The sequence below is a fragment of the Rhodococcus sp. 114MFTsu3.1 genome, from assembly GCF_000383555.1.
GTDB classification, from domain to species: Bacteria; Actinomycetota; Actinomycetes; order Mycobacteriales; family Mycobacteriaceae; genus Rhodococcoides; species Rhodococcoides fascians_E.
Genome location: NZ_KB911550.1, coordinates 207,444 through 289,950 on the forward strand (window position 1 = coordinate 207,444; position 82,507 = coordinate 289,950).

An 82,507-nucleotide genomic window follows, 5' to 3' on the forward strand; every position below is an offset into this window, starting at 1 on the left:
TACAGACCGACGCCTACAGACCAACACCAGGAGGACCGCTCGATGGGTTCCACGCACAGAATCGCTGTCATCGCCGGAGACGGAATCGGCAAGGAAGTGGTTCCCGAGGGTCTCGCGGTTCTGCAGGCGGCCGCGTCGACGTTCGACTTCACGCTCGACATCGAGGAGTTCGACTACGCGAGTGCGGAGTACTACACCGCCCACGGAAAGATGCTGCCCGACGGCTGGTTCGATCAACTGAATCGCTTCGACGCCATCTTCTTCGGCGCGGTCGGGTGGCCGGATGTGGTGCCGGATCACGTGTCGTTGTGGGGCAGCCTCCTGCAGTTTCGTCGCACGTTCGATCAGTACGTCAACCTCCGGCCGGTCAAGTCGATGCCGGGCGTGACAAGCCCTCTGGCCGGACGCGAGCCGGGCGAGATCGACTTCTATGTCGTTCGCGAGAACACCGAGGGTGAGTACTCGAGCATCGGCGGCACGATGTTCGAGGGCACGGACCGGGAGACCGTCATCCAGGAAACCGTGATGACCCGGACGGGAGTCGATCGAATCCTGAAGTACGCCTTCGATCTCGCCCAGCAGCGGCCTGCGCGCCACCTGACCTCGGCCACGAAGAGCAACGGCATTTCCATCACCATGCCGTACTGGGACGAACGCGTCGAGAAGATGGCCGCCGGGTACGACGACGTCCGAGTGGACAAGTACCACATCGACATTCTGACCGCGAACTTCGTGATGCATCCGGATTGGTTCGACGTGGTCGTCGCCAGCAACCTGTTCGGCGACATCCTGTCCGATCTCGGCCCGGCATGCACCGGGACGATCGGGATCGCGCCCAGCGCGAACATCAACCCGGAGAGGAAGTTCCCGAGCCTGTTCGAGCCGGTGCACGGTTCCGCACCCGATATCGCCGGGCAGGGCGTCGCCAATCCGATCGGGCAGATCTGGAGCGCGTCGCTGATGCTCGAGCACCTCGGCGAGCCCGAGGCAGGCGCCGCGGTTCTGCGTGCCGTCGAGTCCGTTCTGGCCGACGGCTCCTACGCCACACCGGATCTGGGTGGCACGGGTACCACCGCCGGCCTCGGCGCCGCGGTGAAGGATGCTCTGCTCGCGTCGGACGTCAGCGGCCACTGAGCATGGCACGGATTCTGATCACCACCGACTATCTCGAACCGGGTGACGACGTCGACCGGCTTCTTCGCGGCCGTGGGCACACCACCGTCCACAGCCCGGCACGCGGTGTGCGCCCTCCGGGTGAGATGGCCTCGCTGCTCTCCGTCGCCGACGCCGCCCTCGTGGCGGGAGAACCGATCACGTCCGAGATGATCGATGCAGCACACGATCTCACCGTCATTGCGCGCAGCGGGGTGGGTTACGACACCATCGACGTGGACGCGGCCTCGCGGCGTGGGGTCGTCGTGTGCAACACACCGGGGGCCAACAGCAACGCCGTCGCCGAGATGGCGTTCATGCTGGTCTCGATGTGCGCCCGACGCGTCGGCGAGACGCTAGCCGGAGTGGCGAGCGGAGGTTGGCCGCGGCACGACACCGTCGAACTACGCGGGTCGACGCTGGGGATCATCGGATTCGGGCCGAGCGGGTCACGTCTGGCCGAGCTTGCCGCGTGTTTCGGAATGCGAGTGCTGGTCCACACGTCGTATCCCGACCCCGCGAGGCCGGTGCAGTACTGCGGTCTCGACGAGGTGCTGGCCGAGTCCGATTTCGTGTCGCTGCACGTGCGGCCGACGGCCCGAAACACGCACATGATCGGCGTTCGCGAACTGTCGATCATGAAAAGCACTGCTTCGCTGATCAATACGGCCCGAGGTTCCCTGGTCGACGAGGACGCCGTGGCGGACGCGGTGCGCTCGGGCGGTATCGCAGGGGCCGGGCTCGACGTGGTGGACGTCGAGCCGTTGCCGACCGCCAGTGCGCTGCGCGAGCTTCCGAGCGTCGTGGTCACTTCTCACCTCGCCGGCCAGACCGCGCAGGCACGCGCGAGCGCGAGTCGCTCGGCAGCGGAAGACACTCTGCGAGTCCTGGACGGGGGCGAGCCGCTCGGTCGGGTGAACCTGACCTGACTCTGCCTGGCCTGAGACTGCCGGCCCTGACAGTTCAGTGCGAGGTGTAGACCTTCAGCAACACGATGACGGCGGCCAGAGCCGCGGTCACCAGGCCGGCGACGAACACCTTGAACGTGAGGGGTTCGCCGCGTAGTCGCTGAGCGACGATCTGCAGTGTCGCGATGCGGAACACCACGACCCCACCGGCGATGAGCTGCGCCCAGAACGTCGGCAGGATCCACAGCCAGGCGAGGGCGAGGATCGCCGCCGGAACGGTGCCGGACGATGCGATGGGGACGGCGTCTCGGATCTCGTCGATCACCGTCTGCTTCTTCTGGGTGTCGGTCGATCCGTGCACCGACTCGGGAATGTTGCTGCGCGCGACGATCTCGGCGAACACGTGGGCAACGAACGTCGTCGATGCGGTGGCCAGCACGAGGAGGAACGCGTCGCCGTCGTCGATGCTCGCGGGCGACGCCGCGACCACCGCGGTCAGCACGAGGATGTTTCCGTAGACGTACGCCGACAGCCTGGCGGCAGCGCGGGTGGGGGTCAGCGGTCCGCTCGCCCGAGTGGACAGGCGCCGGTACGCAGCCGTCCGAACGATGCGGCTCCGCAGTGTGGCAATCATGTGGAGAAGACTATTGCTGCCCGATCACCTGTCGCAGTTCACCGCGCGTAGTTCGATAGATTTCCGCGAGATCGGCGTCCTCGCCTGCATCGACGCGTGTGGCCCACTCGTCGAACGCGATCCGAAGCGTCATCCCCGCACTCTCGACCATCAGCCGTGCGAACGTGCGTGATCGCGTGCCGTTCAGGGCGCTAGTCAGCGCGTCGGACAGGCGGCACAGCGCGGTCGCATCCATCGCGATCGCAGTGGCTCGCAACTGCGCGTCTCCGTTGATGAGTCGACGCGCACGCAGCACGCGGCTCGTGGTTTCCTCCGAGGCTCCGACGAGCCGAAGAGCGGCGCGTTCGTAGATCGCTTCCATCCCGGCCAGGTCGATGTCGCGTGCGTCGGTGTGCTCGAGCCACTGCTCGATCTCGGCGTCCAGATCGAGATCCACCGACAGGATCGACTCTTCCTTCGTCTTGAAATGACGAAAGAACGTACTGGGCGACACGCCTGCCGCTTTGGCGATCTCGTCGACGGTCGTCGCGGCCACTCCCCGCTGCTCGAACAAGTCGAGCGCAGCCAGGTTGATGTCCAGCCGGGTCTCGCGCCGCCGTCGTTCCCTCAGATCGAGCACCGGCGGCGCATGATCGGACTGCGCATGATCGGACTGCGCGTGATCGGACTGCGCTGGCGCCCCACCCGCATTGTTCATCTCCGCGTCACCCTTTCTGTTGGCCTCAACATACCAGTCCATTCCAAGTTGACAGTCACTGTCAGCTAGCCGCACACTGTCAACAAGAACGTCGGCCACACTTCGAGGAATCACTGAACATGCAGACAGACGCGATGGATACTTCGCCGAGCAAGAACGAGGCGTCACAGCTGCCGCCGGGCGGGAAGCTGCTCATCGGCGTCCTGGTGGTCGCGGCATTCGTCATGATCCTCAACGAGACGATCATGAGTGTCGCGCTGCCGCGGTTGATGGTGGACCTGAGCATCACCGCAACGACCGCACAATGGCTGACCACCGGCTTCATGCTCACCATGGCCGTCGTCATCCCGACGACCGGATACCTGTTCCAGCGCTTCACGTTGCGTCAGGTGTTCGTCGCCGCGATGACGTTGTTCACCGTCGGCACCCTGCTGGCGGCGTCGGCTCCCGGGTTCGAACTGTTGCTCGCGGGCCGCATCGTCCAGGCCAGCGGCACCGCCCTCATGCTGCCGTTGCTGATGAACACTGTCCTCAACCTCGTTCCGGCCCACGAGCGAGGAAAGATGATGGGCGTCATCTCCATCGTGATCGCCGTGGCTCCTGCCGTCGGCCCGACGATCTCCGGCATCATCCTCGACGCACTCGACTGGCGCTGGATGTTCTGGCTCGTGCTGCCGATCGCGTTGATCGCCTTCGGCATCGGCGTCGGACTGGTCAAGAACGTGACGCCGACCAGCAGGCCATCCTTCGATGGGTTGTCGGTCGTACTGTCCGCGCTGGCATTCGGTGGACTCGTCTACGGGCTGAGCAGCATCGGCCACTCCGCCGAGGGATCGTCGATCCCCGTGTGGATTCCGTTGACCGTCGGAGTGGTTGCGCTGGCGATCTTCGTGATGCGACAGATCGCCCGTCAGGACTCGGAGCGTGCCCTGCTCAACATGCGGCCGTTCTCCACACCGACGTTCACCATCGGACTCGGCATGCTGATGATCAGCATGATGGCCCTGTTCGGTGCCTTGATCCTGCTGCCGATGTACCTGCAGAACATCCTCGGACTCGACACGCTGACCACCGGACTCATGCTTCTGCCCGGCGGTCTGACGATGGGCTTGCTCGCGCCGTTCGTCGGACGCGCGTTCGACCGAATCGGCCCGCGGCCCCTCGTCATTCCCGGGGCGATGATCGTCAGCGCCGCTCTCTGGGCGATGACCCTGCTCGACGCCGAGTCCTCGCTCCCGATGGTCGTCGCGATCCACTGTGTTCTGTCGGTCGGTCTCGCCACGATCATGACACCGCTGATGACGTCGTCGCTGGGATCGCTGCCGAAGCACCTGTACTCGCACGGTAGCGCGATCTTCAACACCCTCCAGCAGTTGGCGGGCGCCGCCGGTACGGCACTGTTCGTGACCGTCATGTCCACGACCGCAGCCTCACGCGTTGCCTCCGGTGTCGCGGAGACCGCAGCCAGCCAGGACGGTATCCATACCGCCTTCCTGTGCGGCGGCGTCGTCTCCCTCGTCGCGGTAGCCGCCTCGTTCTTCATCCGCAGGCCTGCAGCCGACCAGCCGGCCGAGCACGTTCAGCCGGAAGAAGTCAGGACCGCCTAGCGCCCGCACCGTGCCCGGCGGTTGAAGCCGCTGGACAACGGTTACTCCAGTCGGCATGACCAACACCCCTGACCACAGCAACACCCCTGACCACAGCAACACCGATGCCCGCTCCGAGGATTCTCCGAAGGGCGGGCATCCTGGTCCCGTCGACGAAGGCAAGAACGGCGGCATGGCCACCCGCGAGCTCGCTCCGGATCTCGCCGACGGGGATGCAACCGACGGGGATGCAACCGACGGGGATGCAACCGAAGGCAAGTCCTCGGACTGACGCCCGGCGTCGAACTCGCACCACGTGCGGTCCGCGATATCCGGCGTTACGGTGTTGAGCCGAGCCGAGCCGAGCAGTGAGGACCGTCCGTGGATCTTGCCCAGTACGACGCATTGAGTTTCGATTGCTACGGCACTCTGATCGATTGGGAAACTGGAATCGCCGCGGTTCTCGCGCCCTGGGCTCGGGATGTCGGGCTGACGATGTCCGACGAGGAACTGTTGCTCGCGTATGCCGCGAACGAGGCGCAGGCCGAGGTGGATTCACCCGGTTCGCTGTATCCCGACATCCTCGCCGACGCGTTCCGTCGCACCGGTGAGGTCCTCGGGGCTCCGGTCTCCGACGCGTGGGCGGCGCGCCTGGGCAGTTCGGTCCCCGAGTGGCCCGCGTTCGCAGACAGTCACGACGCTCTGGCGGCTCTCGCGTCGAGATACTCGTTGATCATCCTGTCCAACGTTCACCGCGACGGATTCGCCGGAAGCAACGCCCGTCTCGGCGTTCCATTCGACCGGATCATCACCGCGGAGGATGTCGGAGCGTACAAGCCGGCACCCCAGCACTTCGACGCTCTCGACGCCACGCTCGCGGATCTCGGCATCCCGAGGACCCGACTTCTGCACGTCGCGCAGAGCCTGTTCCACGACCACGTCCCTGCTGCGCGCCACGGCCTCGACTCCGTGTGGATCAACCGTCGACACGCACGACCGGGGTGGGGCGCGACACCCGAGCCGACGGGCGACGTCGGCTACGGTCTCGAGTTTCCGTCCATGGCGGACTTCGCCGCCGCAGCTTTAGAGTCGAACGACTGATGACGGCGGACGCACCGCCGATGCACACTGCTCTCTCGACACCAGCGTGAGGGAGCGTGATGGCAGGGCTGCGGGTAGTGATCGCCGATGACGACGTACTGCTGAGGGAGGGGCTGTCCAGCCTGCTGACTCGGGCCGAGCTCGACGTGGTCGGCACGGCAGGCGACGCCGAGGAACTGCTCGCACTGGTGGACCGTGAGCGTCCGCAGTTGGCGATCGTCGACATCAGAATGCCGCCGACCTACACCGCGGAGGGGCTCGACGCCGCACTCCGCATTCGCAGCGAATTCCCGGGCGTCTCGATGCTTCTGCTCTCCGCTCACGTCGAGGTGGAGCATGCGCTGGAACTGCTCGACGACATGAAGAACGGGTCGGCCCAGGGCATCGGGTATCTGCTCAAGAGTCGCGTCACCGATGTCGACGATTTCGTCGGCGTCGTCGAACGCGTCGCCGCAGGATCGTCCGTGATCGATCCTGCGCTCGTCTACGAGTTGGTTGCGGCGAAACGCCGCGACGATCCGCTGGGCGCGCTGACCGCACGGGAACGTGACGTGCTCACTCACATGGCCGAGGGGCTGTCCAACGCCGGTATCGGCCGTCGCCTGTGGATCACCGAGGGCACCGTCGAGAAGCACGTCCGCAGCATTCTCACCAAGCTGGATCTGGCCGAGACCGCGGACGACCACCGACGCGTGCGCGCCGTGATCATGTATCTCGACACACTGTCGTGAGCAGCGTTCGGATCGACTCGGCCGACAGGTCGAACTTCGGCAGGAACCCGACGGCCGAGCTCGATTCCACGAGGTCCGCGAAGTCGTCTTCGTCGTGCGTGGACACCAGAATGATCGACGGCCGTGATTCGGCGCCCGCCTCGGCGATTGCTTCCACCACGTCGAACCCGCTCTCGTCACCGAGGTCGATGTCGACCAGAACCAGATCCGGGCGTGCGCCCAGGACGATCTCCACCGCCTGCGCGAGCGTCGACGCAGTTCCGACGACCGTGACGTCTGTCGCCTCCAACATTCGGCGCGCCGACAGGCAGAACGCGTCGCTGTCGTCGACGATGAGGCAGCTGCGGGCGAAGGACTTCACTTCACCCAGGGTGTCAGACGCCGCCTCGGCCGACATGCCCGCTAGCCGGAATACTCGTCCCGCGGGCTACGTCCGATGACTACGTCCGTTGCACGCAAGGAGCGCCTCGTCACCCTGGTGCTGCGTCCCAGCTCCCCTCCCGTCGCCTGCGGAATCGCCCTCGCCGCGGCGCTCGTTCTGGTCGAGATCGTCGTGGTTCTGATGCTCAAACGGATCGCACCCGAGAACGCCTTCGGCGCGGTCTTCCTGTTCGGTGTGCTGGTCGTCTCCGCCGGTTGGGGATTTCGGTTGTCGATCGCGACCTCGATTGCCAGCGCCGCGGCATACGCGTACATCCACGTCATCGAAAGCAGCGAAAGCCTGGTCCCCGCAGTCGTCGTCTTCCTGGCTCTCGCGCTGCTGACGAACACGCTCGTCGGGCAGTCCCGTTTGCGTGCAGTGGAATCGGCGCGGCAGAACCGCCGAGCCACGGCGTTGGCGCGACAACAAGCGTCGCTTCGACGGGTCGCCACCCTCGTCGCCTCCAGGGCCGAGCCGGACGAGGTCTACGCCGCCGTCACCGCCGAGCTCGCCGGAGGTCTCGGCATCGAGCACGTCTCCGTCGTGCATTTCGACCCCGTGCATTTCGACCCCGTGCATTTCGAACCCGTGCATCTCGACCCCGTGCAGGCTCGTTCGGGGTTGGACAGCTCGACGCCGGGGACGTACGTGGTGCTCGCGGGGCGTGACACCACCGAAGGACATCGGCTCACTCCCGGTGAAAGGCTCACGCTCGGCGGACACAACGTGTGCACCGCGGTCGCCGCGACGGGCCGACCCGCGACGATCGACTTCACCACCGCAACAGGCGATATCGTCGACCGTCTCCAGGGCCGAGGAATTGCACTCGGCCTGGGCGTACCGATCAGCGTCGACGGAAGAATCTGGGGTGCGATCGTCGTCGGCTCCACCGAGAGCTCGGTCGAGCCCGATCTGCAAGACCGACTGACCGACTTCGCGGACCTCCTCGCCACCGCCGTCTACAACAGCGAGACGCGAGAAGAGCTCACCCGGTCGCGGGCTCGTGTCGTCACCGCTGCGGACCAGGCCCGACGGAGCATCGAACGAGACCTGCACGACGGCGCGCAACAGAGAATCGTCTCTCTCGGAATGGAATTGAGAACAGCACAGGCCGTCGTTCCCGAGGATCTGCGCGAGCTGAGACAGAGCCTGGACCGCAGTGTCGACACACTCGCGCAGATACACTCCGATCTCCGCGAGCTCTCACGCGGCATACACCCCGCCATCCTCTCGCGCGGCGGACTGGCGCCTGCACTCAAGACGCTTGCTCGTCGCAGCCCGGTACCGGTATCGCTCACGACGGACATTCCGGTCCGCCTGGACGACTCCATCGAAGTGGCAGCGTATTACGTCGTCGCCGAATCACTCACCAACACAGCCAAATACGCCGGCGCCTCACATGTCCAGGTGACTGCGGTCGTCACCGACGGCGACCTGACCCTCACCGTCGCCGACGACGGTCGGGGCGGCGCCGACCCCACCCTCGGATCGGGCCTGATCGGTCTGCACGACAGGGTGGCGGCAGCAGGCGGCAGGCTGGCACTGCACAGCCCTCCCGGTGCGGGCACGTCTCTCACGGTCACCATCGCGGCGCCTACCGGCTAGCCGGTATCGCGCCCGGCCGAAATCAGGCACACGGTGTGGACGCCAGCCGCGACGACATCGACGCGCGCGTGGACGAGTGTTCTGGGTACCACCCTTTCGGGGCCCAGCATTTCCATTCGAGGAGCTCACCATGCCGTACATCACCACAACCGACGGAACCGAGATCTACTACACCGAGCAGGGCACCGGTAAGCCGGTGCTGCTCAGCCACGGGTGGCCGCTGTCCTCGGATGCGTGGCAGCTCGAACTCAAGCTGCTCGCCGACGCCGGATACCGCGCCATTGCCCACGATCGCCGCGGCCACGGACGTTCCTCGAAGACCTACACCGGCAACGACATGGACACGTATGCTCGCGACCTCGCCGAACTCGTCGAGGCACTCGATCTGCAGGAGCTCACTCTCATCGGTCACTCCACCGGAGGCGGCGAGGTCGTCCGCTACGCAGCGCAGCACGGCGGAACCCGCATCGCCCGGGTCATCACGGCGGGTGCCGTACCTCCCATCATGCTGAAGTCCGACACCAATCCGGAGGGCACCCCGATCGAGGCGCTCGACGGCATCCGCAACGGCGTCCTGACCGACCGGTCGCAGTTCTACAAGGACCTCGCCGAGCCGTTCTTCGGAGCCAACCGCGACGGCGCACAGGTGTCGCAGGGAGCGAAGGACGACTTCTGGCGTCAGGGCATGCTGGTGAACCTCGCCGCGGCGTACGACTGCGTCAAGGCGTTCTCCGAGACCGACTTCACCGAGGACCTGAAGGCTCTGACCGTTCCCGTGTTCATCGCTCAGGGCGACGACGATCAGATCGTGCCGATCGCCGCGGCAGCGCTGAAGTCCATCGAACTCGTCAAGGACGGCACGCTGAAGGTCTACGCCGGGGCACCGCACGGCATCCACGGCGATTACCAGAAGGCGTTGGACGCGGACATTCTCGCTTTCATCGCGAAGTAGCGCGGGCCGCACCTCTCTTCCGTGCGTGTGGAGTCACCGACCGTGGTGGTTCCACACGCACGGCACGGAATCTGCCCGATACTGCAAATTACATAGTGCAACATGCAGTCACGGGTGTATCGTCATCGCCACAGTGCGCAGCGTCCATCGTCGGGATCGGCGCGCCTGCCAAAACGATCTGTGCTCGTGGACTCGTGGACTGGCGGACAGTGCCGGTGAACCGTCCACGCGAGAACACGTGACGCTTCGGACGGAGCAACTCGATGGTCGGGACATGCACTCCCCTCGTTCGTGCTCGATTGTCGGCTCTCACCGTCCTCGCACTCGGGATGACCGTGCTTCTGGCGTGTAGTTCCACCGCCGGCACGGACTCCGCTTCCAACGCCGACTCCAATGCAGGATCGGGGACGAACGCGAGCGCACTCGCCGACACTCCTCCGCAGGTTCCACCCGCGTCGATCGACCGGGCAGCCGTCGACGCCGCCGTCGGACAACTCGACGGGTACGTGGAGGACATGATGGCACGAACGGGCGCTCCCGGTATCGCCGTCGCGGTCGTCTACCAGGACGAAGTGCTGTATTCGAAGGGATTCGGTGTTCGGAAGGTCGGCGAACCGGACCCGGTGGACACCAGCACCATGTTCCAGCTTGCCTCGGTGTCGAAGCCCGTTGCGTCGTCGGTGGTCGCCTCGCTGGTCGGCGAAGGCAAGCTCGAGTGGGACGAGCCGATCCGCCGGTTCGAACCGGGTTTCGCGGTGTCCGATCCGTACGTCACCGAGAACGCCGGCTTCACCGACCTGATGTCGCACCGCTCCGGCCTGCCCGACCACGCAGGCGACCTCCTCGAGGACCTCGGCTACAGCTACGACGAGATCATCGCTCGCTTGAATCAGGTTCCGTTGGAACCGTTTCGAGACAACTACGACTACACCAACTACGGGTTCTCCGCAGCAGGCGTGGCAGCAGCCAAATCCCAGGGCACCACGTGGGCGGAACTGTCCGAGGAGAAGATCTACGAACCCCTCGGCATGACCAACACGACGTCGAGCCAGCAAGAATGGGTCGACTCACCCAACCGTGCCTTCAATCACGTTCCGACGGAACCGGGTTCGACAACGTGGGAAGCGAAGTACGTCAGCGATCCCGAAGGCCAGGCCCCGGCGGGTGGTGCAGCGTCCTCCGTCGACGACATGGCCCAGTGGATCCGCATGGAACTCGCGGGCGGGGAGTACGACGGCACCACCGTCGTCGAGCCCGAAGCCCTGCAGTTCACCCACCAAGCGCATTCTCTCGCCCACCCCGCGGAGACGCCAGGAGCGCGAGACACTTTCTACGGCATCGGCTTCAATGTCGGCACCGACAGTCAGGGCCGCGTCGAGGTCAGTCATGCAGGGGCGTTCGGACTCGGCGCGAGCACCGACGTCGTGATGCTACCGAGCGAGCAACTCGGCATCGTCGTACTCGCCAACACCGCACCGGTCGGGGTCTCGGAAACCATTGCGGCACAGTTCATGGACTACGCCAAGAACGGTGAACTCACCGTCGACTGGGCGCCGTTCATCGCAGGCCAGTTCGAGAAGATGCTCGCGCACGGCCGTTCCGAGACGGACTACGAGAATCCGCCCGCGTCGACGACGCCTGCGCGGGAGCCGAGCAGCTACGTCGGCACGTACACAAGCCCGTTCTACGGCGCTGCCGAAGTCACTGCCGAAGGCGACGAACTGGTGCTGAAACTCGGCAAGGAACTGCAGTCGAGTTACCCCCTCACCCACTACGACGGCGACACCTACTGGTTCGAACCCGTCGGCGAGAACGCGTCGGGGCCGACAGGCGCCGAGTTCGCCCTCACCCCCGGAGCGCCGACCACACTCACCGTCGAGTATCTCGATCCTCTCGGACTCGGCACGTTCACCCGCTCCTGACTTCGTAGACGCCCACGACACGAACGGACCCCAGACGATGCACCGCACTTCAGGCAAACTACTGACCATTCTGTTCACTGCAGGACTGCTCGTCGCGGCATGTTCGTCGGGCAACGACAGTGCTGTGTCCGAGAGTGCTGTGTCCGAGAGTGCTGTGTCCGAGAGTGCTGATTCGTCCTCGGCCCTCGTGCCGTTCGACACTGCGGCGATGGACGCGGTAGTTGACGAGATGGCGAAGGAATACCGCGAGATCGGCATGGTGGTGTTGATCCGGACTCCGAACGGCGAGTACGTGAACACCTGGGGCAGCACGGATGCTGGTACCGCGACGCCACCTACGCTCGACACCAAGGTGCGCGTCGGGTCCAACACCAAGACGTGGACGGGCACCGTCATCCTGCAGATGGTTCAGGAAGGCAAGATCTCCGTCGACGATCCGGTGAGCCAGTATCGCCCCGATGTCCCCAACGGTGAGAACATCACCATCGGACAACTCCTCGACATGCGCAGCGGTCTCTACAGCTACACCCAGACCGTCGAGCTCAACCGAGCGCTCGACGAGGATCCCGAAAGAGTCTGGCAACCAGAGGAACTGGTTGCACTCGGGCTCTCGAACCCGCCGACGTCCGCTCCGGGCACCGAATACAACTACTCCAACACCAACACCGTGCTGCTCGGGCTGATCGCGGAGCAATTGGACGGAAAGCCGATCGCGCAGATCTACCAGGATCGACTGTTCTCCGCGCTCGAGTTGACGGACACCTCGTTCCCGGCGAACACCGACACCTCCATTCCCGCGCCGTACACCGCCGGATACTCCTACAGCGGAAACCTCGAAACCCTCGGCGAAGGAAAGGAATCGCTGTCGCCCGAACGTATCGCCGCCATCGACGCAGGCTCCGTCACGCCGAGAACGACGACGAACGACAACCCGTCGTGGACGTGGTCGGCCGGACAAGGAATTTCGACGGCGAACGAGATGGCCACGTGGGTGAAGGCTCTCGCCGTGGGCGAACTGCTCGACGCCGACACCCAGCAGCTGCGGATGGACAGCATCACCCCGAGCGACGACACGGGAACCGCGGCGTACGGCTACGGAATCGCACAGATGGGTCCGCTGTACGGGCACATCGGCGAGATGCCGGGATACAACTCCTTCATGGGATACGACCCGGAGAACGACGTCACGTTCGTAGTCTGGGCCAACCTCGCCCCGGCGGTCGACGGCAGCGCACCCGCCGCCAAGATCGCCCGAGAACTGTTCCCGTTCGTGTACGCGGCGCCGTCCGCCGAAGCCTCGAACGCCGTCGAGGAGCACAGTGACGATGCCGGCGAGTGACAGGCAGGCACATGACAGCTCGGGCCGATAGTTAGGATCGGGACGTCGGCGCCGATCGGCGATCGGTCTTTCGGCAGGAAGGACCATCGGTGGCGCAGGGCGATCTGAACACAACCTCGTACGTCATCCTCGGATTGCTCGCCACGCGGGATTGGACGGCCTACGACATCTCGGTGCAGTTCGGCCGTGGAGTCGCCGAACTGTGGCCCCGGGCCGACCGCCAGCTGTACAACGCGCCGAAGAAGCTGCTCGAACGGGGCCTCGTCTCGGCATCGACGGATCCGGTGGGCACCGGCCGCAGCCGCACCGTCTACTCGATCACCGACGCAGGCCGCGACGCCCTCGCATCATGGCTCGCGACGGCGTCCAGGCCGTCGGCCATGGAGTTCGAAGGCATGATTCGGGTGCTGTTCGCCGAACAGGGCTCGCTCACCGACCTGCGCAACAACATCACCACGATGCGCGATCAAGCCCGGCAGACCCGTGCACTGTTCCTGGCCCACGCCGAGCGTCTGCACGACGTCGACAACTCGACGTTCCCCGAACGCCAACACCTGATGACGCTGGCCAACCGCTTCATGATCGGCCACTTCACCCACATCTCCGACTGGGCGGAGTGGGCTCTGACCGAAACCGACACGTGGTCGGACACGACGTCTCCGGCCACCACTCACCGCGAACGCAGCCGCGCCATTCTCGAGGAATCTCTGCAGCAGGATCGAACGCCGCCGGACTGAACACTCCGGCCTGCAGGTTTGAGAGCACGCCGGGGTGGAATCCATGCTCGTGAACTCACCCAGCGGCGCAACTACGTGCTGAGCATCCTCGGACTCGTGTTGGCCGCGACGGCGCTGATCGTCCTGGCGCAGGTCGTGTCCGAGAAGTCGTCGATCCCTGCCGCAGCGTTGCTCACCGTGGCAGGTCTTGCGGTGTCGACGTCGTCGCTACCGGACATCGTATTGGACCCGGAACTCGTGCTGACGCTGGTGATTCCGCCGCTGCTCTACAGTGCAGCGTTGAACTCGTCGCTGGTCGCGATCCGTCGCAACGTGTGGACGATCCTGAGTCTGTCCGTCGCGTTGGTCGTGGTGACGGCCTCCATCGTCGGCGTCGGATTGGCGCTGCTGATACCCGGGGCGACCCTCGCCGCGGGAATGGCCCTGGGAGCTGCCGTCGCACCGCCCGATCCCGTGGCTGCACTCGCGGTCGGCAGGCGAGCCGGCATACCGCCGAAGTTGATCACGCTGATCGAAGGCGAGGGACTGCTCAACGACGCGACCGCGCTGACGATGCTGACCGTCGCGGCCACGGCGATCGCGGCGCAGGACATGACCTTCACGCACGCGGGCGGACTCTTCGTGCTGGCCGCGGTCGGCGGAGTCATCGTCGGGTGCGCGATCGCGCTCGTCATCAGGTTCGTGCAGAAGTTCCTCGGCGATGCGCTTCTGCTCAATGTCGTATCCCTGGCCACACCGTTCGTCGCCTACGTCGCCGCGGAGGAAGTGCACGCGTCGGGAGTGCTCGCTGTCGTCGTCGCTGCTCTCTTCATCGGCCACGACACTCGCCACGCCGTGTCCGGAGCGAGCAGATTGCAGACGGGCGCCGTGTGGAGATTGATCGATCTGCTGCTCGAGGGTTTCGTGTTCCTGCTGATCGGCGAACAATTGCCGACGGTGATCGAGGGGCTTGCGGCCTACCCGCTCACCACCGTCGTCGGCGCCGTCGCGGTCACGCTCGCCGGCGTGCTGCTCGTCCGTCCCCTGTGGCTGCTCGGCACCGAGGCAGCGGCACGCATGGCCGACCGGTCTTCCTCTCGGTCTTCGCGGCTGTCGGGACGGGAGGTTGTGGTGATGAGCTGGGCGGGAACTCGCGGAGTGATCACCGTCGCCGCCGTGTTCTCGCTACCGCTGACGACGGAATCGGGTGAGCCGTTCGAGATCCGAAATCTGTTGCTGTTCTGTGCTTTCGTGGTCGTCCTGGTGACCGTGGTGGCGCAGGGCACGACGTTCGCCCCTCTCGTGCGACTGCTGAACGTGCGGGCCGACCCCGCCGCCGAATCGAGGTTGCGCAACGAAGCGCGCGTGGGCGTGACGAAAGCGGCCTTGCAGCAACTCGATCACATCGCCGACGAGGAGGAGATCGACGACGACGGCCGCGCGCTCATGCGCCGCGAGCTCGAGGAGCGCATCGACCGGTACAACCGCAGGCTCGATCATCTCGACGAGACCGACGACGACGCACCCGTCATCTCCCCCGAGCAGCAGGCCGCGACAACGGTCCGCCGTCGCCTCATCGACGCCCAGCGCGAGGAACTGGTGCGCTGGCGTGACGCCGGGCGCCTCCCCGACGCCGGGATGCGGAGCCTCGAGCACGAACTCGACCACGAGGAGCATTCCTTCAAACAGCACCCGGACGAGACGGGCCAGCCGGGCTAGGTTTTCCTCAGTGCAGTTTCCTCAGCGCAGTTTCCTCAGCTCGTCGAATCGCGGATGGTGAGGGTCGGCTGGAACTGCACGTGGCGTGGTTCGGCGCGGTGGTCCTGGGCCGATTCCTCCAGCAGATCCACCGCTGCCCTGCCGATGTCGCGGCTGGGCTGCCTGATCGAGGACAGCGACACGACGGCCGACGCTGCGAAATCGATGTCGTCGTAGCCGATCACGGCGATGTCGTCGGGGACGACCGAGTTGCCCAGCATCACCAGGCTCTGCAGAACTCCCAGTGCGAGCAGGTCGTTGGCGCAGAATATGGCATCCGGTCGGTCTTTCGGGGCGCGCTCGGCGATCGAGGCCGCAGCCGCTCGGCCTGCCAGCACGCTGGGCTCGCGGGTCGGCACGACCTCGATGACGGCGCCCGCCGCCTCCGCGGCCATGCGCGCGCCTCGCAGTCGATCCGCGACCTGTCTCAGCGAGGTGGGCCCACCGACGTAGGCGATTCTGCGCCGGCCCTGCTCACACAGATGACGGACGGCGAGTTCGCCTCCGGCGATGTCGTCCACCGCGACGGACGAGAACGACGTACCCGTTCCGTCGCGGTCGACCAGTACCACCGGGGTGCCTCGGGACTGGAGGAGTTCGAGTCGCTCGAGATCCTCCCCGACCGGAGACACCAGCAGGCCGTGGACACGTTGCTCGTCGAACGTGTCCAGGTAGAGACGCTCACGTTCCGGATCGTCGTCCGTGGACCCCAGCAGAACGGTGAGCCCTCGGTCGGTGGCACTGGACTCGACGCCTCGTGCGATCTCGGTGAAGAACGGGTTGCCGATGTCGAGCACCACCAGCCCGACGCATCGAGACCGGCCGGCACGCAGCTGCCGGGCAGCGTCGTTGCGGACGAATCCGAGTCGGTCGATCGCGGACATGACACGTTTCACCGTCGCGGGCGCAACCTTGTCGGGTGCATTGAGCACGTTGGACACCGTGCCGACGGACACACCCGCCGCCGCAGCAACCTGCTTCATGCTCTTCGCCACGACTGCAGTCTTACCAGCCGACCACGGTCACCGTGGGCGCGGGACCAACCGCTCGAGCTGAGTGACGTGGCCAGGGCCCAGTTCCTCCAACGCGGTGACACCCAAGAGACGCATGGTGCGTTCGACCTGCTCGGACAGAATGTCCACGGCACGGTTGACCCCGGCTTCGCCGCCCGCCATGAGCCCGTACAGGTAGGCGCGGCCGACGAGCGTGAATCGGGCTCCGAGGGCGATCGACGCCACGATGTCGGCGCCGGACATGATGCCGGTGTCGATCATGACCTCGGTGTCCTTGCCGACCTCGCGGGCCACCTCGGGCAGAAGGTGGAACGGAATCGTAGCACGGTCGAGTTGTCGTCCGCCGTGGTTGGACAGAACGAGACCGTCGACGCCCAGTGCGGTGACGGCCTTGGCGTCGTCGAGCGTCTGGATTCCCTTGACGACGAGCTTGCCCGGCCACTGCTCCTTGATCCACGCCAGGTCCTCGAAGGTGACCGTCGGGTCGAACATCGTGTCGAGCAGTTCCGCCACGGTGCCGGACCAACGGTCGATCGACGCGAACGACAGCGGTTCGGTGGTGAGGAAGTCGATCCACCACTGTGGACGCGGCAGCGCGTTCAACACGGTTCCCGGTGTCAGTGCAGGCGGAATCGTCATGCCGTTGCGCTTGTCTCGCAGCCTCGCTCCCGCCACGGGAACGTCGACGGTGACCAGAAGGGTGTCGTACCCCGCCTTCGCGGCACGGTCGACGAGGCTCATCGACCGCTCGCGGTCCTTCCACATGTACAGCTGAAACCAGTTGCGACCGTGCGGGTTGGCGTCGCGGACGTCCTCGATCGAGGTCGTTCCCATCGTGGACAACGAGAACGGGATGCCCGCGCGAGCTGCCGCATGCGCACCGGCGATCTCCCCCTCGGTCTGCATCATGCGGGTGAAGCCCGTCGGGGCGATACCGAAGGGCTGCGCCACCGGTGCGCCGAGCACGTCCCATCCCGTCGACACCTTGGACACGTCGCGCAGGATGGACGGCGAGAACTCGATGTCCTGGAACGCCTGACGCGCCCGGCTGATCGACAGTTCGGCCTCCGCCGAGCCGTCGGTGTAGTCGAACGCCGCCGTCGGGGTCCGACGCTTGGCGATCCGGCGAAGATCCTCGATGGTCAGGGCGGCGTCGAGCCTGCGCTTCTTGCCGTTCAACTCCGGCTTCTTGAACTGCATCAGGGGCGCGAGATCGCGCACCTTGGGGATTTGCCTCTTGACCATGGTCAATCCTTTGTCGTGTTTGTCATAGCGCTGTGGTTCAAAGAGATGCCGCCCGGCGGGAGGACGCAGGTTCGTGACGAACGGGAGGGAAGGTGGTTGCGACCGTGTGCCGCAGCCGTGTCAGATCTCCGGAGATCAACCCGTGGGTCCGTGCCTGTACCAGCACGTTACCCAACGCGGTCGCTTCGACGGGCCCGGCCAGTACGTCGAGTCCGGACCTGTCGGCGAGAATCCGGCACAGCAACGAATTCTGTGCTCCGCCGCCGACGACGTGGATCCGCCGCACGTCGATGCCTGCGAGTTCCGCGGCGTCGTACACCGCCGCGCTGAAGGCGACGGCCAGGGATTCGACGATCGCCCGAACCATCTCCACCCGTGACGACGGAACCGCAAGGCCACGATCGGAGTACCAGGCCGCGATTCGTGTCGGCATGTCGCCGCGAGGAAGGAACATCGGATCTTCGGCGTCGAAGACATGCGTGGGGGCCGGGCAGTGTGCCGCTGCCGCCAACATCTCCGGCAGGTCCACCGCCGCGCCGTCGGCTCGGCTCCATTCGCGCACCGATTCCGACAGCAGCCACAGACCCATCACGTTGTGCAACAACCGGTTGCGACCGTCCACTCCGGCTTCGTTGGTGAACCCCGCGTCGCGCACTCGGGAATTCACCACCGGCGAGGAGGTCTCGGCGCCGACGAGGCCCCAGGTGCCGCAGGAGATGTAGACCGCCGAATCAGGATCCATCGGTACCGCGGCAACGGCGGAGGCGGTGTCGTGGGAACCGACGGCAGTGACCGACACCGACGGATCACCGTCCACCACACCGGGCAGGATCGGCCCGAGAACCTCGCCCGGGTCGACGACATCGGGAAACAGCGACCTCTCGATTCCCAGGAGATCCAGCAGGACATCGTCGAGCACGCCGTCGGTACCGAAAATGCCCGTCGTCGACGCATTGGTGCGCTCGGCGACCTCGCGGCCGGTGAGCCAGTACGACACGAGATCCGGCACCAGTAGCACGCGGTCCGCTGGTTCGAGCAGACCGTCGTCCCGGTCCACCGCAAGCTGGTACACGGTGGTGAACGGGAGGAACTGCAAACCGTTGCGGGCGAACAACTCCGCGCGGTCGACGACGGATTCCACGAGCTCGACGCCCCGCTGGGATCGTTCGTCCCGGTAGTGGTGCGGCAACCCGACCAGGCGACCTCCGCGCATGAGGCCGTAATCGACGGCCCACGAGTCGACTCCGACGCTCACCAGGTTGTCCGCGTCGCGAGCGGCGTCGGCGAGACCACGCCGAACGTGCCCGAACAATCCGGGCACGTCGGTGTGCAGCGCTGCCCGCGACCCGTTCCAGAGCCGGCAGGGTTCGTTGGGAAACCGGGTGACGACGTCGAGACGCAGCACGTCCCTGCCTGCGGTATCGCTGCCGACGGTGCCGACCACGACGCGACCGCTCGTCGCACCGAGGTCGACGGCCGCGACCTGAGCTGTACTCATGCCCGTCTCATCTCAGGAAGGCGGCGGCGACACCCGCGTCGACGGGCACGTGCAGTCCGGTCGTGTGCGAGAAGTCCGACGTGCACAGTGCGAACGCGGCATTGGCGATGTTCTCCGGCAACACCTCTCGCTTGAGCAGCGTGCGCTGCGCGTAGAACTTGCCGAGGTCGGCCTCGTCGACGCCGTAGACCGCAGCGCGGGACGCTCCCCAGCCGGCGGCGAATATGCCCGATCCCTGCACCACCCCGTCGGGGTTGATGCCGTTGACCTTGACACCGTGTTCGCCGAGTTCGGCGGCGAGCAACCGAACCTGATGTGCCTGATCGGCTTTCGTCGCCGAGTAGGCGATGTTGTTCGGTCCGGCGAACACCGAGTTCTTCGACGAGATGTACAGGATGTCGCCGCCCATCTTCTGGGCGATCAGCGCGGCCGCCGCAGCGCGCGAGACGAGGAACGATCCGCGAGCCATCACGTCGTGCTGCAGATCCCAGTCCGCGACGGTCGTCTCCAGCAGAGGCTTCGACAGCGAGAGGCCTGCGTTGTTGACCACCAGGTCGATACCGCCGAACGCGAGCACCGTCGCGTCGACGGCTGCCTGCACCGCAGCTTCGTCGGTGACGTCGGCCCGAACTCCGATCGCCACGTCCGTCGAGCCGATCTCGGCGGCGACGTCGGATGCTTTCTGCGCGTCGAGGTCGGCGATGACGACGCACGCGCCCTCCGCGGCCAATCGTGTGGCGATCGCCTTGCCGATGCCCGACGCCGCGCCGGTGACCAGGGCGATGCGCGTCGCGAGCGGCTTGGGTTTCGGCATCCGAGCGAGCTTGGCTTCTTCCAGCGCCCAGTACTCGATGTCGAACTTCTCCGACTCGTCGATGGGGCTGTAGGTGGACACCGATTCGGCGCCCCGCATCACGTTGATCGCGTTGACGTAGAACTCGCCTGCCACCCGGGCGGTCTGCTTGGTGGCGCCGTAACTGAACATGCCGACGCCGGGGATCAACACGATGGCCGGATCGGCGCCGCGCATCGCAGGTGAGTCCTCGGTCGCGAAGCGCTCGTAGTAGGCCTGGTAGTCCTTGCGGTACGCCTCGTGCAGTGTCTGCAGGCGTTCGACGGACTGCTCGATCGATGCGTCCGCAGGCAGGTCCAGAACGAGGGGCTTCACCTTGGTCCGCAGGAAGTGGTCGGGGCAGCTGGTGCCGAGCGCGGCCAGACGCGGATGCTCGGCGGCAGCCAGGTAGTCCAGGACCACGTCGGAGTCGGTGAAGTGCCCGACCTTGGGTTCGTCGGTGGATGCCATCCCTCGGATGTACGGGGCCAGGGCTGCTGCCTTGACGCGTCGCTCGGCCTCCGGCAGGGCCGAGTAGCCGTCGAGCGCGGCGCCGAACGGTTCTGCTCGGCCGTGTTCGGCAAGGTAGGCCTGGGCAGCGCGGATGATCTCGAGCGAGTTCGCCTCCGACTCCTCGGACGTCTCACCCCATGCGGTGATGCCGTGTCCGCCGAGAATGCAGCCGATCGCCTGCGGGTTCTCGGCTTTGATAGCGGCGATGTCGAGTCCGAGCTGGAATCCGGGTCGTCGCCACGGAACCCACACCACCGTGTCGCCGAATATCTTTCGGGTCAGTTCGGGACCGTCCGCGGCGGTCGCGATCGCGATGCCGGAGTCCGGATGCAGGTGGTCGACGTGTGCTGCGTCGACGAGTCCGTGCATCGCCGTGTCGATCGACGGCGCCGCTCCCCCGCGTCCGTGCAGGGTGTAGTCGAACGACGCGACCATCTCGTCCTCGCGGTCCAGTCCCGGGTACACATCGACCAGTGCGCGCAGCCGATCGAGCCGCAGGACGGCCAGGCCGGACTCGGTCAGCGTTCCGAGATCGCCGCCGGATCCCTTCACCCACATGAGTTCGACATCGGCACCGGTCACCGGGTCGGTGTCGGTTCCCTTGGCGGAGGTGTTACCGCCGGCGTAGTTGGTGTTGCTCGGGTCGGACCCGAGACGGTTCGATCGTGCCAACAATGCTGCGACAGTCTCGTTCATCGTGTTCGCTTCCTGCTGTGTCGTCATTGCTCATGCACCCCAGGAGGTCTGGGTGCCGCCGACGCGGTCGGCTTCGATCTGCTTCTGATAACCCGATTCCGCGAAGGCTCGCATCGGGTCGGCCGGTAGACCGCGGCTCTCTCGCCACTCGGCGAGCCGCGGACGCACGTCGGTGTAGAAGGCATCCATGAAGATGCCGTTGGCGCCCAGTACGTCTCCGGCTTCCTGCGCCGTGGTGAGTGCCTCGGTGTCCACGAGAGCCGCACGCAACGTCATCTCCTGGACGTTGAGGACCGAGCGAATCTGCCCGGGGATCTTCGCCTCGACGTTGTGACACTGGTCCAGCATGAGCGCGAGGTCCGACTCGGGTGCGAGCCCTCCGCCGCGGATGACCTCGAACAAAATCCTGAACAGCTGGAACGGATCCGCCGCGCCGACGATCAGGTCGTCGTCGGCGTAGAAGCGTGAATTGAAGTCGAAGGAACCGAGTTTGCCGAGGCGCAGAAGCTGCGCGACGATGAACTCGATGTTCGTTCCCGGCGCGTGGTGCCCGGTGTCGAGGCACACTGCCGCGCGCTCACCGAGCGCGACGGTGTGCGCGTAGGACGTGCCCCAGTCCGGCACGTCCGTCACGTAGACGGCAGGCTCGAAGAACTTGTACTCGAGCACCAACCGCTGGCCCTCGCCGACGTGCTGGTAGATCGCGGCCAGCGATTCCGCGAGACGGTCCTGCCGACCGCGAATATCGCCCTGACCCGGGTAGTTGGTGCCGTCGGCCAGCCACACCTTCAGGTCCTGCGAGCCGATCTCGGTCATGACCTCGAGGCACCGCAGATGGTGGTCGATCGCCTTCTGCCGCACGCCCTTGTCGGTGTGCGTGAGACTGCCGAACTTGTAGTCGTCGTCCTGGAAGGTATTGGAGTTCACCGTTCCCAGACGAACACCGAGATCGGCGGCGTAGGACTTCAATGCCGTGAAGCTGTCGACGTTGTCCCACGGGATGTGAAGCGCGACAACGGGAGCCAATCCGGTGAGCCGATGCACGGTGGCTGCGTCGGCGATCTTCTCCTCGATCGTGCGGGGTGTGCCGGGGGTGCCGAACACCTTGAAGCGGGTTCCGGAATTTCCGAACGCCCACGACGGGAGTTCGATGGCGAGGGCGTCGAGGATCGCGTCGGGACTGACGGTATGTGTGGTCACAGTGCAGGCTCTCGGGTCTGGGTGACTCCGTCTCGGGAGTCGGGAAGTTCAGGGGACACGACCGCACCGTATCGCTCGGTCTCGATCTCCGGCAGGGACTTTCCACGCGTGTTCGGTGCGAAGATCGCACCGATCGCGAGGGCGACGGTGAGCAGGCCGATGAGCAGCAGGCCGACTGTGGTGAGTCCGGTGGCGGCGAGCAGGGTCGGGAAGAAGTAACTCAGCAGGCCGGTGGCGGTGCGGACGACGAAGAACATGAAGCCCTGGGCGCTGGCGCGGTACGGCGTCGCGAACAGCTCGCTCGCCCAGAGGCTGTAGAACGCCTGGGCACCGATGCCGCTGGAGATACCCCAGGTGATGGCGAAGATCAGCAGCGTCGGGAGTCCGTTGTCGGTGAAGAACACCAGGATTGCCCAGGCCGCGATGCCGAGCAGAGCCCCGATGGAGTAGAGCAGCTTCTGGGACACGCGATCGGCGAACTTCATGAAGCCGAAGTACGTGGCGAGCACGGTGCAGCCCCACACCAGAACCTGCAGGAGGTTCTGCTCGACGGCGCTCTCGACGCCTGCACTCTCGTACACACGCGGCATGAAGATGCCTGCCTGTCCCGCGACGGTGTTCCAGAAGCCGTAGATGCCGATGAGGACCAGCAGCGCGGTGATGTTCACTTTCTTGGTGAACAGGCCCTTCAATCCGGCTGCGCCGAAGGTCTTCTCGCGTGCAGCGGCCCCTGCGGTGTCGCCCGTTTCGTTCTTCCAGATCACCGACTCGGGCAAGCCCTGGCGAATCCACCACACCACCGCGGCCACGACGAAGAGGTGCAGGAAGATGATGCGCGAGCCGAGTAGATCCAGGGGCGCGAGCAACGCAGCGAGTGCGAATCCGACGAACGGCCCGACCGACCACGCCAATTGCGCGGTTCCGACGTGTCGTGCCCGCTCACGCGACGGCGCCTGTTCGGCAATGTACGTCCACGATGCGGGTACACCTGCTCCGACGGCGATGCCGGTGATCACGAACGCGGTCAGCAACATGGCGAAGTTCATCGCGAACGCTGCGATCAGCACACCGACCATGTAGACCATCAGGTCGTAGGTGTAGATCGCCTTGCGGCCGAACCTGTCGCACAGCGGACCGCCGATGCCGGCGCCGATCGCCGCACCGAATGCATTGGCGCTGAACGCGGCCAGCAGCCCGACGGCGAGGTTGCTGATGCCGAACTCGTTCTGCCACAACGTCAACGACGTGGCGATGGCGATGATCGATCCGGCTTCGATGTAGTTGCTCATCGCGACCGATATGGTCGCTCGCCACCCGGTGGTGGACTTGGCGCCGATCTTCATGAGGGCTCCATGTAGTGAGGGGGGTCAGTGTGAGGGGGGTCGGTGTGAGGGGGGTCGGTGTGAGGGTGATCAGGGGAGATGGAAGTAGTGGTGCAGAAACTCGAGAGGGGCGTCGGGGCGGGCCGCGGGTTCGAAGTACTGGGCCATGGTGGCCTGCCAGCGTGCGTCGACGTCGGTCGCGCTCATGGCCGTGGTCATCGCCGCGGGGTCGTCCGACTCGACGTAGCCGACGACGAGACCGTCCTCGGGTCGAAGGAACAGCGAGTAGTTCTTCCACCCCGTCTCGCGCAGAGCATCGAGCATCTCCGGCCAGACGGTCTCGTGCGCGGCCAGGTAGTCCTGCACCCGCTCGGGGCGCAGTTTCAACAGGAAGCACAGCTTCTTCGTGTCGGACAGAACCGATGCCATGGAGGACCTTCTCGACGATCAGAGTGTGGGGGCCACCATCGACTGTTGCAGATTCGACGGGATTGAAACGTTTCAATCGATGGCTTGGATCACATTAGGGCTCTCCAGTGCGCCGCGTCAACCCCTTGGTCTTCCGGAGCCGGGCTCGTCACTCGGACTCGCGCAGCACCTTGCTCAGACGCGCTGCCTGCACCGACAGGTGATGCCGCTCGGCGAGGTTCGATGCTGCCTGCGCTGCCTCGCCGTACAGCCGCACGGCCGAGACCAGGTCCCCCGCCTTTTCGTGGAGGTACGCCGAAGCAGCGGCGAAGCGGGGCACGCTCGGATCCACTGCGCCGAGCGCCGCGAGACCCGAGGCCGCGCCGTCGGCCTCCCCCACGGCGATCGCCCGATTGAGCTGCACGACGGGGCTCGCGGTGATGGCGAGAAGTTCGTCGTACCAGCTCACGATCTGCACCCAGTCGGTCTCGTCGACGCTTCTGGCGTCGGCGTGCAGTGCGGCGATCGCCGCGTGCACTTGGAACTCACCCAGTCGGTCGCGCGCCAACGCGGCCTGCAGGATGTCGACGCCTTCGCCGATCAGCGTGGTGTCCCACTGCGATCGGTCCTGCTCGGCCAGGGGGACGACGCTGCCGTCGGGCCGTGTCCTGGCACTCCGGCGGGCATGATGCAGCAACATCAGCGCGAGTAGTCCCGACGTCTCCTCGTCGTAGGTCGACGCGGCCAACTGCCGGGTCAGTCGGATCGCCTCGGCCGCGAGGTCGACGTCGCCGGTGTACCCCTCGTTGAAGATCAGGTAGAGCACCCGGCGAACCGTCGACAGATCTCCGTTCTCCGTGAATCGCACGTGCCCGACGGTTTTCTTCGCGCGGCTGATGCGCTGACCCATCGTCTTCTCCGGGACGAGGTACGCGTCGGCGATCTGCTTGGTGGTCAGGCCACCGACCGCGCGCAACGTCAACGCGACCGCCGCCGACGGCGTCAACGACGGATGCGCGCACAGGAAGAGCAGCTGCAGGGTGTCGTCGACGTTCTGGGTGTCCGCCGGTGGCGGCTCGGCCCAGGTCCGCAGCTCCCGTGTTCGACGGGCTTCGTCGGCTCGATGCCCGTCGAGAAACTTCCGCCAGGCGACGGTGACGAGCCACCCCTTGGGGTCCGACGGCATCCTCGTCGGCCAGGACGTCGTGGCCTGGATCAACGCTTCCTGCACGGCGTCCTCGGCTGTCGTGAAATCGAGTCCGCGACGAGTGAGGACGCCGATCACAGCGGGAGTCAACTGCCGGACCAGGACGTCGTCCATCCCGGGCCGATCCGGAGACGTGCCGGACCCGAGGTGCATGTCAGTCTTCGATGGTGGTGGGCGTGCTCATCAGCGGGCGGACTTCGAGCCACTCGTGAATCGGCTCACCGCCTGCACCGGGTGCGGCGGACAGTTCGGCCGCGAGCTCCAGCGCGCGGTCGTAGGAGTCGACGTCGATGACCATCCATCCGGCGATGAGATCCTTCGTCTCGGCGAACGGGCCGTCGGTGACCGGCGGCTTTCCCTGGCCGTCGTACCGGACCCACGCACCGGCCTGCTTCAGCGCCTGACTGTCGACGAACTCGCCGGTCTGCTGCAGCTTGGCGGCGAAGTCGTCCATGTACTTCAGGTGGGCCTCCACCTCGTCCTGTGTCCATTCGTTCATGGGGACGTCGTTGACTGCCTCGGGAGCGCCGCGGTAATGCTTGAGAAACAGGTACTTGGCCATGATGATCTCCTCGTCTCTGTGCAGCCTCTGTGGTTGCATCCAACCCTGGGACGGAACCGGGTGAGCGTTTTCGACATCGTCCCCGAAGATATTTCTCCGATTCGGCAAAAGAGTAGGTGTTACCTCTATTCACAGCTACTATGTGCTCCCATGAAGATGCGGTACGACGTCGCCGGTAGCGGGCCCACTCTCGTCCTCGTTCACGGAGTGGTTCACCGGAGGCAGGCGTGGGATCCGATCCTCGATCTACTCACGCCCTATCGACGGGTGGTCACCGTCGACCTGCTCGGTCACGGCGAGTCCCCCGCACTCGAGGCGAACGTAAGCGATCCGCTCGGCTACGTCGTCGATGCCCTCGACGATCTGCTCGGAGACTTCGACACTCCGGACGCGAAGCCTCACATCGGTGGTAACTCCCTGGGGGGCTGGCTGGCGATCGCCATGGCGTGCCGCGGGCGGGTGGCGTCGGCGACCGCGCTGTCTCCCGCCGGGTTCTTCGTGAACGACCTCGATCGACGCCGGGCGATCGGCACGTTCCGCGTTCTGCGGACCCTGGCCCGCGGAATGGGCGAGCATGCGCCTCGCCTGCTCTCCTACAAAGCCGTGCGCTACCCGGCCATCTCCGCGTTCTTCGCCCACCCCAGCCGTGTGCCGTACGCCGACGCCGTGGTGGACACCGCGTCCCTGGTCTCCAACACCTTCGTCGACGAAGGATTGGACGCGGTGTTCGAACTTCCCGTCGCGGCCGAGCCGCAGGTTCCCATCACCATCGCCTGGGGCCGACGCGACCTCACCCTGCCGATCTACGAGCGTGCAGTCGCGAAGCGGAACCTGCCGCACGCCACGTTCATCACCGTGCCGGGCGTCGGCCACGTCCCGATGAGTGACAACCCAGAGCTCATCGCGTCGATCCTGTTGGCGGGAAGCGAAACTCGCACGGCCTAGTCGAGAGCGCAGCGGGCCCCCTCCGGTGGGGATTTCAGGTCTACGAGGTACTCGGCCACGACCGTGTCGACGCAGTCGTTCGCTCCGGAGAACGCGACGGTGTGCTGGTCTCCGTCGACGGAGAGCAGTGACCCACCCAGCGTCTCGGCAAGGCTGACACCACCCGCGTAGGGCGTGGACGGGTCGCCGGTGATGGAGATGGTCAACGTGTCGGGGAGACCGTCGATGTCGGTTGCGTACGGGAATCCCAGAGTGGGTTCGACGGGCCAGGATTCACACGGGTCGCGTGCGCCTTCCGGCCCCAGACCTGAGTCGGTGAACGGCGCGATGCCCTGAATTCGCTCCTTGAGCTCGACCTCCTGTTCGGCGGTGTTGCGCTGCTCGTCGTTGCAGTTGATCGCGTACAGCGCCTCGGCGAAGTTCGGGTAGGCGCCGTCGACGTCACGCCCACCGAACACGTCACTGATCTTCAGCAACGTCTCCGCCTGCCCCACCTGTAGTTCCGCGATGCCCTTGGTGATGACCGGCCAGACGGTCGAGTCGTACAGCCCGGCGATCACGGCCCCGTAGGCGGCGTCGAAGTCCATCTTCCTGCCGTCCGGGGTCACGATCGGATCGTCGATCAGCGGGCGGACGATGTTCTGGAAATTCTCGACGGACCTCGCCGGATCCTGCCCGAGAGGGCAGTCGGGCTCGGTGGCGCAGTCCGCAGCCATGGCGTCGAATGCCTCCTGGAACGCCGTGAACTGATCGATCCGACGGTCCGCTGTGCTCTGCAGTGGATCGATGGCACCGTCGAGCACCATGGCTCGAACGTTCTGCGGGAACATCTCTCCGTAGACCGCGCCCAGGCGAGTGCCGTAACTCTGTCCGAGGTAACTGAGCTGGTCGTCGCCCAGCACTTCGCGCAGCACATCCATGTCCCGGGCTGCGTCACGAGTTCCGACGTTCGCCAGAACGTCCTCGCCGCCGGACCGCTCGGCACATTGCCGAACCAGCTCGCGTGCCCCGTCTTCCGACAGCGACCTCGCTCCCGTCAGAACTGTCGTGTACGCCTCGCCTGCTTCGTTCTCGGCGTCGGTGAAGCAGTCGATGGCCGGCGTCGACGCCGCGACGCCGCGCGGATCGAATCCGACGATGTCGAACTTCTCGGTCAACGGACTGTCCGCCAGCGTTGTCGCCGCGGCTGCGGCCATGCTCATGCCAGGGCCTCCGGGGCCGCCCGAGTTGAGCAGCAACGACCCGATGGGCTCGCCTTTCGCGGGGACTTTCAGCAACGCGATCTGCGCCGTCCGTCCGTCGGGATCGTCGTAGTCGAGCGGGACGTCCACGCGCGCGCACCGAAACGTCGGATCGCTGACGAACGCTGCCTCGTCGGTCGACGTCGTGCCGTACCCCTCGCACGGCTCGAACGTCACCGCCTGATCGTAGAAGCGATCCAGATCTGCAGTCGTGTTCGGCTCCGGCTCGGCCTGGCTGCATGCCCCGAGGACGAGAACTGTTGCGGCCAGGACGCTTACGCTCCGGCGCGGTCGGTGACGATAGTTCACGGGTGGCTCACTCCCTGTGTGTTCGGAAAGGTGTCGTTCACGAGACGCTTCGTGGAGCGTCGGAAAGCCCAGACGGTGACCAGGATCGCGAGGGCGAACAGCGGGGTGCCCATGGAGATCTTCGCGAAGGCCAACCATCCGGTGGCGTCGGTGTCGTAGAGCTGATCCTGCACGATGTAGCGGGCACCGAACAGCAGCGCGAAGGCGCCGGTCGCGATGTCGTGCGCACGCAGAGTGGAGCGATCCGATCGCCACGGGTACTTGTTGCCGTGCAGCGCGTTCCACAGGAGTCCGGTCAGTGGTCGACGCGCGAGCAGGGATGCCACCATCAGCGCACCCATGACCAGGCTGGTCCAGATTCCGATCAGGAAGTATCCGCCGGCCGAGCCCGTCCACGCGGCAACGGCACCGGCCGTCACGACGCCGATCAGTCCACCGCTCGCCTGGACGATCGGTTCACCGCGCACCATTCTGAGCGCTGTCAGCACGACGGCGATGGCGACGGCGATTCCGATGGCAATCGGAAGCGAGGCCACCGCGTTGGCGGTCACGAAGGCGACCACAGGGACCGCCGTGTAGATCATTCCGCTCACGCCGCCGAGGTTGTCCAGCAGGAGTTGGGTGGCGTCGGCTTTCTTCTCGTCTCGAATCGGTGTGGGGTCCGGAGTCGTCATCGTGTCCTCCTCGTGTCGAAGTCGTCGCTCTGTCGTCTGTTCCCAGAGTCGTCGACACGCACGCTCCACAACAGTGCAGACGGGAATCGAAACCGCGCTACTTCGTCACGGGTCGGGCATGACAGATGTCATGCAGGCGCCGGCTCAGAGGGCTTCGACCTCGGGCCGGGCGGGTACCGACGCGACGCGCTCGGCCGTCAGGACGGTTCCCACCGTCGCGGCGATGACCAGTCCGATGGCAGTCAGCCGGATCGCCCCTGCGGCTTGGTGCAGCAGCAGCCATCCCGCCAGTGTCGCGAAGATCGGTTCCAGGGCCAGTAGGACGCCGAAGACGTTGCGCGGAACGATTCGCAGCGCAGCAAGTTCGAGGGTGTACGGAACGACCGACGACAACAGCGCCACCACCGTTGCGAGGGCAAGGGTTTCGGGGTCCGCGAAGGCGGTGAGCCCTTGCATCATCCCGACGGGAAGGACGCAGACCGCGGCGATCACCATTGCCGCAGCCAGGCCTCCTGTGCCGGGAACCGTTGCCGCTACCCGTGCATTGGTCAGGATGTAGAGGACCCAGAACGACGCGGCGAACAGCGCGAACATGATGCCGACAGGATCGAGACTTGTTGCGTGAACCGCGGATTCGACGCCCAACAGCACCATTCCGACCAGCGCGAGGCACGCCCACCCGACGTCGGCGCGCCGACGTGACAGGACGGCGGCCAGAACGAGTGGACCGAGAAACTCGATCGATACGGCCACGCCGAGGGGGATTCGATCGATCGCGGCATAGAAGCATCCGTTCATGGCGGCCAATGCGAATCCCAGCGCAGCCATGCTCTTCCACTGCTCCCTCGACCATCCGCGTACCCGTGGACGCACCAGCAGGAGCAGCAGAGCGGCTGCGATGGCCAACCGGGCTGCAGTGACGGCCCACGACCCGGCGACAGGAAATATCTGAACGGCAAGAGCCGCGCCGAACTGCAGGGACAGACACGACCCGACCATCATCGCTACTGCTGATCCCGTGCCGGGTGTCCGGGAGGTTGCCGTCATGACAGTGAATGCTTCTCGCGAAACTCACGTAAGTCCAGCGAATCATTTTGTAGAATAAAGGTCATTATTGCTTACCTATGACGGGAACCCGATGCTCAACGTCCCTCGCCTGCGGATCCTCCTCGAATTGCAGCGGCGCGGCACGCTCGCCGAGGTAGCCCGTGTGATGTCCTACACGCCGTCGGCGGTGTCGCAGCAGCTGTCGCTGCTCGAGAAGGAGTCCGGCGTTCGGCTGCTGGAACCGGTGGGGCGAGGGGTGACACTGACCGACGCCGCCATCGGACTCGCCGCTCACGCCGAGATCGTCCTTCGCCAACTCGAGGAAGCCGAGGCGGATCTCGCGTCGGCTCAGTCCGCAGTTCAGGGAACACTGCGGGTCGCGTCGTTTCAGACGGTCGTGTTCGCGATCGTGCCTGCAGTGCTGGACCTGCTGGCTGCCGAGGAACCGTCGTTGACCGTCGAGTTCGACCAACTTCAGGTCGTCGCTGCCTACGACGGCCTGTTGTCGCACTCCTTCGACCTGATTCTCGGTGAGGAATACCCCGGTATGCCCGAGCCGGTCCGAGCCAACATCGACCGGGCGGATCTCGCCGTCGATCCACTTCTGCTCGCCGTCCCGTCCGAGGCCGCGTGGTTGCCGTCCGCGCGTACCGACCTGGCAGGCCTGTTCGACGTGCCCTGGGCGATGGACCCGCCGGACAGTGCGACAGGAACGTGGGCCCGGTCGGTGTGCCGTGCCGCAGGATTCGAGCCCCGAGTCCGCTTCGTCAGCCCGGACCCCCTGATGCACGCCCATCTGGTGCGCACCGGCCACGCCGCGGCGTTCATTCCCGCACTGATCGCCGCGAACCAGTCCGACGGACTCGATCTCCGCGCACTGCCGGGGCGTCCGGACCGCACCATCTACACCGCAGTTCGTGCCGGACGCGGCGGGCACCCCGCGATCCGGGCGTTCCGAGCAGCGCTCGCGTCGACGGCGGCAGCTCGAACCTCCGAGTGGAACACCGCCGACGGACTTCGCATACAGAATGGACTGGTGACACCCGAAACAAGCCCTGCCCCCTAGTCGAAGCCCGTCAATCCCGGAGGAGTGTGGACCATGGCACCGAGGACGCGCGAAGAGCTGGCGGACGACGCGGTTGCCCTGGCACGGCGTTGGGTGACTCTCTCCGCCGACCGTGCCGCCGTGCGTCTCGCGGGCCTGCTGCGCGACGAGCGTGGTCTGGAGTTCGCCGTGGGGTTCATCGACGGCGTCGTACGGCCGGAGGACGTGCGGGTCGCCGCCAGGAACTGGGCGCATCTGACGGACGGTGATCTGCCGCAGTTCCTGGGCGTGCATCTGCGTGTCGCCCTTCGTCTCGGCAACGTGGCCGCGAGGGTCGCACCGGCATTGGTCGTGCCCATCGCGAAGAAGGCGTTGCGAGCGATGGTCGGCCACCTCGTGCTCGACGCCTCGCCGCGCGCACTCTCTCGCGGTCTCGCTCGCATCCGCCGGAACGGAATGCGTCCGGGCATCAATCTGCTCGGCGAGGCCGTGATGGGGTCGGCCGGGGCTCGGGCACGTCTCGACGGAACCACGGCGTTACTGGCGCGATCGGATGTCGACTACGTGTCCGTCAAGGTGTCGGCGGTCGTTGCGCCGCACTCGCCCTGGGCGTTCGAGGAGGCCGTCGCACACACCGTCGACGAGCTCGCACCGCTGTACTCGGCGGCCGCGCAGTCCGGCACACCCAAGTTCATCAACCTGGACATGGAGGAATACCACGATCTCGATCTGACGATCGCGGTGTTCACGACCCTGCTGGACCGACCTGAACTTCTGTCGCTCGAGGCGGGAATCGTGTTGCAGGCGTACCTTCCTGACTCGTTGTCCGCGATGATGCGGTTGCAGGACTGGGCCGCCCGGCGTACTGCACGCGGAGGTGCAGCGGTCAAAGTCCGCGTCGTCAAGGGCGCGAATCTTCCGCTCGAGCGAGTCGAATCCGCTCTGCACGGATGGCCCCTGGCCACGTGGTCGTCCAAACAGGACACCGACACCAACTACAAGCGCATCCTCGACCACGCGCTCGATCCCGATCGAATCCGCAACGTGCACATCGGCGTTGCCGGGCACAACCTCTTCGACCTCGCCTGGGCACGGTGTCTCGCCGAACAGCGCGGCATCGAGTCCGGATACGAATTCGAGATGCTGCTGGGCATGGCGTCGGCGACGGCGCAGGTGATCGCCGAGGACACCGGCGGGATGCTTCTCTACACCCCCGTTGTCGGCGCCGACGAGTTCGACGTCGCGATCGCCTACCTCGTCCGCCGGCTGGAAGAAGGAGCAGCGCCGGAGAACTTCATGCCCTCGATGTTCGAACTGACCACCGAGAGCGGGCAACCGACCCCGCAGTTCACGATGCAGGAGAATCGATTCCGCGCGTCCCTGACCGCCCTGGACGACTCCGTCCCCGCGCCGCGACGGAGCCAGAACCGCACCACCGACAGCGCCGACCGCGCCGACAGCACCGATGTCCCAGTACCGTTCGCCAACACCCCCGACACGGATCCCTCCTCGGCCGCCAACAGAGGGTGGGGCCGCGGCATTCTCGAGCGCGCCGAGGCGTCGGGCATCGGGGAAGACCTCGTCGTCGAGTACACCGTCGACGATCCCGTCCGCCTCGACGAGCTGATTCAGCAGACGTGCGACGCAGGGGTGGGCTGGGGTTCGCTCCCGTCGACCGAGCGAGCACGCATCCTGAGGTCCGCGGCGCGCGAGCTGTCTCGCGCACGTGCGGACCTGCTCGAAGTCATGGCCGCGGAGTGCGGCAAGACCCTGGAGGAGGGCGACCCCGAGGTCAGCGAGGCCAGCGACTTCGCCGGGTACTACGCCGAACTCGCCGAGGAGCTTGCGCACGTGGACGGCGCACTCCATCGGCCGAGGCGCCTGACCGTCGTCGCACCACCGTGGAACTTCCCGGTGGCGATACCGGCGGGATCGACCCTGGCCGCGCTTGCCGCGGGTTCTGCCGTCGTGATCAAGCCTGCGCCGCAGGCGAAACGCTGCGGTTCGGTGATGGTCGACGCTCTGTGGCGGGCCGGCGTGCCGCGAGATGTGTTGCGCCTCGTCCACGTCGACGAGGCGTCCCTCGCCGGCACCCTCGTCGCGGATCCGCGGGTCGATCAGGTGATCCTCACCGGTGGCTACGAGACGGCGGAGCTGTTCCACCGGCTACGCCCCGGCATTCGGCTGTTCGCGGAGACGAGCGGTAAGAACGCCATGGTCGTCACACCCTCTGCCGATCTCGACCTGGCGGTGAAGGACCTCGCGAAGTCTGCCTTCGGCCACGCGGGCCAGAAGTGCTCCGCAGCGTCCCTGGCGATTCTGGTCGGATCCGTCGGCACATCGGACCGTTTCCTGGGCCAGCTGGTCGACGCCGTCCGGTCCATGAAGGTCGCGTACCCGACGGACCCGGAATCGCGCATCGGTCCACTCGTCGAACCTGCGAGCGGCAAGGTTCTCCGGGGTCTCACCCACCTCGATCCCGGTGAGTCGTGGTTGCTCGAACCCCGCGCACTGGACGACGAGAGCCGGCTGTGGTCGCCGGGAATCCGCGTCGGCGTTTCTCGTGGTTCCGAGTTCCACCGAACCGAGTACTTCGGTCCGATCCTCGGCATCATCACCGTCGCTACCCTTGCCGAGGCGATCGAGGTACAGAACGACGTCGACTACGGGCTCACCGCCGGCCTTCACTCCCTCGACGACGCGGAACAGGCGCAGTGGATTCAAGGCGTCGCCGCAGGCAATCTCTACGTGGGCCGAGGAATCACCGGAGCCGTCGTGCGACGGCAGCCCTTCGGCGGGTGGAAGAAATCGACGGTCGGCACGGGGAGCAAGGCAGGCGGACCGAACTACCTCGTCGGCCTGTCCGACTGGTCGCCCCGCCCCTCGTCCCGCACGACCGTCGGCTGTGTGGTCGACGCGTGGGCGGAGACGTTCCTGCGCGAGACCCCAGCGGTCGGCGACGACCTCGACTTTCTACGACACTCTCTGGCAAGCGATCTCGTGGCGTGGGACACGGAGTTCGGCGTCACCCGTGACGTATCGCATCTCGGGGTGGAGGCGAACGTGCTGCGCTACCTTCCTACCCCGGTGACCGTGCGAGCGGAGGCCGACGCTCGCCCTGCGGAGGTTCTGCGCGTCGTCGCCGCCGGGTTGCGAGCCCGTTCCCCTCTTCGCCTGTCCGTGCACGCGTCCGTCACTCTCGGGGAGGGCGTGCTCGGGTTCCTGACAACCAAGGGCGTGACGGTCGACACCGAAACAGACTGGGCGCGTGCGGTTTCGCGCGGCGGGACGGACAGAACCCGCGTCGTCGGGTCCGGAACCGACGTGCCCACCGGGCCGTCTGCCGCAGTGTGGTCGGGCGCCGTGACCGAAGCGGGTCGCGTCGAGATGCTGCCGTTCCTGCGTGAGCAGGCCCTCAGCATCACCCACCACCGGTTCGGTACCTACCGCGAGATGCCTCGGGTGGACGCTCTGCTGAACATCACGCCAGGCGGCGGCCGTTTCGATTCGCCGTGAACGGCTACTCACACCGCATGCGCCTGAACCTTCGTCGCGGGATGCCCGTCGTCGAACTCCCCATGTCCGTTCCGCCTGCCGCGGCATGGGAGGTTCTGGTGGACCTGACGGCGTGGCCGGTGTGGGGTCCGACGGTGGCCGGCGCCGAACTGGACCGCCCCGGTCCGCTTGCCCTGGGTTCCCGAGGCCGGGTGTTCACCCCGGTCGGGGTGCCTCTGCCGTTTCGCATCACCGAGTTCGAGGACGGTCGTCTCTGGGCGTGGCGGGTGGCGGGTGTTCCGGCGACTCGACACGAGGTGATCCCCGACGGCGAGGGCTGCGTGGTGAGCTTCGGCGTACCGATCTGGGCGCCCGCGTATCTGACGATCATGGCCGTTGCGCTCCCCCGGATCGAGCGATTGGCCGCGGAACGCACGCACTGATCGCGGGAGGCTGTGTAGTCCGTCACGCCCGGTCCTAGGTTTGATCGAGTCCAGAAAGCCCACGCTGGATCGATAAGCTCGAGCTATCGAGATCTGAGCAATCATCGATTGGCCCGATCAATCCAAGATCATTAGGGTCGTCAACCGACACCAACGCACCCGAATACGAATGAGGCCGTACATGTCGCTCATCAACAAGAAGATCAAGCCATTCACCGCTGAGGCCTTCAAAGACGGTGCCTTCGTTACCGTTTCCGACGAGGACATCAAGGACAAGTGGGCGGTCTTCTACTTCTACCCCGCCGACTTCACATTCGTCTGCCCCACCGAGCTCGGCGACCTCGCCGATCACTACGAAGAGCTGCAGCGTCTCGGCGTCGAGGTGTTCTCGGTCTCGACCGACACCCACTTCACCCACAAGGCGTGGCACGCGTCGTCCGACACGATCGGCAAGATCAAGTACACGATGATCGGTGACCCGACACTGAAGATCAGCACCGACTTCGAGGTTCTCCGCGAGAACCAGGGCCTCGCCGACCGCGGCACCTTCCTGGTCGACCCGGACGGCGTCGTGCAGTTCACCGAGGTGACCGCAGAAGGCATCGGCCGCAACGCATCCGAGCTTCTCCGCAAGGTCAAGGCCGCACAGTACGTGCGCAGCCACCCGGGTGAGGTCTGCCCGGCGAAGTGGGAAGAGGGCGAAGACACCCTCGCACCGTCGCTGGAGCTCGTCGGCAAGATCTGATTCGTTCGGATCGGTGCGCGGCGGCACAGGAGCGTAATGCCCTGTGCCGCCGGTGCATCCCCCACGTTCGGATCACTCGGCCCGAGCTGAGAATCCACGACCATCCCTTCCGATCTCAGGAGAAAACCTCATGCTCGACGCCGCACTTGCCAATCAACTGAAGTCCCTGCTCGAGAACGTGACGCAGCCGATCGAGCTCGTGTCCTCTCTTGGCGACGCACCCAAGTCCGTCGAGCTCGGCGAACTCCTCGACCAGATCGCCGGCCTGTCGGACTCGGTCACCCACTCCCGCACCGGTACCGACCCACGCAAGCCGTCGTTCGCCATCCGCCGGATCGGCACCGACATCGAGGTTCAGTTCGCCGGTATCCCGCTCGGACACGAGTTCACCTCGCTCGTGCTCGCGCTGTTGCAGGTCGGTGGCCACCCCTCCAAGGAAGATGCCGCGCTGCTCGCCCAGGTCCGCGACCTCGAAGGCGACTTCTACTTCGAAACCTACTTCTCCCTCTCCTGCCAGAACTGCCCGGACGTGGTGCAGGCGTTGAACGTGATGTCGGTGCTCAACGCCAACGTCAAGCACATCGCCATCGACGGTGCGCTGTTCCAGGACGAGGTCGACGACCGCGGCATCATGGCCGTTCCGTCGGTGTTCCTCAACGGTGAGCCCTTCGGGTCCGGCCGCATGACCCTCGAACAGATCGTCGGCAAGCTCGACACCGGTTCCGCGGAACGCACCGCGACGGCGATTTCCGAGAAGGACCCGTTCGACGTGCTCGTCGTCGGAGGCGGCCCTGCGGGTGCAACCGCAGCACTCTACGCTGCGCGCAAGGGAATTCGCACCGGCGTCGTCGCCGAGCGCTTCGGTGGTCAGACGCTGGACACCATGGGTATCGAGAACTTCGCGTCCGTTGCGTACACCGAAGGACCGAAGTTCGCCGCCGAGCTGGAGAACCACGTTCGCCAGTACGACGTCGACATCATGAACGTCCAGAACGCCACCAAGCTGACCCCCGCCGCTACCCCGCAGGGACTCGTCGAGGTCGAACTCGCCAGCGGCGCACGACTTCTCTCCCGTAGCGTGATCCTGTCCACCGGCGCACGGTGGCGCTCGATGAACGTTCCCGGCGAGAGCGAGTACCGCAACAAGGGCGTCACGTACTGCCCGCACTGCGACGGCCCGCTGTTCAAGGGCAAGCGCGTCGCCGTCATCGGTGGCGGCAACTCCGGTGTCGAAGCAGCCATCGACCTGGCCGGCATCGTCGCGCACGTGACCCTCGTGGAGTTCGACTCGCACCTGCGCGCCGACGACGTGCTGCAGCGCAAGCTCCGCAGCCTCCCCAACGTCGACATCCTGGTCAGCACCCTGAGCACCCAGGTCATCGGCGACGGTTCCAAGGTCACCGGGCTGGCGTACAACGACCGCACGAACGACACCGCGCACACCGTCGACCTCGACGGAGTGTTCGTTCAGATCGGCCTGCTACCCAACACCGAGTTCCTCTCCGGCACCGTCGATCTCACCCCGCGCGGGGAGATCATCGTCGACGATCACGCACGGACCTCGGTACCGGGCGTCTTCGCAGCAGGTGATTGCACCACCGCGCCGTTCAAGCAGATCATCGTCGCGGCGGGATCGGGCGCGACGGCAGCGCTCAGCGCGTTCGATCACTTGATCCGCACCAGCACCCCGGCCGAGGAAGCAGTCTCGGTCTGACGCTCCCGGGTACGCTCGGGCGATGCTGACCGCCGAACTCGCCCAGCGCGTGGTCGACCAAGTGCATCCAGTGGTCGCACACAACGTCAACATCATGGATGCCCACGGCATCATCATCGCGTCCGTCGATCCAGCGCGCCTGGGCACGCTGCACGACGGCGCGGTGCGAGCACTCGAGCGCGGGGACGTCGTCCGGATCGACGCCGACGGTGCCGATCCGGACATGCGCGAGGGTGTGAACGTGCCGTTCTACCTGAGCGACGACGGGGCGGAACCCGGCGCGGTGAAGAACGAAGCGGTGAAGAACGAAGCAGCGGAAAGCGAGGCGGTGGGGGTCGTCGGAATCACCGGCGACCCCGCCGTCGTCGAGCCTCTCGCCCGCATCCTCGTGCTCACCGTGTCGCTTCTGCTGAAGCAGGAGCAGCACCTCGACGACGCGCGGTGGAGGGAATCGTCGCTGCGAGATCTACTGAACGCGATGATCGTCGATTCCCGAGTGTCCGAGGCTCGCGTCGTGGCCATGCTCCGCGACGTGGGCAGACCGATCCGGCCGCCGTGGTCGATCGTGACTGCCCGCAGTACGTCGACCGGCCCCGCTGCGCTCGGTCGGTTCCGCAACAGCGTGGTGGGCATCGGCAACGTCGTCGCATGGGAACGCGACACCACACTGTGGCTCCTCGTCGGTTCGTCCGACGCGAGCACCCGCGCGGTCGTCGTCGATCGACTGCGGACGGCAGGCGCCTCCGTCGTCACCGGGCGTGTGGGAGCATCCACGCCCGAACTGGTCGTCGACGTGCAGCAGATGGACGTACTGCTCCGGCACCACCTGCCGGACGGCGTCGTCCACGAGCTCACCGCACTCGACATCGACATCCTCGTCGGCCGTCAGCCCGAGGCCATCGCGCTGGACTCCGCGAGGCGAATCGTCGGCCCACTGTCGGACGCGTTGCGCGAGACCGCGGCAGTACTGATCGAGAACAATCTGTCGATCGTGACGACGGCATCCGCTCTGCACACCCACCGGAACACGGTCGTGCAGCGTTTGAACCGCATCGAGCAACTGACGGGGCTGGACCTACGGGTCTTCGACGACGCCGTGGCCATGAAGCTGGCTCTCGCGTCGGCCCGACGGGTCGACGCGGACGACATCCGTCGATGAATGTGTGCCGTGCACCGATATCTGCCACAATTTTGCTCAAAATATGTGCACACAGCCCATACCTCGACCGGAGTCGGTGACCTAACCTACTGTCATGGAACAGCACAGAACCGACGCGCGGCGAACCACGATCGTCGTTGCCCCGGACTCGTTCAAGGGCTCCGGCACGGCCGCCGACGTGGCGTCGGCGATGGCCGCCGGCTTCCGGGACGTGCTGGGACCGGATGCGCGGATCGTCGAATGCCCGATGGCCGACGGCGGGGAGGGGACGCTGGATGCGCTCGCAGCATCCCTCGACGCGCGGATCAGCGAGATCGACACCGTCGACGCGATCGGGCGACCCCGATCCGCGCGGATCGCGGTGTCCGCCGACGGCAGGACCGGCGTCATCGAAGCTGCTGAAGCCAACGGTCTCCCTCACGTATCCGACGCCCCGCTGCAGCCTCTGCGAGCGGACAGTCACGGCGTGGGCGTACTCGCCCGGCAACTTCTCGACGACGGGGTCTCCGAGATCCTGCTGTGCATCGGCGGGAGCGCGAGCAACGACGGCGGTACAGGTTTCCTGTCCGCCCTCGGCGCACGGTTTCTCGACGGCGCGGGCAGCGTCGTCGAGCCGGGTGCCGCCGGTCTGGCCGACATCGACAGCATCGACGTCAGCGGCCTGCATCCGCGCGCGGGCGAGGTCACCGTTCGGATCGCCGTCGACGTCGACAATCCGTTGCTCGGGAACAGCGGTGCCGCAGCGGTGTTCGGGCCGCAGAAGGGCGCAACCCCGACGGACGTGGAGACCATCGACTCCGGTTTGGCGCATCTCGCCGACGTGCTGAAATCCGCCACCGGGACCGACGTCACCACGACCGAGGGTATGGGCGCGGCGGGCGGGTTGCCTGCGTCTCTCGCGGCCTACCTCGATGTGCAGCTGATGCCCGGATCGGACATGGTCATGAGTGCTATCGGGTTCGAGGAACTGTGCTGCGACGCATCCATGATCGTGACCGGCGAGGGATCCTTCGATTCGCAGTCGTTGCGAGGCAAGGTCGTTGCCGGTGTGCGACGGGCCGCGCCTCCCACCTGCCCCGTCGTCGTCATCGCCGGACGGGTCGTCCTGACGCCCGAGGAGATACGCGACGCGGGGATCGCCGCGGCCTTCTCCATCGCGGCGGGTCCGTCCACCCTCGCGGACATGTCCTCGCGGACAAGAGAACTGGTACACGACACGGCCGCGCACGTCGCAGGCCTGTACAAGACGCTCGCGCAGCACGCGGCGGTGTGAAGGAGAACAATGTCGCTCGATCCGCATTCCGCCGTCACGCGCTACCGTTCGTTGCCGCCGAGCCTGCCTCAGCCCGTCGCCGAGCAGTGGGATTGGCAGCTGCGTGGGTCGTGCAGACACGAGGACCCTGTGCTGTTCTACCCGCCGACCAGCGCGCGGGGGAGATCGCTCGCGGCCATGGAAGCTCGGGCCAAAGCCATCTGCACCGGCTGCCCGGTGATGCGCACCTGCAGGGACTACGCACTGGAAGCCGCCGAGCCGCACGGTATCTGGGGTGCCACCACATCGAAGGAACGGGCCCTGGCCGGTGCCTCGTTCGACATCGGGCCGGCACCGACACCACCGGCACCGACACCACAGCCCCCGGAACCCCCGGCAGTGGAGAAGATCGACGAGACCGAGCAGCCACCGCGCCGTATGCACCGCATCGGACCACCACAGCGGCCCTACCGGCGCATTCCTCGACCCGACTCGGTCCAGCCCGTCACCGCGGACCGGCCGCCGACGAAACCCTGACTCTGCGCGCGTCGAGCAGTTCGGTTGCTCCGCACACACGATGCCGAGCTCGGCGTGACCTATCCTGGTCACCAGGTCGACAGTGAGGGCGAGATCGTGCGGAGAGCGTCTGGCGAGTTGGAGGAGTCGGTCCTTCAGCTGCTCGGGGAACACCGAGAACTGTCGGTGGCCGAGGCCAGGGATCTGCTCGGTTCCGACCTCGCCCATACGACCGTGATGACGGCATTGGTCCGTTTGCACGGCAAGAGGCTCGTCGATCGCGAACGACGCGGGCGCTCGTACGTCTACACACTCCGGGCGCCGGTCGACGAATTGCCTGCTCTGCGTGCGGCCATGCGAATGCGCACCGAACTCGACACGCGCGCGGAAAGGGCAGACGTTTTGGCCAACTTCGTCGCATCGCTCGACCCCGAAGACGAAGTCGTACTTCGTGAACTGTTGTCTCGGAACTCCTCCGACGGCGAGACATGACACTCTTCGTCGTCGTCGCCGCACTCCCGTGGATCATGTCGGTTGCGCTGAGAACGTACGCACACCGCACGGCCGACGATCGTTCTCCGTACTCCACGGTCGTCGTGGTCCCTGTCCTTGCCGCCGTCACGGCCTTCGGCGTCGTCGCATCCAGTGCAGCCCTCGGATCCGTGCTGTGTGCGTCCGGCAACGCAGCACTCATCGGAGTGGGGGTAGTCGTACTCGGTTGGGTCGTGTGGAGGCTCGCCTCCGTCGTGGCCCACTGTCGTCGGGTCGTCGTCAGTGCGCGCGACGCACGCCCGTTCTCAGCATCCGCGCGTACGAACGGAGGGACGGTGGTCGTCGAGTCGACCGAACCGGATGCCTTCGCCGTCGCGTCGGGAGGTGGTGCGGTGGTCGTCACGACCGCGCTCGTCGAGATGCTGTCGGACACCGAACTGCAGACCGTGATCGAGCACGAACGTGGACATCTCCGTTTCCGACACAGTGCCTGGACGCAGATGGTGGAGATCGCAGCCCAGCTGAATCCCCTGCTGCGGCCGGTCGTCGGACACGTCCGTCATGCCGCGGAGCGCCATGCCGACGAACACGCGGCAGCACTGCACAACAGGCGCGCCGCGATGTCGGCGCTCGCGCGGACCGCGTTGCTCCGCGCACACGTCGAACGGAACACGACCGCACTGTCCAGTACCGGCGGTGACGTCGTACGGCGTGTCCGCGCACTGACCGAACCCGCGCCACCGCCCCAACGTCGACCGGTCGTTGTCGCGGCGGTCGTGTTGATCGTGGCGTTCTCGGCAATGTCCATAGCCCTCGCAGACGTCGTGCAGGACGTGATCTCACCGGAAGCCGGGGAGGCTCCCACCTCGGTCTTCCGGTGAGAAACGCCGCCGTCAGATCCCGGCGACACCCGCGAGTTGCCCGATACCGTAGGTGACAACCATGGCCAACGCTCCCCCGATCACGATTCTCGTCACGGCGGGTCGAGCGGGCGCGTCGCCGAGCCTCGCACTGATCGTGCCCGTCGCGGCGAGTGCAATCAGCACGACGACGAAGGTCACCGGGATCCGGACGGACGCGGGCAGAAGAACGATGGCAAGCAGTGGGAGAAGAGCTCCGCTGACGAACGCCACCGCCGATGACCCCGCTGCCTGCCACGGATCGGTCAGCGCATCCGGATCGATACCCAGTTCCGCGTCGACGTGGGCTGCGAAGGGATCGCTCGCGGTCAATTCTTGGGCGACCGTCATGGCCGTCGCCGGCGACAGGCCTTTGGCTTCGTACAGCGCGGCAAGCTCTGCCAGTTCCTGCTCGGGCTCGTCCTCGAGCTCACGGCGTTCCTTGTCCAACAGCGATCGCTCGGTGTCGCGTTGTGTGCTCACCGACACGTACTCACCCAGCGCCATCGACACCGCGCCGGCAACCAGGCCTGCAATGCCCGCGGTCAGCACCGGACCACGCTCGACGGTGGCAGCGGCAACACCGACGACCAGGCCGGCGGTCGATACGATGCCGTCGTTGGCACCCAGAACTCCGGCGCGTAGCCAGTTCAAGCGGCCGCCGATGTCACGGTGCGGTTCTGCCTCGTGGGTACCGGGAACGGAGTCCGGCATGCTCACCTCCTGTGAACCGACTGTCAGAAGACCGGTGGGGATCACCCGTCAGCGGACTGGACCATCCTGCGCCGGCGCCGAGGTGAAAGCGTCTTCCCACGCCGCACGGGCACCGGATTCGCCGATCCGATAGACCTGCACGATCGTCGCTGCTCCCACCACGACGGCGATCAGGACGACGGCGATCGACTGCCACTTCACCGGACGAATCCCACGTAGATCGCGACGATGGCGGACGACGAGCAATGCAGCCACGACAACCGCTGCTAGAGCGAAGTAGAGCATCGTGTCACCCAACTCGGCATGGGTCTCGACGACCGTGGACTCGGGAACGCGCTTCTCCAGCCATTCACCGGCATCCGTCGTCAGCGGGGTCAGCACGAGCGTCACGAGCGCAAGCACTGCGATGAGCCATACGAGCCTGCGACGCATCGCAGGCCAGATACTTGCCCCCACGGCCAACACGGCTTCGAGCGGGGCGAGCACTACGACGAAGTGGACCAACAGAACGTGAACGGGCAAGCCATCGATAGTCGACACTTCAAGTCTCCTCGGGTTCGGACCATCGTAATACTACAGGCTTTGTAGTATTACGATGCTGTAGTCCACGTATCGGACGGGTTCTGGATCATGCGCTGCAGGATCTCCACATAGCGCTCACCGATCGTTCGAACCGTGCCGTGATCGAACAGCACTGCGGGATAGACGAGTGCGAACGACAGGCCCGATACCTCGCCCGCCTTGTCACGACGCTCGACGACATGCATGTGCAGATCGCATTTCGCGAATTCGAGCGGGCGCGGAGTCACGTCGAAACGCGTGCCTCCGACGTCGACATGCGACGCCGTGAAGACGTCCAAGGAGAGCGCAATCTGAAACAGCGGATGACGCGTCGGGTGGGTTCCGGGATCCAGTTCCGCGGCGACGCGATCGAACGGAACGCTCGAATGGTCGAGGGCACGTGTCTCACTGACGTGCGCAGCGGCGACGACGTCCGCGAACGTCGTCGTGTGCGTGATGTCGGTTCTGATCGCGAGAGTGTTGACGAACATGCCGACCAGAGGGTCGTACCTCGGGTCGTCTCGTCCGGCGATCGGTGTACCGATCGCAATGTCGGTCCGCCCTGTCATCGTGGAGACGAGAACGACGAGTGCTGCTCGAAGCACGGTGAATCTGCCGGTGTCGCACCGTCGCGCCAGCAGATTCACGTCCTCGACATCACCTCCAACAAGATCGAATTCGATTCTGCCGCCCGTGAAATCCCACTCCTGCGGCCTGGCGCGGTCGGTGCCGATCTCGGTGTCGAAGGCAAGGCCACTCAGCTCGCGGCGCCAGAAGTCCAGAGCCGACGCATGGGATCGCTGCGAATCCCAGACGCTGTGATCGGCGTACTGCAACGGCAGATCGGTCCATGCCGGTGCGTCGCCCGACGCTCTGGCGCGATACGCCACCGAGAAGTCGTGGGCGAGCACACCGAGCGACCATCCATCCGCAGCGATGTGGTGCACCACGCACGCGAGCACATGGGCGCCGGGCTCTGTGTCGAACAGCGTTGCCCGAATGGGCATTTCGAATCGTACGTCGAACGGTGCTTCGAGGACGCCGGCGAGAGCGTGCGCGTCGAACGATGCACGGCCGAGGGCGGACTGCAACCGCGCCATGTCGTCGACGACGATCTGACGCGGCCCCCACGGCGAATCCGGGTGCACAGTGCGCAACGTCCGGTGCCGAACGAGCACGTCGACGAACGCCGCCTCGGCGGCCGACACATCGAACGGGCCAGTGATGTCGACCGTGAACGGCAGATTGTAGAGCGGCAGCCGACAGTCGCGATCGATGTCGACTTGGCTCGCGGACAAGGGAACGACCGCAACGCCGTTCGACCCTCCGGAAATGGCACGGTCCATGGAAGACCGATCCCGAGTCCGCGTAGCGATGATCGCGGCGAGTGCCCGCACGGTCCGAGCACCGACGAGATCCCGAACACCGACGTCGACACCCAGTTCCGCCCGCAGGCGCGCCACCACTCCGGTTGCCACCAACGAGTCACCACCCAGGTCGAAGAACGACGCCGTGACATCGACCCGTTCCACCTGGAGCACAGTCGTGAATATCTGTGCAACAACCACTTCCAACGGCTCTGGCGGCTCCTCGATCGAACCGGATGCCGTGTCGGCAACGGGCTCCGGCAGCGCGGCTCTGTCGAGCTTCCGGTTGACCGTGAGAGGTATCGATTCGACGGCGGTAACGGTGGCCGGGACCGCGTGGGCAGGCAGAATCTTCGCGACGAACCGTCTGATGTCCTGTGAATCGACAGATCCGACCCCGTCATACACGACGAATCCGTCGATCCGCGATTCACCACGTCCTCCTCGGCGCAGTGCGGACGCCGCGGAGACGACGTTCGGGTATCGGCGGAGTGCCGCGTCGACCTCACCGAGTTCGACGCGGTTGCCACGGATCTTCACCTGGTCGTCGATTCTGCCGACGAACACGAGCGAACCGTGTGCGGCCGACCGCGCCATGTCCCCGCTGCGGAACATTCGAACTCCGGTGCCGCCGAAGGGATACGCCACGAACCTCGATGCGGTGGCTGCGGCGCGATCGGCGTAACCGCGCGCCACACCGGCTGTCGCGATGTAGATCTCCCCGATCGCCCCGGGCGGCACGGGCCTCATGTTCCTGTCGAGCAGGTGAACAACGACGCCCACCATGGCAGTTCCGATTCCGGCGTCGGCTGCGGCGCTCAGCGGACCGGTCATCGTGACGCTACAGGTGGTCTCGGTGGGTCCGTAGGCGTTGAGCAACCGCCGGCCCGGCGCCCACGCGTCGACGATGTCGGTCGATGACGACTCGCCGCCGATGACGATCGTCCCGACGTCGTCGAGCGCCGAAGCATCCAGCGTCGCCAATGCGGACGGTGTGATGAACAGATGGGTGACTCGTCGGTAGGCGAGCAGGTTCGTCAGCTCGTCACCCGCGTAGACATCGGACGGCGCGATCACCAGGCACGCTCCCGCCACCGCGGCGGCGAGTTGCTCGACCACCGAGGTGTCGAATCCGAGCGATGCCAGGTGGCACACTCGCGACGTCGGGTCGAGCGCGTAGCTGGACCGAATCTGCTGTACCAGTCCCGCTACACCCTCGTGTGTGACCACCACCCCCTTCGGCGTGCCGGTCGAACCGGAGGTATAGATGACGTACGCGGCATTGCCAGGGCGAGCTCTGCTCGACACCGGGTCGTCGTGCAGCGATGCCTGTTCGACGGCATCGTCGACGAGTACCCACTCGAGTCCGCTTGACGCCGCGGGTGCCTCGGACCTCGCTGCGAGGCCGATCACGGCGTGACTGTCTCGGAGAACGAACTCGATCCGGTCGTCGGGCAGTCTCGGGTCTATCGGGACGAACACCGCACCCGCGCGGGCGACGGCCCAGAACGCGATCACCGAATCGACGGTGCGGCTCATGCACACTGCGACAGTGTCTTCCGCTTCGATTCCTCGGTGCCTCAGCACACGCGCCAGACAATCGACACGCTCGTTCAGGTCCCAGTACGTCAGTACCGTCGCACCGTCGTCGACGGCGATGCCGTTTCCCACGAGACGGACGGCCTCGTCGAATACATCGATCAGGGTTGTGTTCGCATCCACGGTGGCGCCGACGGACGCTGCGGCCGTGGACGATTCGTCGGGGAGGAACAAATCGAGGTCCCCGACGGCGGTGTCGGTGACGTTCGGGGCCGTGAAGAGATCGAGGAAGTGCAGGAACCGCCTGTGATGTCGAGCCAGATCGCGACGCGGGTACACCGACGGGTTGCCCTCGAAGTCGATCCGCGGCCCCCGGTCGCCTCGATCGGGGTAGATGTCCACCGCGAGGTCCACCACGGGACCGGTGGTGAGGATGTGCACCTGTCCGTCGATGCCCCCTACTGCGATGCGGTTGGAGAACATCATGACGTTGACCGTCGGGCCGAAAGACACTGCGGGAAAATGCAGGTCGCCGAGAGCACTGGGCCCCGCATCGGGCCGCCGCCGTTGGTGGCGCAGCACGGACCCGAGCGCGGTCTCGGTCATCTTCACCGCGCCACCGACTGTCGTACGCCCGATGCCCACCAACTCCAGCGGCACCACATTCGACGTCGTGAACCCGGCCCTGCGAAGCACTGCCGTCGATCGCGCCGATACCGGGAGGGACAGCCGCACGTCCGCCGAGTCCGTCATGCGCGCGAGAAATGCCGCGAAGGCCGCGATGACGATGCTCGACGTCGCGTGCCCCGCTGTCGGCGAGCCGGCAAGGTTCTCGAGATCCGGCGACGCGCCGGCTCCGACGATCGTCGTCGACATCGCCTGCGGCGCAGCGACACTTCCCAGAGTCACTCCGGCAGAGCGAGCGTTATCCATTGCCGATGCGCGCCAGTACTCCCGGTCGCGTGTCGCGCGAGCCGAAGCCTGGTATTTGCGGTCCTCGTCCACCACCGCTTCGGGGGTCGAGACATCTGCCGCCGGCGGTTCCTTTCCCGAGACAGCGGCATCGTAGATCGATGCGGCCCGCTCCAGTACTCGCACCGATGCGTATCCGTCGAGCGCGATGTGGTGCGCGCGGGTGTACCAGAGGACATGGTCGTCGGCGAGACGGAACAACCGCAGTCGAACCAGACATCCGTCCAGCGGAAAGCGGGTTCGGCAGTCCTGGTCCATCCAGCGCAGAGCGGTGTCCCTGGCCGAGTCGTCGCCGCGTAAATCGACCACCGCGGTGGCGTCGCGCACGTCGGTGGTGAACGTCTGGACCGGACGCCGCCCGTCGTCGCGAACGCGCATGGACACCGATCCGTATTCCACGTGGGCACGTACACCGCTGTCCAGCAACGCGTCGACGTCGATGTTTCCGTTCAGTTCGACGTAGTAGGCAATGGCGAAGGGGATGTCCGGCACCAAGTGCTGCGCGTACCAGATATCGACCTGCGGCGTGCTCAACGGCAGTGCATCATGCTTCATGGATCCCCCAGTGACCACTCGACCCCATTACCGAATGCAACTACTACAGCTTCAGTAGTACAAGACTACCGACCGATCCCCGACTGTGCATCGACGCTTGTCGGCAGCAACGAGTTCGCAGAACACAATGTGGTTACGTCGGGTAACAACTTGGCGAGAATCGCCATTTCTGCACCCGCGGCACCTACGGTGAGCACACATCGCTCGTAGAAGATGGGGAGCCGGAGATGAAACGTGGAACCACACTGACCTCTCTCGTCGTAGGGTTCGCCGCCACCGTCGCGCTGACGCTCGGCGCCGGGGGCACAGCTCATGCGAGTCCACCCGTCGACCCCGTTGCCGCCCTGCAGGCCGTGGGTGTACCGGCCGACGTCGCCGGACTTGCTGCCGTCGCCACGCCTGTCGCGAACGGGGTCGACACCGTCAACCTCGCGAATCGGACCGGCGGCTTCCCCGGTGCGAAAGTGGACGCGATCATCGACCACCCCGCTCGCCAGATCACCGTGGTGCAGCGCTGGCTCGACTACCAACCGTCGGACCTGCGCGTGGGCTGGGTCAACCTGAGCACAGGCCGAGCCGGTCTGACCGGCCTCCCGAACGCGGTACCGGGCACCCTCGACGGTATCTACCCGGCCACCGATCGCACGGCGGTGCTACCGACCGGCGCCGGACCGGTCCTGCTCGTGGTCTACGGTCGCGTCCCGGGGTGGACCGGACTGATCCCGCTCGCCCCCGAGTACTTCGGTTATCTCACCCCGGCCGTCACCGTGCTCGGCGTCTGATGACGCGCCTCTTCCGGTCGCGTGACGCCGCCGAACCGGCTACTCCTGTTCGCACTGCAGCTGCGTGCGCGATCATCGCGCTCTCGGTAGTCGCATTCAGTGGATGCGCGAGTTCCGACGACGTTGCCGCCCCGAGCCCCGGCGCGACGAGCACTTCTCGAACCCCGATCGCACCGACCGCACCGGCCGCACCGACCGAGCAGGTCGAGCAGGTAGAGCCGGTCGAGCAGGTCGATCCGGCAACCCTGGCCGCCGACGGCAACGGCATCGCGTGGACGTCGCCCACCAAGAACATCTCCTGCCGAATCTCCTCCGACACCTACGGATCCGGCTGCCAATCGCGCGACGCGCCAGTGCCTCGGGGCGCGGCCTGCACCAACCCCACCTTCACCGTCGATGAACTGTCCAAGGGGTTCTTCCTGCACCCGGACCGAGTGGAACCGACCTGCTTCAACCAAGGAGTATTCGCCTCGGAGTTCCCAGTAGTACTCGAGTACGACCAGTCCGTCACCTTCGACGGATACACATGTACAGCCAGGCGCACCGCAATGATGTGCAGCACCGCAAACGGACACGGATTCGAACTGTCGAGGGAAACAGCGAACTGGTACTGACCATTCGCCGCTGACTTCGACGAGCACCTCACCCTTGATCCCACAGGGCCGGCTGCCCTGTTGCATACAACCGCGCTTCGTCCATGAGTTTCTGCGCGGGCGGTGTCAGGTGAGTTTTCCGGCAGACGGCGGCGACGTGCAGATACGACTCCGGGACGATCCGGTGAATTCTGGCGCCCGCCTGCCGCGCCGACGGCGCCCACGACGACGGCATGACCGCCTGGCCGAATCCACTGAGCACCATCGGCAGGATCGACGTTCGATGTGCAACCTCGGCGGCGATGGTGGCGTCGACGCCACTCGCGAGCACCTCGTCGACGAGTGTTCGCATCAACGAACCGTGCTGGGACACGATCAGTCTCAGTCCGGACAGTTCGGACCGTTCGATGACCGGGGCGTCCGGGGTGTTCGCGCCCGCGCCCGAGATGAGGATCAACGGTTGGCTTTCCAGTGCCACGACCTCCAGCTCGGGGGCACGGACGTCACTGGGCGAACCCAGAATTCCCACTTCGCACGCGCCGGTTCGCACTGCGTGCAAAACCTCGTCCGGGGTGAAGGCAGCCTCGGCGTTCACGGTGACGGACGGATACGACGTGCTGAACCGAGTCAGGATGGTCGTCAACGGCTCGATACCCGGTGAGGGCATCGTGATCAGATCTACACGTCCACGACGCAAACCCTTCAACTCCTCGACCGAGGCGGCCGCGTCGTCGAGGTCTCGCAGCACCACCCGCGCGGGGCCGATCAAGGTCTCGCCCGCATCGCTCAGGACCAAGCGTCGTCCGATGCGGTGGAAAAGCGGAACACCCAGCTCCCGCTCCAACGATGCGATCGACTGAGACAGAGACGGCTGCGCAATGAGAAGCGCCTCGGCTGCCCGGTTGATGCCCCCTTCGTCGACGACGGCCAGAAAGTACCTCAGATGCCGCGCGTCCATCCGTCGAACCTCCTCGGGTGTGATGACGCTCCGTGAAGCCGGTGCCCGAGCACGCACTCTACCTGCGAAAATCCGACTCGATTAGGAAAAACCGATAAGCCGGATCGGCTTTTGGTCTTGGACGCCGATTGCCCTGTCACCCCTTAATGGTTCAAGACAGAATGTGACCTGCACAACAACGGAGGAACTCATGGCAATCGAACCCACCACATACAAGATCGCGTCCATCCCGGCCGACGGTGTCGGTCGCGAGGTGGTCGAGGCGGGCCGGCGCGTGTTGGACGTTCTGGCCGCGCAGTCCGGCGGCAAGTTCGCCTTCCAGTGGGACGAGTTCCCCTGGGGCTGCGGCTACTACGCCGAAACAGGCAAGATGATGGCCGACGACGGACTGGACACTCTGAAGGGCTACGACGCCATCTACTTCGGTGCTGTCGGCTGGGAAAACGTTCCGGATCACATCAGCCTGTGGGGTCTGCGGCTCAACATCACGCAGAACTTCGACCAATGGGCCAACGTTCGCCCGGTGAAGTTCCTCCCCGGCGTCCAGTCGCCGCTTCGGAAGGCCGACGACACCGAACTCGACTGGGTCGTCGTCCGCGAGAACAGTGAAGGCGAGTACGCAGGCCTCGGAGGGCGCAACCTGAGCGGCCGCGGACCCGGGAACGAAGTCGCACTGCAGACCGCGCTGTTCACCGAGAAGGGATGCGAGCGCATCATGCGCTTCGCGTTCGATCTAGCCCGTACCCGTAGCGTGAAGAAAGTCTCCAGCGTCACGAAATCCAACGCTCAGCAGTACGGAATGGTGCTGTGGGACGACGTCTTCAAGCGCGTCGCACTCGATTACCCCGACGTCATGACCGAAAGCGTGCTCGTCGACGCCATGAGCGCAAAGTTCATCCTGCATCCGGAGGACCTGTCCGTCGTCGTGGCCTCCAACCTCAACGCCGACATCCTCTCCGACCTCGGTTCCGCCCTTGCGGGAAGCCTGGGCGTCGCCGCGAGCGCGAACCTCAACCCCGAGCGCCGCTTCCCGAGCATGTTCGAACCCGTTCACGGCTCGGCCCCCGATATCGCAGGCAAGGGGATCAGCAACCCGATCGGCGCCATCGCCAGCGCAGCGTTGATGCTCGATCACTTCGGGCTGCACGCGGAAGCGCGCCGCGTCGAATCTGCGATCGAAACGGCGACCGGTGGCGGCGCACTGACGCGCGACATCGGCGGTACCTCGGACACCCACGAGGTCACCGAGGCCATCGTCCATGCACTGCAGAACGCCCTGACACCCGCCTGATCCACCGCGTCACCCACGTCGGTCGGTAACTCTCGACCAGCAACGAAGAAAATGCGAACTCTCACCCGAGGTGAATCTCATGGGAACAACAAGCAGCACAGCGAGTTACCAACCGACCACGGTGAAGAAACCCTGGTACAAACAGCTCTACTTCTGGGTCATCGTCGCCATCGTCGCCGGCATCGGTGTCGGATGGCTCTGGCCTAGCACCGGCGAAGCGATGGAACCGATCGGAACCACCTTCATCACCGCGATGAAGATGCTCATCGGGCCGATCGTGTTCCTGACCATCGTCGGCGGCATCGCCTCGGTCGCAGACCTCAAGAAGGTCGGCCTGACCGGCATCAAGGCTCTGACCTACTTCCAAGTCGGCACCATCATCGCGATGCTCACCGGCTTGGTGGCCATCAACATCTTCCGACTGGGTGACGGGGTCAACGCGGACGCAGCATCCCTCGAAACCACCGACTCGGCAAACAGTTTCATCAAGGCAGGCGAGGAGAAGGAATGGTGGGAATTCATCACCCACCTCGTCCCGGACAGTGTCGTCGGCCCCTTCGTCGAGGGCGACATCCTTCAGGTCATCTTCCTTGCCGTCATCTTCGGCGTCGCCATCAATGCGGTGGGCCAGATCTCGGATCCGATCCGAGATGCCGTCGAGCGACTCACTGCGGTCGTGTTCAAGGTCCTGAGCTTCATCATGAAGCTCGCCCCACTGGGAGCCTTCGGAGCCATGGCATTCGCCATCGGCAAGTACGGCGTGTCCACGCTCACCAGCCTCGGCAGCCTCATCCTTCTGTTCTACGCCACCTCGGCACTGTTCGTCATCGTCGTACTCGGGTCGGTCATGGCGTACCTGCGGCTCAACATCTTCCGAATGTTGGGCTTCTTCAAAGAAGAACTCCTGCTGATCCTCGGCACATCAACCGCCGAACCCGCTTTGCCGGGGTTGATGCGCAAACTCGAATACGCAGGCGTCAAGAAGACCACCGTCGGCCTCGTCGTCCCCACCGGCTACAGCTTCAACCTCGACGGCGCCGCGATCTACCTCTCCCTCGCTGCGCTCTACATCGCGCAGGCCACCAACACCGACCTGACGATCGCCCAGCAGCTCGGACTCCTCGGCGTCATGCTCCTCACCTCCAAGGGAGCGGCAGGAGTGGCCGGCGGCGGATTCATCGCCCTGACAGCGACATTGAGCACACTGGGCACCATCCCCGCCGCAGGCATCATGCTCATCTTCGGCATCGACAAGTTCATGTCCGAATGCCGCGCACTGGTCAATTTCATCGGCAACGCCGTCGCCACCCTGTTCGTCGCCAAATGGAACCATGAACTCGACGTCGACCGCGCCCGCCGCGTCTTCGCCGGCGAAGTACTTCCCCCTCCCGAGGGCGACACCGAGAACGACTTCGACATGGAAGTCCTCGAACACCAGCCGCAACCCGTCACCGCGCGCTCCTCGGCAGTTCACGAACAACTGCAGCCCGCGACACAGTCGAGCAGCTCGAGTCACAGCTAGGGCGCCACTACGACCGAGTGCTACGAATTGCCCGATACTTCACGAATTCGCGGATTAGCGCCGAATCGACGAAGTATCGGGCAATTCGTGTCTCCAGACCACACTCTGTGCAGCGTCAGCCGACCGTCACGTATCCGATGACCATGTCGGTGAGCATTTTTCGAAGACGCTCCCGGTTCTCGGGCGCGACGGGGTCGAACTGGAACAGCCAGTCGAAGGTGTACTGGTTGGAGACGCGGAAGAAGCTGAAGCTGGTGATGGTGAAGTGGAGGTCGACGGCGTCGATACCGTCTTTGAAGACTTTCGCCTCACGGCCGCGGTGGAGGATGTCGGACAGTAGATCCAGTGCCGGGCCGGCGAGTTCGCTGCGCTCCCCGGATTGTCCCAGGTAGAAGGCTTTGAGCGTGTTCTCGCTCGCCATCAGACGGACGAAGTCGGGGTTCCGCTCGTGGTAGTCGAAGGTCAGCTCGACGACGCGCCGGAGTGCGTCCACGGGATCGAGTTCGTCGACGTGAACCCGCTGCTCCTCGGCGCGAATGTTGACGATCGCGCTCTCGAGCACCGATCGGTAGAGACCTTTCTTGTCGCCGAAGTAGTAGTAGATCATCTTCTTCGTCGTCTTCGTCCGTAGCGCGATGTCGTCCATTCGGGCGCCGGTGAAGCCCTTGGCCGCGAACTCCGCCATGGCCTCCGTCAAGATGTTGCCCCGAACATCCCCGCCGCGTGCACCTCGGCGGCCCTGAACCTCGGACGCTGTCGACATCGTGTCGAACCCCCTGGCTGTCTCCACTCGTTCCCTACGCCTGTTCGGCGACTTACACCAGACAGTGAACCACGGTACAGGCCGATCCGGTGGACGAAGACGTCGATCGCGGGGCCGGAAGGCCGGTACACGCCCATTCTTTTTGGCATCCGTCGATTCAACTGGGGCATCGACGCCGGTAGAGCGGCACGAACAGCTGTCTCCACCGGTCAGCGCGTGGACATTGTCTGCCGGCGATCTATGGACGTGTCGACGATCACGTTGTACGGTTCGCCTAGTTCACCAAAAAGTGAAACCCTGTTCATGCAGACGAAGTAGTCGCTGCCGATCGCGCAATCGGGAGCAGTCGCACCACCGAGCGGTGCAGGCACGCCGGAATGCCTGCGCCCACCAGTCCTCGTCGAGCCCGCACCGTGTCGGCAACCCCAGTCGTCGTTCGGTCACAACGATCCAGCCCTGAATTCGATCCCTCACCGAAGGATGAATGGCCATGACAGCATCCGAAATACAGACAAGCGCAGCGCCCGCAGGCGTTCCGACTCCTGCCGCACCGCCGGTTCGAGTACCGACCCGCAGGCCGTGGCCTCGTCGCGACTCGCTCGTCACCGGCACCAAAGCCGTCGTCGGCATCCTCGGGCTGTTGGGCCTGTGGGAACTGGCAGTGGCGATAACCCGACCTCCTGAATACATTCTGGTCGGACCCGTCGCGGCGTTCGCCGAACTGTTCTCCCGCTTCGACTATTTCGCGACGAACGCCTGGGTGACGATCGGCGAGGCGCTGGCTGGATTCGTCGGCGGCACGTTGCTCGGCATCGTGTGCGGGGGCCTGCTGCACTATTCACCGACGATCCGCACGTTTCTCTATCCGGCCCTCGTCACGATCGACACGATTCCCAAGGTCGCCCTGGCACCTCTGTTCATCGTGTGGTTCGGCTTCGGCTTCGAGTCGAAAGCGTTCGTCGCCATGGCAATTGCATTCTTCCCACTGGTCATCAACACGTTCGACGGTCTCAGCACCGTTCCGCACGAGCTGAAGGAACTGGCGCGGATCAACAAGGCGTCGACATGGAAGCGTCTGACGAAAATCGAGTTCATCTACGCACTTCCGTCGATCTTCTCCGGTGCCAAGATCTCGATCTCCCTTGCTGTGGGCGGCGCCGTCGTCGGTGAGTTCATCGCCGGGTCGAAGGGCCTCGGATACGTGATCATGCTCGCCAACAGTCAGGTGGATCTGGCCGCCATGTTCGCGGCGTTCTTCGTACTCGCCGCCATCGCGTTGGTTCTGTTCTTCGTCGTCGACTTCGCCGGCAAGAAGCTCATGCCCTGGAAGTCCCACGCGAAATGACCGATCGAACTGGAGACCAGAATGCGTAGGACACGCACTGCGGCGTTGATGATCGCCGCCGCCCTCGTCGCACCGTTGACCGCCTGTAGCGCAACAGGATCCGGCGAGAAGATGTCGCTGATGGTCGACGTCGGGTACCTGCCCAAGCACGCACCCTTCTTCGCGGCCGTTGATCGTGGATTCTTCGAGGAGGAAGGCCTCGACGTCACCGTGATGCCCGGATCCGGGTCGGGTAACACCGTCGCCGCCGTGGATACCGGCAAGGTCGACGCCGGGTGGGCCGATTTCGGTGTCACCGTCCTCAACCAGGGTCGCGGCGCTCAGGTGACGCAGGTGGACCTGCTGCAGGCCCGGTCGGCCTACGCGGTGGTTGCCTTGTCCGACGGCGACATCCACAGTTGGGAAGACCTGCCGGGCAGAACCATTGCAACCGAGGGTGCAGGCGCGATGACAGCCATGTGGCCGTACGCTCTGAGCAAGTTGGGCCTCTCCGCCGACGACGTGAACGTGATCCACGCGGCCAGCAGCGCCAAGATTCCCGGGCTCGTCTCGGGCCAGTGGGACGCCAATTTGGCTCTCTCGGTATCCGACGGTCCGGCTATCGATGCCCTCGGCAAGGAGCCGGTGGTGTTGAAGTGGTCCGACCTCGGCATCGATCTGTACGGCAACGGAATCGTCTTCTCCAACGAGCAACTGCAGAACAACCCGGAGCGCGTCGTCAAGTTCAACCGGGCGCTGCAGAAGGCATACCTGTGGTCCTGCGAGAACCCGGAGGGCGCTGCCGACTCGTTCCACAAGGAGGTGCAGGGGTACGAGACCAGCACCGTCGTTCTTGCCCTGGACGAACAGTGCGCGCTGAACAATCGCCTCGGCGAGGAGTCGGAGCCCTTCGGCCTCATGACCGACGACGGCGTCCAACAGATGATCGACGTCTCCCGAGAGTTTCTCGGTCTCGATCCGAACTCGACGCTGACGCCCGCACAGGTCTACAGCAACGACTACATCGACCCACTACCCACTTCCGACGAGATCTCCGCACCATGACCGCCTACCTGACCGGGAGAGAACAATGAACAAGGCAGTTGAAGTCAACAATGTAGGGGTCTCGTTCCGATCGCGCGACGGAGACACCAACGCGGTCCTCGACGGCGTGAACTTCGACGTCGAGCACGGCCAGTTCGTCTCGATCGTCGGCCAGTCCGGCAGCGGCAAGACGACCCTTCTGAAAACCATCTCCGGGCTCCAGGCGGCGACGAAGGGCGAGGTGCTCATCAAGGGCGATCCGATCGCCGCGGGTGTCGAAGAGATCGGCATGGTCTTCCAGAGCCCGGTCCTGCTGCCGTGGCGCAACAACCTCGACAATGTCCTGCTGCCGCTGGAGTTCAGAGGCACTCGCGACAACGCATCGAAGGCCAGGGCACTCGAACTCCTGGACATGGTGGGGCTCAAGGACAAAGCCAAGCGCTACTCCTACGAGTTGTCGGGCGGTATGCAGCAGCGAGTCGCCATCTGTCGGGCTTTGGTGTCGGACCCGGAGCTGCTCTTGATGGACGAACCGTTCGGTGCACTCGACGCGATGACCCGCGACACCATGAACTTCGAGATCCAGCGCATCTGGCAGAAGACGGGATGCAGCGTCGTCTTCGTCACCCACAGCATCTCCGAGGCCGTCTGGCTGGGTGACCGCGTCGTGGTCGTCGGAGACCGCCCGGGCCGGATCATCGCCGACATCACGATCGACTTGCCCCGCCCCCGCGACAAAGAGCACCGCTATTCACCCACGTTCGCCGACTACGTCACCGAAGTCGAGTCGCACATCGGGGTCACTGCCGGAATCAGCTGACCTCGACTAGTTTTCAACGACAGGAGTATTCATGTTGCGTCTATCCGCACATCTCGACACGCTGGCCGACGAGTTCGGCCTGCACCCCCGGAAGAGTCTGCTGTTCTCGGCCATTCGGTTGGACTCCCATCCGCTCGTCACGCCACTGATCGCATCCCGCGACGGTGAGGACGCCATCCTCCTCGTCCGCCAGCAGGAACAGGGCAACGTCCTCTCGGCCGGCGTCGCCCCCGAGCGCATCCGCTTCTACGCACCGTGGGTCACCATCGATCCACGTCCCATCGCCGATGTCACCGTCGCGCAGAGTCTTACCTCCCTGGTGAAGAACCTTGCCGACGACGACGCCGTGCATCTCGACGCCGACGTGGTCTACAGCCACCAGTTGACGCTCTCGGACAGCCTGACGGTCACCACCGAACCTCTCGCTCCGAGTCCTGTTCGTGTTCACGCGATCTCGACGTCGGAGATCGTCGATCGGTTCACCGACTGGCGTCGACGTGGGGCCGACGTCGCCACCGCGCTGATTTCCGACGTGCCGCACCTGCAGGGTCTGACCGAGGATTTCGGTGCCGCGGACACTCGTTTCAGGGGCTTGGAATCCATTGCCGCCGAACGCAGTGTCGACGGTCTGGTCGTGCTCGCGCCGCCGAACTTCTCCGAGATCACCGGCAGGTCGGCACGCGGTGACATCGCAGTGTGGTCACCGGGGAGCGACCGGGTGTTCGTGATCACCACCGCCGACGGAAGCGAGTACGGCGACGCGGTCGGCCACTATGCCTCTCTCGCCGAGGCCGTCGCGGCACTGGTGCCCGGGAAGCGGATCGGTATCGAGGAAGAATTCATGTCCGTCGGGATCGCCGGACAGCTCGTGGCCGCCGGGTTGAATCCGGTCTCCGCGTCGATCGATCTGGCGCACTGGCGCGACATCCGCGATCACGAAGACCTACCGTTCCAGGTCATCGCGGCCAGGACGAGCGTGTACGCGATCGAGGAGGCGCTGGCCTGGGCCGAACAGGAAATCGACGCAGGCAACGAGTTCACCGAACTGGACATCTACGGCCGCTACGTCGACTTCATCGACAAGTTCACGACCGAGAATGCCATCGGGTTCGTCGTCGAGCCGTATTTCACCAACCTGCACTCGTCGAACCGCATGCTGTTCCCTGGCCCACCCGTCGACTTCCCGATCAACGGGGACACCACGTGCATTCAGCTCGACGCCGGTGTGCAGGTGACCATCGACGGCGTCGTCGTCGCGACGTCCGACATGGCGCGTTCGCTGCCCCGCACTCCTGCAGCCAAGGAGGCGTACGAGTTCTTCTTCACCGTCGTGCGGGAGGGCATCATCGGTCAACTTCGTCCCGGCGTCGTCTGCGAGGACGTACACGAAGGAACACTGCAGTTCCTGGCCCCGCACCTCCCCCGCATGATCGAGATCGGAATGCTGGGCGAGGACACCGATTTCGACACCATCTATCGTCGCCGCAACGTCGGCCATCTCATGGGCAAACAGGAGTCCTTCGCCAACGAGCTGCGTCCCGGGTACAAGCACGCCTTGGACGTCGGATCGTACGGCGCCGCCGAGATCCCCTGGCGGTACGGAGATGTGGCAATCGGAACCGAAGATCTCTGGTTCATCGGCCGGAGCCGAACCTACAACCTCACTCGACGCGACAGGACCACGGCATGACCGACACCAGCACCATCGATCCCCGGCAGCGTCTCGCAGAACGGAACCTGAGCTTGCCCGAGCTCGGCGCCCCGGCGTACTCGTACGACGCCTGGACGCAGCACCGCGACGTGCTGTACCTGTCGGGACAGATCTCGCGGACCCCGAGCGGAGAGATCCTCAGCGGCAAGGCAGGGGTGGACGCCACCACCGAGGACGCCGCGGCCGCCGCCGAGGTCGCCGCTCTCAATCTGCTGGCCAGAATCGACCAGGCCGTCGGACTCGAGAACGTGACGCAGGTTCTCAAACTGAACGTCTGGATCGCCAGCGGACCGGACTTCACGGACCAACCGGCCGCTGCCGAATCCGCGTCGGGACTTCTGATCGACGTGTTGGGCCCTGCGGGTCGTCACGCTCGAACGACGTTGCCGACGCATGTGCTGCCGAAGAATGCTCTGGTCGAGCTGGAAGCCGTCGTCGCTGTAAGGCAGTAGCGTTCAGCTACCGACCGAGGCCAGGATCGGCGACGGTACGGCCACGAACAGTTCGGCGGTGGCGATGCGGCGAACCGCCCGACGCAGCGTGACCGAGTGCAGCAGTCCGGCCGAGTCCAGGGCGATATCGACGTCGAGAACCCCCGCGGCGGTGCCGATTCGGATGGAACCCGGCCATCCGATACGGGCATTGGTCGCGACCACCCCACCGGAGACGGTGGCTGCGGCGGCAACGGCGACAGCGGACGTCAGACCGATGGCCGGATGGGGCGCCATCATCGACAGCATGCGGACGGAGATGTCGTAGTCGGCCGCGTCGACGTCGACACCGGCGGTTGTGCGGTAGTCCCGCGGCGGTCCGACGACCCCCACCTTGGGGATCGCGTGGGTGATCGGCTCGTCGGGTGCACTGAGTCCCATGCGAAGCGCTGCTTGTCTGCGCAGTGCTACGAGAACCGGCAGATGCAGGGCGAGAACGTCGTTGGGTTCGGACGCGCCGAGTCCCAGGTCCGAGGCGTCGAAGAGAGCCGCCGGGGCGCCCGCTCGAACGAGGGTGCCCCGGTACTCCTTCCCGTCCAGTTCGATCCTGTCGACGGCTTCACCCGTCGGCAGAAGCGAGACTCGATCGGCAGCAAGATCGGTGAAGGTCAGCCCGACGGGGACGCCGAGTGCGGTGGTGCCGGGCACTGCGGCGTCGCCCTCGGTGGGGACTCGGCCGCCGGGTGTCGCGATGTCCGCGGCGAGAATGGCACCGGTGTTCTCGTTGCGCATCCGGACGACGGTGACCGTGTTGCCTACGGGAACCAGTCCCGCCTGCACCGCGTAGAGACCGATCGCGGTGGCGCAGTTGCCGCAGTTGCTTCCCCATTCGACGGTTCGATTCTCGACGGCGACCTGCGCGAACAGGTAGTCGACGTCGATGCCGGGGGTGGCCGAGCGTCGCACGATCGCTGCTTTGGACGTTGTCGAGCTTCCCCCGCCCACGCCGTCGAGTTGGCGGGGATCTCCCGACCCGAAGGCTGCGGTCAGGATCGCGTCCAGTCCCCCGGCGTCGGCGATGTAGGGGTCGATGTCCACGGCATTGAACAGCCAGCACTTGCTGGTGCCGCCGCGCATCCAGGTTCCTCGAAGAGTGAACATCCGGTGTGCCTTTCGATCATGTTCTGAAGCTTGATCCCAGCGTGCGTTCTCAGCGCGTCAAGGACAATTACGAAATATGTTCGTGAGGCTCAGGAGAACTTAACGCGATCAGAGCATCTCCGGCACGACGACGAGGATCAGCCAGCACAGCGCAGGTGCGATGGCGACGACGATGCCTGCGTTGAGGAGAAGCTGGCGGTAGAAACGCGGTCTCTCGATGTTCTGAGCGTTGGCCAGCACCAGTGCGCCGTTGGTGGAGAACGGGGAGACGTCGACGACGGTCGCCGAGATCGCGAGGGCAGCCACCACTCCGACGACGGGCAGCGCTCCGGTCCCGAGCAGCGGCATCGCGAGCGGGATGATCGCGGCCAGCAGCGCCGTCGACGACGCGAATGCCGAGGTGACGCCGATGACGTAACAGAGAACGATCGCGACGACGATCGGTGCGCCGATCGTGATTGCCATCTCGGCCAGGTGATCGATGGTGCCGACCTCTTCGAGGATCGAGATGTAGGTGACCATGCCTGCGACCAGCAGGACCGTCGACCAGCTTATGTCCGCGATCGCCTCGCTCTGCTTCTTCAAGTCGGTGAAGGCCAGGACGGCGCCCGCGCCGATCGCGATGAAGCTGATCGGCAGATGCAGGACCAGGACGAGAACGAGAAGCGCGCCGATGAGGAACAACGTCAGCTTCTGCACTGCCGTGACGGGCTCGGGCGCGCCGAGCACTGCGGTGCCGCCTGGCCTGGCGAGAACCTGCGTGGCCTGACGACCACCGCCGGCCGGAACTCCCGCACCCCCGTCGCCGCCGGTCCGGGGAGTCATACGAGGTGAGCCGTCACGCGACCCGCTGGTGGGCTCGGGTTCGCTGGTGCCGGTGGCGGTGTACTCGAGACCGCGGACACGCGCCAACGTGGCGTAGCCGACGACGGTCAGGACCGAGAGCAGCAGGTTGATGCCGTAGCTGGCGAAGAAGAGGGTCCACGGGTTGATGGACAGCCCGTTGGATTCGACGATGTCGCGGACCAGCACACCCGACACGGAGATCGGTGAGAAGGCGCCTGCGTGAGCGCCGTTGATGGCCATGATGCCCATGACCAGAGGGCTCATCCTGGTGCGAGCGGCGAATCCCATCGCGGCGGGCGTGATCAACGCGACGGCCGCCGGGCTGAACGTCCCCAACGCGGTGAGTACCGATGCGGCGAAGAAGAACACCCACGGCACCACCGTCACTCGGCCGTGAACGGCCCGGATACAGCTGTTCACCAGTAGGTCGATAGTGCCGTTCTTCTTCGCCATTCCGAAGAAGTAGGTGACGCCGACGATGGTCAGGACGATCGAACTCGGGAAGGCCGTGAGGATCTCTTTGTCGTCGTATCCGAGCGCGAAGTACCCGACGGCGAACGCGCCGATGAAGCCGAGGATTCCGATGTTGATCGGGAAGAAGGTTGCAATCACGAACATCGCGACCAGGGCGACGAGTGGCAGTAACTCGATGGAGGTCATGGGAGGTCTTTCGGTGGCTGGGTCGATCCTTGGTTACATTCAGCGCTTGAACGTTGTCCACGTCACATTATTGACCTGTGCCGTTCAGAACAATATCGTTCTGCTACCAACTCGTTTAGCTCAACTGAAAGCAGACCGGCTGTGCAGCACTCCTTCGACGTGGTGACCTTGTTCCTCCTGCTCGACATTGCCGAGGCGGGTTCGCTGACCGCAGGCGCCGAACGCGCGAACATGACCCCGTCCGCTGCGTCCCAACGCATCGCCAAGCTCGAACACAGCATCAAGCAGCCGGTCCTGACGCGGCTCCCCCGCGGCGTGCAGTTGACGGAAGCAGGAGAGATCCTCACGAGCAGGGCCAGACTGTTCCGCCGTGAGATGCGGGCGGCAAGCGGCGATCTCGAAGCAATCCGCGGATTGACGCGTGGATCGGTGAGACTCGGCTCGTTCCCCACCGTCAGCGCATCACTGCTCTCGGACGCACTGAAGGACTACCACGCACGATGGCCGGGGGTCGACGTCCGCGTCAGGTCGGCGGTACGCCCTCAGCTGCTGGACATGCTTCACTCCAGCGAAGTGGATCTGGCCCTGCTGTGGAGCTACGCATGGACGGAGGAAGCCGAGAGGTCGCTGTCGCTCGAATCGTTGATGGAGGACGAGACCCTCCTGCTCCGCCCGATCACCGACACTCACGCAGACAGGGAAGTTGCCCTGTCCGACCTCGAGAAGTCGAGGTGGATCATCCGAAGCAGCGACCACCCGGCCGCCGAAGTGTTGTTCCGCAGTTGCCGCGCAGCAGGATTCGAGCCGGAAGTGGTGTACGAGGCCCACGATTATCAGGAGATCGAAGCCATGGTCGCCGCCGGAGTCGGCATTGCAATGGTTCCCAGACTTGCAGTGGTACACCATCGCCCGGATGTACAGACCGTTCGCTTCCGCGCACAGGACAACGTTCCGACACGCGTCATCTACATCGCGTCGCTTGCCCGCCGCCAGTACACACCCGCGATGTACGCGATCTCCAGCGCCCTGCGGGGTGCCGCGGACCGCATCGCAGGAGCCCCTGCAACGGCGTGAGCCGGGCCGATCACGCCTGAAGCGACGCGTCACCACCACACCGTGAGGTAGCGTCGGGCAATGGGTGTCTCGGAGTTCGGTGCGAAGAAACTGACCATTGCGGCCTGCGCTCTGGTGCTGATTCCCATCACCGCCTGCACCACGTCACAGGACGACGCCTCCGCGCCCGAGCCCTGCACGTTGCCCGCGTCGGACTCGGTGACGACGGTGGACGCGGCGCCGTCGGCCGGCGGTGACATCGGTACCAATCCGGAGATTGCCACCGGGTATCGCTCCGGGATGGAACCGGTCGACACCACGGACTTCGCTGTGTCGACGGCCAATCCGATCTCCACCGACGCTGCGTGCGAGGTGCTGGCGGACGGCGGAACCGCCGCCGACGCATTGATCGCCGCGCAGACCGTCCTCGGTCTGGTGGAACCACAATCGTCAGGAATCGGCGGAGGCGCGTTCCTCCTCTACTACGACGCGGCGTCGGGCGACATACAGGCGTACGACGGACGTGAGGTCGCACCCGCGGCAGCCACCGGTGACTACCTGCGGTACATCGACGACGTGAACCGGACGGTGCCCCAGCCCGACGCACGGTCCAGCGGCAGATCGATCGGCGTGCCGGGCGTCATGCGTATGCTCGAGCAAGCCCACGCCGACCACGGAAAGCAGGACTGGGCGGAGCTCTTCGATCCGGCAGTCGCGCTCGCGGACAACGGCTTCGAGATCAGCCCGCGAATGGCACAGTCCATTGCCGATTCCGCGCCGAAGCTCGCGCTCGACCCGTCGTCGAAAGAGTACTTCCTGAATCCGGACGCGTCCCCGAAGGCCGAGGGAACGGTACTGACCAATCCTGGGATGTCGAAGACGTTGTCCGCCATCGCATCAGGCGGCGCCGACGCCTTCTACACCGGCGACATCGCGCAAGCCATCGTCGACGCCACCGCGGACACCTCCGCCGGCCGGACACCAGGACTGCTGACCATGGAGGACCTGGCCGCCTACGAGCCGAAGACCAGAACCGCCGTCTGCACCGAATACCGAGACCACGACATCTGCGGGATGCCCGGTCCGTCGTCCGGTGGGATAGCCGTCGCGTCGACGATGGGGATTCTGTCGAACTTCGATCTCGGCCAGTACGCGCCCACCGACATGGATGCCGACGGCGGTGTCCCGACGGCCGAGGGTGTACATCTGATCTCCGAAGCAGAACGGCTCGCCTACGCTGATCGCGACTTCTACGTCGCCGACCCGGATTTCGTACCACTGCCCGGTGGTTCACCCGACGCCCTCCTCGACCCCGAATACCTCTCGGGGCGTGCGGCTCTCATCGATCCTGCGCGCAGTATGGGCAAGGCCGAGCACGGCGACTTCGGCCCCGTGCAGTTCGCGTCGTCCACCGAGCAGGAACACGGAACCAGCCACATCTCCGTCGTCGACAGCTACGGAAACGCCGCGTCGATGACGACGACCGTCGAGTCCGCGTTCGGCTCGTTCCACATGGTCGACGGCTTCCTGCTGAACAATCAGCTGACGGACTTCTCCGCCGAGCCCGTGGCACCCGACGGCACTCCGTTGGCCAACCGAGTGGAACCGGGCAAGCGCCCACGCAGTTCCATGGCGCCGACCCTCGTCTTCGACAAGACCGACGACGGCAGCCGGGGCGACCTCTCCTTGGTCGCAGGTTCGCCCGGCGGATCCGTCATCATTCAGTTCGTCGTCAAGACACTTGTCGGCGTTCTCGATTGGGGAATGAACCCCCAGCAGGCCGTCTCGATGGTGGACTTCGGTGCGGCGAACTCCCCTGCCACCAACTACGGCGGTGAACACCCGAACGTCACCGGCCCGGACGACCCCGTCGTACGCCAACTCGAACAATGGGGACACCAGGTCTCCACGGCGGACCAATCCAGCGGCCTCAGCGCCCTCCAGCGCACCGACAACGGTTGGACCGGCGGCGCCGACCCTCGTCGAGAAGGCATCGTGCTGGGGAACTGATCGAGTCACGACCGTTTCGGCCCAGATCGACGTTGGTCAGATCTATTGGTCGGCGAGACCCGTTGCTGTCGAAAGGTATTCACGTGCGTCCCGAAATGTTTGCGTCACGCCGCGTCCCGCGACGGCACGGTACCGACTGATCTGATCGTCGTCGAGAAGATCGAGCACCGTGCTGGAATCGGTGTGCATCCATCCGCCGTCGCGGACCAGTTCGTGGGCACGTTTGCCCTGCAGGGCAGAAATGCCCTCGACCCGGATTCCATTCGGGTCGGTCGACGCCGCGATGTAATAGGCCTTCTTGCCGGGGTAACCGGCCTTGACCTTCGCACGCAACCGCAGGACAGCGTCGACCGCGTCGTCGATGGCAGACGACTGCTCGTCGGAACCCGAATCGGCAGCAGCGACTCGCGCAATCTCCGCATCCAGTCCAGCAAGCAACGTGGCCAGGTATTCGAGATCACTCATCCCCTCATGATGCCCTACGACGAACGGACTATGTCTTTACAAACTGATCTAGCACGTTCTAGTGTTGGCTGACCACCACACCAGGAGACTGACATGCAGATCGGACTGATCACGGATTCGCTGAGCCATCTTCCGTTCGAGGAAGCGCTCGACATCGCCGCCGAGGCCGGTCTGTCGTCGGTGGAGATCGCTACCGGCAACTGGTCGACTGCGCCGCACGCGAACCTGTCCGAACTCGTGGAATCCGAAGCGGCCCGCGCGAAACTGACCGACGCAGTCCAAGCGCGACATCTCACGATCAGCGCGCTCAACGCGAACGGCAATCAACTCCACCCCGTCACGGGACCTGCCCACGACGACGTCGTCCGCCGCACCATCGAGGCCGCCGGGTTGCTCGGGGTGCCCACCGTCGTACTGATGTCGGACTACCCGGTGGGCCCGGCGACTCGTCGGCCAACTGGATCACCACCTCGTGGCCGCCCGAGAACCTCGCGATTCTCGAGTACCAATGGAACGACATCGCGCTTCCCTACTGGGATTCATTGGCACGCTTCGCGAAAGACCACGGCGTACGGCTTGCAGTCGAAATGTGCGGCTCGCAACTCGTCTACAACGTCTCGACGATGAAACGACTCGCCGACGCAACCGACCCGACCGTCGTCGGGGCGAACCTCGATCCGTCGCACCTGATGTGGATGGGCGCAGACATCCCGTCGGTCATTCGCAGCCTGGGCCGCAGCATCTTTCATGTGCACGCCAAGGATGTACGAATCAACCGACACAATGCAGCACACAACGGCGTGCTCGACACCGTCGACGTCACCGATCCGCATGCGCGCGCATGGTATTACGTCACACTCGGACTCGGGCACCTACGACGCCACACTGAACATCGAGCACGAGGACGCGTTGGTCAACGCTGCCGAAGGTGTTCGGAAGGCCACTCGCCTACTGCAGCAAGTGATTCTCGAACACGCACCCGACTGGCAACCCGCACAGATCTGAGCGGCGCTGCCTTACCGGTGAAGCGCTCGGGTTACCGAGAACGGGTCGAAGTCACTGCACCACGACGGTAGCGTCGCTGTCGAGACGACTTCTCCGGACCGTATCTCGGCGACCAGATCTCGCCCGACGATGGTCCCGGCGGCGTGTACGCCACGGAGCATCGACCCGAGAAGCACAGATCGCCGCCGCAGCCGCGCACTCCACCCCACGCGAGGGCCTGGCTTCATTCATCGCGCAGTGTCAGAACGTGGTGTCCGGCAGCGAATTCACCGCAGGCTGCCCATCGGGCAGCCGCAGTCTCTCGCGCCACCACTCCCGCGGTCGCAACATCGCTGGTCGAGCACGGCATCGAGCAATCCACCGCAGAATCCCTCGCGAACACGATCTTGGCAGCAATCGAAGGCGCCGTGATGGATGTGCGTGGCACAGCGCTCGACGATGTCGAGCAGCACCTGACCGTGCTGCTCGATCACCACCTCACCCAGGCAGACCCCCGCCGACAGCGGGCCTGATCAACTTTTCAGTCGAGCGCCCACGTCATCGATACGACGGTTCCCACTGCGGAGTGGTCGAGAGCGAGGTGATCGCTGACGGCTGCGGCCAGATCGAGTCCGTGTCGGCGGTGGGGCGTGGGATCAGGAGGTTTCCAGATCCCGGCGTCGACGACGGTGATCGTGATGGTCGAGTCCTCGCGGACGGCAGTCAGCGTCATGATTCCGGGTTCGTCCGAGGTGGTGTACGCGTGCTCGACGACGTTGGCGAGGGCTTCGTAGGTGGCGAGCTCGATGGCGTCGACGAGGTCCTCGGTGACGTCGAACGATGCAGCCCAACGTCGTACGCGTCGACGCAGCATCGTCGCAGACGACGGGTCGGCGTGGCCATGGTGTGTCCACCGAGCGGGGTCGACGGCGCGGTGATCGGCGTTGCGTTCGGTCATCAGGTCGCGTCGCTGTCCTGGCCGCTCACGTGCGCGATCGCGGAAGCGAGATCAGGGAAGGCCTGCATGAAGCGATCTATCCCGCTGAGCTCGATCGGACGCAGCACGACCGGCCGCGTCGCAACCAGCGCCATCACCGCCCCTTGCGGCAGATGCTCGGATGTCTTGACCAGGGTCGTGATGGCGCTGGAGGACAGAAAAGCAGCGTCGGTGAGGTCGACGACCAGACCACCCTCGGCCTCGGCAGCAGCGGCAAATGCAGCTGTGGCCAGATCCGGCACGACAGACATGTCCAGTTCGCCGTCCACAGTCAGCACCCGAGTCCGCCCCGTCGAGGTGAGTACAGCGCAAAACGGTGACGGATCCGCGTCGTCGGTCACCACGAGTGCACATTCTTCTGCGATGTCCACAGCATCATGACCATCTCAGTACCCGTCGTCCATGCGGCCAACCCTCGACACCCTCACGCGCCTACGCGCCCTGGCCCCCATCGCGAACCCTCGTGTCGTCAGGCATGTCGATCGGAGTTCTCTCGGAGAAGATGTTCGGCGCCGAGAGCGCCGAAGATTCTGCACGCGACGCGGTTCGCGCCGACCACCTGCATCTGCTGCCCGAATGCTTCCGAGGCATCGACGGCGTCGATGATCGACCTCGCCGCACCCGAGTACAGAAACGTCACAGCCGAGAGATCGACATCGACCTTCGATCCGGTGCGTATCGCTCGGTCGAGGACTGCGGCAACGTCGGTACGGGACTCCATCTCGAACTCCCCCGCCAGTCGCACCACCCTGCGGTCGGCGGATACGGCTTCCACATCGATGTCGTACCGGTCCGCCGCATCGGCAACCACGCTCGGCGGCGCGTGCGTATCGGTCCACGAGAAGGAGGAGTCGGGCATGGCGGTGGTCATCGTGTCCTCTCCCGGGTGCTCGCGCCGTGACGGACTCGTGACCGTCACTCCTGCGTCACCTCGTTGACTGTGCAATTAGTTTTCCAGTGTCCGATATCGAAGACTCGACCGGTCTATCTCGAATTGATAACCAGGGAATAACATCGCGATAACGGCTCTTCGGGGATCGATCGCGGTAGCTCCCCGGCCGAGACGGAGCGCGTCGGTCACGTCGGAGTATCGGTCACCGTTGTACTGACCTCGCTGACGGCGGCGACGAATTCGACGGCGATCGAACGAAGACGGCGATTGGTGTTCTGAGACCGAGTGGACAGGATGTCGAAAGCCTGGTCGGGTCCGATGCGATGCAGAGCCATCAGGATCCCTTTCGCCTGCTCTATCGGGGCCCGATGTTCCATAGCGGTACGCAGGCCGTCCACGGTGTCCTGGGCGGCGCCGATCCGCGCGAAGTCGCCGACGGCGGATCCGATCGCGGCGGTCAATGCCGCCAGCAGGGATCGATCGATATCGTCGAAAGCATGCGCGGTGCGGCTGTAGAGGTTGACGGCACCGAACGTCACCTGCGCCGACGAGATGGGTTCGGCGACAATCGAATGCACACCTGCAGCGCGGGCGGTCGGCCCGAAGTTCGGCCATCGCTGGTCGATCACGTCGCAGTCCGCGACCACTGTTTCCGGCGTGCGAGCAGCGGTCAGGCACGGCCCGGAATCGAGGTCGTACTGCTCGAGGTCGATAGCCATCGTCGAGTCGTCGGTCGAGCACGCAGTGAAGCTTCGGCCGTCGACGTCGATGGTGACACTGGCGTGGTCGACGTCCCCGATGTGCTCGCATGCTACTGCGACGAGCCGGTCGAGGGTTTCGAGGACATGGTCGTCGTCGCGAATGGAGTCACCGATCGAAGCGACCACCGCCCCGAAGCGAGCGGCAGCCGCGCGGGTTGCGTCGTCGGCGGCAGCGAGGCTCTCGCCCTCCGCCGTACTGGCATCAGTGACCACAGAATCCTTCACCAACAGATTCGACCACACGATCATCCGGAACCGGAATCGAATGCGCCGCCGATGCTCGACTTACCGCAGGGGGGCCAGGTTTGGGTACGCGGCAGTCGTGGCATCCGAGCTGCCGGTACCCCGCTACACGGACGTACCGCGGCGCGGGGCGCTGTCAAGAAACCGGCAGCGCCCCGCGCCACCCCCACACAGGCACTTCCGCCTGATCTACGCCGCCCCGACAACCTCGAAGCGAGCGGTCGGTGGATACGCATCGTCCTCGAACGGGACTTCGATACGCTGCTCGACGAAATCTGCCGGCGCACACTCGTACGGGCCCTCGGGCCACATGACCGGATCGATCATTTCGACTGCGTCTCGATCGACCGTCGACCGTCGGAGGCGCCGGCGCTGATCTGAACCTTCCGCGGTTTGGCGCGCTCGGCCAGCGGGATCGTCACCGACAGGACCCCGTTGTCATAGGACGCGGAAATGCGCTCGGAGTCGACGCCGTCGCCCAGCGCGAGCTGGCGACGATACGTACCGGCGAAACGTTCCGAGGAAATCCATTGCACCCCATCGGTATCCGGTGCAGTGCGATGTGCTGTCAGCGTGAGGGTTCCGCGGTCGACATCGACATCGATCGAACCCGGATCCACCCCGGGAAGATCCGCCGACAGAACGTAGTGATCGTCGAGTTTGTACAGGTCCATCGGCATGAACCGTGGCGCACGATCGGAACCGCTCGACGTCCCCAGCATGGCCGAGGTAATGGAATCGAGGTCACGGAACGGATCGAAGCGAAGCACAGCAACCACCTCCATCAACTCCAGATGCACCCGCCCCTGTAGCGGGCTGCTCTTGACTGTGCGATACAGAAATTAGCACTCTCACCATCCGAGTGCCAAGATGGTTGTGCACAATTTTTCGAAAAATTTTCGAGGCAGGCGCCGTCTCACGAGGACGGCCGATGATGCTGCGCGAGAACCGCATCGGGCAGCATGCGACACACGAAGGAGCACACGCAATGACGTTGACGGCCGACAGGAACAATCCCGAGGGAACCGCCGGCGGACCCGAGGATCGGCGGTGGTGGAACCGACGAGCATTCGACCGCCGCGAGAACACCGACTCAGCGCTGATGATCGGCGCACTGTCCATCGTGTGCTTCTGGACCCCAGGCTTCGGAGTCGCGCTCGGCATCCTCGCTCTCGGCGCCGCGCTCTGGGCCGACCGCAGCCCGATCCTCTCGGGGCCTCCCGCATCACGCACCGACGCTGCCCTCGCCTACGGCGCCGGCGCCCTCGGCATCATCCTGGGAATCGGATTCCTGACAATGGTTCTCTGGTAGCCATCGGCCCGCCGAAATCGACACTGACCCCAGTGCACACAACTACCGGCCATCAGCGGAATCCCGCAGATCCGCATCGATACCGTGCACTGGGGTCACCTGCACCCGGGCCGACGCACCTCGCAACGACGAAGGCCCCGACCGCGTGACGTGGTCAGGGCCTTCATGTACGGAGCCGCCTAACGGGATTAAACCGTTGACCGCTCGCTTACAAGTATGTTGGGACACAACCACATACGTCCATGCGGACTCACCACAGCACCTCTGACCAGTGTCAATCGTCCAGGTGGTATCACTCGAATCCACCTACGTAGGTACCGACTTGTGACATGCTCGTGACACCGAGATCCGGGCCGAAAGACCGCCTGGCCTCCGGTGATTCCAACTGAACGCATACGACTTCGTAGCGACATGAGCGCTCGGAACCACGACTCGCGAGTCACGATATGAGACCCGAGTGCTGTTGTTCACCGCGTTCCCCGATCCACTAATGTCGCCTCCGCGTTTGCCGCTGGAGCGGCAGGCCTCGAGGTCGCCTCAGTCTCAACACTGGCCTATGCGATCCGCGACGACGCCCACACCGGCACGTATCGGAGCGCAAAAGAGCCGTCGATCGGCGGTGGGTCGGCCGCCGAGAGTTTGGTTTCATCGCGGGAGTACGAAATCCTGCGCCTCGTTGCCGCCGGCTGACCATGTTCCACACATCGGCCAGCGCCATATGGGCACGTCGACGTGCCGACGCCCCATCGTTAGTACCCGGAGTCGAGATCTGCAGTTACCGGTTCCGGCGCGTCGCTCGGTACCGTAGGATCGTCTGATGATCGGGCGGCGTGGGGTGTGCAGCGGAGAAGCACCGGTACGGTGCCTGGCGATCACTGCTCCGACCTAAGCGACTGTCATCGCCGCGACCGGGCAAGGGGCCCCACCGACCGTTCGCTACCGCGGCCGGTCGGCTCTGCGGCAGCCCAGTCATGTCAGGAGCCGTGTTGCGCTTCACATGATACGCCAGCAGCCCCGTCGAGGGGGGAGCGCTCGGAAACTGCTGGACCGTGTGCCGCCGATCCCATATCGCGGCCGGGTCGAACCCGGCGACGTCGTAGGGGGGTAATGCCGATACGGTGGCCGCCCTCGATCCACACATTGTCGCCATCGGTGGTGATGTCTGTGCGATCAAGTCCTGCAATAGCCCTACAGGGCAGGCCCGCTCCGGCGAGAACAAGGAGGACTGCGTCGCGGCAACCGAACAGCGCAGCCGTCGATCCGGAGGTCGGCGGTCCGGCCGCGATCACCTGGTACTGCTCGGCATACCGGATCGTTCTGTCGCTACGTGCCGAGTCCAGTGCGGTCCGGATGGACGTCATTCGTCCGGGAGCGGGCTGACCGGCGTCGAGGTGCGCGCAGTTGATCGCCGAGACCCGGTGCAACTGGACCGCATCGCCGGCGGGGTTCGAGGGGAAGCCGCCCCACCGCTCCAGTGTGCCGGGGCGAAAGTTCTCGAGCGCGATGTCGCATTTCGGAGCCTGATCGATGACATCGCGCTTGCCCTGCTCGGTCCGCAGGTCGAGGACAATCGACATCTTGTTGCGATTGACCGTGCGAAACAGCATCGACGTCGTACCGGAACAGAGCCGCCAGTTTCTGAGCCCATCGCCGGTTCCGGGCCGCTCGACTTTGATGACTTCGGCTCTGAATCCGCGAGCATTCGCGCGGCAGTCGGGGTGGCGATGTAGTTTCCCAGTTCGAGGTCCCGAATATCAGCGAGCGGTAAGGCCGTGTTCGTCATGTGGTTGTTCCTTCGGTCTGTCGGCGTCATACCCATATCGGCTGGCGTAGTGCGGCTCGGCCGCCTTGCCTGATATGTGCAAGTAGGCCGCCGGCCAGCAGGACTGCTCTTTCGCCTTCGGTGAGATCGAGGGTGAACGTGATGTCGGCATGGCCGGTATTCGCTGTGACCGCCGATTCGCCGGTTCGCAGAGCTGTCCTGAGCCCGTGCAGTTGCCAGGTCTGGCCGATTTCCGGCTCGGTATCGGCGGTTCGTACGAGGGGAACGATGCCGGCGGCAATGAGATTACGTCGGTGAATGCGGGCGTAGCTTGTGGCAGCGATCGCCCGAACACCGAGGTGGACGGGAATCAGCGCGGCGTGTTCGCGTGAAGAGCCTTGGCCGTAGTTGTCCCCTGCGACGATGATCCCGCCGCCCCATTCGAGAGCTCTGTCGTGGAACCCGGCGTCGAACCGGTTGAACATGAACCGGGCGCACAGCGCGATGTTCGACCACACCGACATCGCGATGGCACCGTCGGGTGCCATGTCGCCGGTCGAAACGTCGTCACCGATGCAGATCAAAACACGAACCGGCAAGTCGTCGGGCACAGGCGGAGGCAGCTGCGGCGAAATAAGGTTCGGTCCGCGCTCGACAACGATGGCGGAGCGGTCGCCCAACGGGAGCGGGGCGGTGATATGGCGATCGTGCACGGTGGTGTCCGGTGCCGCAGCCGGGCGAGGGTGGATCGGATCTCGTCCGGATGGGTCCGTGATACGCCCAGCTAGTGCGCTGGCCGCAGCCGTGGAGGGACTGCACAGGTACACCTGATCTTCGGCGGTGCCACTGCGTCCGGGAAAGTTCCGGTTGAACGTACGCAATGAGGGAGCGCCGGCCAGCGGCGCTTGCCCGATGCCGACACAGGGCCCGCAGATCGGTTCCAGCATGCGAGCGCCGGCTTCCATGAGGTCGCGATAGACCCCAGATTCGATAATTGTAGTGAGGATTTGGCGTGATCCCGGTGTGACTGTCAGTTGTATCCGAGGGTGCACGGTCTTGCCCCGCAGGGCCGCAGCGACCACCGCCAGGTCGTCGTAGGAGCTGTTCACCGACGAACCCACACAGACCTGAGCTAGAGGAGTGTCCGGCAGCTCGGCGACTTCGAGGACGTTGCCGGGTGAGTGCGGCACGGCAACGAGGGGGCCGAGGGCACCCAGATCGATGGAGATATTTTCGTCGTAAACGGCCCCGTGGTCGGCTTGGAGCGGTTGGTAGTCCTGCGGTCGACCCTGCTCGACGAGCCAGTGCTGCGTTTCGTCATCGGACGGAAAAACTGCTGTCGTGGAACCGGTTTCGATGATCATGTTCGCGATCGTGGCGCGGCCGGAGGTGGTGAGAGTGTGCACGCCCGGGCCGTGGAACTCGAACACCGCTCCTCGGCCGCCCCGTACGCCGTATCGTCGCAGGATATCGAGGACGACATCCTTGGGTTCGACGGCGTCGCGGAGTCGCCCGGTGAGTTCCACACCGATCACGCGGGGACACGGGAAATCGAATCCGTACCCGCCCATGGCTACCGCAACTTCGAGGCCGCCTGCACCGGTAGCGAACATCGCAGCTGCGCCTGCGGTCGAGGTATGCGAATCTGCGCCCAGGATCAGATCGCCGGGTTTGCTGAAACGTTCGAGATGGATGTAATGCGAAATGCCGTGTCCAGCAGGCGAGTAGCGAATGCCGTACTTCTCCGAGAAGGTGCGCAGGTAGGTATGATCCTGCATGTTCTTGTCGTCGATCTGAAGCACGTTGTGGTCGACATACATCACAGCGAGGGGTACGCGGATGGAGTCGAGCCCGAGCTCCTCGAACTGCATGGCTGCCATCGTTCCTGTGGCGTCTTCCATGAGAATTTGATCGGTGCGCACAGTGATGTCGGAGCCGGGTACGAGGTCACCGGCAGCAAGATGTGCTCGAAGTATTTTATAGGTCAGGGTATCTGCCATGGATTGCCCGTTCGTGACGTAGTAGTTTGCGCCGCAGGGTCGTTCAAGACTGCGCGAGTGGCAGGTCGAGTAGGTGGCCCATCCGGTCGCGTTTGGTGCGCAGATAGGTGAGGTTGTCGGCGGTGACCGCAGTGGCGGAGTGAATTCTCGCGGTGACGTCGAGACCCCCTGCGGTGAGGGAGTCGACCTTGTGCGGGTTGTTGGTGATCAACCGGATCCGTCCGATACCCAGTGCGGTGAGTACAGCGGCCGAGATGCTGTAGTCGCGACTGTCGATGGGTAGACCGAGGCTGACGTTGGCGTCGACGGTGTCTTGTCCGGATTCTTGCAGCTTGTAGGCGGCAAGCTTGTGGGTCAGGCCGATTCCTCGGCCTTCATGTCCACGTAGATACACCAGTACACCCGCGCCCTCGTCTGCGATCGCTCGTAGGGCAGAGTCGAGTTGTGTCCCGCAGTCGCATCGGCGAGATTTCACGACGTCACCGGTGAGGCATTCGCTGTGCACTCGGACCAAGACACCTTGGTCTTCGAGCGATGCTGCTTGTACGTCGCCGTGGGTGAGTACCAGATGTTCGGCTCCGCCGTCCTGCGCCGTGTAGGTACGGGCATCGAATAGGCCGTAATCGGTTGGTAAAAATGCGGATTCACCCAGCACTGGTGCGGTCTCGACGGTTGTGCGAAACGCGACCAGATCGGCGACGGTGATCATGGGGATGTCGTGTTCTGCGGCGAAGTCGTTCAGAGTTCGGCCCGACATCGGAACGCCGTCGTCGGAGACGAGTTCGGTGATCACTGCGACCTCGTACAGTCCGGCCAGTCGGAGCAGGTCGATCGAGGCCTCGGTATGCCCTGGCCGTTCGAGTACTCCGCCGGGGCGGGCGCGGAGCGGGAACAGGTGTCCTGGCCGCCGCAGCTCGTCGGGTTGCGTCCGCGGGTGCCCCAGCACCCGCACGGTGTGCGCTCGATCGGACGCGGAGATACCGGTGCCGGCGTCCGCGGCGTCGACTGCAACTGTGAACGCGGTCTGGTGGTTGTCGGTATTGGTCTGCACCATCGGTGGCAGTTCGAGACGGTCGGCAATCTCTCCCGACATCGGCGTGCAGACGATCCCGCTTCCATGGCGGAGCAGGAATGCCATCTGCTCGGCGTCGACGAACTGGGCGGCCATGATGAGGTCGCCCTCGTTCTCGCGGTCGGCGTCGTCGGCGACGAGAACCATTCGGCCGCGCACAATCGCAGCAACAGCGTCGGTGAGGGGTGCGAGAGAGGTCATATCTGTGGCTCCAAACGTGCGAGATGGCGTGAGGATCGAACGGCCGCGGCCAGTTCGGCCAAAGGGCCGCCCGCACGCTGGGCCAGCGTCGCCGCGTGCTCGGTCAGCGTGGTCGCATCGATGTAGTCGGACTGCGCCGGGTACAGCGGCGGCGACACGAGTCGCACCGCGAAGAACGAGTTCAAAGCTCTTTCCAGTGACTGGGATGCCAAGGAGTGGTTTTCGGATGCACCGCCCATCACGATCGCCGCTGCCGTGCTCATCAACGGAGCTCGGGTTTCACCGTATTGGCAGCGTTCGACGCTTTCGAGCAACGACGCCAGCGTGGCGGTATGCCGAGCTCGGTAGACCGCGCACCCCAAGACGACACCGTCGGCACCGTCGATCGCGTCGATGGCGTCGGCAACCGTGGTAGTCGCGAGCTCGACCATTTGCACGGTCGCACCGGACGCCACGGCACCGTCGAGAACACCGCGCACGGCGGTCGACGTGCGGGAGAGTGTATTCGAACTGGCAATGACACCAACAATATTCGGAGCGACAGCGTTCATGCCCGTCACCTCCCCGGGTGGCGTGGGTGACGATCGATGAGGTGGTAGGCACCCCGGTAGTACAGCAGCGGGCTGCGTTCGCGGTACGCGCGGAGATCCGACACCGACGCAGCCACGATCGTATGGTCCCCGCCGTCGTACTCGGCCCACAACGAACAGTCTGCCCAGGCCACAACGCCGTCGAGTACCGGTGCACCCGAGATGCTTTCGGTCCAATCGACGCCGGCGAACTTGTCCGCGCCAGACTTGGCGAAACCGTTGCTGAGCTGATCGTGATCTTCGGCCAGTACATTGACCACGAAACTGCCGATCTCGCGGATTTTGGGCCAGGTAGTGGAACTGCGGGCTGGACTGAACGTCACCAACGGCGGGTCGAGCGAGAGCGAACTGAAGGACTGGCACGTGAATCCGACAGGGCCATCCGGGGACATCGCGGTGATCACGGTGATACCCGAACAGAAGTGACCGAGCACGTCCTTCATCTGTCCGGGGGCAATTTCCGAGAGTTTCATCGTTGTTCCTCTGCAGCAGCGGATGTAGTTGCGTCAAACCATAGACAGCCTGTGACTGGTGTCACTATCCCCGCAGTGCCGCCACTATCCGCAGAGTGAAAGAACAAGCATCCGCCGGCCAATGTCTGCACACAGCGGATAGTCCACGGCGCTCTCGGGATATCGGGGACCCTCTACCGCTGCCTATCGTCAGGAAATGGTGACATGCACCACACAAACTCGCAGGAAGTGAGCCATGACATCCACTCAACTCGAGCCCTCTCCCCATGAGACGGCGGACTTGGAAAAATTCAAGATGTACATAGGCGGTCGGTTCGTCGACGCACAGTCGGGGCAGACGTTCGGCACCGAAAATCCGTACCTCGGCCGTACCTGGGCCACCATCCCCGACGGCTCCACCGCCGACGTCGACGCCGCTGTGGCCAGCGCACGGTCGGCCCTCGACGGCGAGTGGGGTGCTGCAACCGGATTCGAGCGCGCTCGCCTGCTCCGCAAGCTGGGCGACATAATCGGAGAGAACGCCGAACGCCTTGCTCGTCTCGAGGTGCAGGACTCGGGCAAGTTGTATCGTGAGATGATCGGCCAGCTCCAGTACCTTCCCCAGTGGTACTACTACTACGCAGGCCTTGCGGACAAGATCGAGGGCAGATCGATTCCCTCCGACAAACCGAATTACTTCGTCTACACCCGCCGGGAACCCGTCGGAGTCGTGGCCGCAATCACCCCATGGAACTCTCCCTTACTCCTGCTCACCTTCAAACTCGCGGTGGGCCTGGCTGCAGGATGCACTTTCGTCATCAAACCGTCCGAGCATTCTCCGGCGTCGACTCTGGCTTTCGCCGAGATGGTCGACAAGGCCGGATTCCCAGCTGGCACAGTCAATGTCGTGTCCGGGTTCAGCCGCGAGGTCGGCGAGCATCTTGCCAGCCACCTGGGTGTGGACAAAGTCGCGTTCACCGGATCGACCACCACGGGTCGGGCCGTTGCGAAGGCCGCTGCCGAGAACCTGAACAAGGTGACCCTCGAACTCGGCGGCAAGTCACCCCAGATCGTTTTTCCCGACGCCGATTTGGACGCTGCCGCAAATGGATTGGTAGCCGGAGTGTTCGCGGCAACGGGCCAGACGTGCATGGCGGGCTCACGCCTGATCGTGCACGAGAGCGTGCACGACGAACTGATCGAACTCGTCGCCGCCCGAGCGAAAGCCATCAAGTTGGGCGACCCGAACGACGCCGCCACCGAGATGGGCCCCGTGGCGAACCGGCCACAGTACGAGAAGGTACTCGGCTACCTGAAAACGGCCATCCACGAAGGTGCCACCATCGCCAGCGGCGGAAAGGCGAGCGCGGAACTGGGTGGTATGTTCATCGAACCGACCGTGTTCACCGGCGTCACCCCCGAGTTTACCGTGGTCAAAGAAGAAGTATTCGGTCCCGTGCTGGCCGCCTACACGTTCTCCACCGAAGACGAGGCGCTCTCTCTCGCGAACGACTCTCAATTCGGCCTGGCCGGCGCTGTATGGACGAAGGACGTTCACCGCGCTCACCGAATTGCAGCAAAGCTGCGCGCCGGAACGGTGTGGGTCAACGCGTACAGAGTCCTAGCTCCGAACGTGCCGTTCGGCGGCTTCGGCGACAGCGGCCTCGGCCGTGAGAACGGTCTGGACGCAATCAACGAATACACCGAAACCAAATCCGTGTGGGTCGAGCTCACCGGAGCCACACGCGACCCATTCAAGCTCGGCTGACCAGGAGATACAACGATGACCGACACGCTCGAATACAACCCCACCGCGCCCCGTCCGATCGAAGAGACGGCTCCGCTCGTAGACCGGAACACGACCAACCCGATGTTCAACGACCAGAAGATGAAGCTGGGGCTGTTCGGCACGAACTGCTCTTACGGGCTGATCATGTCGCATGCCCCGACGTCGTACGAGGCCACGTGGAAGCACACCCTCGAAATCGCCAAGCGGGCCGACGCGTTGGGCTTCGAAGCGCTGGTGCCGGTGGCTCGATGGAAGGGTTTCGGTGGTACCACCAACTTCAACGGCAATTGCTTCGAGACTTATTCGTGGGCAGCTGGTCTCGCGCAAGCAACCGAAAACATTGCTATCTTCGCGACATCGCATCTACCGACCGTGCATCCGATCGTCGCAGCGAAGGCCGCTGTCACGATCGATCACATCTCCGGGGGCCGCTTCGGACTCAACCTGGTGATGGGTTGGGTAACACCGGAAATGGAAATGTTCGGCGGTGCGCAGCGCCAGCACGACGAGCGCTACGCCTTCGGGCAGGAATGGATCGACTACGTCAACAAGCTTTGGTCCGAACCGGGATCTTTCGATTTCGAGGGCAAGTACTTCCAGGGGGACGGTGTCGAGTCCTACCCGAAGCCTTATCAGGCACCGCGCCCGGCGATGATCAACGCGGGCAATTCCAAGAACGGTATCGAGTTCTCGGCGCGCAACGTCGATTTCAACTTTGCATCGCTCGACACCCTCGAGAACATGAAGGCTTACACCGCTGCGCTGGTGGACAAGGCCAAAGCCGACTATCAGCGCACGATCAGCCCGATGACCTACGGCTTGGTGGTCTGCCGCGACACCGAAAAAGAAGCGAAAGCGGACTTCCAGCGCGTCCTCGACGACGGAGACTGGGGCGCAGCCGGCAACGTCATCAAGATCGCCGGGTCCGGCGCAAGTCAGTCCTTCGATCACGCAGCGAAGAAGGAGTTCCAGGGTCGCTTCATCGCAGGGTGGGGCGGCTACCCGGTGGTCGGTACACCGGAACAGTGCGTCGACCAGATCCAGCAGCTCAACGACGCCGGCATGAACGGAATGATCATGGGCATGATCGACTACAACGAAGAGATGAAGTACTTCGGCGAGAACGTCATGCCCCTGCTGAAGCAGTCGGGTCTGCGCCACTGATGTATCGACCGGTGCTCGATCGCAGGTGCGTTGCGGTCGAGCACCGGTCGGATCATGATGGTGGCCGGTGAGGAGAAGATGACTGTGACCGAGCGCAACAATCGCCCCTTGGAGGGTTACCCCGTCCTACACACGCGCAATCTGGACGAGGCCCGTCAAGCTGTCACCGACGTCTACCTTCCGCACCAGCTCTACGCCGATGATCCGGCGAAACTCAGCATGACGCTCAACGCCGTCGAACAGCGTCTGTTCACCGCCGGATTTCTTACGTACGGCACCGACGCCACTTTGCGGATGCCCGCCACTGAAGTCTGTTACCACGTCAACCTCACTACCACCGGTCACACCGATGCGGGCAGGCAGGACGGCGGCCGGGAGACGACACACGCCCGGCAGCGCGGCGTGATCCTGCACCCCGAGCAGACCAACACTGTGAACTGGAGCCCGCAAGCGGAACAAATCATCTTGAAAGTTCCCCGCGCGAGTCTTGAAGCCCATCTATCGGATCTTCTCGGACGTAAAGTGAACTCCGCCATCGATTTCGACTTCGGCCTGGATCTGTCTACCGCTGCGGGGGCAAGCCTTCTCGCGTCGGTGGAGTTTTTTGTCGGCGAACTCGATCGACCCGGCGGTATAGCGGACATGCCCCTGGCGCGGGACCAGCTCGAGGCCTTCATCATGAGCCAATTGCTCACCGCTGCAGAACATCCGTACAAGGATGATTTACTTGCTCCACCGGACCATGTAAAGCTCGGCCGCCTCAAACCGGTCGTTGACTTCATCGAAATGAATGCCGACGAGCCCCTCACTCCAACCGAACTGGCTCGGGCCGGATCGATGAGTGTACGTACGCTTCACGCGTCGTTCCAGAAGTTGTTTGGGCTCTCCCCTATGGCCTACGTTCGCAAAGTGCGACTCGAGCACGTCAATGAAGAGCTGCGCAGACACAGCGGAGACCCTGTAGTACGGATTACCGATATCGCCAGCAAGTGGGGGTTTTTTCACCTCGGCCGATTCGCGCAACAGTACAAGGAACGCTTCGGGGAATCTCCCTCTGAGACCCTGCGACGTTAAAATCCGTCGCTCACGGGTCCTGTTACCGAGAGGGTCACGTCGAACTGCTTCATGGTCTCTGCGTCAACGATCTTGGTGGCCAGTCCGAGATTCCAGATCATCGCCTGCCCCGGCTGGAGTGCCGCGAACGCCTATCCGGCAAGCCCTGCGGCCTGGGATGGGCGCCAACTGGCGGGTAAAGGTAGGTCGATGAACACTCGTACGTCCTCTGCGATGGTCGGACCCTCGTTGTGAAGGATCAAGTTAAAGAAAGACGCATCTCGGGTGTCAGGTCTCATGTCCACCCACACGTATGGCTGAGCGGCGACTTCGAGTGCGCGACGTTGTAAGGATGCCTGCTCTAGTGTGCCCTGTCCGGACCGTGATTCTCCGCCCGCGCCTCCACCGAACTATTGAACGTGATCACTGCGACCGGGGAAGTAAGTTGATGGACCGCCACAGTGTCGATGATCCGATCGTCGGCGATGCGACCTGGACGTCGCATCGCCGACACCTGCCCGGGCTCGGGGACACGACCGGACTGTGACCTACCACGCACCGCCACCATCAATCCAGGAATTGGAGTGAATATTTGTCCCGTCGCACCCGGAGACGGTGGACCTTTTTCTTGGTGCGGCGCGGCGCGGGAAACACAGCCTCCTTTTCCTACCCCCCGGGGACGATGACTCTCTACCGTTGCCCGCGCCACCCCATCGCTTCGAGAGACACTGTCGTCTCAGACCTACACTGGCGTACCGGCTGCACGGCCCGGGCAACTCCGTCTGGAATCGCACCGTGCGCGTCGACCCGCGTCCCTTGTTCAGGTGCTGGTGGGTGCGTCCCACCGCCCGGTGGGACCGTTCAAGATCCGCCCCGCCGCGTCGGGAGTCGGGTGGCGCGGGCAATTGTCCAGCCACCGACACAGGCGCGTGGATCAGCGAGATTGATCTGTTCGCCTTCTTCGTCGTAGACGATCCCCGCCCACACCATCGCCCGCAAATCCACTGTCCCCGAATGGGAGACGACACAACATTCGGTCAGCAGAGGGCAGTCCGGTCGACGTCCCACCCGGGACGGATTCTCTCGGCATGGGATCGGCGCCTAGGGGCGATCAACCGTGCATGCGCGGTCCCCATCGGGATAGCCCGGTGAGTTTCGATGGCGGGAGTGCTGTGGGTTGGTGGCCTGGCGGGGGTCATCGCGCCCAGGACTGCACCAACGCGGCGGTATCGCGGTGCGAGGTGTTGAGTTAGCGGACGATGTAGATCAGCCAGTTCTCGATCGTCGGTGGATCCGGAACCAGTGTGGACGGCAACGCCTTCACCTCGTCGTCGATGAACTCGTCTGAATCGTCGGGGTAGTCGGTGCTGTCTCCAGCATCGCGGTGCACCCCTCTGGTGAGGCCGGGGAAGCCCTACTGGATGGCGAATTCCACATCGTGCTGGGTGGCGTCAGGGAACGCAACACAGAAGACAGGTTCGTTCCACCGGTCCCGGTCCCGCGGGACGATTCCGCTGCGGATCGCGAATCCCAGATACAAGTGCGGCTCGAGCACCGCTTGTTGGATCGGTGCCGATCTGAGTGTGTCGGTCCAACCGCTCGGCGGTGTCACCGTCGAGGTTCCGGGATGCTCAAGATCTCCATCGTCTCCTACCTGACGGCCGGTGGCATGTGGGTGACTGCCGGTTTCCGGCACGTCGACCTGGTGCCTGCTAGCGCGGACTCTGCATGCGGTGCTGCAGAAGCGTCGGCGGCGTCCCATGACCCGGTACGTGATCACAATGCGGTAGTCCGTTGCCTAGCGGCGTGTTGACGAGGCTCAGCGAAGTTCCCCAACCACGCTCACCGAAATTCCCCACTCGTGAGCGGTGTTCACTGTAGCGGTTGGCGCGTTCCTGTGGCGGCTTTGCGGAGTTTCTCCGATCGTGCGTTGTGGTCGCGGAGTCGGTAGGAATCTCCGTCGAGGTTGAGCACAACGGAGCGGTGCAGGAGTCGGTCGAGCATGGCTGCGGCGACGGTGTTGTCGCCGAGAACTTCACCCCACGATCCGACGCCGCGGTTGGTGGTCATCACGATCGAGGTCTTCATATACCGTTGCG

General features: G+C 64.8%; 76 protein-coding genes and 2 pseudogenes. 42 read left to right on the top strand and 36 right to left on the bottom strand.

From position 1 onward, the window contains the following. Nucleotides 1-42: 42 nt before the first annotated feature. Nucleotides 43-1,134: a tartrate dehydrogenase gene (locus tag H292_RS0114580; RefSeq protein WP_020111883.1), complete on the top strand. Its 1,092-nt coding sequence runs from the start codon at nt 43-45 to the stop codon at nt 1,132-1,134. Nucleotides 1,135-1,136: 2 nt separating this feature from the next. Next, nucleotides 1,137-2,081: a phosphoglycerate dehydrogenase gene (locus tag H292_RS0114585; RefSeq protein WP_020111884.1), complete on the top strand. Its 945-nt coding sequence runs from the start codon at nt 1,137-1,139 to the stop codon at nt 2,079-2,081. A gap of 34 nt (nt 2,082-2,115) precedes the next feature. Here the strand turns inward: H292_RS0114585 and H292_RS0114590 are convergent, their stop codons facing one another. Both H292_RS0114590 and H292_RS0114595 read right to left on the bottom strand, forming a co-directional pair. After that, complete coding sequence (locus H292_RS0114590) at nt 2,116-2,694, bottom strand: hypothetical protein (protein WP_019663717.1); 579 nt, start codon at nt 2,692-2,694, stop codon at nt 2,116-2,118. Between the two features lie 10 nt (nt 2,695-2,704). Further along, nucleotides 2,705-3,391: a TetR/AcrR family transcriptional regulator gene (locus tag H292_RS0114595; protein WP_230620975.1), complete on the bottom strand. Its 687-nt coding sequence runs from the start codon at nt 3,389-3,391 to the stop codon at nt 2,705-2,707. A 119-nt stretch (nt 3,392-3,510) separates the two neighbouring features. On the opposite strand from H292_RS0114595, the gene H292_RS0114600 reads away from it, so the two are divergent. From H292_RS0114600 to H292_RS0114615, 4 genes are all read left to right on the top strand, one after another. Next, entirely contained in the window at nt 3,511-4,998 is a 1,488-nt protein-coding gene (locus H292_RS0114600; RefSeq protein WP_020111887.1) for an MDR family MFS transporter, read from the top strand. Nucleotides 4,999-5,053: 55 nt separating this feature from the next. Further along, complete coding sequence (locus H292_RS0114605) at nt 5,054-5,269, top strand: hypothetical protein (RefSeq protein ID WP_020111888.1); 216 nt, start codon at nt 5,054-5,056, stop codon at nt 5,267-5,269. Nucleotides 5,270-5,358: 89 nt separating this feature from the next. After that, a complete protein-coding gene (locus tag H292_RS0114610) occupies nt 5,359-6,078 on the top strand; it encodes a haloacid dehalogenase type II (protein ID WP_020111889.1) in 720 nt (239 codons plus the stop codon). 59 nt (nt 6,079-6,137) lie between these two features. Next, the gene (locus tag H292_RS0114615; protein WP_019663722.1) at nt 6,138-6,809 is read left to right on the top strand and encodes a response regulator; all 672 of its coding nucleotides are present in this window, start codon (nt 6,138-6,140) and stop codon (nt 6,807-6,809) included. On the opposite strand, the gene H292_RS0114620 is transcribed toward H292_RS0114615, so the two are convergent. Further along, nucleotides 6,784-7,170 (bottom strand): response regulator transcription factor, encoded by a 387-nt coding sequence (locus H292_RS0114620; RefSeq protein WP_230594269.1) that lies wholly within the window; start codon nt 7,168-7,170, stop codon nt 6,784-6,786. The genes H292_RS0114615 and H292_RS0114620 overlap by 26 nt on opposite strands. Before the next feature lie 75 nt (nt 7,171-7,245). Between H292_RS0114620 and H292_RS0114625 the strand changes: the two genes are divergently transcribed. From H292_RS0114625 to H292_RS0114650, 6 genes are all read left to right on the top strand, one after another. Beyond that, nucleotides 7,246-8,835 (top strand): GAF domain-containing sensor histidine kinase, encoded by a 1,590-nt coding sequence (locus tag H292_RS0114625; RefSeq protein WP_020111890.1) that lies wholly within the window; start codon nt 7,246-7,248, stop codon nt 8,833-8,835. Between the two features lie 130 nt (nt 8,836-8,965). Further along, on the top strand, nt 8,966-9,787 hold the full coding sequence (locus tag H292_RS0114630; protein WP_020111891.1) for an alpha/beta fold hydrolase: 822 nt from the start codon (nt 8,966-8,968) through the stop codon (nt 9,785-9,787). Nucleotides 9,788-10,050: 263 nt separating this feature from the next. Beyond that, a complete protein-coding gene (locus tag H292_RS0114635) occupies nt 10,051-11,709 on the top strand; it encodes a serine hydrolase (RefSeq protein WP_020111892.1) in 1,659 nt (552 codons plus the stop codon). 37 nt (nt 11,710-11,746) lie between these two features. Then, a complete protein-coding gene (locus tag H292_RS0114640; RefSeq protein ID WP_020111893.1) occupies nt 11,747-13,048 on the top strand; it encodes a serine hydrolase domain-containing protein in 1,302 nt (433 codons plus the stop codon). Nucleotides 13,049-13,137: 89 nt separating this feature from the next. Then, entirely contained in the window at nt 13,138-13,785 is a 648-nt protein-coding gene (locus H292_RS0114645) for a PadR family transcriptional regulator (RefSeq protein WP_020111894.1), read from the top strand. 18 nt (nt 13,786-13,803) lie between these two features. Continuing rightward, nucleotides 13,804-15,483, top strand: a complete 1,680-nt coding sequence (locus tag H292_RS0114650) for a Na+/H+ antiporter (protein ID WP_020111895.1) — start codon at nt 13,804-13,806, stop codon at nt 15,481-15,483. A gap of 35 nt (nt 15,484-15,518) precedes the next feature. Here H292_RS0114650 and H292_RS0114655 read toward each other — a convergent pair whose 3' ends face one another. From H292_RS0114655 to H292_RS0114695, 9 genes are all read right to left on the bottom strand, one after another. After that, nucleotides 15,519-16,505 (bottom strand): LacI family DNA-binding transcriptional regulator, encoded by a 987-nt coding sequence (locus H292_RS0114655; RefSeq protein WP_033189538.1) that lies wholly within the window; start codon nt 16,503-16,505, stop codon nt 15,519-15,521. Nucleotides 16,506-16,544: 39 nt separating this feature from the next. Beyond that, a complete protein-coding gene (locus H292_RS0114660; protein ID WP_020111896.1) occupies nt 16,545-17,780 on the bottom strand; it encodes an alpha-hydroxy acid oxidase in 1,236 nt (411 codons plus the stop codon). Between the two features lie 37 nt (nt 17,781-17,817). After that, entirely contained in the window at nt 17,818-19,278 is a 1,461-nt protein-coding gene (locus H292_RS0114665) for a rhamnulokinase (protein ID WP_020111897.1), read from the bottom strand. A gap of 7 nt (nt 19,279-19,285) precedes the next feature. Continuing rightward, nucleotides 19,286-21,346 (bottom strand): bifunctional rhamnulose-1-phosphate aldolase/short-chain dehydrogenase, encoded by a 2,061-nt coding sequence (locus tag H292_RS0114670; RefSeq protein ID WP_019663733.1) that lies wholly within the window; start codon nt 21,344-21,346, stop codon nt 19,286-19,288. Between the two features lie 3 nt (nt 21,347-21,349). Next, nucleotides 21,350-22,519, bottom strand: coding sequence for an L-rhamnose isomerase (gene rhaI / locus H292_RS0114675; protein WP_020111898.1), 1,170 nt, complete (start codon nt 22,517-22,519; stop codon nt 21,350-21,352). Then, nucleotides 22,516-23,862 (bottom strand): MFS transporter, encoded by a 1,347-nt coding sequence (locus H292_RS0114680; protein ID WP_019663735.1) that lies wholly within the window; start codon nt 23,860-23,862, stop codon nt 22,516-22,518. Before H292_RS0114680 ends, rhaI begins: the two co-directional genes overlap by 4 nt. A gap of 69 nt (nt 23,863-23,931) precedes the next feature. Then, nucleotides 23,932-24,270: an L-rhamnose mutarotase gene (locus H292_RS0114685; protein ID WP_019663736.1), complete on the bottom strand. Its 339-nt coding sequence runs from the start codon at nt 24,268-24,270 to the stop codon at nt 23,932-23,934. Nucleotides 24,271-24,418: 148 nt separating this feature from the next. Beyond that, on the bottom strand, nt 24,419-25,570 hold the full coding sequence (locus tag H292_RS0114690) for an RNA polymerase sigma factor (RefSeq protein WP_027498832.1): 1,152 nt from the start codon (nt 25,568-25,570) through the stop codon (nt 24,419-24,421). Nucleotides 25,571-25,610: 40 nt separating this feature from the next. Beyond that, nucleotides 25,611-26,018, bottom strand: coding sequence for a YciI family protein (locus H292_RS0114695; protein WP_027498833.1), 408 nt, complete (start codon nt 26,016-26,018; stop codon nt 25,611-25,613). Between the two features lie 150 nt (nt 26,019-26,168). Between H292_RS0114695 and H292_RS0114700 the strand changes: the two genes are divergently transcribed. Beyond that, complete coding sequence (locus H292_RS0114700; RefSeq protein ID WP_020111901.1) at nt 26,169-26,963, top strand: alpha/beta fold hydrolase; 795 nt, start codon at nt 26,169-26,171, stop codon at nt 26,961-26,963. On the opposite strand, the gene H292_RS0114705 is transcribed toward H292_RS0114700, so the two are convergent. The 3 genes from H292_RS0114705 to H292_RS0114715 form a co-directional block, all read right to left on the bottom strand. Further along, on the bottom strand, nt 26,960-28,513 hold the full coding sequence (locus tag H292_RS0114705) for an alpha/beta fold hydrolase (protein WP_020111902.1): 1,554 nt from the start codon (nt 28,511-28,513) through the stop codon (nt 26,960-26,962). The two genes, H292_RS0114700 and H292_RS0114705, sit on opposite strands and share 4 nt — an antisense overlap. Further along, nucleotides 28,510-29,187, bottom strand: coding sequence for a DUF3159 domain-containing protein (locus H292_RS0114710; protein WP_231383851.1), 678 nt, complete (start codon nt 29,185-29,187; stop codon nt 28,510-28,512). Before H292_RS0114710 ends, H292_RS0114705 begins: the two co-directional genes overlap by 4 nt. 144 nt (nt 29,188-29,331) lie before the next feature. Further along, entirely contained in the window at nt 29,332-30,234 is a 903-nt protein-coding gene (locus H292_RS0114715) for an EamA family transporter (RefSeq protein ID WP_231383852.1), read from the bottom strand. Nucleotides 30,235-30,325: 91 nt separating this feature from the next. Here H292_RS0114715 and H292_RS0114720 point away from each other — a divergent pair, with 91 nt between their 5' ends. The 10 genes from H292_RS0114720 to H292_RS0114765 all read left to right on the top strand — a co-directional run bounded on the left by H292_RS0114720 (nt 30,326) and on the right by H292_RS0114765 (nt 41,976). Continuing rightward, nucleotides 30,326-31,300 (top strand): LysR family transcriptional regulator, encoded by a 975-nt coding sequence (locus H292_RS0114720; protein ID WP_020111905.1) that lies wholly within the window; start codon nt 30,326-30,328, stop codon nt 31,298-31,300. A gap of 33 nt (nt 31,301-31,333) precedes the next feature. Beyond that, the gene (locus tag H292_RS0114725; RefSeq protein WP_155949798.1) at nt 31,334-34,795 is read left to right on the top strand and encodes a bifunctional proline dehydrogenase/L-glutamate gamma-semialdehyde dehydrogenase; all 3,462 of its coding nucleotides are present in this window, start codon (nt 31,334-31,336) and stop codon (nt 34,793-34,795) included. A 17-nt stretch (nt 34,796-34,812) separates the two neighbouring features. Continuing rightward, nucleotides 34,813-35,217 carry an SRPBCC family protein gene (locus tag H292_RS0114730; RefSeq protein WP_020111907.1) on the top strand — a complete coding sequence of 135 codons (405 nt, stop codon included), beginning with the start codon at nt 34,813-34,815 and terminating at the stop codon, nt 35,215-35,217. Nucleotides 35,218-35,398: 181 nt separating this feature from the next. After that, a complete protein-coding gene (gene ahpC / locus H292_RS0114735) occupies nt 35,399-35,962 on the top strand; it encodes an alkyl hydroperoxide reductase subunit C (protein ID WP_019663746.1) in 564 nt (187 codons plus the stop codon). 130 nt (nt 35,963-36,092) lie between these two features. After that, a complete protein-coding gene (ahpF, locus tag H292_RS0114740) occupies nt 36,093-37,676 on the top strand; it encodes an alkyl hydroperoxide reductase subunit F (protein ID WP_019663747.1) in 1,584 nt (527 codons plus the stop codon). Nucleotides 37,677-37,698: 22 nt separating this feature from the next. Then, the gene (locus H292_RS0114745) at nt 37,699-38,835 is read left to right on the top strand and encodes a CdaR family transcriptional regulator (protein WP_020111908.1); all 1,137 of its coding nucleotides are present in this window, start codon (nt 37,699-37,701) and stop codon (nt 38,833-38,835) included. Nucleotides 38,836-38,929: 94 nt separating this feature from the next. After that, on the top strand, nt 38,930-40,108 hold the full coding sequence (locus H292_RS0114750) for a glycerate kinase (protein WP_020111909.1): 1,179 nt from the start codon (nt 38,930-38,932) through the stop codon (nt 40,106-40,108). A gap of 9 nt (nt 40,109-40,117) precedes the next feature. After that, a complete protein-coding gene (locus tag H292_RS27705; protein WP_020111910.1) occupies nt 40,118-40,624 on the top strand; it encodes a WhiB family transcriptional regulator in 507 nt (168 codons plus the stop codon). 54 nt (nt 40,625-40,678) lie between these two features. Next, nucleotides 40,679-41,095 carry a BlaI/MecI/CopY family transcriptional regulator gene (locus H292_RS0114760; protein ID WP_230594265.1) on the top strand — a complete coding sequence of 139 codons (417 nt, stop codon included), beginning with the start codon at nt 40,679-40,681 and terminating at the stop codon, nt 41,093-41,095. After that, nucleotides 41,092-41,976, top strand: a complete 885-nt coding sequence (locus H292_RS0114765) for a M56 family metallopeptidase (protein ID WP_019663752.1) — start codon at nt 41,092-41,094, stop codon at nt 41,974-41,976. Before H292_RS0114760 ends, H292_RS0114765 begins: the two co-directional genes overlap by 4 nt. Before the next feature lie 12 nt (nt 41,977-41,988). On the opposite strand, the gene H292_RS0114770 is transcribed toward H292_RS0114765, so the two are convergent. Genes H292_RS0114770 through H292_RS0114780 form a run of 3 tightly spaced genes read right to left on the bottom strand, consistent with a single transcriptional unit; the run spans nt 41,989 to nt 47,702 of the window. Next, entirely contained in the window at nt 41,989-42,708 is a 720-nt protein-coding gene (locus H292_RS0114770) for a VIT1/CCC1 transporter family protein (RefSeq protein ID WP_019663753.1), read from the bottom strand. 48 nt (nt 42,709-42,756) lie between these two features. Continuing rightward, nucleotides 42,757-43,248: a DUF2231 domain-containing protein gene (locus tag H292_RS0114775; protein WP_027498834.1), complete on the bottom strand. Its 492-nt coding sequence runs from the start codon at nt 43,246-43,248 to the stop codon at nt 42,757-42,759. Between the two features lie 50 nt (nt 43,249-43,298). Then, entirely contained in the window at nt 43,299-47,702 is a 4,404-nt protein-coding gene (locus H292_RS0114780) for a non-ribosomal peptide synthetase (protein WP_020111913.1), read from the bottom strand. A gap of 227 nt (nt 47,703-47,929) precedes the next feature. On the opposite strand from H292_RS0114780, the gene H292_RS0114785 reads away from it, so the two are divergent. After that, the gene (locus H292_RS0114785) at nt 47,930-48,484 is read left to right on the top strand and encodes a hypothetical protein (RefSeq protein ID WP_020111914.1); all 555 of its coding nucleotides are present in this window, start codon (nt 47,930-47,932) and stop codon (nt 48,482-48,484) included. Next, on the top strand, nt 48,484-49,098 hold the full coding sequence (locus tag H292_RS0114790; protein ID WP_020111915.1) for a DUF6636 domain-containing protein: 615 nt from the start codon (nt 48,484-48,486) through the stop codon (nt 49,096-49,098). Before H292_RS0114785 ends, H292_RS0114790 begins: the two co-directional genes overlap by 1 nt. 28 nt (nt 49,099-49,126) lie before the next feature. On the opposite strand, the gene H292_RS0114795 is transcribed toward H292_RS0114790, so the two are convergent. Then, complete coding sequence (locus H292_RS0114795) at nt 49,127-50,035, bottom strand: LysR family transcriptional regulator (RefSeq protein WP_020111916.1); 909 nt, start codon at nt 50,033-50,035, stop codon at nt 49,127-49,129. 190 nt (nt 50,036-50,225) lie between these two features. Between H292_RS0114795 and H292_RS0114800 the strand changes: the two genes are divergently transcribed. Together H292_RS0114800 and dctA are read left to right on the top strand one after the other, a co-directional pair. Further along, on the top strand, nt 50,226-51,326 hold the full coding sequence (locus H292_RS0114800; protein ID WP_020111917.1) for a tartrate dehydrogenase: 1,101 nt from the start codon (nt 50,226-50,228) through the stop codon (nt 51,324-51,326). A 79-nt stretch (nt 51,327-51,405) separates the two neighbouring features. Beyond that, nucleotides 51,406-52,848 carry a C4-dicarboxylate transporter DctA gene (gene dctA / locus H292_RS0114805; protein WP_020111918.1) on the top strand — a complete coding sequence of 481 codons (1,443 nt, stop codon included), beginning with the start codon at nt 51,406-51,408 and terminating at the stop codon, nt 52,846-52,848. A gap of 115 nt (nt 52,849-52,963) precedes the next feature. On the opposite strand, the gene H292_RS0114810 is transcribed toward dctA, so the two are convergent. Then, nucleotides 52,964-53,611, bottom strand: coding sequence for a TetR family transcriptional regulator (locus tag H292_RS0114810; RefSeq protein ID WP_019663760.1), 648 nt, complete (start codon nt 53,609-53,611; stop codon nt 52,964-52,966). Nucleotides 53,612-54,101: 490 nt separating this feature from the next. On the opposite strand from H292_RS0114810, the gene H292_RS0114815 reads away from it, so the two are divergent. Genes H292_RS0114815 through H292_RS0114835 form a run of 5 tightly spaced genes read left to right on the top strand, consistent with a single transcriptional unit; the run spans nt 54,102 to nt 58,962 of the window. Next, the gene (locus tag H292_RS0114815; RefSeq protein WP_231383853.1) at nt 54,102-54,956 is read left to right on the top strand and encodes an ABC transporter permease; all 855 of its coding nucleotides are present in this window, start codon (nt 54,102-54,104) and stop codon (nt 54,954-54,956) included. A gap of 21 nt (nt 54,957-54,977) precedes the next feature. Beyond that, a complete protein-coding gene (locus H292_RS0114820) occupies nt 54,978-56,000 on the top strand; it encodes an ABC transporter substrate-binding protein (RefSeq protein WP_020111919.1) in 1,023 nt (340 codons plus the stop codon). A gap of 25 nt (nt 56,001-56,025) precedes the next feature. Continuing rightward, entirely contained in the window at nt 56,026-56,799 is a 774-nt protein-coding gene (locus tag H292_RS0114825; protein ID WP_019663763.1) for an ABC transporter ATP-binding protein, read from the top strand. 31 nt (nt 56,800-56,830) lie between these two features. Then, entirely contained in the window at nt 56,831-58,489 is a 1,659-nt protein-coding gene (locus tag H292_RS0114830) for a M24 family metallopeptidase (RefSeq protein ID WP_020111920.1), read from the top strand. Beyond that, entirely contained in the window at nt 58,486-58,962 is a 477-nt protein-coding gene (locus H292_RS0114835) for a RidA family protein (protein WP_020111921.1), read from the top strand. Before H292_RS0114830 ends, H292_RS0114835 begins: the two co-directional genes overlap by 4 nt. Before the next feature lie 3 nt (nt 58,963-58,965). Here the strand turns inward: H292_RS0114835 and H292_RS0114840 are convergent, their stop codons facing one another. Together H292_RS0114840 and H292_RS0114845 are read right to left on the bottom strand one after the other, a co-directional pair. Continuing rightward, a complete protein-coding gene (locus H292_RS0114840) occupies nt 58,966-60,102 on the bottom strand; it encodes a PrpF domain-containing protein (RefSeq protein WP_019663766.1) in 1,137 nt (378 codons plus the stop codon). 108 nt (nt 60,103-60,210) lie between these two features. Further along, on the bottom strand, nt 60,211-61,608 hold the full coding sequence (locus H292_RS0114845; protein ID WP_019663767.1) for an SLC13 family permease: 1,398 nt from the start codon (nt 61,606-61,608) through the stop codon (nt 60,211-60,213). A 141-nt stretch (nt 61,609-61,749) separates the two neighbouring features. Here H292_RS0114845 and H292_RS0114850 point away from each other — a divergent pair, with 141 nt between their 5' ends. Both H292_RS0114850 and ggt read left to right on the top strand, forming a co-directional pair. Beyond that, nucleotides 61,750-62,682: a LysR family transcriptional regulator gene (locus H292_RS0114850; RefSeq protein ID WP_019663768.1), complete on the top strand. Its 933-nt coding sequence runs from the start codon at nt 61,750-61,752 to the stop codon at nt 62,680-62,682. Nucleotides 62,683-62,742: 60 nt separating this feature from the next. Beyond that, entirely contained in the window at nt 62,743-64,671 is a 1,929-nt protein-coding gene (gene ggt, locus H292_RS0114855; protein ID WP_020111922.1) for a gamma-glutamyltransferase, read from the top strand. A 42-nt stretch (nt 64,672-64,713) separates the two neighbouring features. On the opposite strand, the gene H292_RS0114860 is transcribed toward ggt, so the two are convergent. Continuing rightward, nucleotides 64,714-65,136: a hypothetical protein gene (locus H292_RS0114860; protein ID WP_020111923.1), complete on the bottom strand. Its 423-nt coding sequence runs from the start codon at nt 65,134-65,136 to the stop codon at nt 64,714-64,716. A 93-nt stretch (nt 65,137-65,229) separates the two neighbouring features. Here H292_RS0114860 and H292_RS28590 point away from each other — a divergent pair, with 93 nt between their 5' ends. The 4 genes and pseudogenes from H292_RS28590 (at nt 65,230) to H292_RS28865 (ending at nt 66,653) form a co-directional block, all read left to right on the top strand. Continuing rightward, a complete protein-coding gene (locus H292_RS28590) occupies nt 65,230-65,763 on the top strand; it encodes a sugar phosphate isomerase/epimerase family protein (protein ID WP_231383854.1) in 534 nt (177 codons plus the stop codon). Next, nucleotides 65,679-65,885 (top strand): annotated as a pseudogene (locus tag H292_RS28800) (sugar phosphate isomerase/epimerase family protein); the annotation flags it as partial. The gene H292_RS28590 and the pseudogene H292_RS28800, both read left to right, overlap by 85 nt. 82 nt (nt 65,886-65,967) lie before the next feature. Continuing rightward, a complete protein-coding gene (locus tag H292_RS28805) occupies nt 65,968-66,141 on the top strand; it encodes a hypothetical protein (RefSeq protein WP_331271171.1) in 174 nt (57 codons plus the stop codon). 143 nt (nt 66,142-66,284) lie between these two features. Continuing rightward, nucleotides 66,285-66,653: an LmrA/YxaF family transcription factor gene (locus H292_RS28865; protein ID WP_020111926.1), complete on the top strand. Its 369-nt coding sequence runs from the start codon at nt 66,285-66,287 to the stop codon at nt 66,651-66,653. 8 nt (nt 66,654-66,661) lie between these two features. Here the strand turns inward: H292_RS28865 and H292_RS0114875 are convergent, their stop codons facing one another. The 6 genes from H292_RS0114875 to H292_RS0114900 all read right to left on the bottom strand — a co-directional run bounded on the left by H292_RS0114875 (nt 66,662) and on the right by H292_RS0114900 (nt 69,783). Beyond that, nucleotides 66,662-67,078, bottom strand: coding sequence for an ATP-binding protein (locus H292_RS0114875; RefSeq protein ID WP_020111927.1), 417 nt, complete (start codon nt 67,076-67,078; stop codon nt 66,662-66,664). Continuing rightward, a complete protein-coding gene (locus H292_RS0114880) occupies nt 67,078-67,488 on the bottom strand; it encodes an STAS domain-containing protein (protein ID WP_020111928.1) in 411 nt (136 codons plus the stop codon). Before H292_RS0114880 ends, H292_RS0114875 begins: the two co-directional genes overlap by 1 nt. 98 nt (nt 67,489-67,586) lie before the next feature. Beyond that, nucleotides 67,587-67,988 (bottom strand): STAS domain-containing protein, encoded by a 402-nt coding sequence (locus H292_RS0114885; RefSeq protein WP_231383855.1) that lies wholly within the window; start codon nt 67,986-67,988, stop codon nt 67,587-67,589. A 206-nt stretch (nt 67,989-68,194) separates the two neighbouring features. Beyond that, on the bottom strand, nt 68,195-68,983 hold the full coding sequence (locus H292_RS0114890; protein WP_231383856.1) for an ANTAR domain-containing response regulator: 789 nt from the start codon (nt 68,981-68,983) through the stop codon (nt 68,195-68,197). A 219-nt stretch (nt 68,984-69,202) separates the two neighbouring features. After that, entirely contained in the window at nt 69,203-69,340 is a 138-nt protein-coding gene (locus H292_RS28435) for a hypothetical protein (protein WP_020111931.1), read from the bottom strand. Beyond that, nucleotides 69,337-69,783, bottom strand: a complete 447-nt coding sequence (locus tag H292_RS0114900) for an Hsp20/alpha crystallin family protein (protein ID WP_027498837.1) — start codon at nt 69,781-69,783, stop codon at nt 69,337-69,339. The genes H292_RS28435 and H292_RS0114900 overlap by 4 nt, the downstream gene beginning before the upstream one ends. A gap of 218 nt (nt 69,784-70,001) precedes the next feature. On the opposite strand from H292_RS0114900, the gene H292_RS0114905 reads away from it, so the two are divergent. Beyond that, entirely contained in the window at nt 70,002-70,325 is a 324-nt protein-coding gene (locus H292_RS0114905; protein ID WP_230593860.1) for a hypothetical protein, read from the top strand. Nucleotides 70,326-71,775: 1,450 nt separating this feature from the next. Here the strand turns inward: H292_RS0114905 and H292_RS28600 are convergent. The 5 genes and pseudogenes from H292_RS28600 to H292_RS0114930 all read right to left on the bottom strand — a co-directional run. Beyond that, nucleotides 71,776-72,108: pseudogene (locus H292_RS28600) on the bottom strand (CoA transferase); the annotation flags it as partial. Nucleotides 72,109-72,134: 26 nt separating this feature from the next. Further along, nucleotides 72,135-74,087: an aconitate hydratase gene (locus H292_RS0114915; protein WP_020111933.1), complete on the bottom strand. Its 1,953-nt coding sequence runs from the start codon at nt 74,085-74,087 to the stop codon at nt 72,135-72,137. Between the two features lie 43 nt (nt 74,088-74,130). Continuing rightward, nucleotides 74,131-75,360: a bifunctional 3,4-dihydroxy-2-butanone-4-phosphate synthase/GTP cyclohydrolase II gene (locus H292_RS0114920; RefSeq protein WP_020111934.1), complete on the bottom strand. Its 1,230-nt coding sequence runs from the start codon at nt 75,358-75,360 to the stop codon at nt 74,131-74,133. Beyond that, complete coding sequence (locus tag H292_RS0114925) at nt 75,357-75,911, bottom strand: NADPH-dependent FMN reductase (protein ID WP_037188516.1); 555 nt, start codon at nt 75,909-75,911, stop codon at nt 75,357-75,359. The genes H292_RS0114920 and H292_RS0114925 overlap by 4 nt, the downstream gene beginning before the upstream one ends. A 5-nt stretch (nt 75,912-75,916) precedes the next feature. Beyond that, nucleotides 75,917-76,423: a flavin reductase family protein gene (locus tag H292_RS0114930; RefSeq protein WP_037188492.1), complete on the bottom strand. Its 507-nt coding sequence runs from the start codon at nt 76,421-76,423 to the stop codon at nt 75,917-75,919. Nucleotides 76,424-76,658: 235 nt separating this feature from the next. Here H292_RS0114930 and H292_RS0114935 point away from each other — a divergent pair, with 235 nt between their 5' ends. The 3 genes from H292_RS0114935 to H292_RS0114945 all read left to right on the top strand — a co-directional run bounded on the left by H292_RS0114935 (nt 76,659) and on the right by H292_RS0114945 (nt 80,429). Further along, on the top strand, nt 76,659-78,170 hold the full coding sequence (locus H292_RS0114935; protein WP_051127760.1) for an aldehyde dehydrogenase: 1,512 nt from the start codon (nt 76,659-76,661) through the stop codon (nt 78,168-78,170). Between the two features lie 15 nt (nt 78,171-78,185). Then, nucleotides 78,186-79,355, top strand: coding sequence for an LLM class flavin-dependent oxidoreductase (locus H292_RS0114940; RefSeq protein WP_020111938.1), 1,170 nt, complete (start codon nt 78,186-78,188; stop codon nt 79,353-79,355). 78 nt (nt 79,356-79,433) lie between these two features. Continuing rightward, nucleotides 79,434-80,429 carry an AraC family transcriptional regulator gene (locus H292_RS0114945; RefSeq protein ID WP_051127764.1) on the top strand — a complete coding sequence of 332 codons (996 nt, stop codon included), beginning with the start codon at nt 79,434-79,436 and terminating at the stop codon, nt 80,427-80,429. A gap of 1,228 nt (nt 80,430-81,657) precedes the next feature. Here H292_RS0114945 and H292_RS28180 read toward each other — a convergent pair. After that, complete coding sequence (locus H292_RS28180) at nt 81,658-81,798, bottom strand: hypothetical protein (protein WP_020111942.1); 141 nt, start codon at nt 81,796-81,798, stop codon at nt 81,658-81,660. Between the two features lie 482 nt (nt 81,799-82,280). Continuing rightward, the coding region (locus H292_RS0114970) for an ATP-binding protein (RefSeq protein WP_196806173.1) at nt 82,281-82,507 on the bottom strand (227 nt) is incomplete at its 5' end.

What these genes read in the sequence shown, in the direction of transcription:
- H292_RS0114835 (WP_020111921.1), top strand. Translation starts at nt 58,486, where the DNA reads ATGACCGACACCAGCACCATCGATCCCCGGCAGCGTCTCGCAGAACGG.
- H292_RS0114685 (WP_019663736.1), bottom strand. Translation starts at nt 24,270, where the DNA reads ATGGCATCGGTTCTGTCCGACACGAAGAAGCTGTGCTTCCTGTTGAAA.
- ggt (WP_020111922.1), top strand. Translation starts at nt 62,743, where the DNA reads ATGGGTGTCTCGGAGTTCGGTGCGAAGAAACTGACCATTGCGGCCTGC.
- H292_RS0114845 (WP_019663767.1), bottom strand. Translation starts at nt 61,608, where the DNA reads ATGACCTCCATCGAGTTACTGCCACTCGTCGCCCTGGTCGCGATGTTC.
- H292_RS0114795 (WP_020111916.1), bottom strand. Translation starts at nt 50,035, where the DNA reads ATGGACGCGCGGCATCTGAGGTACTTTCTGGCCGTCGTCGACGAAGGG.
- H292_RS0114860 (WP_020111923.1), bottom strand. Translation starts at nt 65,136, where the DNA reads ATGAGTGATCTCGAATACCTGGCCACGTTGCTTGCTGGACTGGATGCG.
- dctA (WP_020111918.1), top strand. Translation starts at nt 51,406, where the DNA reads ATGGGAACAACAAGCAGCACAGCGAGTTACCAACCGACCACGGTGAAG.
- ahpC (WP_019663746.1), top strand. Translation starts at nt 35,399, where the DNA reads ATGTCGCTCATCAACAAGAAGATCAAGCCATTCACCGCTGAGGCCTTC.
- H292_RS0114830 (WP_020111920.1), top strand. Translation starts at nt 56,831, where the DNA reads ATGTTGCGTCTATCCGCACATCTCGACACGCTGGCCGACGAGTTCGGC.
- H292_RS0114655 (WP_033189538.1), bottom strand. Translation starts at nt 16,505, where the DNA reads ATGAAGCAGGTTGCTGCGGCGGCGGGTGTGTCCGTCGGCACGGTGTCC.
- H292_RS0114815 (WP_231383853.1), top strand. Translation starts at nt 54,102, where the DNA reads ATGACAGCATCCGAAATACAGACAAGCGCAGCGCCCGCAGGCGTTCCG.
- H292_RS0114770 (WP_019663753.1), bottom strand. Translation starts at nt 42,708, where the DNA reads ATGCCGGACTCCGTTCCCGGTACCCACGAGGCAGAACCGCACCGTGAC.
- H292_RS0114630 (WP_020111891.1), top strand. Translation starts at nt 8,966, where the DNA reads ATGCCGTACATCACCACAACCGACGGAACCGAGATCTACTACACCGAG.
- H292_RS0114720 (WP_020111905.1), top strand. Translation starts at nt 30,326, where the DNA reads ATGCTCAACGTCCCTCGCCTGCGGATCCTCCTCGAATTGCAGCGGCGC.
- H292_RS0114745 (WP_020111908.1), top strand. Translation starts at nt 37,699, where the DNA reads ATGCTGACCGCCGAACTCGCCCAGCGCGTGGTCGACCAAGTGCATCCA.
- H292_RS0114700 (WP_020111901.1), top strand. Translation starts at nt 26,169, where the DNA reads ATGAAGATGCGGTACGACGTCGCCGGTAGCGGGCCCACTCTCGTCCTC.
- H292_RS0114660 (WP_020111896.1), bottom strand. Translation starts at nt 17,780, where the DNA reads ATGGTCAAGAGGCAAATCCCCAAGGTGCGCGATCTCGCGCCCCTGATG.
- H292_RS0114665 (WP_020111897.1), bottom strand. Translation starts at nt 19,278, where the DNA reads ATGAGTACAGCTCAGGTCGCGGCCGTCGACCTCGGTGCGACGAGCGGT.
- H292_RS0114585 (WP_020111884.1), top strand. Translation starts at nt 1,137, where the DNA reads ATGGCACGGATTCTGATCACCACCGACTATCTCGAACCGGGTGACGAC.
- H292_RS0114730 (WP_020111907.1), top strand. Translation starts at nt 34,813, where the DNA reads ATGCGCCTGAACCTTCGTCGCGGGATGCCCGTCGTCGAACTCCCCATG.
- H292_RS0114600 (WP_020111887.1), top strand. Translation starts at nt 3,511, where the DNA reads ATGCAGACAGACGCGATGGATACTTCGCCGAGCAAGAACGAGGCGTCA.
- H292_RS28805 (WP_331271171.1), top strand. Translation starts at nt 65,968, where the DNA reads ATGCGCGCGCATGGTATTACGTCACACTCGGACTCGGGCACCTACGAC.
- H292_RS0114695 (WP_027498833.1), bottom strand. Translation starts at nt 26,018, where the DNA reads ATGGCCAAGTACCTGTTTCTCAAGCATTACCGCGGCGCTCCCGAGGCA.
- H292_RS0114635 (WP_020111892.1), top strand. Translation starts at nt 10,051, where the DNA reads ATGGTCGGGACATGCACTCCCCTCGTTCGTGCTCGATTGTCGGCTCTC.
- H292_RS0114825 (WP_019663763.1), top strand. Translation starts at nt 56,026, where the DNA reads ATGAACAAGGCAGTTGAAGTCAACAATGTAGGGGTCTCGTTCCGATCG.
- H292_RS0114750 (WP_020111909.1), top strand. Translation starts at nt 38,930, where the DNA reads ATGGAACAGCACAGAACCGACGCGCGGCGAACCACGATCGTCGTTGCC.
- H292_RS0114625 (WP_020111890.1), top strand. Translation starts at nt 7,246, where the DNA reads ATGACTACGTCCGTTGCACGCAAGGAGCGCCTCGTCACCCTGGTGCTG.
- H292_RS0114925 (WP_037188516.1), bottom strand. Translation starts at nt 75,911, where the DNA reads ATGAACGCTGTCGCTCCGAATATTGTTGGTGTCATTGCCAGTTCGAAT.
- H292_RS0114820 (WP_020111919.1), top strand. Translation starts at nt 54,978, where the DNA reads ATGCGTAGGACACGCACTGCGGCGTTGATGATCGCCGCCGCCCTCGTC.
- H292_RS0114920 (WP_020111934.1), bottom strand. Translation starts at nt 75,360, where the DNA reads ATGACCTCTCTCGCACCCCTCACCGACGCTGTTGCTGCGATTGTGCGC.
- H292_RS0114715 (WP_231383852.1), bottom strand. Translation starts at nt 30,234, where the DNA reads ATGACGGCAACCTCCCGGACACCCGGCACGGGATCAGCAGTAGCGATG.
- H292_RS0114690 (WP_027498832.1), bottom strand. Translation starts at nt 25,570, where the DNA reads ATGGACGACGTCCTGGTCCGGCAGTTGACTCCCGCTGTGATCGGCGTC.
- H292_RS0114580 (WP_020111883.1), top strand. Translation starts at nt 43, where the DNA reads ATGGGTTCCACGCACAGAATCGCTGTCATCGCCGGAGACGGAATCGGC.
- H292_RS0114905 (WP_230593860.1), top strand. Translation starts at nt 70,002, where the DNA reads ATGACGTTGACGGCCGACAGGAACAATCCCGAGGGAACCGCCGGCGGA.
- H292_RS28590 (WP_231383854.1), top strand. Translation starts at nt 65,230, where the DNA reads ATGCAGATCGGACTGATCACGGATTCGCTGAGCCATCTTCCGTTCGAG.
- H292_RS0114670 (WP_019663733.1), bottom strand. Translation starts at nt 21,346, where the DNA reads ATGACGACACAGCAGGAAGCGAACACGATGAACGAGACTGTCGCAGCA.
- H292_RS0114605 (WP_020111888.1), top strand. Translation starts at nt 5,054, where the DNA reads ATGACCAACACCCCTGACCACAGCAACACCCCTGACCACAGCAACACC.
- H292_RS0114680 (WP_019663735.1), bottom strand. Translation starts at nt 23,862, where the DNA reads ATGAAGATCGGCGCCAAGTCCACCACCGGGTGGCGAGCGACCATATCG.
- H292_RS0114810 (WP_019663760.1), bottom strand. Translation starts at nt 53,611, where the DNA reads ATGTCGACAGCGTCCGAGGTTCAGGGCCGCCGAGGTGCACGCGGCGGG.
- H292_RS0114885 (WP_231383855.1), bottom strand. Translation starts at nt 67,988, where the DNA reads ATGACCACCGCCATGCCCGACTCCTCCTTCTCGTGGACCGATACGCAC.
- H292_RS0114800 (WP_020111917.1), top strand. Translation starts at nt 50,226, where the DNA reads ATGGCAATCGAACCCACCACATACAAGATCGCGTCCATCCCGGCCGAC.
- H292_RS0114595 (WP_230620975.1), bottom strand. Translation starts at nt 3,391, where the DNA reads ATGAACAATGCGGGTGGGGCGCCAGCGCAGTCCGATCACGCGCAGTCC.
- H292_RS0114765 (WP_019663752.1), top strand. Translation starts at nt 41,092, where the DNA reads ATGACACTCTTCGTCGTCGTCGCCGCACTCCCGTGGATCATGTCGGTT.
- H292_RS0114725 (WP_155949798.1), top strand. Translation starts at nt 31,334, where the DNA reads ATGGCACCGAGGACGCGCGAAGAGCTGGCGGACGACGCGGTTGCCCTG.
- H292_RS0114940 (WP_020111938.1), top strand. Translation starts at nt 78,186, where the DNA reads ATGACCGACACGCTCGAATACAACCCCACCGCGCCCCGTCCGATCGAA.
- H292_RS0114875 (WP_020111927.1), bottom strand. Translation starts at nt 67,078, where the DNA reads ATGACCGAACGCAACGCCGATCACCGCGCCGTCGACCCCGCTCGGTGG.
- H292_RS0114790 (WP_020111915.1), top strand. Translation starts at nt 48,484, where the DNA reads ATGACGCGCCTCTTCCGGTCGCGTGACGCCGCCGAACCGGCTACTCCT.
- H292_RS0114640 (WP_020111893.1), top strand. Translation starts at nt 11,747, where the DNA reads ATGCACCGCACTTCAGGCAAACTACTGACCATTCTGTTCACTGCAGGA.
- H292_RS0114935 (WP_051127760.1), top strand. Translation starts at nt 76,659, where the DNA reads ATGACATCCACTCAACTCGAGCCCTCTCCCCATGAGACGGCGGACTTG.
- H292_RS0114840 (WP_019663766.1), bottom strand. Translation starts at nt 60,102, where the DNA reads ATGTTCACTCTTCGAGGAACCTGGATGCGCGGCGGCACCAGCAAGTGC.
- H292_RS0114710 (WP_231383851.1), bottom strand. Translation starts at nt 29,187, where the DNA reads ATGACGACTCCGGACCCCACACCGATTCGAGACGAGAAGAAAGCCGAC.
- H292_RS27705 (WP_020111910.1), top strand. Translation starts at nt 40,118, where the DNA reads ATGTCGCTCGATCCGCATTCCGCCGTCACGCGCTACCGTTCGTTGCCG.
- H292_RS0114945 (WP_051127764.1), top strand. Translation starts at nt 79,434, where the DNA reads ATGACTGTGACCGAGCGCAACAATCGCCCCTTGGAGGGTTACCCCGTC.
- H292_RS28435 (WP_020111931.1), bottom strand. Translation starts at nt 69,340, where the DNA reads ATGATCGATCCGGTCATGTGGCCCGAGGGCCCGTACGAGTGTGCGCCG.
- H292_RS0114915 (WP_020111933.1), bottom strand. Translation starts at nt 74,087, where the DNA reads ATGGCAGATACCCTGACCTATAAAATACTTCGAGCACATCTTGCTGCC.
- H292_RS0114930 (WP_037188492.1), bottom strand. Translation starts at nt 76,423, where the DNA reads ATGAAACTCTCGGAAATTGCCCCCGGACAGATGAAGGACGTGCTCGGT.
- H292_RS0114615 (WP_019663722.1), top strand. Translation starts at nt 6,138, where the DNA reads ATGGCAGGGCTGCGGGTAGTGATCGCCGATGACGACGTACTGCTGAGG.
- H292_RS0114780 (WP_020111913.1), bottom strand. Translation starts at nt 47,702, where the DNA reads ATGAAGCATGATGCACTGCCGTTGAGCACGCCGCAGGTCGATATCTGG.
- H292_RS0114785 (WP_020111914.1), top strand. Translation starts at nt 47,930, where the DNA reads ATGAAACGTGGAACCACACTGACCTCTCTCGTCGTAGGGTTCGCCGCC.
- H292_RS0114590 (WP_019663717.1), bottom strand. Translation starts at nt 2,694, where the DNA reads ATGATTGCCACACTGCGGAGCCGCATCGTTCGGACGGCTGCGTACCGG.
- ahpF (WP_019663747.1), top strand. Translation starts at nt 36,093, where the DNA reads ATGCTCGACGCCGCACTTGCCAATCAACTGAAGTCCCTGCTCGAGAAC.